Origin of the sequence: Candidatus Tumulicola sp. (assembly GCA_036490475.1) — a bacterium.
GTDB lineage: Bacteria > Vulcanimicrobiota > Vulcanimicrobiia > Vulcanimicrobiales > Vulcanimicrobiaceae > Tumulicola.
The window spans coordinates 574,499-689,841 of record DASXDT010000005.1; the positions used below are offsets into that span (position 1 = coordinate 574,499).

At 61.7% G+C, this 115,343-nt stretch carries 109 protein-coding genes, 1 tRNA gene and 1 other RNA gene (2 of these 111 running past the window's edge); 54 read left to right on the forward strand and 57 right to left on the reverse strand.

All coding sequences use genetic code 11. The features are described from left to right. Nucleotides 1-903, forward strand: the 3' portion of a protein-coding gene (locus tag VGF98_06290; protein HEY1681223.1) for an adenosine kinase. 105 nt of this gene lie to the left of the window's left edge; 903 of the gene's 1,008 nt are visible here — the last part of the coding sequence; its start codon lies beyond the left edge, outside the window; it ends in the stop codon at nt 901-903. Here VGF98_06290 and VGF98_06295 read toward each other — a convergent pair. Continuing rightward, the gene (locus VGF98_06295) at nt 893-2,338 is read right to left on the reverse strand and encodes a deoxyribodipyrimidine photo-lyase (GenBank protein HEY1681224.1); all 1,446 of its coding nucleotides are present in this window, start codon (nt 2,336-2,338) and stop codon (nt 893-895) included. The two genes, VGF98_06290 and VGF98_06295, sit on opposite strands and share 11 nt — an antisense overlap. A 73-nt stretch (nt 2,339-2,411) precedes the next feature. Between VGF98_06295 and VGF98_06300 the strand changes: the two genes are divergently transcribed. Next, nucleotides 2,412-2,777 carry a DUF6496 domain-containing protein gene (locus VGF98_06300; protein ID HEY1681225.1) on the forward strand — a complete coding sequence of 122 codons (366 nt, stop codon included), beginning with the start codon at nt 2,412-2,414 and terminating at the stop codon, nt 2,775-2,777. Between the two features lie 54 nt (nt 2,778-2,831). Here the strand turns inward: VGF98_06300 and VGF98_06305 are convergent, their stop codons facing one another. From VGF98_06305 to VGF98_06320, 4 genes are all read right to left on the reverse strand, one after another. Next, complete coding sequence (locus VGF98_06305) at nt 2,832-3,005, reverse strand: lmo0937 family membrane protein (protein HEY1681226.1); 174 nt, start codon at nt 3,003-3,005, stop codon at nt 2,832-2,834. A gap of 113 nt (nt 3,006-3,118) precedes the next feature. Beyond that, nucleotides 3,119-4,426, reverse strand: coding sequence for an NAD(P)/FAD-dependent oxidoreductase (locus VGF98_06310; protein HEY1681227.1), 1,308 nt, complete (start codon nt 4,424-4,426; stop codon nt 3,119-3,121). Nucleotides 4,427-4,589: 163 nt separating this feature from the next. Beyond that, complete coding sequence (locus VGF98_06315) at nt 4,590-5,036, reverse strand: SRPBCC domain-containing protein (GenBank protein HEY1681228.1); 447 nt, start codon at nt 5,034-5,036, stop codon at nt 4,590-4,592. 40 nt (nt 5,037-5,076) lie between these two features. Then, nucleotides 5,077-5,400 (reverse strand): metalloregulator ArsR/SmtB family transcription factor, encoded by a 324-nt coding sequence (locus VGF98_06320; GenBank protein HEY1681229.1) that lies wholly within the window; start codon nt 5,398-5,400, stop codon nt 5,077-5,079. Nucleotides 5,401-5,723: 323 nt separating this feature from the next. Between VGF98_06320 and VGF98_06325 the strand changes: the two genes are divergently transcribed. From VGF98_06325 to VGF98_06335, 3 genes are all read left to right on the forward strand, one after another. Then, the gene (locus VGF98_06325; GenBank protein HEY1681230.1) at nt 5,724-6,632 is read left to right on the forward strand and encodes an alkaline phosphatase family protein; all 909 of its coding nucleotides are present in this window, start codon (nt 5,724-5,726) and stop codon (nt 6,630-6,632) included. Between the two features lie 116 nt (nt 6,633-6,748). Beyond that, the gene (locus tag VGF98_06330) at nt 6,749-7,651 is read left to right on the forward strand and encodes an alkaline phosphatase family protein (GenBank protein HEY1681231.1); all 903 of its coding nucleotides are present in this window, start codon (nt 6,749-6,751) and stop codon (nt 7,649-7,651) included. A gap of 89 nt (nt 7,652-7,740) precedes the next feature. Next, on the forward strand, nt 7,741-10,794 hold the full coding sequence (locus VGF98_06335) for a beta-galactosidase (protein HEY1681232.1): 3,054 nt from the start codon (nt 7,741-7,743) through the stop codon (nt 10,792-10,794). Between the two features lie 81 nt (nt 10,795-10,875). Here VGF98_06335 and VGF98_06340 read toward each other — a convergent pair whose 3' ends face one another. After that, a complete protein-coding gene (locus VGF98_06340) occupies nt 10,876-12,459 on the reverse strand; it encodes a multicopper oxidase domain-containing protein (protein HEY1681233.1) in 1,584 nt (527 codons plus the stop codon). 114 nt (nt 12,460-12,573) lie between these two features. On the opposite strand from VGF98_06340, the gene VGF98_06345 reads away from it, so the two are divergent. The 7 genes from VGF98_06345 (at nt 12,574) to VGF98_06375 (ending at nt 18,384) form a co-directional block, all read left to right on the forward strand. Then, nucleotides 12,574-14,130 (forward strand): hypothetical protein, encoded by a 1,557-nt coding sequence (locus VGF98_06345; GenBank protein HEY1681234.1) that lies wholly within the window; start codon nt 12,574-12,576, stop codon nt 14,128-14,130. Nucleotide 14,131: 1 nt separating this feature from the next. Beyond that, nucleotides 14,132-14,491 carry a hypothetical protein gene (locus VGF98_06350; GenBank protein ID HEY1681235.1) on the forward strand — a complete coding sequence of 120 codons (360 nt, stop codon included), beginning with the start codon at nt 14,132-14,134 and terminating at the stop codon, nt 14,489-14,491. Nucleotides 14,492-14,559: 68 nt separating this feature from the next. Next, a complete protein-coding gene (locus tag VGF98_06355; GenBank protein HEY1681236.1) occupies nt 14,560-15,078 on the forward strand; it encodes a sigma-70 family RNA polymerase sigma factor in 519 nt (172 codons plus the stop codon). After that, a complete protein-coding gene (locus VGF98_06360) occupies nt 15,062-16,021 on the forward strand; it encodes a hypothetical protein (protein ID HEY1681237.1) in 960 nt (319 codons plus the stop codon). The genes VGF98_06355 and VGF98_06360 overlap by 17 nt, the downstream gene beginning before the upstream one ends. Next, nucleotides 16,008-16,931, forward strand: coding sequence for an ABC transporter ATP-binding protein (locus VGF98_06365; GenBank protein ID HEY1681238.1), 924 nt, complete (start codon nt 16,008-16,010; stop codon nt 16,929-16,931). Before VGF98_06360 ends, VGF98_06365 begins: the two co-directional genes overlap by 14 nt. Before the next feature lie 29 nt (nt 16,932-16,960). Then, nucleotides 16,961-17,770, forward strand: a complete 810-nt coding sequence (locus tag VGF98_06370; GenBank protein HEY1681239.1) for an ABC transporter permease — start codon at nt 16,961-16,963, stop codon at nt 17,768-17,770. Then, nucleotides 17,767-18,384, forward strand: a complete 618-nt coding sequence (locus tag VGF98_06375; protein ID HEY1681240.1) for a hypothetical protein — start codon at nt 17,767-17,769, stop codon at nt 18,382-18,384. Before VGF98_06370 ends, VGF98_06375 begins: the two co-directional genes overlap by 4 nt. On the opposite strand, the gene VGF98_06380 is transcribed toward VGF98_06375, so the two are convergent. Both VGF98_06380 and VGF98_06385 read right to left on the reverse strand, forming a co-directional pair. Then, the gene (locus VGF98_06380) at nt 18,338-19,702 is read right to left on the reverse strand and encodes a HAMP domain-containing sensor histidine kinase (protein HEY1681241.1); all 1,365 of its coding nucleotides are present in this window, start codon (nt 19,700-19,702) and stop codon (nt 18,338-18,340) included. The genes VGF98_06375 and VGF98_06380 overlap by 47 nt on opposite strands. Before the next feature lie 9 nt (nt 19,703-19,711). Further along, a complete protein-coding gene (locus VGF98_06385; GenBank protein ID HEY1681242.1) occupies nt 19,712-20,395 on the reverse strand; it encodes a response regulator transcription factor in 684 nt (227 codons plus the stop codon). 96 nt (nt 20,396-20,491) lie between these two features. Here VGF98_06385 and VGF98_06390 point away from each other — a divergent pair, with 96 nt between their 5' ends. Together VGF98_06390 and VGF98_06395 are read left to right on the forward strand one after the other, a co-directional pair. After that, complete coding sequence (locus tag VGF98_06390) at nt 20,492-21,034, forward strand: cytochrome c (GenBank protein ID HEY1681243.1); 543 nt, start codon at nt 20,492-20,494, stop codon at nt 21,032-21,034. A 37-nt stretch (nt 21,035-21,071) separates the two neighbouring features. Further along, nucleotides 21,072-21,986 carry a YihY/virulence factor BrkB family protein gene (locus VGF98_06395; protein ID HEY1681244.1) on the forward strand — a complete coding sequence of 305 codons (915 nt, stop codon included), beginning with the start codon at nt 21,072-21,074 and terminating at the stop codon, nt 21,984-21,986. 1 nt (nt 21,987) lies between these two features. Here the strand turns inward: VGF98_06395 and VGF98_06400 are convergent, their stop codons facing one another. Both VGF98_06400 and VGF98_06405 read right to left on the reverse strand, forming a co-directional pair. Further along, nucleotides 21,988-23,046 carry an alkene reductase gene (locus VGF98_06400; protein ID HEY1681245.1) on the reverse strand — a complete coding sequence of 353 codons (1,059 nt, stop codon included), beginning with the start codon at nt 23,044-23,046 and terminating at the stop codon, nt 21,988-21,990. Between the two features lie 16 nt (nt 23,047-23,062). Beyond that, nucleotides 23,063-23,893: a class I SAM-dependent methyltransferase gene (locus VGF98_06405; protein HEY1681246.1), complete on the reverse strand. Its 831-nt coding sequence runs from the start codon at nt 23,891-23,893 to the stop codon at nt 23,063-23,065. Between the two features lie 200 nt (nt 23,894-24,093). Between VGF98_06405 and VGF98_06410 the strand changes: the two genes are divergently transcribed. The 3 genes from VGF98_06410 (at nt 24,094) to VGF98_06420 (ending at nt 26,456) form a co-directional block, all read left to right on the forward strand. Beyond that, nucleotides 24,094-24,342, forward strand: a complete 249-nt coding sequence (locus tag VGF98_06410) for a hypothetical protein (protein ID HEY1681247.1) — start codon at nt 24,094-24,096, stop codon at nt 24,340-24,342. Nucleotides 24,343-24,531: 189 nt separating this feature from the next. Beyond that, nucleotides 24,532-25,554: a cupin domain-containing protein gene (locus tag VGF98_06415; protein HEY1681248.1), complete on the forward strand. Its 1,023-nt coding sequence runs from the start codon at nt 24,532-24,534 to the stop codon at nt 25,552-25,554. Then, a complete protein-coding gene (locus VGF98_06420; protein HEY1681249.1) occupies nt 25,551-26,456 on the forward strand; it encodes a sucrase ferredoxin in 906 nt (301 codons plus the stop codon). Before VGF98_06415 ends, VGF98_06420 begins: the two co-directional genes overlap by 4 nt. A gap of 5 nt (nt 26,457-26,461) precedes the next feature. Here the strand turns inward: VGF98_06420 and VGF98_06425 are convergent, their stop codons facing one another. Together VGF98_06425 and VGF98_06430 are read right to left on the reverse strand one after the other, a co-directional pair. Beyond that, nucleotides 26,462-26,839 carry a VOC family protein gene (locus VGF98_06425; protein HEY1681250.1) on the reverse strand — a complete coding sequence of 126 codons (378 nt, stop codon included), beginning with the start codon at nt 26,837-26,839 and terminating at the stop codon, nt 26,462-26,464. A gap of 96 nt (nt 26,840-26,935) precedes the next feature. Beyond that, nucleotides 26,936-27,841 (reverse strand): hypothetical protein, encoded by a 906-nt coding sequence (locus VGF98_06430; protein ID HEY1681251.1) that lies wholly within the window; start codon nt 27,839-27,841, stop codon nt 26,936-26,938. A gap of 202 nt (nt 27,842-28,043) precedes the next feature. Here VGF98_06430 and VGF98_06435 point away from each other — a divergent pair, with 202 nt between their 5' ends. After that, nucleotides 28,044-28,640 (forward strand): hypothetical protein, encoded by a 597-nt coding sequence (locus VGF98_06435; GenBank protein HEY1681252.1) that lies wholly within the window; start codon nt 28,044-28,046, stop codon nt 28,638-28,640. A gap of 110 nt (nt 28,641-28,750) precedes the next feature. Next, complete coding sequence (locus VGF98_06440) at nt 28,751-29,305, forward strand: hypothetical protein (protein ID HEY1681253.1); 555 nt, start codon at nt 28,751-28,753, stop codon at nt 29,303-29,305. Here VGF98_06440 and VGF98_06445 read toward each other — a convergent pair. Next, complete coding sequence (locus VGF98_06445) at nt 29,302-30,075, reverse strand: exodeoxyribonuclease III (GenBank protein HEY1681254.1); 774 nt, start codon at nt 30,073-30,075, stop codon at nt 29,302-29,304. The genes VGF98_06440 and VGF98_06445 overlap by 4 nt on opposite strands. Before the next feature lie 17 nt (nt 30,076-30,092). Between VGF98_06445 and ligD the strand changes: the two genes are divergently transcribed. Next, nucleotides 30,093-31,061 carry a non-homologous end-joining DNA ligase gene (gene ligD / locus VGF98_06450; GenBank protein ID HEY1681255.1) on the forward strand — a complete coding sequence of 323 codons (969 nt, stop codon included), beginning with the start codon at nt 30,093-30,095 and terminating at the stop codon, nt 31,059-31,061. Between the two features lie 89 nt (nt 31,062-31,150). On the opposite strand, the gene VGF98_06455 is transcribed toward ligD, so the two are convergent. Both VGF98_06455 and VGF98_06460 read right to left on the reverse strand, forming a co-directional pair. Beyond that, nucleotides 31,151-32,395 (reverse strand): HipA domain-containing protein, encoded by a 1,245-nt coding sequence (locus VGF98_06455; protein ID HEY1681256.1) that lies wholly within the window; start codon nt 32,393-32,395, stop codon nt 31,151-31,153. A gap of 706 nt (nt 32,396-33,101) precedes the next feature. Further along, the gene (locus tag VGF98_06460) at nt 33,102-34,028 is read right to left on the reverse strand and encodes a hypothetical protein (protein HEY1681257.1); all 927 of its coding nucleotides are present in this window, start codon (nt 34,026-34,028) and stop codon (nt 33,102-33,104) included. 110 nt (nt 34,029-34,138) lie between these two features. Here VGF98_06460 and VGF98_06465 point away from each other — a divergent pair, with 110 nt between their 5' ends. The 6 genes from VGF98_06465 to VGF98_06490 all read left to right on the forward strand — a co-directional run bounded on the left by VGF98_06465 (nt 34,139) and on the right by VGF98_06490 (nt 43,442). Continuing rightward, entirely contained in the window at nt 34,139-34,999 is an 861-nt protein-coding gene (locus VGF98_06465) for a hypothetical protein (protein HEY1681258.1), read from the forward strand. A gap of 70 nt (nt 35,000-35,069) precedes the next feature. Then, nucleotides 35,070-36,740, forward strand: a complete 1,671-nt coding sequence (locus VGF98_06470; protein HEY1681259.1) for an FAD-dependent oxidoreductase — start codon at nt 35,070-35,072, stop codon at nt 36,738-36,740. A 125-nt stretch (nt 36,741-36,865) separates the two neighbouring features. Continuing rightward, nucleotides 36,866-38,302 carry an NAD(P)-binding protein gene (locus VGF98_06475; GenBank protein HEY1681260.1) on the forward strand — a complete coding sequence of 479 codons (1,437 nt, stop codon included), beginning with the start codon at nt 36,866-36,868 and terminating at the stop codon, nt 38,300-38,302. Then, nucleotides 38,299-39,420: a DegT/DnrJ/EryC1/StrS family aminotransferase gene (locus VGF98_06480; GenBank protein ID HEY1681261.1), complete on the forward strand. Its 1,122-nt coding sequence runs from the start codon at nt 38,299-38,301 to the stop codon at nt 39,418-39,420. Before VGF98_06475 ends, VGF98_06480 begins: the two co-directional genes overlap by 4 nt. Then, entirely contained in the window at nt 39,413-40,399 is a 987-nt protein-coding gene (locus VGF98_06485; GenBank protein HEY1681262.1) for a Gfo/Idh/MocA family oxidoreductase, read from the forward strand. The genes VGF98_06480 and VGF98_06485 overlap by 8 nt, the downstream gene beginning before the upstream one ends. 7 nt (nt 40,400-40,406) lie before the next feature. Continuing rightward, nucleotides 40,407-43,442: a hypothetical protein gene (locus tag VGF98_06490; protein HEY1681263.1), complete on the forward strand. Its 3,036-nt coding sequence runs from the start codon at nt 40,407-40,409 to the stop codon at nt 43,440-43,442. Here VGF98_06490 and VGF98_06495 read toward each other — a convergent pair. The 3 genes from VGF98_06495 to VGF98_06505 form a co-directional block, all read right to left on the reverse strand. Beyond that, the gene (locus tag VGF98_06495) at nt 43,439-44,125 is read right to left on the reverse strand and encodes a PIG-L deacetylase family protein (protein HEY1681264.1); all 687 of its coding nucleotides are present in this window, start codon (nt 44,123-44,125) and stop codon (nt 43,439-43,441) included. The two genes, VGF98_06490 and VGF98_06495, sit on opposite strands and share 4 nt — an antisense overlap. Before the next feature lie 311 nt (nt 44,126-44,436). Continuing rightward, nucleotides 44,437-45,396: a hypothetical protein gene (locus tag VGF98_06500; GenBank protein ID HEY1681265.1), complete on the reverse strand. Its 960-nt coding sequence runs from the start codon at nt 45,394-45,396 to the stop codon at nt 44,437-44,439. Between the two features lie 839 nt (nt 45,397-46,235). Beyond that, complete coding sequence (locus VGF98_06505; GenBank protein HEY1681266.1) at nt 46,236-47,225, reverse strand: hypothetical protein; 990 nt, start codon at nt 47,223-47,225, stop codon at nt 46,236-46,238. A gap of 274 nt (nt 47,226-47,499) precedes the next feature. On the opposite strand from VGF98_06505, the gene VGF98_06510 reads away from it, so the two are divergent. Together VGF98_06510 and VGF98_06515 are read left to right on the forward strand one after the other, a co-directional pair. Next, complete coding sequence (locus VGF98_06510) at nt 47,500-48,105, forward strand: hypothetical protein (protein HEY1681267.1); 606 nt, start codon at nt 47,500-47,502, stop codon at nt 48,103-48,105. Next, entirely contained in the window at nt 48,105-48,608 is a 504-nt protein-coding gene (locus VGF98_06515; protein HEY1681268.1) for a hypothetical protein, read from the forward strand. Before VGF98_06510 ends, VGF98_06515 begins: the two co-directional genes overlap by 1 nt. Before the next feature lie 40 nt (nt 48,609-48,648). Here VGF98_06515 and ssrA read toward each other — a convergent pair. The 6 genes from ssrA to VGF98_06545 form a co-directional block, all read right to left on the reverse strand. Next, nucleotides 48,649-49,003, reverse strand: a transfer-messenger RNA (tmRNA) gene (gene ssrA / locus VGF98_06520). Between the two features lie 73 nt (nt 49,004-49,076). Further along, nucleotides 49,077-49,442 (reverse strand): phage holin family protein, encoded by a 366-nt coding sequence (locus VGF98_06525; GenBank protein HEY1681269.1) that lies wholly within the window; start codon nt 49,440-49,442, stop codon nt 49,077-49,079. A 49-nt stretch (nt 49,443-49,491) separates the two neighbouring features. After that, nucleotides 49,492-51,453, reverse strand: coding sequence for an excinuclease ABC subunit UvrC (gene uvrC / locus VGF98_06530; protein ID HEY1681270.1), 1,962 nt, complete (start codon nt 51,451-51,453; stop codon nt 49,492-49,494). Next, a complete protein-coding gene (locus tag VGF98_06535; protein HEY1681271.1) occupies nt 51,450-52,091 on the reverse strand; it encodes a DedA family protein in 642 nt (213 codons plus the stop codon). The genes uvrC and VGF98_06535 overlap by 4 nt, the downstream gene beginning before the upstream one ends. 3 nt (nt 52,092-52,094) lie before the next feature. After that, complete coding sequence (locus VGF98_06540; GenBank protein HEY1681272.1) at nt 52,095-52,499, reverse strand: Clp protease N-terminal domain-containing protein; 405 nt, start codon at nt 52,497-52,499, stop codon at nt 52,095-52,097. 39 nt (nt 52,500-52,538) lie between these two features. Beyond that, nucleotides 52,539-52,612 (reverse strand) — tRNA-Pro (locus VGF98_06545). A gap of 86 nt (nt 52,613-52,698) precedes the next feature. Between VGF98_06545 and VGF98_06550 the strand changes: the two genes are divergently transcribed. Beyond that, nucleotides 52,699-53,376 (forward strand): TrkA family potassium uptake protein, encoded by a 678-nt coding sequence (locus VGF98_06550; protein ID HEY1681273.1) that lies wholly within the window; start codon nt 52,699-52,701, stop codon nt 53,374-53,376. A 13-nt stretch (nt 53,377-53,389) separates the two neighbouring features. Then, nucleotides 53,390-54,079: a TrkA family potassium uptake protein gene (locus tag VGF98_06555; protein HEY1681274.1), complete on the forward strand. Its 690-nt coding sequence runs from the start codon at nt 53,390-53,392 to the stop codon at nt 54,077-54,079. Here VGF98_06555 and hypF read toward each other — a convergent pair. The 14 genes from hypF to VGF98_06625 all read right to left on the reverse strand — a co-directional run bounded on the left by hypF (nt 54,057) and on the right by VGF98_06625 (nt 66,933). Then, entirely contained in the window at nt 54,057-56,345 is a 2,289-nt protein-coding gene (hypF, locus tag VGF98_06560) for a carbamoyltransferase HypF (protein HEY1681275.1), read from the reverse strand. The genes VGF98_06555 and hypF overlap by 23 nt on opposite strands. Then, nucleotides 56,312-56,551 (reverse strand): glutaredoxin domain-containing protein, encoded by a 240-nt coding sequence (locus VGF98_06565; GenBank protein ID HEY1681276.1) that lies wholly within the window; start codon nt 56,549-56,551, stop codon nt 56,312-56,314. Before VGF98_06565 ends, hypF begins: the two co-directional genes overlap by 34 nt. A gap of 1 nt (nt 56,552) precedes the next feature. Beyond that, nucleotides 56,553-57,752, reverse strand: a complete 1,200-nt coding sequence (locus tag VGF98_06570; GenBank protein HEY1681277.1) for an SIS domain-containing protein — start codon at nt 57,750-57,752, stop codon at nt 56,553-56,555. Then, the gene (hypE, locus tag VGF98_06575; protein HEY1681278.1) at nt 57,746-58,843 is read right to left on the reverse strand and encodes a hydrogenase expression/formation protein HypE; all 1,098 of its coding nucleotides are present in this window, start codon (nt 58,841-58,843) and stop codon (nt 57,746-57,748) included. Before hypE ends, VGF98_06570 begins: the two co-directional genes overlap by 7 nt. After that, entirely contained in the window at nt 58,806-59,924 is a 1,119-nt protein-coding gene (gene hypD / locus VGF98_06580; protein HEY1681279.1) for a hydrogenase formation protein HypD, read from the reverse strand. The genes hypE and hypD overlap by 38 nt, the downstream gene beginning before the upstream one ends. Next, nucleotides 59,921-60,205: a HypC/HybG/HupF family hydrogenase formation chaperone gene (locus tag VGF98_06585; GenBank protein ID HEY1681280.1), complete on the reverse strand. Its 285-nt coding sequence runs from the start codon at nt 60,203-60,205 to the stop codon at nt 59,921-59,923. Before VGF98_06585 ends, hypD begins: the two co-directional genes overlap by 4 nt. Nucleotides 60,206-60,329: 124 nt before the next feature. Next, nucleotides 60,330-61,142 (reverse strand): hydrogenase maturation protease, encoded by an 813-nt coding sequence (locus VGF98_06590; GenBank protein HEY1681281.1) that lies wholly within the window; start codon nt 61,140-61,142, stop codon nt 60,330-60,332. After that, nucleotides 61,139-62,098 (reverse strand): hypothetical protein, encoded by a 960-nt coding sequence (locus tag VGF98_06595; GenBank protein ID HEY1681282.1) that lies wholly within the window; start codon nt 62,096-62,098, stop codon nt 61,139-61,141. The genes VGF98_06590 and VGF98_06595 overlap by 4 nt, the downstream gene beginning before the upstream one ends. Nucleotide 62,099: 1 nt before the next feature. Further along, entirely contained in the window at nt 62,100-62,756 is a 657-nt protein-coding gene (locus tag VGF98_06600; GenBank protein ID HEY1681283.1) for a DUF6084 family protein, read from the reverse strand. After that, a complete protein-coding gene (locus VGF98_06605) occupies nt 62,753-62,920 on the reverse strand; it encodes a hypothetical protein (GenBank protein HEY1681284.1) in 168 nt (55 codons plus the stop codon). Before VGF98_06605 ends, VGF98_06600 begins: the two co-directional genes overlap by 4 nt. 50 nt (nt 62,921-62,970) lie before the next feature. Further along, entirely contained in the window at nt 62,971-63,555 is a 585-nt protein-coding gene (locus VGF98_06610; GenBank protein ID HEY1681285.1) for a DUF5947 family protein, read from the reverse strand. 41 nt (nt 63,556-63,596) lie between these two features. Further along, nucleotides 63,597-64,061 carry a NifU family protein gene (locus VGF98_06615; GenBank protein HEY1681286.1) on the reverse strand — a complete coding sequence of 155 codons (465 nt, stop codon included), beginning with the start codon at nt 64,059-64,061 and terminating at the stop codon, nt 63,597-63,599. Between the two features lie 14 nt (nt 64,062-64,075). After that, nucleotides 64,076-65,863, reverse strand: a complete 1,788-nt coding sequence (locus VGF98_06620; GenBank protein HEY1681287.1) for a nickel-dependent hydrogenase large subunit — start codon at nt 65,861-65,863, stop codon at nt 64,076-64,078. Then, complete coding sequence (locus VGF98_06625; GenBank protein ID HEY1681288.1) at nt 65,860-66,933, reverse strand: hypothetical protein; 1,074 nt, start codon at nt 66,931-66,933, stop codon at nt 65,860-65,862. The genes VGF98_06620 and VGF98_06625 overlap by 4 nt, the downstream gene beginning before the upstream one ends. Nucleotides 66,934-66,992: 59 nt before the next feature. Here VGF98_06625 and hypA point away from each other — a divergent pair, with 59 nt between their 5' ends. Genes hypA through VGF98_06640 form a run of 3 tightly spaced genes read left to right on the forward strand, consistent with a single transcriptional unit; the run spans nt 66,993 to nt 69,240 of the window. Beyond that, the gene (gene hypA / locus VGF98_06630; GenBank protein ID HEY1681289.1) at nt 66,993-67,409 is read left to right on the forward strand and encodes a hydrogenase maturation nickel metallochaperone HypA; all 417 of its coding nucleotides are present in this window, start codon (nt 66,993-66,995) and stop codon (nt 67,407-67,409) included. Continuing rightward, nucleotides 67,333-68,130 carry a hydrogenase nickel incorporation protein HypB gene (gene hypB / locus VGF98_06635; GenBank protein HEY1681290.1) on the forward strand — a complete coding sequence of 266 codons (798 nt, stop codon included), beginning with the start codon at nt 67,333-67,335 and terminating at the stop codon, nt 68,128-68,130. The genes hypA and hypB overlap by 77 nt, the downstream gene beginning before the upstream one ends. Before the next feature lie 12 nt (nt 68,131-68,142). Continuing rightward, a complete protein-coding gene (locus VGF98_06640) occupies nt 68,143-69,240 on the forward strand; it encodes a HoxN/HupN/NixA family nickel/cobalt transporter (protein ID HEY1681291.1) in 1,098 nt (365 codons plus the stop codon). Here the strand turns inward: VGF98_06640 and VGF98_06645 are convergent. From VGF98_06645 to miaB, 7 genes are read right to left on the reverse strand one after another with little or no spacing between them, the layout of a single operon-like run. Continuing rightward, nucleotides 69,196-70,449, reverse strand: a complete 1,254-nt coding sequence (locus VGF98_06645) for a radical SAM protein (protein ID HEY1681292.1) — start codon at nt 70,447-70,449, stop codon at nt 69,196-69,198. The two genes, VGF98_06640 and VGF98_06645, sit on opposite strands and share 45 nt — an antisense overlap. After that, nucleotides 70,403-71,215 carry a diaminopimelate epimerase gene (gene dapF, locus VGF98_06650; protein HEY1681293.1) on the reverse strand — a complete coding sequence of 271 codons (813 nt, stop codon included), beginning with the start codon at nt 71,213-71,215 and terminating at the stop codon, nt 70,403-70,405. The genes VGF98_06645 and dapF overlap by 47 nt, the downstream gene beginning before the upstream one ends. A 1-nt stretch (nt 71,216) precedes the next feature. Further along, entirely contained in the window at nt 71,217-72,188 is a 972-nt protein-coding gene (miaA, locus tag VGF98_06655; protein HEY1681294.1) for a tRNA (adenosine(37)-N6)-dimethylallyltransferase MiaA, read from the reverse strand. Further along, the gene (gene mutL, locus VGF98_06660; protein ID HEY1681295.1) at nt 72,119-73,795 is read right to left on the reverse strand and encodes a DNA mismatch repair endonuclease MutL; all 1,677 of its coding nucleotides are present in this window, start codon (nt 73,793-73,795) and stop codon (nt 72,119-72,121) included. The genes miaA and mutL overlap by 70 nt, the downstream gene beginning before the upstream one ends. Before the next feature lies 1 nt (nt 73,796). Then, nucleotides 73,797-76,307, reverse strand: a complete 2,511-nt coding sequence (gene mutS, locus VGF98_06665; GenBank protein HEY1681296.1) for a DNA mismatch repair protein MutS — start codon at nt 76,305-76,307, stop codon at nt 73,797-73,799. A 36-nt stretch (nt 76,308-76,343) separates the two neighbouring features. Further along, nucleotides 76,344-77,363, reverse strand: coding sequence for a glycoside hydrolase family 18 protein (locus VGF98_06670; GenBank protein HEY1681297.1), 1,020 nt, complete (start codon nt 77,361-77,363; stop codon nt 76,344-76,346). Beyond that, a complete protein-coding gene (gene miaB / locus VGF98_06675; GenBank protein ID HEY1681298.1) occupies nt 77,360-78,763 on the reverse strand; it encodes a tRNA (N6-isopentenyl adenosine(37)-C2)-methylthiotransferase MiaB in 1,404 nt (467 codons plus the stop codon). The genes VGF98_06670 and miaB overlap by 4 nt, the downstream gene beginning before the upstream one ends. Nucleotides 78,764-78,841: 78 nt before the next feature. On the opposite strand from miaB, the gene der reads away from it, so the two are divergent. The 7 genes from der to VGF98_06710 are packed head-to-tail and all read left to right on the forward strand — an operon-like array spanning nt 78,842 to nt 86,361. Then, the gene (der, locus tag VGF98_06680; protein ID HEY1681299.1) at nt 78,842-80,227 is read left to right on the forward strand and encodes a ribosome biogenesis GTPase Der; all 1,386 of its coding nucleotides are present in this window, start codon (nt 78,842-78,844) and stop codon (nt 80,225-80,227) included. Further along, nucleotides 80,224-80,823, forward strand: coding sequence for a glycerol-3-phosphate 1-O-acyltransferase PlsY (plsY, locus tag VGF98_06685; protein ID HEY1681300.1), 600 nt, complete (start codon nt 80,224-80,226; stop codon nt 80,821-80,823). The genes der and plsY overlap by 4 nt, the downstream gene beginning before the upstream one ends. Nucleotides 80,824-80,869: 46 nt before the next feature. Then, nucleotides 80,870-81,430: an elongation factor P gene (gene efp / locus VGF98_06690; GenBank protein HEY1681301.1), complete on the forward strand. Its 561-nt coding sequence runs from the start codon at nt 80,870-80,872 to the stop codon at nt 81,428-81,430. A gap of 12 nt (nt 81,431-81,442) precedes the next feature. Then, nucleotides 81,443-83,314 (forward strand): adenylate/guanylate cyclase domain-containing protein, encoded by a 1,872-nt coding sequence (locus VGF98_06695; GenBank protein HEY1681302.1) that lies wholly within the window; start codon nt 81,443-81,445, stop codon nt 83,312-83,314. Next, on the forward strand, nt 83,311-84,081 hold the full coding sequence (locus VGF98_06700; protein HEY1681303.1) for a sulfite exporter TauE/SafE family protein: 771 nt from the start codon (nt 83,311-83,313) through the stop codon (nt 84,079-84,081). Before VGF98_06695 ends, VGF98_06700 begins: the two co-directional genes overlap by 4 nt. A gap of 16 nt (nt 84,082-84,097) precedes the next feature. Continuing rightward, the gene (locus tag VGF98_06705) at nt 84,098-85,321 is read left to right on the forward strand and encodes an MFS transporter (GenBank protein ID HEY1681304.1); all 1,224 of its coding nucleotides are present in this window, start codon (nt 84,098-84,100) and stop codon (nt 85,319-85,321) included. Then, nucleotides 85,318-86,361 carry a hypothetical protein gene (locus VGF98_06710; GenBank protein HEY1681305.1) on the forward strand — a complete coding sequence of 348 codons (1,044 nt, stop codon included), beginning with the start codon at nt 85,318-85,320 and terminating at the stop codon, nt 86,359-86,361. Before VGF98_06705 ends, VGF98_06710 begins: the two co-directional genes overlap by 4 nt. Before the next feature lie 10 nt (nt 86,362-86,371). Here VGF98_06710 and fumC read toward each other — a convergent pair whose 3' ends face one another. Then, on the reverse strand, nt 86,372-87,799 hold the full coding sequence (gene fumC, locus VGF98_06715; protein HEY1681306.1) for a class II fumarate hydratase: 1,428 nt from the start codon (nt 87,797-87,799) through the stop codon (nt 86,372-86,374). A 95-nt stretch (nt 87,800-87,894) separates the two neighbouring features. Between fumC and VGF98_06720 the strand changes: the two genes are divergently transcribed. Then, a complete protein-coding gene (locus VGF98_06720) occupies nt 87,895-88,356 on the forward strand; it encodes a GNAT family N-acetyltransferase (GenBank protein ID HEY1681307.1) in 462 nt (153 codons plus the stop codon). On the opposite strand, the gene VGF98_06725 is transcribed toward VGF98_06720, so the two are convergent. Beyond that, complete coding sequence (locus VGF98_06725; protein HEY1681308.1) at nt 88,353-88,904, reverse strand: SprT-like domain-containing protein; 552 nt, start codon at nt 88,902-88,904, stop codon at nt 88,353-88,355. The genes VGF98_06720 and VGF98_06725 overlap by 4 nt on opposite strands. 48 nt (nt 88,905-88,952) lie before the next feature. Here VGF98_06725 and VGF98_06730 point away from each other — a divergent pair, with 48 nt between their 5' ends. Beyond that, nucleotides 88,953-89,375, forward strand: coding sequence for a tetratricopeptide repeat protein (locus tag VGF98_06730; GenBank protein ID HEY1681309.1), 423 nt, complete (start codon nt 88,953-88,955; stop codon nt 89,373-89,375). A 342-nt stretch (nt 89,376-89,717) separates the two neighbouring features. On the opposite strand, the gene VGF98_06735 is transcribed toward VGF98_06730, so the two are convergent. Beyond that, nucleotides 89,718-91,109, reverse strand: coding sequence for a hypothetical protein (locus VGF98_06735; GenBank protein HEY1681310.1), 1,392 nt, complete (start codon nt 91,107-91,109; stop codon nt 89,718-89,720). Nucleotides 91,110-91,120: 11 nt separating this feature from the next. Then, entirely contained in the window at nt 91,121-92,398 is a 1,278-nt protein-coding gene (locus VGF98_06740; GenBank protein ID HEY1681311.1) for an NAD(P)/FAD-dependent oxidoreductase, read from the reverse strand. Between the two features lie 29 nt (nt 92,399-92,427). Between VGF98_06740 and VGF98_06745 the strand changes: the two genes are divergently transcribed. Beyond that, nucleotides 92,428-93,246 (forward strand): site-2 protease family protein, encoded by an 819-nt coding sequence (locus tag VGF98_06745; GenBank protein ID HEY1681312.1) that lies wholly within the window; start codon nt 92,428-92,430, stop codon nt 93,244-93,246. Then, the gene (locus VGF98_06750; protein HEY1681313.1) at nt 93,240-94,676 is read left to right on the forward strand and encodes a hypothetical protein; all 1,437 of its coding nucleotides are present in this window, start codon (nt 93,240-93,242) and stop codon (nt 94,674-94,676) included. Before VGF98_06745 ends, VGF98_06750 begins: the two co-directional genes overlap by 7 nt. Here VGF98_06750 and VGF98_06755 read toward each other — a convergent pair. The 4 genes from VGF98_06755 to VGF98_06770 all read right to left on the reverse strand — a co-directional run bounded on the left by VGF98_06755 (nt 94,614) and on the right by VGF98_06770 (nt 100,823). Beyond that, a complete protein-coding gene (locus VGF98_06755; GenBank protein ID HEY1681314.1) occupies nt 94,614-96,245 on the reverse strand; it encodes a peptide ABC transporter substrate-binding protein in 1,632 nt (543 codons plus the stop codon). The two genes, VGF98_06750 and VGF98_06755, sit on opposite strands and share 63 nt — an antisense overlap. 36 nt (nt 96,246-96,281) lie before the next feature. Continuing rightward, complete coding sequence (locus VGF98_06760) at nt 96,282-97,952, reverse strand: peptide ABC transporter substrate-binding protein (GenBank protein ID HEY1681315.1); 1,671 nt, start codon at nt 97,950-97,952, stop codon at nt 96,282-96,284. Between the two features lie 70 nt (nt 97,953-98,022). Next, entirely contained in the window at nt 98,023-99,540 is a 1,518-nt protein-coding gene (locus VGF98_06765; GenBank protein ID HEY1681316.1) for a TolC family protein, read from the reverse strand. Nucleotides 99,541-99,566: 26 nt separating this feature from the next. Then, the gene (locus VGF98_06770) at nt 99,567-100,823 is read right to left on the reverse strand and encodes an efflux RND transporter periplasmic adaptor subunit (protein ID HEY1681317.1); all 1,257 of its coding nucleotides are present in this window, start codon (nt 100,821-100,823) and stop codon (nt 99,567-99,569) included. Nucleotides 100,824-100,973: 150 nt separating this feature from the next. Here VGF98_06770 and VGF98_06775 point away from each other — a divergent pair, with 150 nt between their 5' ends. Together VGF98_06775 and VGF98_06780 are read left to right on the forward strand one after the other, a co-directional pair. Beyond that, nucleotides 100,974-101,369: a hotdog domain-containing protein gene (locus tag VGF98_06775; protein HEY1681318.1), complete on the forward strand. Its 396-nt coding sequence runs from the start codon at nt 100,974-100,976 to the stop codon at nt 101,367-101,369. Nucleotides 101,370-101,519: 150 nt separating this feature from the next. Next, the gene (locus VGF98_06780; GenBank protein ID HEY1681319.1) at nt 101,520-102,809 is read left to right on the forward strand and encodes a copper amine oxidase N-terminal domain-containing protein; all 1,290 of its coding nucleotides are present in this window, start codon (nt 101,520-101,522) and stop codon (nt 102,807-102,809) included. Nucleotides 102,810-102,882: 73 nt separating this feature from the next. Here VGF98_06780 and VGF98_06785 read toward each other — a convergent pair whose 3' ends face one another. Then, on the reverse strand, nt 102,883-103,740 hold the full coding sequence (locus tag VGF98_06785; GenBank protein HEY1681320.1) for a hypothetical protein: 858 nt from the start codon (nt 103,738-103,740) through the stop codon (nt 102,883-102,885). A gap of 138 nt (nt 103,741-103,878) precedes the next feature. Here VGF98_06785 and VGF98_06790 point away from each other — a divergent pair, with 138 nt between their 5' ends. The 7 genes from VGF98_06790 to VGF98_06820 all read left to right on the forward strand — a co-directional run bounded on the left by VGF98_06790 (nt 103,879) and on the right by VGF98_06820 (nt 112,862). Beyond that, nucleotides 103,879-105,177 (forward strand): carbon-nitrogen hydrolase family protein, encoded by a 1,299-nt coding sequence (locus VGF98_06790; protein HEY1681321.1) that lies wholly within the window; start codon nt 103,879-103,881, stop codon nt 105,175-105,177. Between the two features lie 20 nt (nt 105,178-105,197). Beyond that, on the forward strand, nt 105,198-105,740 hold the full coding sequence (locus VGF98_06795) for a DUF4337 family protein (protein ID HEY1681322.1): 543 nt from the start codon (nt 105,198-105,200) through the stop codon (nt 105,738-105,740). Next, a complete protein-coding gene (locus tag VGF98_06800; protein ID HEY1681323.1) occupies nt 105,737-106,993 on the forward strand; it encodes a hypothetical protein in 1,257 nt (418 codons plus the stop codon). The genes VGF98_06795 and VGF98_06800 overlap by 4 nt, the downstream gene beginning before the upstream one ends. Continuing rightward, complete coding sequence (locus VGF98_06805) at nt 106,990-109,113, forward strand: phosphodiester glycosidase family protein (GenBank protein ID HEY1681324.1); 2,124 nt, start codon at nt 106,990-106,992, stop codon at nt 109,111-109,113. Before VGF98_06800 ends, VGF98_06805 begins: the two co-directional genes overlap by 4 nt. Nucleotides 109,114-109,122: 9 nt before the next feature. Further along, entirely contained in the window at nt 109,123-110,574 is a 1,452-nt protein-coding gene (locus tag VGF98_06810; protein HEY1681325.1) for a TldD/PmbA family protein, read from the forward strand. Then, nucleotides 110,567-111,913, forward strand: coding sequence for a TldD/PmbA family protein (locus VGF98_06815; GenBank protein ID HEY1681326.1), 1,347 nt, complete (start codon nt 110,567-110,569; stop codon nt 111,911-111,913). The genes VGF98_06810 and VGF98_06815 overlap by 8 nt, the downstream gene beginning before the upstream one ends. A gap of 148 nt (nt 111,914-112,061) precedes the next feature. Next, nucleotides 112,062-112,862, forward strand: a complete 801-nt coding sequence (locus VGF98_06820) for a hypothetical protein (protein ID HEY1681327.1) — start codon at nt 112,062-112,064, stop codon at nt 112,860-112,862. Here the strand turns inward: VGF98_06820 and VGF98_06825 are convergent. Both VGF98_06825 and VGF98_06830 read right to left on the reverse strand, forming a co-directional pair. Then, the gene (locus VGF98_06825) at nt 112,840-113,754 is read right to left on the reverse strand and encodes a hypothetical protein (protein ID HEY1681328.1); all 915 of its coding nucleotides are present in this window, start codon (nt 113,752-113,754) and stop codon (nt 112,840-112,842) included. The two genes, VGF98_06820 and VGF98_06825, sit on opposite strands and share 23 nt — an antisense overlap. After that, nucleotides 113,751-114,290 (reverse strand): TlpA disulfide reductase family protein, encoded by a 540-nt coding sequence (locus VGF98_06830; GenBank protein ID HEY1681329.1) that lies wholly within the window; start codon nt 114,288-114,290, stop codon nt 113,751-113,753. The genes VGF98_06825 and VGF98_06830 overlap by 4 nt, the downstream gene beginning before the upstream one ends. A 62-nt stretch (nt 114,291-114,352) precedes the next feature. Between VGF98_06830 and VGF98_06835 the strand changes: the two genes are divergently transcribed. Then, nucleotides 114,353-115,216, forward strand: a complete 864-nt coding sequence (locus tag VGF98_06835; protein HEY1681330.1) for a bifunctional 5,10-methylenetetrahydrofolate dehydrogenase/5,10-methenyltetrahydrofolate cyclohydrolase — start codon at nt 114,353-114,355, stop codon at nt 115,214-115,216. Here the strand turns inward: VGF98_06835 and VGF98_06840 are convergent. After that, nucleotides 115,213-115,343, reverse strand: partial view of an LON peptidase substrate-binding domain-containing protein gene (locus VGF98_06840; protein HEY1681331.1) — the end only. 595 nt of this gene lie beyond the right edge of the window; 131 of the gene's 726 nt are visible here — the last part of the coding sequence; its start codon lies off the right edge, out of view — the gene reads right to left on this strand; its stop codon occupies nt 115,213-115,215. The two genes, VGF98_06835 and VGF98_06840, sit on opposite strands and share 4 nt — an antisense overlap.

The window sequence follows — 115,343 nt, forward strand, 5'->3', positions numbered from 1 at the left end:
ATGACGCTGGTCGACGAGACGCGTGCCGCCGAGATTTACGCCGCCATGGGTACCACCGTTACGGCATCTGGCGGCTCGGCCGCGAACACCATCGCCGGCATCGCAGCCCTCGGCGGCCGCACCGGTTTCATCGGAAAACTCCGAGACGACGAACTCGGTGCAGCCTTCCGGCACGATATCACGTCCGCCGGCACCGTGTTTCGGACGCCTCCGGCCAAAACGGGGGCTTCGACTGCACGCTGTTTGATCGTGGTCACGCCGGATTCCCAGCGGACGATGAACACGTTTCTGGGCGCGAGCGGCGACCTCGCACCCGACGACGTCGATCGCGAATTGGTCGAGGCGGCGCGCGTCGTCTACTTAGAAGGCTATTTGTACGACGCGCCGTCTGCGCAGCAAGCCTTTCACGAGGCGGCCGGCATCGCGCACGATGCTCGCCGGGCCGTCGCCTTGACGCTGTCGGATCCGTTTTGCGTGCAACGGCATCGCGCGGCATTTCTCGATTTGATCGAACGGCACGTCGACGTGCTCTTCGCCAATCGTATCGAACTGTTGGCGCTATTTCAAACCGAACATTTCGAAGGCGCGCTGGATCGCGTCCGCTCCGCAACCGGCGTGGCCGCGATTACGTCCGGTGCGCACGGATCGACGATCGTCGCCAGCGACGAAACGATCCATATTCCGGCCGCACCGGCGCACGCCGTGGTCGATACGACCGGCGCAGGCGATTCGTACGCTGCTGGATTTCTGTACGGCATGACGCGCAACGCCTCGTTGTTCGATTGCGGGCGGCTGGGGAGCGTTGCCGCTTCCGAAATTATCGGCCATTTCGGCGCCCGCCCGTTAGCCGATCTGCGCGCCTTGGCCGCGACGGCCATGCCGGACTCGACGATTACTTTTTAAGCACCGCAAACGCATCCAACGCGCGCTTGCGCGACGCGGCATGATCGACGATCGGTTCGGGATACTCTTTTCCGATGGTAACGCCTGCGGCGTTCGCGATGATGGGCGGCATCGACCACGGTTCGTGGATATAGCGGTCGGGCACATCCTTCAGAGCCGGTAACATCGCGCGTACGAATTCGCCGTTCGGGTCGAAGCGTTTGCCTTGCAACACCGGATTGAATAGGCGGAAATACGGTACGGCGTCGGTACCGGTCGATGCCGACCACTGCCAACCCCCGTTGTTCGCGGCGAGATCGGCATCGGCCAAATGGCGCTCGAAGTAGCGTTCGCCGCGCCGCCAGTCGATCAAGAGATCTTTGGTAAGAAACGATGCGACGATCATTCGCAAGCGGTTGTGCATCCATCCGAACGTATTGAGCTGGTGCATCGCCGCGTCGACGATCGGATAGCCGGTGCGACCCTCACACCACGCGTCGAACTCGCCGTCGGCTCGACGCCATGGAATGCGTTCCGCCTGCGCGATAAACGGGCCCGTAGCGACGCCCGGCCAATGCTTGAGAATCATTTGGTAAAAGTCGCGCCAAATGAATTCCGAGAGCCAAGTTTGCGCGCCCTGCCGGTCCGGCGCGGATTTTGCAGCGCGAACGGCGGCCGCCACGCAGGTTCGAATACCGATCGTTCCGGCGCGCAACTGTGGCGAAAGTTGCGACGTTCCGGACATCGCCGGGAAGTTTCGTCGATTCTCGTACTCGGTGATGCCGGAACGAACGAATGCGGCCAGCCGCCGGCGCGCGATCGCTTCCGACACTTCCGGGAAGTTGGATGAAGACTTGAATCCGTAGGACTCGGGCGCCGGCGTGTCGCCGGCGACGCCGATCGCACGCCGGCTCAGAAGCCGGTCCTTCGACGGAGTCGATCGAACCGGCGGGCGTGGTTCGGCTGCGAAGCGCTCCATCCAATGCCGGCGATACGCCGTAAATACTTGGTACGGACTGCCGTTGGCGCGCACCACTTCGTCGGCACCGTAATAGACGTGATCGGTAAATGAGTACGCGTCGATACCGGCATCCCGAAACGACCGTTCGGCCCTACGGTCGCGTTCGATCGCGTGCGGCTCGTAATCGACGTTGAAGAACACGGCGCCGGCGCCAATCCGGCGAGCCAGCTTCGCGATAGCCCCGGCCCCGTCTTCATCTTCGAGGATTGCGAGATCGCCGCCGCGTTCGCGCAGGTCCTCGCGAAGCGCGGCAACGGCGGAGAAAAAGCACTGCACGAGCGGAGCGCCCATCCTGCGGCTGCGCAGCAATACCGGGTCGATCACGAACACCGGACATACCACGTCACATTCTCGTTGGGCCTCGAACAACGCGCGGTTATCCGAGATGCGCAGGTCCCGTCGGAGCCATACGATGCCGCGCTCGTAGCGACTCATCGGGCGCTTTGGAATAGCGGGCTTGCTTGGTGGGTACAATGGTGCAAATTCGCATCACCCGCAAGGAGAGACGATGCCACGCACAGCGACAACGCGCAAAAAGACCCCAACCCGCAAGAAAGCCGCCGTCCGGAAAACGACGACCCGCAAGAAAGCGACGACGACCCGCAAGAAGACGACGCGGAAGAAAACCACTCGCAAGAAGGCGACGGGCCGCAAAAAGACCACCCACAAGAAAGCCGGCGCGCGCAAGAAGACGCGGAAGTATTCGCCTCGGTCCGGTAGCAAGGTCGAGCGTGCGATGGACGAGATGAAGCACGGGAAACTGACGTCGGGACGTTCCGGCAAGAAGGTGACGAGCCGGAAGCAAGCCATCGCGATCGGCTTGAGCGAGGCACGCCGCGAAGGCGCAAAGGTTCCGAAGAAAAAAGGCTCATAAAATCAATCGGCGCGGGGCGATAAACGTCCCGCGCCGACCATGGTTGCTAGCGGGTTACAGCCGAGCGCCGCGTCCCGTCAACAAGTTGACGACAACTAAGATGACGGCGATGACCAACAACAGATGAATGAGTCCGCCGCCAATATGGACCAAAAATCCGATCAACCAGAGCACGACGAGTACCGTGATGATCGTCCACAAAAGACCGCCCATGAATATAACCTCCATCGGTTCGTTGTAAGTCAGCAGCTGTTGGTCATACGATACCCTCGCCGGCCCGCAACGAAACGCCAAACGCTCGCTGGCTTATGATGAATTGGATGAGATCGGGATCTGGCCGCTCAGACCCCGAGTGCGATGCGCGCGGCGCGTACGCCCGATGAAATTGCGCCGCTGACCGTACCTGCCGCTTCGATCGAAGCGGCCGCTTCGCCGGCAAAACATAGACTCGGCGAGAGCGGCGATGCCAACAACTCGCGAGCGTTTCCGGCACCGACCTTGAGATAGCTGTACGCGCCGCGCGCGTACGGGTCGGCTGCCCAGTCGTGATAGTGAGCTCCCAGTGGCGACATCGCGGCCTCGCCGAAGGTGTCGCGGGCGTCGTTGACGGCCAGTGCGAGGATCTCGTCGCGTGAAAGCCCAGAGAAGCGTTCGGCTGCGGGTCCGCCCGCCCACGCTGATAGGAGCGGATCTCGCGTCGGCCCGAGCGTCCACATCGACCCGAACGTCATTGCATCGCTGGAAAAAAATGACACCCCCGATGCGCTTTCGGCTTGTTCCCAAAACGGCCGTGCGTAACGGAGCACTACTTTCACCACGTGACCTACGGCAATGGCTTGTAGCGCTTCTGCAAACCAGATCGGTAGCGCCGGCTCGAAGACCAGCGCTCCTTGGACAGGTTCGCGTTGTGCCAGCACGCCGGCCGGAACCGTGACGATGGCGGTTTCTGCGCGCACGATCAACGGCCGGCCGAAACGGCGCCCGATGACGCGTGCGCCCGCTCCCCGCGACGACCATTCGACGCGCTCGACAACACTCTCCAAGAGAATTCGTACGCGATGCGGGTCGAGCGTGCGAGCAAAACGCGTAAAGAACGGCTGATAACCATCGATGGGGCGCGACGAAACGATTTGCAAACTTTCTTCGCCACTCCACTCGCGTGCGATTGCGTGCGCGCTGGCGATCACCGGATCCGCGGCGTCGAAGCCGCCGACGAGCGCGCGAACGGCATCGGCCGTTGCGGCACCTGCATTCATCCTAGACAGAAACGATTCGACGCTCTCGTCGGGTGCGTCGAAGTCGACGCTCGCAATTAAATCTTGCGCGCGCTCGAAGGCAGCATCGCCATCGGTCGACTTGCCGTTCCGGCGAGCGATCCGGCTTCCCGTGACATCGACGACGGCGACGCCGAAGCGAGCCAAAAGCGATCGCAGCTCGGTCGATTTACCGTGGACGAACTCGGCTCCGAGTTCGGCGCCGCCATTCGACGGGCCGGACTGCGTATACGCGCGACCGCCGACACGATCGCGTGCCTCCAGCAGCACGCACGTCTTTCCCGCGCGTGCGAGGGCCTCGGCTGCAGCCAAACCCGCGGCGCCGGCGCCAACGATGGCAACATCGCACCGATATTCGTATTCGTCTGCGTACATCGGCGCTTCGGGTTCGCGAGACGTGCGCCGGAAACCCGGCTAGTTTCGCCTCGCATGCGGGTATGGAGCACCGAGCACGGGCTTTAGCTGCTACCGAGCAGCTGAGACGGGCGCCGGCTCGAAGAGCGGAATGCTCTCGCGGCCGACGTCCAAGCGAAGAGTATTACAGAGCCGGAACGAGCCGGTCGATCGCCGCGTTCCAACCTTCACCGTGTCCATCTCTGGATTCGACGGTCGCAAAGCCGCTTTGCGTGAAGACCAGATCCGTCGCGTTGCCGGCTTCGGCGAGATCGATCGAAATCAGCGTTTCGATCTCATCTTTCGGATCGTCTTCTTCCCACGCCCACGTGAACGCAAGTCGCTCCGGCGCGCGCACTTCGCGATAAACGCCGCGCACCGTCCATACCTCGCCGTTGGGCTGGCGCATATGGATGCGATACGTGCCGCCGTCGCGTACGTCGGCTTCGAGTTTTTCGATCTTGCACTCCGGCGGCCACATCCACGTTAGTATGAGATCGGGCTTCGTCCACATCGCGTAGACGCGCTCGCGCGGCGCGGCGATCGTGCGCCGCAGTACCAGCGTTCGTTCCTGAGTGGAAACGTCGGTCATCTATTCGTTCCTTGTAAAGCGTAGTTACGGTAAAGTGTAGTTACGCGTCTTCTTCGGCGCGTGCGACAAGTCGATCGAGGGCGGCATTCCAGTAGCGTTCTTGGCGGGTCACCCACGTTGAGAGCATAGTTAAGCCTCGAATACTCAGACGGCAATGGTGTTCGCGACCTTCGATGCGGCGGCGAAGTAAGCCGCAGCGTTCGAGCACTTTGACGTGCTTGGAAATCGCCGGCGGCGTCATCGTAAAGCCATCGGATAGCTGGCCGACCGTTCGTTCCCCGCGGGCCAGCCGTTCGACGATACGCCTGCGGGTCGGATCGGCTAGCGCTGTGAGAACATCGTCCAGCTCACGATTGTTAACCATCGGGTTAACTATAGCGTTTCAGGCCAGTGCCGTCAATCCCACGGCCCCGCGACGATTAACTGCTCTGCATCCGGCCGCCCAAGGATCGTTCGCGATGCCGGTAATCGGAGAACACTCTGGATTGACCGGTCCTCGGCAGTCGTCGTTCTCCGGTCGCGAATGCGATCGTTGTGCCCGTGCGGCGGACGATCCCCGGCGAGCTCGTATTCGGTTTTGCAAACTCGTTCTTAAACCGGCGTTAAGATAAAATTGATTGAAGGACGCACGCATACTCGACAGAAGTGCAACGAACATCGCACTTCTATTTTGTAAGGAACAAAGTAATGGCCTTCGCGCACCATACGCGGATCCTCAGCGGGATCGCGCTCTTGGCGCTTGCAGCCTGCGCCAATTCCAACGGAATCGTATCGGCCCCCTCGGCCGCTTCCGAAGCGAAACAACAGATCGCAACGCCGAATAAAAAGCAGACCTACGAAACCAAGTACGTCCAAGTCGTTATTTTTGAAAACGAATCCTACGACGAAGTCATCGGAAACTCGAACGCCCCGTATATCACGGGGTTATCGAAGACGTGGGCAAACATGACGCAGAGTTTTGCGATCACGCACCCGAGCGAACCCAACTATCTCGCCTTATTCAGCGGTTCGACGCAAGGCGTCACAACCGACCAGTGCCCCGTCACATTTACGGGCAAGAGCCTCGGCAGCGAATTACTCGCTGCAAAGATATCGTTCCGCGGATATGCCGAGTCGATGCCGTCCAAGGGCTTCGAAGGTTGCCAGGCCGTCCCCGACACGCTTCCGAGCGGATATCTGTACATGCGCAAGCACGTGCCGTGGACCGACTTCAGCAATATTCCGGCGTCGGATAACCTGATCTATAAGAAGCCGTTCTCCAAGCCGCCTGCACGGTTCGTTTGGATTACTCCGAACATGTGCAACGACATGCACGACTGTCCGGTCGCGACCGGCGATACGTGGGCGTCGAACAACCTGCCAAAGCTTATCGCATGGGATGAAGCTAACGACGGCGTCTTAATTCTGTCGTTCGACGAAAACGACGGGAGCCCGGGGAATCAGATCGCAACCATTTTGATCGGCAACGTCAATCCCGGACAGTACAGTCAGACGGTCAATCACTACAATGTTCTCCGAACGATCGAGGACGTATTCGGCGTCAAGCCGCTGAACGACGCCGCCTCCGCCGACGTCATTAAGGACGTCATAAAGTAGCGTTTACTTTCGAGATCGGACTTAAAGATACGTTAACGTAAAACGCACAGGTGACGACTGCGTGCGCTGGAAATCCGTTTGCGTTTTACATTGCTAGTCGATTAAGGGAGAACGTAATGTTCCTCGCGCAACGGACGCGCATCCTCGGCGTGGCCGCCCTGGTCGCGATTGCCGGGTGTAACAACTCGAATGGAATCGGCGCGACGCCTTCTGGCTCGAGTGCGAATGGCGCGGTCGTACGAACCGCCGCAAAGCCGCTTGCATTCACGACGCAATACGTTCAGGTCGTGATGTTCGAGAACCGGACCTACGACGAAATAATCGGAAGTCCGAAAGCTCCGTACATCACCGGACTCTCGCAACAGTGGGCGAACATGACGCAAAGCTTCGCCATCCGACATCCAAGCGAACCGAACTACGTGGCGCTGTTCAGCGGTTCGACCCAAGATCTCGCGTCGGACTGGTGTCCACGAACATACCGTGGCGTCAGCCTCGGCAGCGAACTCCTCGACGCGGGGATCTCGTTCAAAGGATTAGCGGAATCGATGCCGGTGGATGGCTACCAGGGATGCCAAGGAACACCTTACAAGCACGGCTTCCTGTACCGGCGCAAGCACAATCCATGGATCGATTTCACCAGGATCCCCAGAAAAGATAACATCATCTATCGCAAGCCGTTCACCAGGCCCCCGGCTCAATTCGTCTATATCGTTCCCAATATGTGCAACGACATGCACGATTGCGGCATCGCGATCGGCGACGCATGGGCCGCGAGAAACCTCCCGAAGCTGATCGCATGGGACACCGCGCACAATGGCGTCTTGATCCTGACGTTCGATGAAAACGACGGCAGCCCGGGCAATCAGATTCCTACCATTCTGATCGGGAACGTGAATCCCGGACAGTACAGCCAAACCATCAATCACTACGACGTCCTGCGATCGATCGAGGACGTGTTCGGCGTTAAGCCGATCAATAACGCCAACTCGGCTACCGGTATCCAGGGCGTTATCAAGTAGCACCTTCAGTCGAAACGAAATGCGGGCGAGCGCCTCGGTTTTTCCGAGCGCTCGCCCTTTTTTGTGCGGTCACCGGGTCCGGATGCGACGTGCCGCACCACACGGTCGTCTACGACCAACGCGGCCTGAACATCGACGGGCGGGCGACGCCGATTTCGGCGGCACAATTTCACTATTGGCAATTGCCGGCGCCGGCGCTGTGGCCCGACATGTTCCGGCGCATTCGCGCAGATGGGTACAACGCCGTCGCGACGGATCTGTACTGGGGATATCACTCCTCGAGGCCCGGGGCGTACGATTTTTCGGGAATCCGCGATCTCGACGTCCTGTTTGACGACGCCGCACGCGAGCAGTTGTACGTCGTCGTGCGATCCGGGCCGTACATCGATGGCGATGCCAACGCGAGCGGCCTCCCCGGTTGGATGCTCTCGCACGCCGCGGCGCGCTCGGTCTTGCGCAAGCGCTATGTGCTCGAGTCCCGCGAATGGTTCCAACACATCGACCCGATCGTCGCTCGGCACCAGTTGACGGACGGCCGTGGCACCATCGTTCTCGATCAAATCGACGACCGCGCCGAGTCTCGGGCGCACCTCCAGCGGCAGGCAAGGCATGACGGCGTTACGGTGCCGTTCGGTTCGCTCGTTTTCGTCGATCCGTACGCCGGAATGCCATGGGGATGGACGAGTACTCCCAGCAGCCGCGGTTCGTACGTTGCGCCGGCGGACACGAACGTCGCGACCGGCGACGTACGTCTGCCTGAGATAACCGGTTGGCGTACGCATGCCGACGACGACGAAACCGAAGCCGCTTTCAACGACCGCGCGTGGCCGCAGCTCTTACTAAACCGTGCATTCGACAGCGATGACGGCTCGGTGACCGGCGCGCCGGTCGCTCGCGGCGCGTCGAACCGTTTTTTTGGTGTCGACGACTACGGCTTCCATCACGGGGCCGTGTGGTATCGCGGCCACTTCGTTGCTTCGGGTCGCGAGCGAGCGTTTGCATCGGCGGGCATTGCCGGCCGTAGCGGCGCGTGGGGCGTCTGGTTGAACGGCTCCTACCTCGGCAACACGATCGCTTCGTCCGACGGCATCACGCGCTCGACGTTCCCAATCGTCGCGACGCAACTGCGCCCAGGACGGGACAACCTTCTATCGGTGTTGTTTGAAAACGCCGGACACGAGACCGATCCCAATCGCGATAGCTCGGGCACCCTGCCGCGCGGCATGCTGCAAGCTGCACTTTCTCCCCATGCGACATCGATCGCGTGGCAGATTCTCGGCAACGGCGAATACAACGTCGATCCGGAACGCGGCCCGCTCGATGCAGGGGGCCTCGCCGGCGAGATCGCCGGTTGGCAGAACCCTTCGTTTTCCGACCGATCGTGGCGTACGACAAAGCTGCCCGCATCCACCATTCGTCCGGGTGTGGTGTGGTACAGAACGAGGGCCCGAATCGACGTACCACTACCCTCTGGCACGCTGCTTGCCTTACGCATCCAAGACTTGTCGTACCGAGACTATCGCGCGTCGATTTTTTTCAACGGCTGGCTGGTGGCGCACGTCACCGGAGCGGCTGGGCCAGTGCAGATCGTACCGCTACCGGCCGGCATCGCGTCGAATCCGGGAGAGAATACGATCGCGATTGCCGTTTGGAACCTTTCCGGAAAGAAAGGTCTCGGCCGCATCTCGTTGACGACGCTGCGCGCCTTCGACAAAGCGCACGTTCCGTTGCCGGATCTGCCCGTGGTCGAATCGCGCGACGGCGTTGCGCGATTACAGTTGACGGCGCGAAGCGGCCGTCTCGGCGCGCCGCGCCTGGGCGGGCTCGGAACCGTCGCCCCGACGATCCGTCTACGAGCCGGCGATGCGATCGATATCGAACTGCACAACGAACTGCCACGCTCCAGCCAAACCGCCAACGCGGTCAATCTGCATTTCCACGGCCTCAACGTTACGCCAAACAAACCGGGCGACGACGTTCTGATGTCGTTGGCAAGGCCGGGCGGCCGCCTGCATTACCGATTCGTCGTCCCGGCATCGCAACCGCCCGGCCTCTACTGGTATCACCCGCACTCGCACGGCGAAACGTATTGGCAAGTGACGAGCGGCATGTCGGGTGCCATCGTCGTCGGCGGACTCAGCGAACGCATTCCACAACTGCGCGGCATGCGGCAACGCATCGCGATCGCACGCGACGTCCAGAATCGCCCCGACATCCTGTCGAGCCCGTGGTACGCGCGCAGAACGACGCCGAAGGGCGCTGGGATCGATCCGGACGGTGCGCCCGGGCCGAACGAATCGTGTTTGCCCGAGCCCGCGATGCATCTCACGCTCAACGACGTCGCGACGCCGTACGTAACGATCGCGAACGGAGAGCGCCAACTCTTTCGCATCGTTAATGCCTCGGCCGGACGAGTGCTCGACCTCGCGGTCGATAACGAACGCATCGGCGTCGTTGGGGTCGACGGTTACCCGGTGGCGGCCTATCCCGGAAATTCCGACGTCGTGTGGATGACGCACGCCGTCGTGCCGCCGGCCGGACGTCTCGAGTTTATCGTTACGGGCCAGCGATCACCGGTCATGCTGCAAACGCGCTGTTACGACAGCGGGTCCGGGGGCGATCGCGATCCGGCCGCCGTGCTCGCGGTGTTGACTCCGGCAACCACACCTTTGGCAACGGCGTCAGCGCTCGACGCCAATCGTGTCGAGCCGCAAACCCGTACGACCACCATCTCCGTCCAAGCACCCGCACGAAAACGCATCATCCACTTGACCGAGGACGCGAACGGCTTCTACATCGATGGTCGCGCCTTCTCGATGCATGGCCAACCAGCGATCGTCGCGCACGCCGGCACGTTAGAGGAGTGGACGTTCGTCAACGACACCGATGAGGTCCACGACATGCACGTCCACCAAGTGCACTTCGTCGTCGAATCGATCGACGGAAAGGCGTCGTATCCTCGCTTTTGGCGCGATACCGTGTTGGTTTCGCCGCGCCATCGAACGAGCGGCAGAATCGTTTCGGGTACGGCGCGCGTTCTGGTCGACTTCCGTAATGCGGAGATCCGCGGCACGTTCGTGGTCCACTGCCATATGCTGGATCACGAAGACGGCGGCATGATGGCGCTCGTTCGGGTCATCTGACGGCCTTTACCAGGCCGGATGACATCGGCTGCTTTTTAGCCCATCGTACGGCCCGGATCGCTTCGCCGGAATCTACCGCAGTTAGATCGCTCGAATGTTTGCCATCATACCGGCGTCTTCATGATCCAATATGTGACAGTGGAACACGAATTCACCGCGGATAATCGGGTCGCGAAAGTCCATCAGCAACGTGACGGCGCCTGCGCCGGCTTTGCCGCGTTCGTGCGGCACGACGACGCTGTCGCGCCAAATCGGATGTTGCTGCACGACGCCGTCGATGCGTTCGACCAAGAAATGCGTCTGATGAATATGAAAATCGTGGACTTCGCGGCTCACGTTGAGCACGTGCCATTCCTCGACCGTTCCGACGTGCACCACGAACATCGGTGGCGCATGCATCTTGTATACCTTACCGTTGATCAAAAAATGTTTGGCGTTTTCACTAAGCACGACGGTGCGGCGCGCAGCCGGCGGAGGCAAGGATGCCTCGAACGCGTTCGGCAGCAACGTATGGGCTGCGCTCACGTCGCGCGAGCGCCCGGCAGCGATAACGCCCTCGGGGGCGACGATATTCGCTAAGACGAGGGCCGGGTCGGGATCGCCGTCCGGTCCCGTGTCGAAACATAGGGTCCGAAATTTTGCGCTGCCCGATGCTGGGCCGGTCACGATGAACTCCGCACGAGCGGCCGGCGGAATAATGACCGAGGGGACTCGTTGAATGGGCGGATTGCCCGGATACGTATCGAGGGCGTAGCCGTCGATCGCCAACACTTCTAACGTGCCGCCGTCGACCGCGAGTTTGAGCGTCTTGTGGCCGGTAGCGTTAACGACCCGGAAAAACTGCCGCTCGCCGGGCGCCATCACGATATTTGGTTGCGGTATGCCGTTGATAGAAACGGTCAGGCCGTCCTTCGTTCCGCACGGATGTGTATTCGAGCCGGAATCCGGTATGGCGTCGCCCCCCAGTCCGGGGGCCAACGACATCTCGTCGCCCCCGAGTCCGGTCGCGCGCACGATCATGACGCGGTGTTTCAACGACGCCAGACCACGATAGTGCCGCTCGAGACCCTCGATGACGATCGCGCCCGACATCCCGGCTTGACCGACTTGGAAGCTCGTAAAACCGTGAACGTGCGGATGATACCAGTACAATCCGGGTTGCTGATTTCTTGGAACGTGCACTTCATAGTGCAAGGATTGCCCCGGTTCCGCCAGCATATCGAGCACGTCGTCTCCCGGAGGCTTGGGCGAAACCGTCAAGCCGTGGAAGTGCAGGTTCATGTCGTCGGCGGTTCCGTTTCTTCCCATGCCGTCATCGAGCCCGATGCGTGCAGGCGGCGGAACGCTCGGCAAATTATCGGTGACGTCGACCTCGATCGTTTGTCCCGGCACGATGTCGAAGGTCGGTGCGACGCCGCCCATTCCGTCGTACACGAACTCGGGCTGGCCCGTCGCCGGATTGATTTGCGCCGTCAGCGCTGCGCGCGCGACGCCGTGAATCGCTCGAACGACCGGCGGCTCTGGAAGATCGATGACGCCGCTTGCGCGCGCGCCTTGCATCCGAGCGGCTTGCAACGCCGGCATCGCTCCGGAAGCCGAATTATTGCAGGCGGCTAACGCCGCGCACGCACATGCGGCAAACAGCGCGCGCCGAACATCGTACATCACGGTAGCATCCGTATGCAGGAGATTCGGCTACGGTTCCTCCCCGAGCGGGCAGGCTACGCGCAGCCCCGGCCGAATTGTTCCCGTTTACGCTGCTTCCTCTGAGGAGTTTGGATGCGCCATTTTCGTTTCGCGCTCGCTGCATGCACGCTTGCGTCGCTCGTTGCAGGATGCAGCGCAGCCGGGGGCCCACCGGCCGGGCCGGCAGCCAACGCGGCCAACATGCCGCGCTTTATGCGCCTGACCCACACGCCGGCGTTGCCGCCCCCGCACAAACATGCGATCACGGCGCTCATGCGCGAGAAAGCTCGCAAAGGCGGTTGGCAACCGCTCACTGCGACGTCGCCGTTCGTCAACGGACCGGGCACCGAAATGTTGATGACCGACGGGACCGTGATGGTGAACGATAGCTGTTCGCCCAACTGGTATGCGTTGACGCCCGATTCGAGCGGCAACTATCAGCACGGCAAATGGGTGCAACGCGCCTCGATGCCGTCGAGCTACGGTCCGCTGTACTTTGCTTCGGCGGTTCTTCCCGATGGTAAGCTGATCGTCCAAGGCGGCGAGTATAACTTCTGTTATTCGGCCGAAACGACGCTTGGCGCTATCTACGATCCCGTCGCGAATGCGTGGACGGCGGTCCAACCACCGAGCGGGTGGAGCAGTCTCGGCGACGGCGAGTCCGTCGTGTTGGAAAACGGCACGTATATGGTCGGCAACTGTTGCTTGAGCACGCAAGCGCTGCTCAACGAGTCGAACATGACGTGGACGCTAGTCGGCAACGGCAAGCAAGATTCGAATAGCGAAGAGGGTTGGACGTTGCTGCCCAACGGCAACGCGTTAACCGTTAACGTGTTCGATCCGCCGTACGCGCAACTGTACGTTCCGAAACAGCAAGGTTGGATCGCTGCCGGACAAACGCCGGCCAATCTAATCTCCGAATACGAGATCGGACCCGCAACCTTGATGCACGACAAGCGGGTGTTCGTGGCCGGCGGCAACGGCCAAACGGCCATCTACGATTCAACGAGCGGCAAATGGACTGCCGGTCCAACGTTTCCAATGCAAGATAACCAGCAGTTGGATACCGGCGATGCGCCTTCCACGATGCTCCTCGACGGAACGATCATACTTCCGGCGAGCCCCGGCGTGTACAGCACGCCAAGCACCTTCTTTTCGTTCAACGGCAAGAAGCTCAAACAGATTGCCGGCCCGCCGAACGAAGTCAACGACTCGACCTACAACTTCCGCCTATTGCTCCTTCCGACCGGCCAAGTGTTATCGGTCGATGGATCGAGCGACATCGAGATCTACACGCCAAAGAGCAAAAAATCGGTCGCGCTACCGCCCGTGATCTCATCGGCTCCGTCGAGCATATCGCCCGGGGCGACGTATCAGATCGCCGGAACGCGGTTCAACGGCGAGTCGCAAGTCAACATGTACGGCGATGACGCCCAGCAAGCCACGAACTATCCGCTGGTCCGCATCACCGCCGGAAGCAAGGTATACTACGCGCGCACGCACGGCACGAGCTTCATGGGCGTCGCTTCGAACAAGAAAGTGACGACCAGCTTCGACGTACCGGCGGGAATCGCGGCCGGCCCGGCAACGCTGGTCGTCGTTACCAACGGTGTTGCGTCGCAAGCCGTCAACGTGACCGTAGGAACCTAAGGTGCCGCTCCCGGCGGCAAAACTCGCGTTGTATGAGAAGCTTATCGCCACCAACCCGAACGTCGAACGCAAAGGCGATACGAATCCATACACTTCGTGCAACGGCCATATGTTCACGCATTTGGCGCCGCCGGGAATTCTCGCCATCCGGCTCTCCCCCGAAGACGCCGGCGCCTTCATCAAGAAGTATAAGACGAAGCCGTTCGAGGCATACGGGGTCGTAAAGAAAGATTGGGTCGTCGTTCCCGACGCGCTGCTCGCCAAGACTGCCGAGCTTCGCACCTATTTCGAGCGCAGCCTCGAGTTCGTCCAGACGCTGAAGCCAAAAGCGGCGGCAAAAAAAGCTCGTCCCAAGAAATAACGGGCGTTACAAGAGCGGCGCGGGCGGTGTTCTAGCGGTATGACCCTGCCGCTTACCGTCCGGGACCGATGATCGCCGCAACCGTGGCGCAAACCGATTCGTTCGAAGACGGCTTCCTGCGCCAGTATGCGGACGTCGTGCGTTGCGCATACCGCGTTCTCGGCGACCGCGTCGATGCCGAAGACGTCGCCCAAGATGTTTTCATGCGGTTTATTGGCCGGCGCCTTCCCGAACCGTCCGTACTGCGCCTCGCGACCGTTCGAATGGCGCTCAACGCGCTACGTTCGCGCAAACGGCGTCTCGCCCGCGAGCTGGCCGAGTACCGCACGGCCCTACCGTCCGCATCGGATTCGCGTTCGATCGATCCGTTTGCGATCGTCGACGCGCAATCGCGAACGGTGCTGGTACGCGCCGCGCTCGTCCAGTTGCGCCCTCGCGATGCCGAGTTGCTCTTGCTTCGTTACAGTGGAGCCGATTATCGCGATCTCGCGCAAACGCTGCACATCGACGGCGCGCAGGTCGGCATGCGACTCGCCCGGGCCGAGCGTGCGTTCAGAAAGGAAATCGACCGTGTCGCAATTCGATAATCCCACGTCGCTCGGCGACGGCGACTTCGCCCAAGCGATGTTGCAAACCGATGACCTGCGTGTCGACGCACCGCGTGCATATCGCGCACTCGTCACGCGCTCGCAAATGCGGCGGCAATCCACTCGCCGGTTCGCGTTCTTCGCCGCGCTGGCGGCGTCGCTGCTGATTGCCTGCGTCATCCTACCCGTAGGTTCGTACGCCCGTCAGTTTTTGGCGATCTTCGAACCGCGCGAGTTCGTGCCGCTCTATATTAGCGGATCGGATCGGCATGCATTGGCCGGCGCGCCCAAGCTCCAAGATCTCGGAACCGGGCGCGTGCTCGCAGCCATGTCGCGCGTTCGAAAAGCATCCGTCGGAGCGATCGCGGCAGCCGGCTTCGACCCCAGGGTGCCGCCGGCGGCGTTAACGTCTGCGTGGACCGTCGCGTACTACTTTTTGCCGGCCGGTCACGCGGAGTTCACCTTTCAACGCTCGCGCGTGTCGGCGTACGAACGGCATTCGGGACGCAGTCTTCCGGCGATGCCGGAGAACGTGAACGGTACGCTCGTTCGAGTGACGAGCGGTCCCGGAGCCATCATCGAATACAAACGATCGAACGGCCAGCAGTTCTCGATTATCGAGCTACGAGCGCCCTGGGTCACGTCGAGCGGCGCATCGATGGCGACGATTGAGAACTATCTCACGTCGATGCCGGGCGTTCCGCTCGACGTCTCCCACCAATTGAGCGACCTCGCAAATCCCGCATCGATGCTGCCGGTGCCGATCCAAGCCGACAAAAACACTGCCCGGACTACGACGATCGGCGGCGCGAAAGCGTTGGTCGTCGGCGATCAAACGGGATTGGGTTCGGCACTGGTGTGGCGTTCGAACGATGTCGTCTACGTCGTCGCCGGTTCGATCGCCGTTTCCGAAGCGAAGGCGCTGGCGAATGGCATCGAGTGACGCTGCGATCGATTCGTCGTCATTAACGAAAGCCTACGCGCGTAACGGTCCGCTCGCGGTTGCCGATCTAACCCTGCGAGTCGAAGCAGGATGCGTCTTTGGATTTCTCGGTCCGAACGGCGCAGGCAAGACGACCGTTCTCAAGATGCTCCTGGGACTCACCACGCCGTCATCTGGACGGGCGTCGCTTTTCGGTACGCCTATTGGAATTCCGGCGTCGCGGCGCGGCGTGGGCTACTTACCGGAGCTATTCCGCTATCCCGCGTGGCTGAGCGCTCGCGAAACGTTAGCCTTGCAAGCATCGCTGGCGAACGTCGTCCGCTCCGTTCGAGACGCCGAGATCGAACGGGTTCTCGCCCTCGTGGGCCTGGGCAACGCCGGAAACCGGCGCGTCGGAACGTTTTCAAAGGGCATGCAACAGCGGCTCGGTCTGGGTGTCGCACTATTAGGAAACCCCCGGCTCGTCTTTTTGGACGAGCCGACGTCTGCGCTGGATCCGGTGGGGCGCGCCGACGTTCGCGACATCGTAGGAACGCTGCGCGATGCGGGAACGACCGTTTTCATCAACTCGCATTTGCTCACCGAAGTCGAGCGCATCTGCGACCGCGTCGCGTTCTTTCGCAACGGGAACATCATCGCGGAGGGGTCGATCGCCGATGTCGTCCGGGCACCAAGCGGCGTGAGCATCCGCACCGACGGTGCCGACGATGCGATCGTCGCCCGCGCGCTTCGTCCTTTCGGAAACGCCGAATTCGTCTCGGGCGAAATCCGCCTTGCAGAACTCGATTCCGAACGAGTTCCCGATGTCGTCGCAGCGCTGGTATCTGCCGGCATCCGCGTGCGCGATGTTCGCTCCACAACCTACTCGCTGGAAGAGCGCTTCCTCGAACTGATGTCGTCCGCATGTTAACGCTCGTTCTAGATGCGATGCGAGAGACGGTGCGTCGAAAATTCGTGCCGGCGGCGGCCATTCTTACGGCCGCCGCGACGCTCTTAAGCGTCTGGGGCTTTTGGAGTTTGGCACATCTTCATACCGCCGCCGGGCGACCGATCTCGTTCGTCGAGATGCGTTCGACCACCGCGGTGCTGGTTATTTTCGGCGGATTCTTATTCAGTTTCGTGCTTGCATTTGGAGCGGCCGTTCTCGCGGCGCCCGCACTCTCGACCGATCTCGAATCGGGCCTACTGCTACCCATCCTCGCGCGTCCCATTCCGCGCCAACTCGTCGTCGTGTCGAAAATCGCCGGGCTGGCAATCGTGTTAGGGATCTATGCGGCCGTTGCAAGCGTGTTGGAACTCTGTGCGGTGTACGTGACCACCGGCTACATACCGCCGAATCCACCGGCGGCAATCCTCGCGTTGTGGGGCGTTTCTGCGGTCGTTTTGTCGCTTACGATGGCGCTCAGCGTTCGCTTGCCGGCACTCGCCAGCAGTTTGGTGGCGGTGATGGGATTCGGCGTCGCGTGGATGGTCGGAATCGTTGCCGCATTCGCGAACGCATATCACAATGCGACCCTCGAACGTGTGGGCGTGATCTCGCAGTTGCTGCTTCCGACCGACGCGATGTGGCGGCTGGCAGCCTATCAGTTAGAACCGGTTGCGATGCTCGGACGCAATGGGGGATTCGGACCGCTCGGGCCGTTCTCAGTCGCATCGCCGCCACCGCCGGCGATGGCATGGTGGACGGTCGCGTGGTGCGCCGGCATCATTGGTCTCGCTTGCTGGATGTTCGCGCGGCGCGACGCATGACCGAATCATGGTACGCGAGCATGTTACCGGCCGTCTTTATGACCTTATCGCTGCACGACGCCGTCAGCACGGACGTACCCGAATCGTCCAACGGCATCGGCGCACTAGTGGCGGCCAATCGCTTCTTCTTAGCCGGTGACAACGCTGCCGGGATACAAGCACTCGAGCGCACATGGCAAGATCGCTCCGCGGAACCGCGCGTGCGCCTATGGGCCGCGAACCTGTTGCAGTCTCGCGGCATCGCCGTTTTCGGTCCGGGTTCGGATGCCGTTCTAGGAGTCGTTTTTCAAGTGCCGGTCGATGGCGGAATCGATACGGTCGCAGCTTATGAGGACGGCACGTTTCGCTACTACAACGCCATCCGCGGCGCAGTCATGGTCGAGCCGGGAGCCGAAGCGACCGTCAACGCGGATGCAAAAGAACTCGTCCGGCTCGCGTCCGGCCTTCTGCCACAGGCGCCGGCGCTCGATCGCCCCACTATTTCAGCGTTGACACCCGCAAAGGCGATCGTCGGGAGCGACGACAGCGCGGCCGGCCAGGCGATATCGCAACAAGCGCTTGTAACGGTTACGTATGCGATGGGTTTGAGCGATCGTCAATCGGCAACCGAATAACGCACAGCGCGCCGCCGTCATCGCGATTGCGAAGCTCGATCGATCCGCCGGCACGCTCGACCACTTTGGCCGCAATCGATAAACCGAGACCCGTTCCGCTGGTTCCCTCCGACGTTTCGCCGCGATAAAACCGGTCGAATCCCGAACGTATGTCGTCACCCGAAAACCCGATGCCGCGATCGGCGACCGTGATTTCGCACCAGCCATCGACGCGGCGCACCTCGATCGTAATCGGCGCTCCTCCGGCATATTTCACGGCGTTATCGGTGAGCGCAATCAGCGCTTCGCGGAACTCGCTTTCCGCCGCGCTCACCAACACCGGAGCCGGTCCGACGGCGACGCCGATGCGCCGTTGCGCTTCAGCGGCAAATGCGTTTGGAATCTCGCGCGCAACGTCGCGCACGTCGAAGGTCGTTTCTTTGAGCGGCGCCGCGTGTTCGAGCCGCGCCAACACAATCAGCTCGTCGATCAGCGTCTTCATCCGGCGGCTTTGATCGAGCATCTTCCCGATCGGAACCGCGGTCGTTTCGTCCCTCGTGCGCGTCGCCATCGAGCTGAGATACCCCATAATTACGGTGAGCGGGGTTCGCAGCTGATGTCCGGCATCCGCAACGAACTGTCGCATCTCCGCACTGGCGCGAGCCCGCTCGTCGAGCGCTCGCGTAATTTGTTCGACCGCTCGATTATACGCGTGTGCCAGCTCGCTGACTTCGATCGTGTTGTTGGCCGAAACGCTAGCCGGGGTAAAATCGCCGTCGCCGAAGCGATTGAGCGCGGCCGTCGTGCTTAATAGCGGATCGAGCGAATTGGCGGCCACGACGATTGCAATCCGCCATGCCGCAACGATGACGACGGCTGCCACCAACAGCATTGCGACGGCATAGAACTCGAGCGCCCGCGCATAAAAGGCCGGGGCGACGAAGAGCAGCGTGCGTACGTCGTCGTGCGAGACGTCCATAGGACGAACTTCGTCCATCAACAAACGCATGACGATATTGGTGTTGAACGGGCCCCGCGGCGGACCGCGGCGGTCGCCTCGATGCGGCGCGCCGAATCGATCTTCGGTGTGTGTGACGACCGGCAACGGGGCAAGATGCTCGTCGAGATAGGTATCGAGGCCACGGAGATCGCCGGGATGTTCCGCGGCGTATGGAGCCGCCAGTGCCGGCACTTGCCGGGACGCCGAAAGCAACGCTTCGTGACCCTGATACGCCAGCATTTGCGTGCCGAGAACGGCCGTTAGGGCGGCGAGACACAGAACGACCAGCGCGCCGGTGGTGATGTACCACGTAATCAGACGGCTGCGAAGGGAGGCCAAGCGTCTCCGTTACGAACGCAGCGTGTAGCCGGCTCCGCGCAGCGTGACGATCAGCGGCTCGTCTTCTCCGGCCGCATTCAACTTGATGCGCAGATAGCGGATGAACGTTTCCACGTTATTTTGCGAGACATCGGAATCGAAACCCCAAACGCGATCGATCAAATCGTCTTTGCTGAACACGCGGCGTGGCTCGCGCATAAACGTTTCGAGCAGCGAGAACTCGCGCGTGGTCAACACGATGTCGCGCCCGCCGCGTGCGATGGTGCGCCGGTTGCGATTCATCTCGAGATCGTTAAAGGTGAGGATGTCCGGCTGATCGAGTTGCGGCCGGCGTAGCGCCGAACGGATTCGCGCGATCAACTCCGGCGTTTCAAACGGTTTGGCGAGATACTGGTCGGCGCCGCGTTCCAAGCCGAGCACTTTATCGCCCGTGTCGCCTTTGGCACTCAAAATAAAGATTGGCGCTTGGGTAAGCGCGCGAAATCGCGGAAGAATGCTCACGCCGTCGATTTTCGGCATCATGACGTCGAGCAGAATCAACGCCGGTTCCCACTCGCGCGTCAGCGCTAGGCCGGCGGGGCCGTCTCGGGCAGTGCGCACTTCGAAGCCGGCCAGCTCCAGCTCGGAACTGAGAAGACATCTGATATCTTCCTCATCGTCGACGACGACGATGCGAGCTCCGCGTGCGTCCATATACCTCTCTTAGCGCGCCCAACTGAGGCCAACCTTGGATTCTCGTCAGAACCGCCCAAGCCCCCGGCTCTACGCTCGGCCCATGAGGTTCGAGCCATGAAGTGGCCAATCGCTGCAATTCTCGGCGGCATCTTGGCCGGCGCACTGCTCACCATCGTCGTCGAATTGTTGCTCGCCTATATCGTCGTTCGCTCGGGCGCGCTGCCGGCCAACGCCGATGCTCGGCCTCCGGGCTTGGAGCGCTGGATCGCACGGACGTCGCTGCGCGCAGCCATCCAACGCGAGGCGCCCAAAGGCGACAATCCCGTGCAACCGACCGGCGCCAATCTCGGCGCCGGCATGAAGACATACGTCGTAAACTGCTCTGTCTGCCATGGTGTGGCCGACGGAAACGCTACCAACCTCGCGGCAGGTCTGTACCAACGCCCACCGCAGTTCGCCGCGCACGGCGTTGAGGACGACCCGCCCGGCGTGACGTATTGGAAGGTGTATCACGGTATTCGGCTTACCGGAATGCCGTCGTATTCAGCGACCTTAACGGACAATGAAATCTGGCAAGTGACCGCGTTTCTCTCGAATATGGACCAGCTTCCGGCTGTAGTCGAGGCGCAGTGGAAGAAAGCGCAAACACCCAAATAACTGGGTCGAGGAGCGGTCGCTTGGGTAGAGGCTCTCAATGCTCGGAGTGCTCAAGAGCGTCGCGATCGAATTCGGCCGCGACAAGATTATGCGGTTGGCATCATCCATTGCCTTTGGGGCGATCTTTTCTATTGCGCCGTTGCTCATCGTCGTCATCGGCGTCGCCGGCTGGCTTCTCGGAATCAATAACGGCGGCCATGGCAATCATCTCGCGGAAAACGCGATTCTCGATCAAGTGAATCGCGCCGCCGGTCCGGGCGCGGCGGACACGGTTCGCCAGATGATTGCGGCAGCGTTCAATAAACCGCGTCAAAGCGTCATCGCGCAGATCGTCGGATGGGTGACCTTCGCACTCGGCGCCGCCGCACTATTCGGTGCGCTCCAAGATTCGCTCAATTCCATCTGGCAGATAGAATCCACCAAGGGCGGGTGGAAACAGATGGTCCGTGGTCGCACTGCCTCGTTCCTGATGATTCTGGTCGTCATCTTTCTTCTATTGGGAACGTTTGCGGCGAATGCGTCGATTGCGTTTGCCACAACACACTTTTCGAACCCACTCGGCTCCGCGGCGAACGCCGCGGTGGTCGCGACCAGCAACCTAGTCGTTACGTTCATTTTGTTGACGCTCGCTTTTGCAGCCATCTACAAAGTGCTGCCGGACGTCAGCATCGGGTGGCGCGGCGTGTGGATCGGCGCCCTCGTAACTGCGCTCCTCTTTCTGCTGGGCGAAGCGTTAATCGCGCTGTATTTATCGCGCGCAGCGGTGGCATCTGCGTACGGAGCCGCAGGATCGCTGTTAGCGATGCTCCTTTGGATATACTATTCGTCCATCGTGCTACTGGTGGGTGCCGAGTTCACCAAAGTGGCCGCCCGACGCGTGCGGACGTTCGCCCCGAGCACCGTGCGCAAGCTGACCGAACACCCGGCTGGAATAGATCCTCGTTCTGCGTAGACTAACCGGCGTAGATTGGGTAATCGGTGTAGCCGCGGGCGTCGCCGCCGAAGAAGGTCGCCGGATCCGCTTCGTTTAGCGGGCGATCGCGCTGTAAGCGTTCGACGAGGTCTGGGTTTGCCAGCGCAAATCGTCCGATGCTCGCTACGTCGGCCAGCTCCGCATCGACATCGACGGCGACTTCCGCACGCGGCCGATTGGGACGATTAACCAACAAGCTCGTCGACCAGGCACTTCGAATCCACGCCAGCAGATTTTCGTCCCCGCCGTGCACCACGTGCAGGTAGGCGAGATTCAATACTGCTAGTTTCGGAACGAGCGTCCTATACAGCGTCGTCGTGTCGCCTTCGACGATATCGTTGAATGGATTGCCGGGCGAAATGTGGATGCCGGTACGTTCGGCCCCGATTTCGGAGGCTATGGCATCCGCGACTTCCACCGCAAATCGCACGCGGTTTTCGAACGAACCGCCGTAAGCATCGGTTCGACGGTTGGCGTTTTCAGAAAGAAATTGATGGACCAGATAGCCGTTCGCGCCGTGAATCTCGACGCCGTCGGCTCCCGCTTCGATCGCGCAGGCAGCGGCGTGCCGAAACTCATCGATCGTCGTCGCGATCTCGCCGATTTCCAGCGGGCGCGGTTCGGCAAAATCTTGCATTCCGGTCAGCGTGAACATTTGTCCGAGGGCGCGCACCGCCGACGGCCCGACCACGTCGCCACCCTTTGGAGAGTTCGAAGGATGCGAGATGCGCCCGACGTGCATGATCTGAATGAACACTTTGCCGCCCGCCGCATGCACCGCATCGGTGACGAATCGCCAACCCGCGATCTGTTCTTTGGTGTAGATGCCTGGCGTGAACACATACCCTTGCCCGGCATCCGAAGGCTGCGTGCCCTCGGTGATGATGAGGCCGTTCGACGCGCGCTGTGCGTAATACGTCGCGTTGAGAGCGGTAGGAACTCCCTCTGCCGTTGCGCGGGAGCGGGTCATCGGCGCCATCGCAACGCGATTTCGAAGCGTCAACGCACCAACTTCGACTGATTCCCAAAGCTTGTTCATGTAACGCGCTAACTCGTCAATGCTCGGCTTGGATGCGCTCTGCAACGAGATGCCGCAAACCCAGTTGCCAGTCCGCCGGATCGAAAGAATCGCGTAGCGCCGACCGCACGTAATCTTCGAGTTCGGCCCTACCCGATTGCGAAAGCCTGGCGATGTTATACATCGAGAGCAGCATCTCGCGAACTTCCTGCGCCGTTTCGAAGCGAAGGGCGACATTGCGTAATTCGACCGATTGCCAGTCGTCGCTCTCGAAGAGGGCGCGGGACGTTTCCTCGGTATCGGTGGCCGAGTCGCCCACATCGAGTCTCGCTAACCGTTCGTTCGATTCGATTTCGTGCAGTTTTCCGCCAAAGCCGCGTATGCCCGGACCGGTGCCTCGAGCCGGTCCGAAAATCGCAGCAAACATTGCCCCCGGGCGAAGAACGCGCGCGATCTCCTTCGTGACGGTGCGGGCGTCGTCGAATAACATGAACGCCATGTGACAGACGACGGCATCGATGCTGCCGGTTGGAAATGGCAAATCTTCAACCGGACGCTCTTCGAAACGCACGTCCCCCGGATACACGCGTTCGAGAGCCAGGCGAATCTCTTCTGATGAGGCGTCGACGCCAACGAGCGTAGCTTGGGGAAACCGCTCGGAGATCAACTGGAGCAAATACCCGTCGCCGCAAGCGATATCGACGACTGTTTTGCCGCTCGAGAGCGCCGCGACATCGTCTACCAGCAGACCATAGGTAGAAACATCGCTCCCCGCAACGCGCCCGGACGCATAGTGCCTCGCCGTACCGCCGGCAAAACGCGCGTGCCACGCGTGCAAGAAGCTCGAGCCGCTCAACTCTTCGAACATGAGACGTCGAGATTCCATCAAAGCCCGGCCCCAGCCCTGTCGCTTCCTACCGCCGGACGCAGGCGAACGTACGCGTTCGACGCACCCGATATAAGAGCGAATCTGCAACTCAGTGACTCCGAAGGCCGTTTTACGGTACGCTGTCCTGGGCAAGGCATATAAACACTTTGGTACATCACTCTCTAGAACGGAGTCGAACCATGTTTGAAGACGACAACCTCGACGGTCGCGAGGGACCCGCCGACGGCGGCGCTTCCGGAACGCCGGGAGTTCACGACGGCGGCGCGGATGGCGGCGCAGACGGCGGAGCTGAAGGTCCAGCCGACGGCGGTGCCTCGGGCAAACCCGGCGTTCACGACGGCGGAGCAGATGGTGGCGCTGACGGCGGTGCCGACGGCGACGGCGGAGCCGATGGCGGCGCCGACGGGGGAGCGGACGGCGGAGCGTAACTCCCGATCGATCCGTTATCTCGAATCACAGGACTCGCAGTTGAGGAGTTCGCCGCGCGGCATTGGGGCGTCGCCCCGCTGCTTCGAACGGCGGCGCAACGTTCCGAAGACGACTTCGGAGATTTGCTGTCGCTCGACGCGGTCGATGAGTTAGTCTCGCAGCGAGGGCTGCGAACGCCCTTTGTCCGCATGAGCCGGGACGGCGACTTGTTGTCGCCGTCCCGTTTCACACGCGGCGGTGGTGCCGGCGCGGAGATCGGCGACCAGGTCGCCGACGATAAAGTTCTCACGGAATTCGTTTCGGGCGCGACGCTCGTCTTGCAGGGCGTGCACCGCACGTGGGCTCCGGTCCGAACGTTTGCCGAAGGACTCTCGGCGCAGCTCGGTCATCCCGTGCAAGTCAACGCCTACGTAACGCCGCCCCAAAACACCGGCTTCGCGCCGCACTACGACGTGCACGACGTTTTCGTTCTGCAGTTCGCAGGCCGCAAGCGATGGTTGGTGCACGAACCGGTGTTGCCGGCGCCGCTTCGAGATCAAACTTGGCAGCAACGCAAATCGGCCGTCGATGCACGCGCATCTGAAACACCGCTGATCGATTGCGTGCTCGAACGCGGCGACGTGCTCTATCTGCCGCGCGGCTACATTCACTCGGCGATGTCCCTCGACGATATCTCAGGCCATCTTACGATCGGCGTACACCCGGTTACCCGCCGGATGCTTGCGGACCAGATCCTGAGCGAACTTTCAGACGATGTCGCGTTGCGTCGCTCGTTACCGATCGGAGTCGACCTGTCGGATGAAGACGCGATCGAAGCCGATCTTGCGGCGACGGTCGCAGCGCTGCACGCTGCCATCGACCGCTTCGATCGAACGGCGATCGCACGCGCGCTGGGGCGCTATCTCGCCGCGTCGACGCGTCCCGTTGCAATTCGGCCGTTCGAACAGATCGCCGCATCGGGGAAACTGACCCCGAGCGATCGCGTGCGCTTGCGTCCGGGTTTGCGTCTTACACTGCAGGTCGACAGCGAGCATGTCGCGGTGATATTGCCCGATCGAGAAATCCGATTCCCGGCGAGTCAGGCGCAAGCCGTACGCCTCGCCACTTCTGGGCGCGACATCTCTGCCGAAAAACTTCCCAGCACCGACTCGAACGACGGATTGGCTCTCCTTTCGCAATTGTTGCGCGATGGCGTGGTCGTCCCGGCATGACCGCAAGTTCGGCCTTTCGCTGCTCGGTCGCAGCGGAGCTGCGCGGCGATCCGATGATCGGCACGGCGCCGCCACAAACGCGCGTGCTGCTCGTTCATCAACCCGGCGCGTGGGGGCCGCGTGGTTTGACGGAGAGCCGTTGCGATCCCGAAATTTCGCAGCGTATCGATGCAGCCGCTGCCAATGCCGGAATGCGCCTCCAAGCGATTCGCCGCCCCGGAAAACACGAGCCGGGCGTTCCCGCCGGCGGCTACGAGGTCGGCATCGCCGAAACGAACATCGATACGCCGCGCATCACCTGGTGGCGCGTCGACCATTTGGCGCAAATCGCTCCGGAGCTCGAGGCCGGGTGGCCGCGCCTCACACCGGACGCAATCGATACTGCGCCACTGTACCTGGTGTGCGCCCATGGAAAGCACGATGCATGCTGCGCGCTGCGCGGTAGGCCGGTCGCACAAGCACTGCAACGTCTTCGTCCCGGTCGCGTTTGGGAAACGACGCATCTCGGCGGCGATCGTTTTGCCGCCAACGTATTGGTATTGCCGACGGGAGAGTTGTACGGACGCGTACCCGAGCAGCTCGCGCCCGAACTTACGCGGATCGCAGACGCCGGAGAAGTTCTACCAGCGCTGATGCGAGGACGAATCGGACTCACACCGGTCGCGCAAGCGGCGCTCGTTTTCGCCTATCAACAGCTCGGCATCGCGCAACGGGACGCGCTGAGCGTGACATCCGTGCACCGGATCGACGACGATCACGCCCAAGCCAACGTCGTCACGCCGCTGGGTGACATGACGGTGACCGTAGAAACCGCGGTTCGTGCCGGCGCGCAGCTCACGTGTCGCGGGCCGGAAAATGTTCGCGCGCGCGAGTATCGCGGAGTAACGATCGCCAGAGCCTAGCGGCACTACTCTCTGAAACAGATCTCGAGCTTGTTGCCGTCGACGTCTTCGAAAAATGCAGCGTAATACTGCGGCGATCCGCCATAATCTTCGGGGCCTTCCAACGATCTTGCGCCGGCGAGCCGAGCGATGTCTGCAAGCCGGTCCACGTCGTCACGGCTAACCGCACGAAAGGCGATTCGTGTGCCGTTCGGCCGATGCTGCGAATCGGACATCAACCCGAAAAATGGCTGCGATCGATTTTCGGCTTCGAGATGGTAATTGACGTTTTCGCCATCCTCCTCAAGTCGTGAGAACCCTATCGCAGGTAGCAAAACATCGTATAGCGCGCGCACCTTCGCAAGGTCTTTCACACGTAGATCGATGTGGTCGTACAAGCTCATCGCCACTCCTTCCGTTCGGCGAGCGCCGGACCTACGGGCACCCGGCGCAACCCCCCGCGATCGGAGGACGAAAACGATGGGTTCGAGAGTACGCGTTCACGGTTTGCCATGCGGAGCACTCGAAGGCGTTGGCGTCACGAAGACTTGCGGCGCGATTGACTTGGGAAACGTAAAATTCGAGTACGCCACATTGATGTTGAGGTGCTTGACCGCGATTCCGACCGCGCGCAAATCGATATCGAACCGTTCGTTGGTCACGACGTCGTAGCCACCGACGTTCTTCAGTTCGATTCGTGCACCGCTCGTAGCTCCGACCAATCCGCCGGCGGCGTTTACGTTGGCGTTGAATCGTAGTGCGCAGAGATCGCCGCTGCGCAGATCGACGGTCGCACCGGTCAACGGGTAGCGCAACGGATCGTGGCGAGCTACTAAGCGAAGGGCGTGACCACCGTTCCCGCTGGGGCACGTCGCTACGCCGGCGTCGTAGACGCTGTAATTCGCCACCGAAAGAGTGGAGACGACTGCGATCACGGGAAGCGACGAGGGTGCTTCGTCCGGCGAGGGAAGCGGCGTCGAAGGCGACGTGCTTCGCATGCCGGTGAAGCCATGCCGAATGAGTGCATCGACACCCGGCCACGTTGCGTTTAGAAAAGTCGAATCGCCGAAGACAACCGATCGGCCATCGCGGTGTAGAGCCACACGTCCATCGCTTTGCCGGAGATCGATCGAAAACGGTGCTTCCGATTCGGAGGTACTCTTACCAAGCGTACATGTGAAGCCGGCCTTTTCGGCGGTGCAGTTTAATCCCGTGATCGACGCGTCGTAGGTAGCGAACGCAGGCTCGGGATGACCGCGCATTTGGCCGACGGCACGCGCGTAGAATTCCTCTGCCGAAGGCGGTGCCGGTGTAACCCCTAAGAGTACGAGCGCCGAGCCGGCGCCGGCCATAGCGACAACTTGCACCGCCGCTCGTTTCCACATGAACGCAACTACGGATGACAAGCGTGCGCCTCCTTCGATGGCATTTTAACCGTGGTCTTCGTGACAGAACTTCGTCGCATTGGGTACGATCGGACTGTTAACTGAGAGGAACCGATTGCAGCACCCGAGGCGGACAGGAAGATTTCCGGCAAGAGCTTGTGAGCGCCGACGCTCGGTCGCTGCCGTCACGAAATCTTCGGCGTGCCTTCTGGCGCTCGTTGTAGTGTCGAGCTCGACAGCGATCGCACAATCGGGATCTGCGGGTAGAGAACTTGGCGCTTTCGCAAGCGCGTGGGCTGCGATCGACGGCTACAGCGCGAGGATCGTCATCTTCGACCAAAAAGGGACGCGATCGCAGAACCTCGTGTTTGACTACACGTTTCAAAAGCCAGCGAACGTCACCGTCGATATCATCACCGGTCCGAACGCAGGCATAAACCTCGCGTGGGACGGCGGATCATCCGTCGTCGCGCATCACGGATCGGGACTCGCCGCGATGTTCAAGAAAACCATTTCGCTGCACGATCCCCTCGTCACGACGCTACAAGGATCGTCAATCGACCAACTCAGCTTCGGCGCCATCTTGGCGCACGGGCAACAGGCAGCAGGAACTTTATCCGCAACCCCGGGTGAGACGATCGATGGCGTTGCTACCAATGCCGTCACGCTAACGGTTGCCGACCCGTCGACGAACGCGGGCCTAACACGCGAGGTTGTCGAGCTTTCGACGCTCACGAATTTGCCGATACGCGTCTTAGGTTACGAAGGCTCGGCGCTCGTCCGAAAGGTCGACTTCTCGAACGTCAAGATACACGCATAACTACGCGGCGTGGCGACTGAGAACGGTTCTAGAGCCATAAGGGTGTTTACAGAGCCTTTAGTCGTATAATCACCTCTCCTAAGAGTGTTTACCATTGAGGGGGTTATCGAATGAAAACGATGGGTGATCTGCCGCCTGAATTGGCGGTTTGCGCGCCGGCGTTGCGCGAGCTCTTTTCCGAGCGTGAGTTCGACCCGTTTGTCGACGATGCGGGTGCGTTACAGAGCATCGCGCAAATCGCCCGGTTTCCGAACTTCGCCTCAAATCTCGCAAAGATGCGGCTACGGGTACTGTTGCCTTTGGAGGAGGTGTCACCGCAAACGCAAGCGCGCGTGGAACGAGCCATCGCGCAATACTGTTCGCACAAGCTCGCCGAGCTTCACTTCCAAATGGATGAGTGGCGCCACGAAGCATGGGGTACGTTTTTCTGGGGTCTTGGGTTCTTTGCCGTTAGTTTATTGATAACCGCAGGCATCGAACGCACCGGCCTCTTGCCCGACGCAATCCGCACCCTAGCGGTGGAAACGCTCGTCATCGCCGGCTGGGTCATCATGTGGCAACCGATGGATACGCTGATACTCGGATGGCTGCCGATACGCAAGCAAGAGCGGACGTTTCGCGCGCTTGCCGCGATGCGCACGTCGATCGAGGCGACCCATCGCTAGAGTTCGTAGTCGATCGTAACGGGCGAGTGGTCGGAGAACCGCTCGTCTTTGTAGATCGATGCCGCGCGCACGACCGGTGCAAGGTTCGGCGTAACCAATTGATAGTCAATGCGCCAACCGAGATTACGGTCCCACGCCGCCGGAAAGTTCGACCACCACGAAAACTGCCGCGGTTCGTGATTCACGACGCGGAATGCGTCGACCCAGCCGACGCGCTCGATCACGTCATCGAACCACGAGCGTTCCTGCGGTAAGAATCCGGTCGTGCGGGCACACGACTTGGGATCGAACACGTCGATGTCGCGATGCGCGATGTTGTAGTCGCCGCACACGACGAAGCGACGGCCTTCGTTTTTCATCTGCACGAGCTGCCCAATGAAGCGATCGAGAAACGCTTCCTTGACGACTTGGCGCGCCGGCCCACTGGTGCCCGAGGGGACATACAGCGAAGCGACCGAGAGCCCATCGGCGAAGTCCATCCGAACGAACCGCCCCTCGGCGTCGTATTCGTCAATCCCGAGGCCGCGAACGATCCGCTCCGGCTCGCGTTTGGAGTAGATAGCGACGCCGCTGTAGCCTTTTTTCTGGGCGTCGACGAAAGCGTTGTGGAACCCGGGTATATCGGTCGCCTCCGGAGGGAGTTGATGTTCTTGCGCCTTCGTTTCTTGCACGCACACGATATCCGGCTGCTGGCGATCCATCCAGCCGAAGAACCCCTTACGGGCAGCGGCCCGGATGCCGTTGAGATTAGCGGTAATGATACGAAACACGGTGGAAGTATTTCCCGGTGAAGCGCTTCATCATTCCGCGCGATGCACCGAACGTCGTGGTCACCCCCGTCCCCGGCCACAGAGTCCAGCTTACCAACCTCGACAAGGTGTATTTTCCGGCCGCAGGGTTCACGAAGGGCGACCTGCTGCAGTACTACGCCGACGTCGCGCCGCTCATCGTGCCGTACGTGGCAGATCGCGCGATGGTGCTCAAGCGTTATCCGGGTGGAATCGATCAGGACTTCTTCTACATGAAGCGGACGCCCAAGGGAGCGCCGGAGTGGCTGCGGCGCTGTCCGATCGAGCACGGCTCCGGGAGCGTGATCGATTTTCCGGTCATCGACGACCTCGCCGGTCTGCTGTGGACGATCAATCTCGGCTGCATCGACTTAAACGAATGGTATGCGCGCTGCGACGACACCGATCGCCCCGACTACGTGCACTTCGATCTCGATCCGGTTGAAGGCACGCCGTTTGCGACGGTGCGTGAAGTGGCGTTGGCAGTGCGCGATGGCCTCGAAGGTATCGGGATGAAGCCGGTCGTGAAGACCACCGGCTCGTCCGGGATGCACGTCTACGTGGCGATCGTGCGCGGGCCGCTGCAAAAGCAAGTCTGGGCGTTTGCGAAAGCATTCGCGCAAGCTCTCGAAAAAGCGCATCCGGACATTGCAACCGCCGAGTACAAGATCGCGAATCGACCCGCCGGGCGCGTGCTGGTCGACTACAATCAGAATCGCTGGGGCGCGACGTTGGCGTCGGTGTACTCGGTGCGCGCGAAACCGCTCGCGACGGTTTCGACGCCGGTAACGTGGAGTGAAGTCGAAGCAGGCATCGAGCTCGAGGATTTCCGGCTCGACAACGTGCGCGAACGTTTCGACACCGTCGGCGATCTATGGGCGCCGATTAACGCAAAACGCGATCGGTTCGACCTCGCACCATTTCTCGAAACGCCCGCCAAACCGAGAAAAAACAAACCTCAGGACTGATCCGCGAGCCCGTCAAGCGTAGGCTTCAATCGAGGACTCTTACGATATCAGAATTTACGCGAGTGCGGTTTTGAAGATAAATGCTACAATCAATTTCGAAAAGCAGCTGCCAGGTTGTCCTGCTCCGCACGGGATAGCTCTAGACGTCGAGCGACGTCGCGCCAAGTCGATATGGCCGAGTGCACATTGTCCAGGATTGATTCGGCGTCGCTCACACGAAAATAGTCGGCCACTGAGCGCACCAAATCCAGATTGAGGGCGTTGTCACTTTCGTCGATATCAAGTGCTAGCCCGGTTCCTAAGGGATTGGGATTCATATCAAACGCCGGCGCTAAACGCCATCCATCCGAAGTCAGAAGAAAGCCGTGGTTTCGGAGATGATCGTCGGTATTTGAAATGAGAACATTGAAGGCTATGCGCGTCCAGAGTTCCATCAGATCCACCTTTGCCTCGGCACCTTGCGAGGCAATGACGTCGGCGATCTCTAGATAGCTCGCATCATCGCCATCGACATGCCCAGTGAGCGTCATGGCTGACGCATAGTGGATGCGCGTGCGGACGCCCTCGCGATCGAAGCGTCGGACCAGAAACGTATGGCCATTATTACTGAAGCGGCGAACTTGCGCTTCCGAAACACGAATACCACTGCGATGGGCGAGCTGATGAACCACGTATTCCCACGCTCCCGTATCGTAGCGATCGTTTTGGCTTGGGAACTTCGCTATCCAGAGATTTCCGTCGGGGTCGCTGACGGTTGCCTTCGGACGAGCGCCGCCCAACGATGCGCCGGGAGCGAGTAACAACATCAGTTGCGCGTCAAGCTGCGGGTCTTGGTCGGCGCCTCCTTCGAGCGCTCGGCTTGCCGCTTCGAGCTCGCGAAGCCGCACCAGCGGCGGAGCCGCACTGGGCATATCGTCTGCTAAGAATTCTCCCTTACCGTCGAGTTTGTATCGTAGTGCTCCCGATCTAAATTCATCGTGCACCCCGAGGAGATAATCGGATTCGGCAGGACGCGCGCGCGGGGGCAATTCGCCGGTTCGACGCCGTCGCGCAAAATTTCGATCTATTAAGCGCCGACCCCAACGATCGGGGCTTGAGTCAGAAAAGATGCCAAATTGCACTCGCCTGTCTCGCGGGTATTGTGGTCCTTCGAACAGATCTAGATCCGGATCCAGATGTTGCCTCAAAAGGTGAGCGTCATTCAGAGCCGCCTCCGAGAACTCGAAGGAGAATATTTCTCCACTCTTGCCGCTATGGGCTTCGAGCGTGCCGAGCGCCATCGGATCAATTCCCGGCGACCAGTCGGCGTAGACGGCGATGCTCTGGTTGCTCATACTTTTTTGAGCCTCTGACGCTGTTTAAGGCCTGCGTCTTGAAGCTCGCGCCCGAGCGGATCAGATGCGACCAGGGAGTCTAGATCTTCATCGAGCCCCAGGACTCGGAGGACGGCCGCATACGCCCCTATGGTGGCGCCGGATCGGCCCTTTTCGATGCCTCGAAGGGTCATCAGAGACATTCCCGCTCGTTCGGCGACTAGCGCTGCGGGTAATCTACGTCTTTGCCGCGCCGCGCGCATACGTCCGCCAAGGTTCTCGAGCCGACGCTGAAGGCGCGGCATAAGGGTCGCGGTGGTTCTACCCATGCAAGTATTCTAGCAGTTATCCGGTTTAATGTCTAGAATACTATCCTTTATTTACAGATAGTGTCTAATCTTAGCGAGCAAGGAAGCCAATTGAAATGCCGCTGAGCCCGTTGTATTTTGGTCGACGGAGCGCTCACATCGAAAGTTCTCCAGCGGTTCGTTTCGCCGACGCTAATCCCGGCTTACGCGCCGCAGTTTCCGAGTGCCGTGTTACGATCTATTGGCCGGACTCAGTCAGCTGAACTTGCGGACACCGCATAACATCTTGAATCGACTACTCTCAGACCCATCTTAACACGTCTTTTTTCGCGGATATGAGCAAGATGAGATGATTGGCTTAGGTTTTTGGTGCTCGGCAAGCGGCCGCAAACCGTTCGGCACCAGACCCCTCAAAACGATTACTCTACCGTATCCAAATCTGCGAAGCCTTCGAACGACACGTCGATGCGACACGGCCTGCGATCGGCAATCGAGTAGTAGACGCACGCATTTTTGGCATCTTCGACCACGGCGGAAGCGGCGAACGCTATATTCGTATCGTCTCCCGTGAGACCGAACGGCTCGATCAGTGGTGTTTCGGGCCTCTCTAGGACGACCGTCGCGCTTCGATCGAGCAATGCGTAACCGATTCGCCAGACAGCTTCTTTCGAAGCTCCATTGTAAAAAAGTATATGCGTGCCGTCGGAGCAACGGATTGCAGACGACGGGCTCAGATGCCACGCATCGAAGTCGTTCGGCCGCGGAACGAGGGGCGAGTCGCCATAAACCCATGGCCCTTCGAGCTTCGAAGCATCCGCCACCCCTATGAGCGATGCGCCTCCCTGCGCGTACTCGAAGAACATGCGAAAGCCGTTGGGCGTGGCAACGACGGCGGCTTCCTTCGTATTGCGATGCGCGGCGTCGGGTTGGAATACCGGGCCTTTCTTCGTCAAATCGGTAAGCGACGTGCGCGCGGCTCGAAGCATCGACGCACTACTGCTTAGGGCGTTGTAACCGGAGTAAAAAACCGAATATGCCCCAGCCGCACCCACGATGGTTGGATCTTCGCATCCAGCGCCGTCGAAATCATCGCGGTCGCCGGGAGCGATGACTTTAGGCCCAACGTCGAACGCGACGCCGTCGAAACTCGACGCATAGTAAATGCGCGAGACTTTCTCGGCAGCATTGTCGGACGGATTGACCATGCGCAGGAGCATTTCGTAGCCTCGTCCGGATCGCACGACGTAGGGGCTCAAGACGAAGTAATCTGCTAAGCCGGGCGGACGGCGAAACTCGAGCAGCTGTGGCTCGTCCGCTGCGACCGCATCGGCGTGGCGTCGCGACACGCATTATTTTTTCGGCGTGCCTATTCACCGCCCTTCATCGCGATTGTATCGCCACGGGTTCGCGCATCGTGGTAGTTTTTTGAAGATTGCCGTAGAACACCGCGGTCACGATGCGCATTAAACCTGCGAACTTGCTGACGTTCGCGATACTCTTCGCGTTGCAGACGGCTTGTGTTCGAGCAACCGATGAGATTGCTGGAAGGGACATTGCCTACGCCGGAACGGTTCCGATGACCGGCTTTATGCGGTTGGATAGAACCTCTGATGGAAGGGCGCGTATCGACGCATGGGAGGTCCACGATGGTCAAGTGGTCCGCAGCTATGACATCGATATGACGAAAACCATGCACGCGATCGTCGTGTCGGACGACCTCTCGGACTTCCAACACGTGCATCCGGTGCTTTCGTCCGATGGTCACCTCTCTATGGAATTGCATCTCGCCGAGCCGCATGCGGCTTATCATATTTATTTCGACGGTCTGCCGCACGGGCTCGGACGGAACGTCTTTCAGTTCGACCTTCCGGCGCAAGCCGGTGCAAAAACCACGACTCGGGAAGTCCATGCAGCGGGCTCTTCGGTATCGGTCGGACCCTACGTCGTAAAGATCGATCCGACGTCGGTGCCCATCGGCGAAATCGCTACGATATCGGTTCGCATCCTTAAAAACGGCCGTCCGGCGACGGACTTGCACCCATACCTGGGAGTGATATCGCACGGGGTATTAGTGGGGACGCAAGATCTTGCGTATTTGCACGTTCACGGGATGACGGCCGCAATGCTCGACATGGCCAGCGACGATTGCGGCGACAGCATGATGATGCAGACGCCGCCTTTACCGCCAAATAGCATCGTACCCAGCGAATTCGAGCTCGAACTGCTCGTACCAATCAGTGAGAATTACAATCTCTGGCTGCAATTTATCGGAGGGAAGACGGTCTATACCGCACCGTTCCTCGTCACAACGAAGTGACGGCAACCCCGTCATCGGATAATGCCTCTTTCAAGGAAGTCCCGTTTAGGCGAGAAACGCATCGAGCCTGGTGATTACTCCGGCTATGCTCACCAACGTACCGCTCTTTGCGTCGGCACGCGACGGGGCGTTGGGACCGATCGTTGCGCGCAGCGCCGACATCCACGTCAATGCCGGCGAATGGGTCGTGCTGGAGGGCGAGGCCGCAGCCTTTTTCGTCGTCCTCGAGGGCCTCTGCGAGATAGTAAAAACGACCGCGGGATCCGAACAGATCGTCGAGCGCGCCGAACCTGGCGATTTCTTCGGCGAAACGTCGCTCTTGCTCGGATCCGGTTCACTCGCGGGACTACGTGCCGTCGAAGCATCCCGGCTGATGCGCCTCGAAGCGTTAGACTTCCACGAGTTGCTCGTCCACTGCCCGGACGCGAACCGCCAGATTCTGGCGACGATGGCGCGTCACGTTTCCGGATTGCAACAGGCCGCGATCGTGACGCCCATGCTCAGCGTGACCGTAATCGGCCGGCGCAGCGACCCCGCATGTTACGATCTTCGCGACTTTCTCTCGCGCAATCAAATCGGTTTGCGTTGGATCGAACCTACCAACAGCGTCGCCATCGCAGCCGCAAACGTGCCGCCGGAGCTATTGGAAAACGGCATCTACCCGTCGGTGGTATTTGCGGATCGTTCGTTTATGTCGGCACCGAAATATCCCGAACTGGCGAAACGCCTCGGATTACAGATCGCGCCGCGCGAAACCACCTACGATGTCACGATCGTCGGCGCCGGTCCGGCGGGCTTGGCCGCCGCAGTATACGGCGCTTCGGAGGGGTTGAGCACCGTGTTGGTTGAGTGTCGTGCGCCCGGAGGCCAAGCCGGATCGTCGTCGCGCATCGAAAATTATCTCGGCTTTCCGGCAGGCGTCTCGGGCGACGACCTCGCGTCGCGAGCGTTCCATCAAGCCAAACGATTTGGTGCCGAGGTTATCGTTACACGGCAAGCGACCGATATCGTGCCGCGCGACGCGAACACGGAAACGCACGCAATCGTCCTGGATTGCGGGAGTCGCGTGCAAACGAAGGCGATCGTCATTGCTACCGGGGTGGCGTGGCGTACTCTCGACGTTCCCGGAGCTAAAGCACTACTCGGGCGTGGCGTCTATTACGGAGCCTCTCGCGCCGAAGCGTTGTCTGCCCGCGGTAAGGATGTGGTTCTGATCGGCGGTGGCAATTCGGCCGGCCAGGCCGCGATGCTGTTCTCCGGCTACGCAGCCAGCGTCACGATCCTCGTGCGCGGCCAGAAACTCGCCTCGAGCATGTCACAATATCTCATAGACCAGCTTGCGAAGAAGAGTAACGTTTTTATCGAATACGGCGCCGAATGTATTAGCGTTGCAGGCACGGACGACATCGAATCGATCGACGTCGCATATAAAGACGGCGCGCTAAAAACGTTTACCGCCGATGCGCTCTTCATCTTCATCGGTGCGAAGGCCGAAACGTCGTGGCTTCCGGACGCCTTGATATGCGACGCTCAGGGTTTTATCTGCACCGGACGCGATGTAGTGGACCTGCAGCTTTCCGATTCGATGCGTGCGCGCGATCCATATTTGCTCGAGACGAGCATTCCGGGAATCTTTGCGGCGGGCGACGTCCGTCATGGCTCCATGAAGCGCGTTGCGTCGAGCGTCGGAGAAGGGAGCATGGCGATCGCGCTCGTCCACCAATTCGTTAGCGAGAATTAAAATCACCGAGTTAAAGTAGCCAATCGGTTCTCGACGGGAATTGCCCGTTTGGTTTAGAAAAAGCAAATAGCTACGCCGCCCGCTTTGGGCGCGAGCATTGGCAATTGGGAGCAGAGGCTTTTAGCGTGCCACAACGTTCGGTCGACGTAGCGATCGTTGGCTCGGGGCCGTGTGGGCTCGGAGCAGCTTGGCGTATCGAAGCATTGCGCTCCGAAGGCGCCTCGACGAACTACGTGGTGATCGACGAGAAGACGTCGCCCGGGGGCAGCGCTGCTTCGGTTACGACGCCCGAAGGCTTTACTTTCGATTACGGCAACCACGTGCTCTACCCGCACGAACATTACTCGAATTTCACCCAGCTAATGGACTCGCTCGTTCCGAGTTGGCACGAGTCCGCCCCGGTTCGCGGTGTGTGGATCGACGATCGCATCGTTCCGTATCCCGTTCAACAGAATATTCATCGCCTTCCGTTAAGAACGCTATTGCCGTCGCTGGCGGGCTTATGCGCGGTGTGCTTGCGCGGCATCGTCTCGGGCAAGTCGCCGAACAAACGGCCCGACCGCGATCTCGAAAGCTATTTGCGCCAATCCTTCGGTAACGGCCTTACCGACCTCGTGCTCGGCCCCATTAACCGCAAGATGTGGGCGCACGAACCGCGTTCGATCGACAACTGCTGGACGGGCCAACGCAGCGGCTCGGGTACTCCCAACGTCGCCAACGCCGCCATCGGGCCGGTTCTTCGCAGTTTGATAACGCGGCGCGACAACGCCGGTTGGACAACGGCCTCGCGCATTCGCTATCCGGCGCGCGGCGGCTCCGGCGTTATCTGGAAAAACCTCGCCCAGCGTTTGCCCGCCGAGCGAATCGTCAATGGCCGCCGCGTCGTAGCAATCGACGCGCGGGCGAAAGTCCTCGTCCTCGACAACCGTGAAACGATCGCGTACGAGCACGTTATCTCGAGCATGCCGCTCGACTCGCTTTTGGCTATGTCTACGGGCATAAACGGGTCGCGCGAACTCGGTCCCGCGCTCCGGTTCTCCCAAGCATACTTCGTCGGCTTGGGAATCGAGGGAGCGCCGCCGGAACGGCTCGCGAACGTGCACTCCTTCCACATTCCCCGGCCCGACATTCCATGCTGGAGAATTTGCGTACCGAGTAACTTTTCTCCAGGCAACGTTCCGTCGGCGGGTTATTGGTCGTTACTGTGCGAGATTAGCGATGCGAACACGACGCCGTTCGAACTCGAGTCGGCGGCGGGTGCGATCGAGACGAAGCTCGTCGAGTTAGGGATCCTGCAGCATCGTAATCACGTCGTTTCGCGTTGGCAGGCGGCGATGTGGCACGGCTATCCGGTGCCATTTCTCGGTCGCGATCGTATTCTGCATACGATTCAAACCGAACTTGGCGCGTTCGGCGTGTTCAGCCGCGGCCGCTTCGGCGGCTGGAAGTACGAAGTATCCAATCAAGACCATACGTTCATGCAAGGCGTCGAAGCCGTCGACGCGATCCTTAGCGGCAAGCTGGAAACGACATACGCGCATCCTGAATGGGTAAACGAATGAACTCTCAGTCTCCGATTCCACTCATCGATCTCAAGGCACAGTATGCCCAGATTCGCGCCGAGGTCACCGGCGCGATGGAACGCGTCCTGACGAACACGGCGTTTGTCATGGGTCAAGACGTCGCAGATTTCGAGCGCGAGTTCGCGCAATACACGGGCACGAGGCAGTGCGTCGGCGTGGCCTCGGGAACGAGCGCCCTGAAGCTCGGGATGCAAGCGCTCGGAATCGGTCCCGGTGACGAGGTCATCCTTCCGGCGAACACCTACATCGCGTGCGCGTTCGCCGTTTCGCATGTGGGAGCCAGGGTCGTACTCGTCGATTCGGGGCCAGATCATTTAATCGACGTCGCACAGATCGAAGCGGCGATCACGCCGCGCACCAAAGCTATCTTGGCCGTGCACTTGTATGGGCAGCCCGCCGATATGGACGCGATTCTGCAGATCGCGCGCAGTCACGGATTGTTGGTCATCGAAGATGCGAGCCAGGCGCACGGCGGAACGTATGCGGGGGCGCCGCTCGGTTCGTTCGGGGACGTCGCGGCGTTCAGTTTCTATCCCGGCAAGAATCTCGGCGCGTACGGCGACGGCGGTGCGGTTTGCACTTCCAACGAAGCCGCTGCCGAGCAAGTGCGGCTGCTGCGTGATTTGGGGCAGCGGCGCAAACACGTTCATGAAATCGTTGGTGAAAACTGCCGCCTCGACACACTCCAAGCCGCGGTCCTGCGGGTGAAGCTGCGCCACCTCGACGGTTGGAACGCGCTTCGGCGCACTGCCGCCGCGCGCTACGATGCGCGTCTGCAAGACGCCGGTTTTCCAGCCGCTCGCTCGCGCGCGGAACACGTATTCCAGTATTACGTGGTCTCGGTGCTCGAGCGCGATCGGGTCATCGCGGATTTGAAAGAGCTCGGCATTCATACCGGCATCAATCATCCGACGCCAATTCATCTGCAGCCGGCGTATGCCGATCTGGGCGCGCCCGAGGGTCGCTTTCCGCAAGCCGAATGGGCCTGCAAAACCGTGTTGTCGCTGCCGATGTTTCCCGAGATCGCGGAGGAGCAGATCGAGCGCGTTTCCGACGCGCTCCTACGCTGTGCTCGACCGGCGCGTAGCCATGTCTGAGCCGCTTCGTCTGGGCCTGATCGGATGCGGGCATTGGGGTAAAAACTATGCCGCGGCGATCGCCGGTATGGACGACGTCGTGCTCGCGTGGTGCGCCGACACATCCGAAGCAGCGCGAGAACGCGCGCGGGCTTTCAACCCCAGCGTCAGGCTTACGGCCGATCTGCACGAGCTGCTCGCCGCTCCCGACTGCGACGGTGTCATCATCGCCGCTCCCCCGCAACAGCACGCCGCCGTCGCGCACGCAGCTATTGCCGCACGCAAGCCCGTTTTGGTCGAGAAGCCGCTAGCGACGACGGTTGCCGCCGCCCGAGATTTGGCCGCCGCGGCTCGCGCTGCCGGTATCGTGGCGGTCTCCGGACACGTCTATCTCTTTCACCCGGTCGTCGTAGAGATCGTGGACCGAATCCGCGCCGGAGCAACCGGCCGGCTCCGCTTTATGAGCGCGTCGCGCGCGTTCACGCGCTTGGCGTCGAGCGACGATCGCCCCGATGTCGACGCGCTCTGGGATTTGGCGCCCAACGATCTCGCGATGTTCGTTGCGTTCGCGGGGACGCTGCCGCAGGGCGTCTTTTGCGCGCGTAGCGCATTCTTTCGTCCGGACCTCGCCGACGCGGCCTTCGCTATTCTCGAGTTCCCTGAAGGTTTAACCGCGGAGTTACGCGTGTCGTGGGACTATCCGCGACGCGAGCGGCTGGTGACCGTCGTCGGCGCGAACGAAGCGCTCTGGTTCGACGACGATGCCCAAACGAAGCTGTTATCGTATGCCGGTCCTCCGGTCGACCTTGCGGGTCGACAAGGCGTACCGGTATCGTGCTCCAGCGTTCCGTCGCTTTCCATGCAGATCCGTCACTTCGTCGATGTCATCCGCACGGGCGAGCCGACACGGGCGCCGTTCGAATTCGGCGTCGACATCGTCCGCATTCTCGAAGCGCTGTCGCGCTCCGCAGACGTCGGAGCGGCAGTTAGCCTTTCGTAACGGAATCGTGCCAAGCCGACTATTCTCACGCTGGGACGTTGCGATCGGCCTGTATGCCATAGTCGCGGTTTGCGCGATTGCCGGCGTCTTGCTCGTTCCGGGAACGCTCGGCCATCACTGGGACTGGCTCATACCAGCCGATCCCGCCGAACTGCGCCGCCTCGCCGGCACGGCCGGCCTCGCGTGGCAAGACTTTGATTTCGGTTCGTACGTAACGTTTCATTACTCGACGCAGTTGACCAGCTTCTTGTTCGGCGTTGCCGGCTTTTTGAATCTCAACGGTGGGTTCGTCACAAAATCGCTGGTTTTTTTCGGAATCTTCGGCTCCGGCGCCGGCATGCGGTTCTTGCTGCTCTCGTTAACGCACGACCGTTCCGACGCGCGCGACGGCACCTTCGCGACCTTCGGAGGCTTGATCTACGCGCTCGCGCCGTTTACGTACAATCAAATCATCGCGGGCGATCAGAGTGCCGTGCTCGGCGACGCGCTCAGCCCATTTGCGATCGGGCTGGCGTTGCGGTCGGTGCTCGCTACCCGTCGCGTTTGGCTCGCCTACGCGCTGGGATCGTCGTTGCTGATGGCCGTCATCGTCGCTTCGTCGCAAGTGTATGTCTTCACGACCGCCATCATGTATACGATTTGTCTACTTACGCGAGCGGCGCCCAAATCGTTACTGCGTCTTGCGACGGTGTCCGGCGCATCCGTCGCCCTCGCCGCGTTTTGGGTCGTGCCCGGGCTTCTCGCCGGCGATTCGCTGTACACGGTCGTGCAGACCGGCTCGCTCGAGAGCGCGTTTGCCACGTACCAAAAGTTCTCGAACCCGCTGATGACGTTTACGACCGTCGCCTTTCCCGGCGACTTTTATTTTCACGCACTCGGCCGCGGCGCGCCGGCGTTTTTCACCGCCTATGCTCTGCTGGTCGCGCTGTGTGTCATCGCGTTGATCAAGCGGCCATCGCCGCTGCTCGCGATTCTCGGCGGCGTGTTTGCGCTCGCCGCGCTCCTCCCGCTGGGCGGCAATCCGATCGTTGGACCCGCCATCATCGCCGTCTTCAAAGCCCTTTTGCCGTTCAGCCTGTTTCTACGCACGCCACAACATCTAATGTTTCTTGTCGCGCTAGTGTTTCCGATCATGGTGTTTCTGTCAGCGCGCGTCGTTTTCCAACGGATCTCCGCGAGTTTGCTGATCGCCGGTTTAGCCATCTTTCTCGCGTACGGCCAGGGCTTTTTTCTTCGGAGCGATTTCCTCGGACTTATCGGACCGTTCCATGAGACGGCGGGGGAGCGCGCAACAATTGCGGCGGCTAGCGTTCCGAGCGATCGATGGTACCGAACGCTGTACGTGCCCAACGCGGGGAGTTATTACTATCATCCCGGCGTTTTCGACTATCGTTTCGAGAGCGGGGATGAACCGCAAATTCCTTTTCTCGGCGTTCCGACGATCGGAGCGGCTGCGAAATGGACGCCTTACGAGCGCACGCAACACCTGTTAATGGCGCTCGACGAAATGATTCCCGATAGCGCCGATGCGCAGACGCAAAAGATGCTGCTGCAAATTTCGAGCATTCACCGAATCGTCGTTCACGCTATCGGGGCGCCGGGTTCGGGCGTCAGAAACGGAATTAGCAATGCGCGGCCGTCGCTCGAGCGCGCGTTGGCGCAAACAGGTATCGCTGTCCGCGAGCAGTCGCTCGACGATCGTTCGATCTGGAACGTAAAGGATGGAGTCCAGCGTACGTATGCACCGGACTGCCTTTTCGGCGTTCCGCCGGCAGCCGACCCGTACGACGTGTTGGCGCTGGCACCCGCGGCAGCCACATGCGCACGTCCGGCAACCATTGTCGCGCCGCCCGGGGAGCGTTCTGAGGAGATTCTGCCGGCGGTCAACTTTCAGTCGGATCCGCGAACTGGAATTGCTCTGGGGCGCCCAAGCGCCAACGTCGCGATCGCGTTGGATGGGTTCGATGGCTTCGTCGCCGCGATTCCGCGCGGCGTACAGGACGTCGAAATGCTCGCGCTTCCACCGGTTCCTAAGGGAACTACCGGCATCGCTTTTCGAATGTCGACGAGCACCTCGCGCCGCGTCTGGGTGCAGCTGTACGCACCCGACAGTAACAACTATTACATGACGAACGTCGACTTCAGCGGCCGCGTACAAGACGTCGCGTTAAACTTCGATCGATTCGGTCGCGTCGGCCAGCCCCGTGTGGCTCGCATTCGATACCTGCGGTTCGCGTCCCAGAATACCCAGTTGCGCGAGAGCGAAACGACGTTCAGCACATTTCGCTGGATCGATTATCCCCAGCAATCGATTTCTCTTCCCTATCTGGCGATTACGCGCAATCTTTGGGATCAGTTCTACTTCGGCGGCGACCGCGAACACGTGGTCTTCGAAGCCCTGCCGGATCGAGCGCCGGTCTACGCCAGAGCACGGATCGTGCGCGCGGGCATGTACGACATCGTCGCTCACGTTCAACAGAGCGTCCGGCCGTTATTGCTGCAAGTCGCGGTGGACGGGCGTCGCAGTCCGTGTTCACCGGACATTTTACCGGGCAACGTTACCGAACGGCTCGTGCATCTGGCGCGCGTGTCGCTGCGCACCGGAACCCACACCTTCGCGCTGCGCTTCTGCCGCGTTCCGCCGCCGCTGCGCACGCAGGACGTTGGCGTTCGTTCGCTTCTTGTCGTGGCCGCGCGGTTCGCGCCGCCGGCACGGCGGATGGCAGGCTCGGCGCGCATCGTCGCACAGGGGGCCAACACGCTGCGCGTAGCCACAACCGGAACGTTGCTCGTCTTTTCTGACTCGTACGACGATCGCTGGAGCGCGAGCCAACATGGTATCCCGTTGTCGCACGTCCTCGTGAACGGTTATGCCAACGGCTGGCTGGTTCCGCATCCGCACGCGGGCGATGTTCATATCGCGTTCGGGCCGCAAAAGGCGCTCACGCTCGGGATTGCCTTGACGGTGTTTCTTGCACTCTTGGCGCTCGCGATCATCGCGTTCTTGGTGATCGACGAGCGGCGCGCGGCCCGAACGGGTTAACCCCGCTCGACGGCCGCCGGTGACGTGTTTGGCATGCCGAGCATCTCGTGCGGAATTCCGAACTGCCGCACCACCTGCAGCGTTTCGGCAAACTCGGCACCGCAGTGTATCCCATCGGCCCGGTTCAGCACAGCGACGTCATCTGCGCGCAGCTCGTGGTACGGCGCGCCCTCATAATTGTAACATCTGATCGCCAATTTTTTTTGTTCTATGTGTGCGGAGATGTCTACGAAAACGTTTGGGACGAACGAGTGGGCCGGCTGTGCCCGATATTCGCTGGGTCCGAACGCAAAGAACTGCGCGTTCGAATGCCGCATCGCGGCGATAACGCATCGCCCGATCTGCGCGTGATCGCAGTGCGAGTCGTGTGTTCCGTGACTCAGCACCACGTCGGGTTGATGCTCGCGCAAAAGCCGGTCGATCGAGCCCACACAGCGCGGCTCGGGAATGTCGATCACGTGGTCGTATTTGCCTTCATCGATCCACAAGAGATCGTGCCCCAGAATCCGCGCGGCTTCGTGCGCGGCCTGTTTCCGGCGCGGAGCCGCAGACGGAACTTCGGCCGAGGTTGTAAAGACCGCGACGGTGACGCGGACCCCGTGACCTACCAAAAGCGCAATGATTCCGCCGACCATAAGCTCGGCATCGTCCGGATGCGCGCCAATGACCAAAGCGCTCTGCATAAAATGCGCTGTATACTCCCCTCTACGGCCACGACTACGCATTCATCCCAGCTGTCCCCTGTAAATCCGGCGTTATTGCTATTCGTAGCGCCGTCACTAACGATTTGTAAGGAGTAAAAAGGTACGCAAGGGATCCTGGCTGGACGATGTACGCGAAGGCTTCGATGGGCCAACCTGAGCGGCGACGTTTCGCATTGAGGCAGCGATCGCATTCGATGCCGCCGTGGTAAGCAAAGCGCGCTCTTCGTAGCGGTTATTGCACTGGTTCGTGATCAAAAGGCGCGCGAAAAGACGCTTTCTTTCGCCACAGCCTAGGTGCTAATGACGGCTCCGAATGGAGCGAAGAGGGGATTAAAGGTGCGCAGAGGATTGCCGCCGGCCGGGTACGCGTAGATGTTGATGCTACCTTGACTTCCGCACGTGTTAGGGACGATGACGCGGTTACCGTAGATGTAGAACTGCTCGATGAAGCACGCTCCGTTGAGCGCGACGGTACCGACGACGCGGGACCCGTCGATTCGGTAGATCGTGGGGCGACGTTCCTGGCCGATTGCGAGGTCCGTACCGTCGTACTGCACGTTCCCGGGATAGAACAGTTTCGTGTCTAACGGTACGAGTCTGAGTTTCTTATCGCCTGGCGACAACTGCGCGATCCTCACCGGCATTGACGAACCGCCCGGCGTACCGTCGACAAACAGCGTGCCCTTTGAGTCATATCCCACGAACAGGTACAGCCAAATGCCCTTTATGTTGTAGAACAACGGCTTTCCCGTCGAATGCTTGTACACGAGCAGGGTGCCGGGGTCTTCGGATAAATTGGTAACGGCAACGGCTAAGTTGCCGGTCACCGGATCGACCGCGCAGGCCTCAGCAGACGAATCGGACTGTATGGTTCGCGTCGGCTTAACTTGACCGTGCATAAACTCCAGCAGATCGGCCGCGTTGCCGTTCGTTTGCGAAACGACCCATACATCTTGAGTGCGCGAATCCACACATAGACCCATCGGGTAGCGCCCGGCGGCGAGCCTTGCGACGAATTGAAGTTTGGGATAGGTGTACATCGTTACGTTGTGCGCGCTGCGTCCGGACACGTATAGCAACGCACCGCTCGTGGCATTGGGCGCGACGGTCGAAGCGCTGCGGGAACCTATTGCCGCTGGTTGCCGATCGAGAGTCGAACTTATCGTGTTGCCGGCTCCCGAACAGGCGGCGATCGCCGAGCCCGCACTGAGGATGAACGCGCCGTGGACGATGGATGAGAGTGCTCGCATTGGCCAACCCTCCGTTCGTTCGTTTAGCCTATCACCCGGGTCGCTGCAGCGCAAGTACGGTGCTGAAAGGGCAGTCCGGATCACGGGCGCGCGGCGGCGGCGACAGAGTGATTCCGACAAAATCGAAATGGCGAAGCGGTCGATTGCCGCGCAACTCCTTGGTGGATTAAAACCATCGTACCGTAAAAACGATCATCGAGCATGTCGAAAACGGATCGAGGATTAATGAGGCGCGTCGCTATACAAAACGCTCCGCTTGATCACACCGCAGGCAACGACCGCATGGCTTGCATTCTGGACCACGATCGCGTATTCACCGCTCGTAAGTGAAAAATGGGTATGTCTACATGCGCCGATCCAGCAGCGATTTTCAACGTCTTCCCAAAGGCTCTATCTAGCTCCGAGCCGCTGGACGGAGGACTCGTGCAGCTACCCGTAGCGAGGACGACGTGATAGATGCTCATCGGTGCAGAAGCGGTAAGCTGGGGCCAGATGTTGCTGCCTTCGATACGACAGTTGCCTTGGTCGTCGCAGGCTTTTCCGACGGAAGCTATCGCAAGGCCTAAGACTCGCGAGTTGCCTAAAGTTTTTCAGAGTTACCGACGTCTGCTAAGCCAGCTTCCCTGGCACGCAGTCATCGTAAGGACCGGCGGATCCAATATGGGCTGTCGCGAGAACTGCAACGAAACGTACGGTAAGAAGCGCGAGCGGTCCGTTGCTCGCAAACCTTTCAAAAGCAAATACAGTGGCACCCCGCAGAGCTAGAAGGTGTCAAACGTGTGTTGTTGTCGTTGCGAGCAGCCGAAACGGCTCGCTATGAGATCACATCGGAGTCGCGACTACTGAGGTACTGCGATGATATCGAGCTTCTTGAAACCCTTGTACGTCGCTAAAAGCGTCGGCGGGACACTCGATAGCCACCCTTTCGCCGGTCTCGCAAAGGCGTAGACGCATTCGTTGTGGGCATCGGCCACGTAGGCGATCGATGCGTCGCCGTTCAATGCGACGCCGCCGATCGATCCGTCCTTATCGGGCACGCGAATCAACGATCCGCCCGAGGGCGACGAAATCGAAACGAGCCCGCGTGCGCCGTCGACGGGCGTCAGGACATCCTCGTCGTTATCCGCGGCGCCGCCGATGAGGGCGATCGTGCCGATGCCAAAGCAGCTACCTTCGGTGTATTTGCCGCCGGCGGTGCGCGTGAAGGGACGGACGCTCGCGAAACCGCAGCCACCCGAAACGATGACGTTCTTTCCGTTGGGCGTCGAGAGAACCGACGCGGCGTTCGTCGAATTCTCAATCACGACCGTTGGGCCGTGCTTGCCCATCTTGCCGCGAGGAAAGAAGTACACCGCCTGTTGGCCGTAGTCGCTGACGTAGACGTTATCGTGCGCGTCGACGGAAACGTCAGTCAGCTCCGGCACACCCGATCCGCCCTGCAAGCTCGGTGCGTCGAGTTGGCGCACGAGCGTGCCGGTATCGGTAAAGATCTGCACGCACGCGGCGCACGGATTCGAGCTCGATCCAGTTACCGTCGTATAGATGCTACCGTGCGCATCGGCGGCAAGACCTTGCGCCACTCCATTGCCCGGAGAGAACTGCTTTGTTACTTGCGCTTTTCCGTTCGCAATCGAAAAGACCGTAATCGTTCCGTTCGAGTAATCGAGATTGAAAAGTTCGGTGAGGCCGCCCGATGCTGCACGCCGTACGTCGCTGCCGGGCGCCGTCGAGCCGGTAAATGGAAGCGTATGCTGCGCCGACGTTACGCTCGAGCAACCAGCCAGCGCGAGCGCTGCGGCGCCGAGAGCGGCTAAAAGTACAGTCTTCATCTGCCTCTATTTGCTGCGTGGTGCCTCGAGTCATTCGCACAACAGGTCTGCCCGCGACGAACGATTTGCGGGCTCTTTGCAAGCGCCGCATCGTGCTCAACGAACGTTCAAGTCTTTGCCTTACATCCAAGAGCCATCTCAGCTCGTTACCTGGCTGAGGTTCGCGTCTCAGTCTCAAACGGCGAAACGCGCAACAAGCAAGATCCCTCGAGGAGTGACATCATGAAATCCAACACGCTGCCTGGCGCCGAAAATCCAGAGCGAGCGCAACGCGATGCTTCGTAGCCACTGCCTTTCGATCGGTCGCTTTGCCGGAATCGTTCTTGCGGTCGCTCTTTCGGCAAACGTGGCAGGGACGGCGCTCGCGAGTCTTGCGCCAAATCGCACGCAAACGACACAATACCTCGGCCAGCCGGACCTGCCGCTGACAGCGGCCGTCGTTGCGGCCGGAGGAGGAGCGAAACACTTCAGCGCGCTTGCGTTGCTATCGGTATTGACCGGTCCAAAAGATGCCGTCGAAGTCGGTCGTCTGACGCGACGCTTTGGCAAGGTGCGCGTCGCAGCGTTCGCGGCGACGTTCGACCGCGCGGTCGACGATGCGCTGGCAACCGCCAGGAAGGCCGGCGTCTCGTTGCCTAAGCCGTCGGCATACCTGGCAGATGGCGGACATTTGTCGGCGGCGTTGCTCGTTGCCGGCACGATGGGCAATGGGCGTTTCGACGTCGGTTATATGCTGGAGCACCTCGTCTCGCGCAAAATTCACGTTGCGATCATGCACCAGCTCAATGGCGATCCTAACGTCGGCCATCAGAGCAATGCGGATTTTCACATTATGCTTACCGCGCTGATGATGGATCTCAAATCGCAATACGGTCTGTAATGCACGTGATTCGCCTGCGCTCCCCGTACGCGGTCCTTTTCGCCGTCGCAACCTTGCTCTCGGCGTGCTCCAAGCAGGATGCGGGTGAACATCGTACTCAGGCACCTCAGTTCGTCGTCGTCGACGATCGCATTGTCGGCAGTAGAGCGGACCAATTCTTGTATTCGGGCCGTTGGGAACGCGTTCGGGGCCGCCACGATGGCCGGCATGCCGGTACCAGCACGCGCAGCTTTACCCCGGGCGACACGGTATCGCTATTCTATTTCGGTCGCCGTTGCGAGCTCTTCGGCGTGGCGGGGCCTCAGGGTGGCCCCGCCACCCTGGTCGACGAAACGCATCACACCATCAACTTCCACGCTCGTTCGGTACAAATGAAATCGGTGTATCTCAGTCCGTGGCTGCCCGACGGTCCGCACACGATGGTCGTTACGGTTGGCGTGCAGACGAAGGGGTCGGCGCGAAATGGTTACGTGAATATCGACTACGCGCGCATCGACAAATAACTATCAAAAATCCACCTGTTAGGGTGGATTTTCGGAAACTTGGTGGAGCTGTCGGGGTACTGCCCCCCGAGTCCAAGAAGCCTAAACGGCGCATTCTCCAGGCTCAGCTTTGATTTTAGCTTACTCGAGCGGCCGCCTCAAAGCGCGGTGTACCGTTCGCAGCAGATCGTTTGTCTCGCCCGCGCGTCCGATCATTCGCGCGAACCAGCCCGAGTTTATGGCCGGAGAGCAGAGCGGCTCGGGCCGACCCTCTGCGTCCGGTGGCTAACCTAAGTTAGGCAGCCAGTGCGTATTGATTATCGGCAGATATTGCCGTTGCGATCGTTTTAGGAGGGCTCGCAACTCCGCCTGCTAACGCCGATCACGGATCTTCCTGTCGAACCTATTTCAGCCCCATGATCGTGCTCCGGGCCGAAACCCGGAGCAATCACTATAACACGCGCGTCAATGCGCCGGTTTCGGTCTTGGCTAGCGCGCTTCTTCGCGCTTGGAGCCTTGATGCATCAGGGTCGAAACGATCATCATGAGGATCGCTCCGTACAGATTGGCCAGCCACGGGCTGATCTCGCCGGTCGTGTGGAAGTTGGGCGTCACCCAAACCGTAATCGCGAACAAAATATAGTTGACCACGATCGAGAACAGGCCCAGCGTCACGATGGTCAGCGGCAGCGAGAGAAGCCGCAGAATCGGTCCGAGGACCGCGTTAACGATGCCGAAGATCAATGCCGCGATCAGCGCGGTTCCGACGGTCACGCCGTGATTAAAACCCGGGACGTACTTGGCGATCAGATACAACGCGATCGCGTTGACGATAAAGCGAAGAAGCAATTCCATCCGGCTCTCCTTTTGACGGTTGCGAACGGGCGCAGCCTTGCTTGGCTTCCTACGCGGGAGACTGCAGTCCCTGTTTTACCTTGGCCGCCAGCGCCGGCGTCATGCCTTTGACCGCGGCGATTTCGTCGATGCTGGCGCGCCGGATGCCGGCAGCCGAGCCGAACGCCGTCAGCAAGCGCTTTTTGCGCGTGGGGCCGACACCGTCGAGCCCATCGAGCGCTGACTGCATCATCGACTTGGCACGCCGTTGGCGATGATACGTTACGGCGAAGCGGTGCGCTTCGTCGCGGATCCGTTGGACCAAATGCAGCGCGGCCGAGTTGGGCGGCAGCACGATCGGGTCCGAGCTCCCGGGCAAGTACAGCCACTCGTGCTCTTTGGCCAATCCCGCGACGGAAAGTCCGGTCATATCGAGTTCTTCGAGCACCTCTACCACCGCGCTGAGCTGCCCTTTGCCGCCGTCGATCAGCAGCAGATCGGGTTTCTTGTTGAACTTCTCTTTACGCGCCAGCTCGCGCTCCATCGGCTGCTCTTCTTTATCCGTCACCCGGCGCAAATAGCGTAAGCGACGCCGTAGCGTCTCTTGCATCATCGCAAAGTCGTTGGGGCCACGATCGTACTGAATCTTGAACTTGCGATATTCGCTCTTCTTCGCTCGGCCCTCGACGAACACAACCATCGAAGCGACCGGATTGGTCCCCGCAATATTCGAGATGTCGTAACACTCGATGCGGTGCGGCATTTCCGGCAGCTCCAGCGCATCTGCCAAATCGGTGAGCGAACGCGCTTGCGCCGTCTCTTGCACTTCTTGGTGGGCGAGGAACGCCTTGAGGTTCTGCTCGGCGTTTTCATGCACAAGCCGCATGTATTCGGCTCGAACGCCGCGTTGCGGCACGAGAATTCGAACGCGTTGGCCCTTAATCGACGAAAGCCAGCCTTCGATCGTCGGGCGCTCCTCGGGTAGCTGCTCGACCAGCACTTCCTTTGGAACCGCATTCGAGTTGCCCGGACGAGCGCGCCGTTTCAGCGCAACCGGCACCTCGTTTTCGCGCGCGACGCGTCCGGTCGAAAACGTCGCCCCTTCGGGCGCTCCGGCGGTCCGCGCCGTATAAAATTGCGCGAGAAACCCATCCATCAGCGTCGCGTCGGACTGGTCGTGCACGCCGTCGAGAATGAAGTGCTCTTGGCCGATCAACTTGCCGCCGCGAACGAAGAAGACTTGCATGCAGGCTTGGTCGCGGGAACGAGCGATCGCGATCAGATCCATGTCGAGCCGCGACTTCCAAACGACCTTCTGGTTTTCGGTGACCCGCCGCAGTTGTACGATACGATCGCGAATGCGTGCCGCCGATTCGTAACTATATTGTTCGGCAGCGTGGCTCATCTCGGTGTTGAGCCGCGAAAACAACGTGTCTTGTTTGCCTTCGAGAAACAGCACTGCTTCGTCGATCATCGCATCGTACTCCGGCTCGGATTGCAAGCCAACGCATGGCGCCAGACACCGTTTGATGTGATATTGCAGGCACGGACGTTTACGCTTGCCGTCGATCGGCTCGCGACAGGTGCGCAGCGGAAATACCAACCGCACGACGTCGATCAGTTCGCGCAAGCCATGAGCGTTGGTATACGGGCCGAAATAGCGGGCGCCGTCGTCCTTGACCATCCGCGTGAACACGATCCGCGGGTACGCCTCGTTGGTCACCTTGAGATACGGATAACGCTTGTCGTCGCGCAACCGGACGTTGAACGGCGGCTGGTGCCGCTTGATCAGATTGGCTTCGAGGATCAGCGCTTCGATTTCGTTGGTGACGACGATCGTCCGCACATCGACCACGCGTTCCACCATGGCCGCCGTGCGTATATGATGGACCGAGCCGGCTTGAAAATACGAACGAACGCGGCTGCGCAACGACACGGCTTTACCGATGTACAGAATCTCGCCGCCGGAGCCAACCATCAGGTAGACTCCGGGTGCGTCGGGTATTTGCGTCAGCGTTTCTTCGCGCGTCACCGCGAGTTCGAATCGCCCTCCCGGGTCGAAGGGTTGCGTTTCCGCATGAGCGACCAAACGATTATTCCGGCCACGACGACAATCACGGCGATAATTCCGCCAAGCGTACCCCAGCGATGCAGGAGCGGTAAAATTCGATCCAAGTGATCGCCCAGCTGGTAGCCCAGGCCGACGAGCAGGCTGCACAGCACGAGCGAACTCAGCAGCGTCCATAATATGAACGCGCCGTAATGCATCTCGGCAATGCCGGCCGGAAAACCGGCCACGCCGCGGACCACGGGTAGAAAGCGGCAGATGAAAATCGAAAACGTGCCGTAGCGGGCGAAAAACCCGTGCACCACTTCGAGCTGACGGTGATGGAAACCGACGTACTTTCCATACCGTTCCAAGACCGGCACCCCGCCGTAACGACCGATCGCATACGCGAGAGTCTGCCCTGCGCATTCGCCCGAGACCACGACGGCGATCGTCAGCCAGATACTTGCCAAATGTTTCGTCGCCGTCAAGGCACCGGATATCGGAAGCACCAGTTCGGCACCGACCGGTAATCCAATATTACCCATCACCATCGTTAGGAACAGGCCGCCATACCCATACTTGTCGATCAGGTCGATGACGAAGTGCTGCAGATGTTCCATGGACTAGTCGGCCCGCGTCGGAGCGTTGTGGGCGGCGGCTTGCCGCAACACCTCGGCGGCCAAGCTCCCGCCTTCTTCGCGAAGCGCTTCGAACAAATCGAACGGCGCGATCTCACGGTCGGGGGCCCGCGTTTCGGCCAATGCGACGATCTTGCGCAACCGTGGCGTAAGCAGAATGCCTTCCCAGGCGCGCTCTTCTCCGGTCACAAAGCTGCGGCGAATTTCTGCATGTACTGCTCCAGCGTCGATGCCGCCGGCCGCGAGTTCCGCCGCGATCGCGTCGTCTCGCTCGTCCAGCAACGCGAGCAACAAATGCTCGACGCCAACGTAATAGTGGCTGTGGTTGCGGCACTCTTGCTCAGCCGCACGGAGAACCCGTCGCGACGCCGAGTCGAAATTCGAAAACACGCCTCTCCCGGCTTCATAGTTGAAAAAGTCGGGGAACTATCGGGGCGACTGGATTCGAACCAGCGACCTCTACGTCCCGAACGTAGCGCTCTACCAAGCTGAGCCACGCCCCGATGAAGCTTCTCGTTTTATTAGACCATACGCGCCGTGTCCTGCCGCCAGGGAATGGCGCCGAGGCTGGGAAAGGCCTGAGCCGCCCATGCAATACCTAATCGTCGGGTGCGGCCGCGTCGGGTCGGCACTCGCGAAATACCTCGACCTCGATGGCCACGAGGTCAACGTCGTCGACGAAGACCCATCCGCTTTCAAACGCCTTGGCCCCAAGTTTAAGGGCCACGTGATGGTCGGTACCGGTATCGACTACGACGTGCTCAAACGTGCCGGCGCGACCACCGCCGATGGGTTCGTGGCCGTCACCAACGGCGACAACCGCAACATCATGGCGGCGCTCATCGCCCAACGCATGTTCAAGATCAAGCGTATCGTCGCGCGCATCTACGATCCGGCTCGCGGCCAAATGTATCGCGAACTCGGCGTGCAGACGGTCTGCCCGACGACCGTCGGCGCCAAACTGATCCGCGACGTGCTGATGGAAGCGCCCTGGAATACGTTGCAATCCTTCGACTTCGGAAAGTTGACGTCGATTTCGGCGGTCATTACGCACGCCGACGCAGGCAAGATCGTTCGCGATATCGAGGACCGCGGTCGGGTGCGCATCGCAGCCGTTCGTCGTGAAGGCGGGGGCGTCTATATCGCAACCGGCGACATGGTGCTCGAGGAGGGCGACGAGATCAACGCGGTCATCGCACCCGAAGCCATCAGCGCCTTCGCACAGCGTTTCTCGAGCGCCGCGCCCGGCGCGAGGATGTCCGCATGAGGATGTCCGCATAATGTTCGTCCTGATCGTCGGCGGCGGAAAAGTGGGCTCGAATCTCACCCGCGCGTTACTCAATCAAGGCCACGAAGTCGTCGTGATCGAGAAAGATGCCCGCAAGGCAAAGTCGCTGGAGCGCCTCGTCGATCGTCAGGTGACCGTCGTCGGCGACGGCTGCGATCCCGCGGTGCTCGAAACGGCCGGCGTCGCTCGAGCCGACGTCGTGGTAGCCGATACCGGCGACGACGAAGACAACTTGGTCGTCGTGTTGCTGTCGAAGCGCAAATCGAAAGCGCAGTGTATCGCTCGGGTCAACAACCCCGCCAACAAACTGATCTTCGATTCGATCGACGCTGAAGACCCGGTGATCGTGATCTCTTCGACCGAGCTGATTCTCGACGTGCTGAACCAGCACGTCAATGCCTCCAACTGCCGCTCGTTTATGGAAACGATGCACCTGTTCGGCAAAGGCGAGATGCAGTTGTTACGCGTCGCGGTACGCGACACGTCCCCGGTACAAGGCAAGCCGTTGGGCGATTTGAACCTGCCGCGCAACTCGGTGGTGGTCGCGATCGACCGTCCCGACATGGACTTGCAAATTCCAACCGGCGATACGGTGCTTCATGCCGGCGACTCGATGATCGTGATCGTGAAGAACGGTGCGGCCGAGCGCATTCGCGCGCTTATCGGCGGTCCGGCAGCCTAACCGCGGCGATTGCCGCTTGTCCGAGCGCGATGCCCCCGTCGTTGGGCGGCACCATCGTATTGAGCCATAAACGCTCGCCGAAGGCTTCGGACAACTGTTCGATCAGCAGCCCGTTTTGAAATACCCCACCCGACGCAACGACCGGACGCTTCGTATCGATGGCAGCCGCAGCTTCGACGCACGCCTGCGCGACCGCGCTATGGAACGCGCGCGCGATGTCGCACGGCTCGCGACCGTTGCGGCGATCCCGAACGATGCTCCCGAGCAACGGGCGATAGTCGAGGGTGCCATCGCGCAACGGAAACGGATACGCATCGGCATTTCCGTCGCGCGCTAACTGCTCCACCCACATGGCCGCCTGACCCTCGAACGTCATCTCGCGCGTGAATCCGAGCAAGGCCGCCACCGCGTCGAAGAGTCGGCCCATCGACGTGGTCGCAAACGTTCGTACGCCGCTGCGCGCCAGCGCGACCGCGGCACCGTAGCGGGGTGGAAACGAAAACGGCGGCGCGATCAGATCTGGAAGGTCCTCGACCTCGAGCAAAAATCCGGCGGCCGCGGCGACCGGATGCCGTGCGGCGGCGTCGCCACCCGGCAACAGCGCCGGCCGTAGCGAAAGCGCCCGCACGAATCCGTCGCAGACGCTGCCCGTAAAAACTTCGCCGCCCCAAATCGTGCCGTCGTCGCCATATCCCGTACCGTCGAACCCCAATCCGACGACGGACCGGTCCAGCTCGCCGCGCTCGGCCAGCACGCTGGCGACGTGCGCGCGATGGTGCTGCACGGCGATATGTCGAGCGGCCTCGAGTCCCAGCGCATATTGCGTGGATACGTACTGCGGGTGTAGGTCGTGTGCCACGACGAGTTGCCGCCGATCGACTTCGTACATCGCGCACAGATCGTCGATCGCCGTTCGAAACGAACGCGCGACGTCGTAGTGATCCAAGTCGCCGAGATGTTGGCCGGCAAATGCTTGTCCCTCGACGACCAGTACCAACGCATTCTTGAGATCGCCGCCAACGGCAAGAATCGGCGCGCGTGATGGGAGCGATGCCACGGCGCGCGGTGCGTAGCCGCGACCATGCCGCAAGACGCTCGGACCGTTTGGCCCGACGCGAACGACCGAATCGTCCAGACGCCGCGCGATCGGCCGTTCACCGATCAAAAACGCGTCGACGATCCCGTCGAGCCGTTGTCGCGCATCCTCGTCGTCGTAGGCGATTGGCTCGCTCGAGCGATTTCCGCTGGTCATCACCAGCCACGGCGGCGCGCCCGCGTCGAACAGCGCGTGATGCAGCGGCGTGTGTGCGAGCATCACGCCGAGATCGCGGTTGTCGGGGGCGACGTCCAGCAATGCGCGTTTGGCCGGCGCGAGGACGATCGGCCGCGCGATCGACGTTAACAACGTATCGATCTCGGGCGTCGTATGAATCAAGGCGCGCGCGCCGTCGAGGTCGCGCACCATCACCGCGAACGGCCGTTCCTTACGAAACTTGCGTTCGCGAACCGCGCGCACCGCATCCGGGTTTGCGGCGTCGCACGCCACGTGATAACCGCCGAGACCCTTTATTGCCAGCACCTTGCCTTCGCGTAACAGTTCGGACCCGCGCCGCACGGCATCCGGGCCGCGCGCCGTTTCAGTCCCATACTCCAGAACGAACTCCGGACCGCACCGCGGACACGCAACCGGCTGGGCGTGGAATCGCCGTTCGAGCGGATCGCGATATTCGCGCGCGCAGGGCTCGCACATCGGCCAATCGCGCATCGTCGTGTTTGGCCGGTCGTAGGGCAGTTGCGTGACGATCGTGTAGCGCGGTCCACAATTCGTGCAATTGACATACGCGTATCCGAAACGCCGATCGGCCGGGTCGCGCAACTCCGCCAAACAATCGGTGCAGACTGCGAGGTCGGGCGAAACCCGCACGCTGACGTCGCCGGTGCGCTGCGTCGCCTCGATGGTAAACTCGGTAAAGGTGCCGGCCGGCGCTTGGCCGATGTCGATCTCGGCGAGTGCAGAGGCAGCGGGCGCCTCGTCGACCAGCGCCGCGACGAACGCGTCGATGTCGAGATCGCTGCCTTGCGCCCGAATCTCGACCCCGCGCTCGCCATTGCGCACCCATCCCACGATCGAATGTCGCGCCGCCAAACGGTAGACGAACGGCCTGAAGCCGACGCCTTGGACGACTCCCGAGATGTGGATGCGCAGCGTGCGTTGCTTCACCGGAACGCTGGTCACGCCGGCGGAGGCGCGCTCCCGACGTAACACGAGCGTCCATGCCAGCCGACTTCCAGCACCGTTCCGTCTTCGACCAGCGTCGGAACGGCGGCCGACGGCGTCATGGCTAATAGCCGGGTTCGGGCGTCTGCGTCCGCGTCGACGTCGTACTCCACAAAAACACGGCCACTCCACTCGAGCTGCTCGCGCAAATCCGGGGTGTACGGGCAGCTCGCGCTTCCGAATAACTCGAGCACGTCAGAGGAATTCCTCGCCGAGGGCCAGCCCCTCACGCACGATGTGATAGATCGTGCCTTGGACTTCTTGAATGCGCGGGATGTAGTCCGAATGCACCACGATGGCGCGATCGGCCAACTCGCGCCGCACGATTTCGCCGCCATCATATCCGAGCAATGCGACGGTGAGCATGCCGCGCTTCCGCGCCTCTTCGAGCCCGGCGATCACGTTGCGCGATCCACCGCTCGTCGAGAAGGCGAACGCGACGTCGCCGCGCCGTCCGTGCGCAATAATTTGTCGCACGAACACAACATCGACGCCAACGTCGTTCGAAACTGCGGATAAAATCGCGGGTTCGAGCGAGAGCGACAGTGCCGGTATCGAAGCCGCGCCGTCTTCGGGCATCACGCAATCCAGCGCGAAGTCGGTCGCATCGGTCGCCGAACCGCCGTTGCCGAAGGCGAGAACTTGCGCCCCGCGGGCCACGCGCTCGGCCACGGCAACGATCGTATCGGCGATCGTCGCGCTCATCTCGCGCGCCGTGGCCTGGCGCAGGGCACGCGCGTCCCGCGCTTTGGCCTCGATCGATTCCGCTACGCTGCGGTCGAGCGACTCGTCGGGGCGCTCGCGCGCCTCGCCGAGAAACGGATACAGAAACGAAGCGGCGCCGACATCGGTGCCACCGATTTCACGATGCTCGAAATACACGTGGACGCTTTCGTATAGCGTGTGGCCGAGAATCTCGAACAATTCCTGATGCAGATGCGCGTCGTCGCTGGGCGCGGCGACCGCATAATCGGCGCGATCGCCCGGAAACGCCACGGTCAGCGCGCCTCGTTCGCGCGCGCGATCGAGCACGGCCTGCACTAGGTCGTCACCCTGCGGCGGCCCTAGACCGACCACGATATCGTCCGGACGGACGACCGCATCGACCCAACGCTCCGGCGCGACGCTTAAATCCATGGCCGGAAGCGCGCGCTTACCGACGATCACCGGATGCACGAATTCGACCGAAAGATGCTGCGCGTCGGTCGCGTATGGGCCTCGTCCCACGGCCAGCAATCGTCCACCGCGGTCGAAACGCTCGAACACTCGGCGAGCGGCGCGCGCCAACGGCAGCGCCTCGCGCGCGAAAAATGCGTCGGCAATCGCATCGCGTGCGGCAAACCGGTCGGCAACCCACGTCGTGAGGCGCGCGCGGCGATCGAGACCGGTCAACATATTCGCGGCAGCGGATCTCCAACGAGCATGTCGACAACGCGCGTTCCGCCGTAGGCTGTGGTCGCGATCACCATGCCGGCCGGGGCGTCGCGAACCTCGCCGATGCACGCAGCCTGCTCTCCGCCCGGAAGCGCGCGCAAGGCCGCCAGTGCGGCGTCGGCAACGTTGTCGGCGACGAGAGCGAGCATCTGCCCTTCGTTCGCGATGTGCAACGGATCGAGGCCGAGCAGTTCGCACGCGCCACGCACCTCGTCTCGCAACGGAACGCGTTCTTCGGAAATTGCGATCGCATGGTGCGAGCCGCGAACCAACTCGTTGAGCGCGGTCGCGACGCCGCCGCGCGTCGGATCGCGCATCCAGCGCAGTCCGCTGCCGCACGCTTCTAATAACGCGTCCACGAACGGCCAGAGCGGCCGCGTATCGGAATGCAGATCCGTTTCGAAATCTAAATCTCCGCGCGCCAGCAAGATCGTGATGCCATGATCGCCGATCGGTCCGGTGAGCAGCACGCGGTCGCCGCTCACGATTCGATCCGGTCCGAGCGACGCTCGCTGGTCGACGATCCCGATGCCGAAGGTGGTGACGTACAGCCCGTCGGCCATGCCGTGCTCGACGACTTTGGTATCGCCGCCGACGATCGGAACGCCGGCACGTGCGGCGGCATTCGCCATGGTTTCGATTTCGGCGCGCAACACGTCGCTCGGGAGACCGGCCTCGACGATCAGCGTGGCCATCAACGCGTGGGCGCGCGCACCCGACACGGCAAGATCGTTGACCGTCCCGTTCACCGCCAGTTCGCCGATCGAACCGCCCGGAAAGCGCAGCGGCTTGACGACATAGCCGTCGGCCGTCGTCGCGACGCGCGTTCCGCCCAGCGAAAACACGGCCGCGTCCGAAAGCTGCGCTAACACCGGGTTGGCGAACGCCGGCGCGATCAAACTTTCGACTAAACGGCGCGAGGCTTTCCCGCCGGCCCCGTGCGCCATTTCGATCTGCGCATCGGTGAAGCGCAGGCGCGACGCCGGCGCGGCAGCTCGATCCAACGTATCCACGTTACGCGGTTGCGGCGGCTGGCTCGTCGATGCGTGCATAGCGGTAATACGCAGCGCACGCACCTTCGCTCGACACCATCAACGCGCCAATAGGGTGCTCGGGATTACATTCTTTACCGAACAACTTGCACTGCGGCGGCTTCAACACACCCTTGAGGATCTCGCCGCATTGCGCGGCCTTGGGATCGGTAACGCGCACGCCCGGAACGTCGAAGATGCGCTCCGCGTCCCATGCGGCGAACGCGTCGGAGAGTTTGAGCGCTGACTGGGAGATGAATCCCAAACCGCGCCACTCGAAGTACGGTCGCAACTCGAACGTTTGCGCCATGGCGCGCAAGGCCGGAATGTTTCCGTCCCACGGTACGATGCGCCGGTATTGGTTTTCGACCTCGGCGCGTCCCTCGCGCAACTGCACGAGAATCCGCGCGATCGACTCGAGCATATCCAGCGGTTCGAAACCCGAGATCACGATCGGCTTCCCGTAGTCGCGCGAAACGAATTCGTACGGCCGGCAGCCGGTGACGGTCGAGACGTGTCCCGGCCCGATGAATGCGTCTAACCGCATGTCGGGCGAATCCAAAATTGCGCGCATCGCCGGCACGATCGTGACGTGGTTGCAAAAGACCGAGAAATTCGTAATACCAAGTTCTTTGGCGCGCAGCAGCGTCAGCGCGGTCGACGGCGCCGTCGTTTCGAAACCGATGGCAAAAAAGCAAACGTGACGATCGGGTTCGTTCTGTGCGATGCGCAAGGCGTCGAGCGGCGAGTAGACCATGCGAACGTCGGATCCCCGGGCCTTGAACTCGAGCGGCGTGCCCCTCGTTCCCGGAACGCGCATCATATCGCCGAACGCGGTCAAGATGGTACCGGGATGTTCGACGATCGAAAGACCGTCGTCGACGCGCCCCATGGGTAGCACGCACACCGGACAGCCGGGACCGTGGATGAGCTCGATGTTGTCGGGCAACAAATCTTTGAGGCCGTGACGATAGATCGCGTGGGTGTGGCCGCCGCACACCTCCATAATGCGGTAATGGCGATCCGGATCGATCTGTCGCTCGATCTCGCGAACGACGTTTCGAATTAACTGCGGATCGCGATACTCGTCGACGTACTTCACGTAGGCGCCTCGGGCGAATCGGAAAACGCGTAGCCGCGCACTTCTTCCATCGCCGGCATTTCCTCGCCGAGCATCCGCAGCAGCTCGAGTTGTTCGCGCGCTTGATCCTCTTCAATTCGGCTCATCGCGAAGCCGACGTGAATGAGCACCCAATCGCCGGGGCGTATCCCGGGATCGGCGATCAAGCCGACGTTAATCGTCCGCCGAACACCGGCGACGTCGACCTTCGCGAACAGCGGATCGTCCGCGTTACACTCGACGATTTGACCGGGTATTGCCAAGCACACGTGACGTCGAACCCGCTACATCGCCTCGGATTTGAGGTAACGCACAAGTTCGGGGCCTTGCTGCGCCAACACGACCAATGCGCCCAGGACGATCAGCGTCGCCAATCCGCCCGTCCAATTAATTTTCACGTTCGCGCTCCTTCGATTCGGTAGTGAGTTCGTCGATGAGCCGTCGCACGGCATCTGCGGCCGGCACGATTGCGAATCGGACCGGTTCGCTGAGTTCTTCGGTTATTTCCCCCGAATCCGGGTCGGGCACCGTTTCGGGCTCGCAGGTTACGACCAGCGTCTTGCGCGGCAACGTTCCCAACCGGCGAGCCAGCGCCAGCACGCTCACCGGATCCATGCCGTGCCCTTCGATAGCGCGTGCCGGAAGGTCGTCAATCTCGGGATCGATCACGCTGACCGTTCCCGGTGATTCGCCGCGAGCGGCAAGATCTATGAGGATCGCGGCGTCGTACCCGTCGACCAGCGCATACGCTAGATCGAATCCACGGATGCCAAACTCGATCGCATCGACGCCGGCGGGAAGCGCAGATTTCTGCAGATTTCGAACGACATGCAGTCCGAACGCATCGTCGCCCAAAAAAACGTTGCCGATACCGGCGATCAACACTCGGGCAGGTAGCGCCGCACCGGCGACCGCTTCGACTTCGTTGGGACGAAAGAAAAAACGATGCGCAAGGCTCCGGCCTTTGCCGAGCGTTCGCGCCGGATCGGCGTCGAGGATGACCGCCAGCGAGACGTTTCCCTCGAGATCCTCGATGACGGCGTCGACGCTCGCTAACCGGCCGTCTAACCCGCGCGAGATCGGATCCTGCGCAGCCTCTGGCCGCAGCCGCACGACGGTCCCGGCGCGCACGATCGTATCGCCGACGGTGACGCTTTGCACGCCCGGGCGCGACAGCTCGTCCCATGCTTCGAGGTTCACGGTGCCGCCGGTCCATTCGAGCGCACGGCGCCGTGCAAACGCGCCAGCTCGTGTGGGTCGAGTTGCAACGAACGATCGAGCAGTTCGCCGGCGCGCGGATCGGTCGCACGAATTTCGTCGCGCTCTGCCTCGGTGAGCGCGCGGATGTTGTGCACGAGTAGTTCGTCGATTTCTCCCGCGTCGAACCAATCACCCGGACTCTCCGGAGCGATTCGCGGCCGGTCTTCGAGGATGATCGGTGCCGCGAAAACGGTCGTCGTGTCGGGCTCCGGAAGCGCCAACACCGGCCACAGTCCCTCGGTGCGGCACGCTTCGGCCGCGACGCGCAACGCCTCCGGCGGGTCGACGGTCGAAACGAACCCACCCGGGGTCGCATGCGCCACGACGTGACACGCGAGCAACGTCGAGCCTAAGGCATCTTCTCGTCCGGCACCGTTCCATTCCGTCTCGTTGGCGATGTCGACGCGCAAACGGTAGCCGTTCTGGACCGGTTCGAGGACACACGTCAGGCGTGCGCGCAGCTGGCGGGCAGATCGGTGCAACACGACGCCGCTGCCGGCGTCCTCATCGCGAACGAACGACTCGCAGACGATCGGGCGCTCGACATTCGCTCCAGGCTCGATATCCGCCGTCGCTTCTTCTTCGATGGCCTCGTCCCACGTGACGTACCGGCGATCGTCGATTACTGCTTCATCGACGGACGCGCCGTCGACCAGCACTTGCCGATGGACCAGCCGCAAGAAACGCACCGTAATGCAAACGGCCATTGGCCCATCGACGAGCAGGGCATCGAACGCAGCTCGACTGCGATCGGCGGCGACGCCAGCGTACGCTTCCGGATAAATTCCACCGAGCGTGAAGCGATGCCGGTTTTTTTGCGCGCTTCGCCGGTACGGCCACAGCAGATAGCCTTCGTATAGCACCGTGCGTGCCAACGTTCGCAGCGTGTCGTTCACGTTACGGCTCGCGTCCCGATAGCAACGCCTCGATCGTCGAGTCCCACGTCGTCAGCCCGTGCTGAGCACGATACGTCTGTAAACGCCGCAACAGGCGGTCGTCGATTCGCAGCCAGGCGGTACCGTTGAACACGGCGTCGACGGCCGCGCGCCAGGTCGACACGTCGATGCGGAAAGCGATTTCCGTATCCCACGGCAGCTTGCCGGCCAGCATGCGTTCGCCGCCCCGATAGAACACGGTTCCAGTCGGCAGAATTTCGACCGGAATGAAGCCGCCCTCGAGCGCGGTTGCGTATTTGACGGCGACCATGTCGAATTCGTAACCGCACGGCAAAATCACGGTCGTATCTACGCTGTCTTCGAATGCCGGTACGTTGATCGTTCCGCGAGTCCAGACGATCGGTCCGATCGAGCGATCCCAATCGCCGTCCGAGCCGAATAGCTCGCGCAAACGGCCTCGCTCTGCGTCGCTGTAACGGCGGCGTTCGGCGGCGATTCGAACGTCGACGTTCAACGCCAATCCCAACACCGAAACGCCCGCCTCGGCCGCGATCGACAGCGTTGCGCGCAGCGACGGCGTTGCAGCATCGGTGGCTGCCTGGACGCTGCGCACGCCGAACTGCAGACGCGGCATCGCGCCGAGCGCGGCGTCGATCACGGCGGAGAGAGGTTCGGCATCTGCGGAAGAATCGGATCTCGCGCTTCGGCGTTGATACCGGTCGAGCGCTCCGCCGTCGACGTTCCATTGGGAAGATGGCCGGGCTGCTTCTCGTAGTTTCCGACGCTGTTCCCTTGCTTGATGCCCTCGACGTGTGACGTCATATCGGGGCTTACGTGTATAAAGGCTCGCAACAGCGATTTCAAATCCATCGTCAACTCCTCGTGCGCGCGTCGGCGCGCGGTGAAAGCTCGTCGAAAAAACGCGCGACCTCGCGCCGTACCGTATCGCCGCCCCCGATACCATGCCAGTGCTTACGAAATAGCGCGACCAATCGGAAACAAACGTCGATGCCCGTCAACCAGTAGCGAGGCGGCTTCGCGAGCCGATCGACCAATACGGCTTCTACTTGCGGTTGCAAGGAGTGCAGTGCCGGGTTGGCGTCTTCGATTTCCGTCCACGAGTCGAGCGGCAGCGTCGACTCGATGCGACCCGCCGGACTCGGATAATATGCCCGAATCGTGCCGTCGCCGCCGCGCACGAAGAACGCGAGCTCGACCGGTATGCGCAACGAACGCCAGGCAGATTCGTCGATGTCGATCGCTACAGGACGCCGGCGCTCCGGCACGAGCCGGTACTTGTCGCCTCCTGCTGCGTCATGATCGAACAGCAGCGCACACGGGCGGCACGCGCACAGTATCTCGCCGGCCGACAGCTCGAGCACGTGACGATGCTGTTCCGGCACGTTGGCGCCGCATAATTCGCACCGCTCCGGCGCGTCCGTCGCCTGACGACGCACGCCAGAGCCATCGATCAGCGCGCGCAACCGCGACGGAGCGGTCACAGTACGACCAGGGAATGCGCCGGTTGCTCTTCGGCCTCGACACGTGCGATCTCGGGTGCTGCCGCGCATATGGCCTCTTCGATCGCCGACTTGAGCGTGACCGAGGATGCAGCACAGCCGTTGCACGTGCCCGACATACGGACGCGCACTACGTCGCCGTCGATCGCGGCTAACTCGACGTTGCCGCCGTGGGAGGCGATGTACGGGCGTACGCCGTCAAGTGCCGCGCCGACGCGGTCCGTCAGCGTGTCCGGATGGAGATCGTGCAATACTAACAGCGGTCCGACGGCTTGGTCGTCGGCCAACTGGCGGACGAGTTGCGGCGACGATCGCACCGTCGCTATCACCCTCCGGAGTGCACCCCCGTAGAGCTGAAGTAGTCCGGAAATCGCCGCCAGCGCGCGCTCGTCCTCGACGCCCGCCAGCAGCGCTTCGAGTTCGTCGACATCGTGCGCCGGCACGTACGGAGCCTCGCTTAGCCTTGCGGTCCGAAGATCGGCGAATGCACCCGTTCGACCGTCTTGCCGTTGCCCACGTACATATGCACGCCGCACGGTAAACACGGATCGAAGCTACGCACCGCTCGCATGATGTCGACGCCGCGAAAATCGTCCGGGCCGTTCTCTTCGAACAGCGGCGTGCCTTGCACCGCATCTTCGTAGGGTCCCAACCGTCCGTCCGAATCGCGCGGATTGCCGTTCCAACAGGTCGGCGGCCACGGTTGATAGTTCGCGATCTTTCCCTCGCGAATCACCAAATGATGCGACAGCACGCCTCGCACGGCTTCGTGAAATCCGCACCCGATGGCTTCCTCGGGAACTTCGAAATCGTTGAACGTCTTGGTCTGGCCGCGTCGAACGAGATCCAGCGCCTGCTCGATGAAATGCACCGCTTGCGCTGCCGCGTAGGCGACAAAGTACACGCGCGCCCGGTCGCGCTCGAGCGCGTTCGACCACTTCGGAATCTTCCACTCGAACGTCGTCTCGGGAAAGGCGCGCGATTTCGGCAGGTTGATCTGCACGCTGTGGCCGGTCGATTTCACATATCCGGTGTCGACGATACCGGCCAGCGCGGTCGACCAGAGTCGCGCGAGCGCGCCGCCGCCGGTGTCGATCGCGACGGTTTCGGCGGTGTCAGGATTCACCCACCGGGGGCTCATCACCCAACTATACTTTCCGCCGTTCAAATCGCGCTTTTGCGGTTTCGGAAGCGTCGTGACGTTCCACGGATGCCGCCGGTCGACCGGATTTCCCAGCGGGTCGCGCTCGACGAACATCTCCTCGTTCGTCCAATCTTGATAGTACGAACTACCCAGCATGATTCGAATGCCGAGGTTGATCTGCACGAGATCGGTCGTCACGAGTTTGCCGTCGATCACGACGCCCGGGGTGACCTTCATCTTGCGGCCCCAGTCGGTCATGTGCTCGTAACGGTAGTCGCATTCGAACGGATCCTGGAACGATCCCCAGCAGCCCATCGCGATGCGCCGTTGCCCGACTTTTTCGTATCCCGGTAACGCATCGTAGAAGAAATCGAAGACGTCGTCGTTCATCGGAACGGCTTTTTTGATAAAGTCCAACACGCTCAACAAGCGCGAAAGGTAATCGGTGAAAATTTGCGGCGTCGCGACGGTTCCGGTACCGCCCGGATACAGCGTCGACGGATGAACGTGCCGCCCTTCCATAAGGCAGAACATTTCGCGGGTGGTGCGGCTGACTTCCAGCGCCTTTAGGTACAGTTCGCCCGTGAACGGGTTGAAGGCGCGCATGATATCGGCGATCGTTTTGTAGCCGTGAATATGGCTGTTCGGCGCCTTCGTTTTTTCGGCTTTGGCCAGAACGCTGGGATTCGTCTCTTTCACGATCTGCTCGCAGAAATCGACGAAGACCAGGTTGTCTTGGAAAATCGTATGGTCGAAGATGTATTCGGCCGCCTCACCCAAATTGAAAATTAATTCGGCCATCGGCGTCATACGAATGCCGTAGGCCATGTTTTGTGCGTACACCGAACATGTCGTGTGATTGTCGCCGCAGATGCCGCAGATGCGGCTGGTAATAAACCCCGCATCGCGCGGATCTTTACCCTTCATGAACACGCTGTAGCCGCGGAACATCGACGACGTGCTCTTGCATTCGACGACTTCTCGATTTTCGAAATCGATCTTGGTGTAGATTCCTAAGTTACCGACGATGCGGGTGATCGGATCCCACGAGCGCTCGACGAGCTTGCGCGGCTCGGTGCTGACGTCTTCGGCGATGCTCATTCGCTGGCTGCCTTTCTGTCGTTCCCCCATCGGGGATCGCTGCCCGTGGTTAAGACCGGTCCGTTATGCCGCCACGACGGTTCTTCGCTGGCGGTGCGGTTGGTAATCGAACGAAGCATCCGGATGAGCTTGCCGTACGGCGCGATCAGCGTCGACGAGATCGTCGCGCCGGCCGGTTCGTCCATGAACGGCATGAACTTGTCCGGGAATCCCGGCATCGTGCAGCCGATGCAAATGCCGCCCACGTTGGGACAGCCGCCAATCCCGACCTGCCAGCCACGCTTGGTAACGTTACAGTTGACCACCGGCCCCCAGCAACCAATTTTTACTTGGCATTTGGGCGAGTTGTAGTCCATCGCGAAATCGCCTTGCTCGTAGTATCCGGCGCGGCTACAGCCTTCGTGCACCGTCTTTCCGAACAACCATTGCGGACGCTGCATGCTATCGAGCGGAATGATCGGCGCGTTGCCGGCGGCCTGGGCCAACACCCACGCCAGCGTTTCCATGAAATTTTCGGGCTGCACCGGACATCCAGGCACGTTAACGATCGGAAGTCCGCCGGCCGAGCGAAAATCTGCGCCGAGATAGTCGCCCAATCCCATGCAACCGGTCGGGTTTCCAGCCATAGCATGGATGCCGCCGTACGTCGCGCACGTACCGGCCGCAACGACCGCCCACGCCCTCGGCGCTAACCGATTGATCCACCAGTTGAGCGTGAGCGGCTCGCCGGTTGCCGGGTCGTTTCCCATCGACGTCCAGTAGCCGTCACCGCTGATATGTTCGTTCGGTATCGAACCTTCCACGACAAAAATAAACGGCGCGTCGAGTTCGTCGTTGGCGGCTTGGAAAAACGGTTTGAGAAATTCATCGCCACCGAACGTCGGCGATAATACTTTGTTGTGCAAATGCACTTTGGGGAGGCCGGGAATCAATCCCAGTAGCACGTCCTCGATCGACGGTTGCGACGAGTTGGTAATCGACACCGAGTCTCCGTCGCAGCTCAACCCCTCGGACGTCCACAGGATGTGAATCTCGTCGAATTTGGGGGTAGGGGAGTATGTCGTCGCCATATGCGCGTACCTCTTGAACGGGATGTTACCCACGACAACGGAATCTACCCGCTCGCAACGTGCACGAAATTTCGATCGCAATGGCCATCGTCGAAGAGCTCGAGGAAGCAGCCGTCGAGTCCGGATATACACGCGTTTATGCGGTGCGTTTACAGATCGGCGAACTGTCGTGCGTGGTAAACGAAGCACTCGAATTCGCGTGGGAACTCGCTGCTGCAGATACGATCGCTTCGGGCGCGCGATTGGAGATCGAGCGGGTCGACGTTGCGCTAGAATGTCCCGCGTGCGGACGGACCGGAAAGCCGCTCGCACCGAATCACTTCGTTTGTTCGAACTGCAGTTCGGCGTCCGCGACGATCGTTCGCGGACGGGAATTGCTCGTCGTCGCCATGGAGGTGGATGATGCCGATGCGGGTGGTGGAGATCGCGCGCTCCATCCTCAAAAAGAACTCGACGCTGGCGGACGGTCTGCGTAAGCGATTTTCCGAACAGCGAACGTACGTCTTCAATCTACTGTCGAGTCCGGGCGCCGGCAAAACGACGCTGCTCGAAGCCTCGCTGCGGCGGCTCGACGAGCGCTATCGTGTCGCCGCCCTGGTGGGCGATCAGGCGACCGAAAACGATGCGGTGCGCCTGCGGCGCAGCGGAGTGCCGGTCAAGCAGATTACCACCGGAGGCGAGTGCCGCCTGGACGCGATCATGATCGAAGACGCGCTGACCGGTTGGGAGCCGCCGTCGCTCGACGTCCTAGCGATCGAAAACGTCGGCAATCTGATCTGTCCCGCCGAATACGACTTGGGCGAAGACTTACGCGTGGCACTCTTTTCCGTTACCGAAGGCGAGGACAAGCCGCTCAAGTATCCGCTGGCCTTTAATACGGCCCACGTCGTGCTGATCACCAAGATCGACCTAGCTGCAGCTGCCGAGTTCGACGAACGCGCCGCGCGCCAAGCAATCGAGCGCGTGCATCCCGGCGTAGCGGTGCTCGGCGTCTCGTCGCGTAGCGGAGCAGGCATGGACGAGTGGATGGCGTTCCTTACTTCTCGGATCGACGCGAAGCGGTTTCCGAACTCCACCGGCGCGACGCCACATGCACACGCGCACGCGCACGACCACCAGCACGCCGATGGTCCCGAGCACGCGCACGTGCACGACCACGCGCACACGCACGACCATCCACACGATCACGAGCACTAACCGAGTGCGACGATGAGCCAAGCGTTTGGTCTCGCGAGCCTACGCCACGTCGTCGCTAACGCATCGCCGCAAATTCGTCGCGACATCGCGCGCATGTACTCGGTACTCGTCGTTTTCAACGTGGGCATTTGGGCTGCGGCATTAGCGCTTTTCTGGCGGCATCCGGCACTGCTCGGGACCGCGCTCCTCGCCTATACGTTCGGTTTGCGCCACGCGGTCGACGCCGACCATATCTGCGCCATCGACAACGTGACGCGCAAGCTGGTACAAGACGGGCGCCGCCCGGTTGCGACCGGCTTCTTCTTCTCGCTCGGCCACTCGACCGTGGTTCTGGCGTTAACGGTCGCGATCGCGGTCGCCGCCACGTTCGTGAAGCATGGCTTGCCGCAACTAGCGAGCGCCGGCGGCCTTGCGGGCACGGTCGTATCGGCGACCTTCTTGTTGGCGATCGCCGTGCTGAACGCATTCGTGCTCGCCGACGTGCTGCGCGCGTTCGCCGACGTGCGGGCCGGGCGCGTCTATCACCAAGTTCGTGTCGACGAGTCCTTGCAACGCCGCGGCTTTTTCGGGCGCATTTTTTCTCCCTTACTGCGGGTCGTCGACCGCAGTTGGAAAATGTATCCGATCGGCGTGCTGTTCGGTCTGGGCTTCGACACCGCGACCGAGGTCGGACTTCTCGGCATCGCCGCCGTCGAGAGCGGAAACGGGATGCCGGTGATGGCGATACTCGTCTTTCCGCTGTTATTCGCGGCGGGCATGTCGCTGCTCGACACGACCGACGGCATTCTGATGCTCGGCGCGTACGGCTGGGCCTTCGTGAAACCCGTGCGCAAGCTCTATTACAACGCGGTAATCACGTTTGCATCGATCGTCGTGGCCGTCGGTGTCGGCGCTGCGGAAATACTCGGCATGGTCGTAGATCGGATGCGCCTCACCGGTCCCATTTGGAACCTAGTCGGGTCGCTCAACGACCATCTTGGAATCCTCGGTTTCGCCGTTATCGGCTCGTTCGTCGTTATCTGGGCGGTATCGGCGTTGGTGTACAAATACCAACGCTGGGACGAGCTAATGGACGTGCGTGAAGTTGCCGAGGGCGGCGCAGGCCCGTAGTCGCTGCAGTGCGACGCGCATGCCGAGTGGCTTTCGGGGACGGCCCACCGCGTCGAAATACCATTGCGGATCGATATTGAGCGTACGAGTTTGCACGAGAGCGACGCCCGAATCGCGCAGAAACGCTTCGGCTGCAAGGACCTCGCGCTCGTCGTCGGTCATGCCTGGATGCGTCAGCAGATTCAAACTCGTACGCAAACCCGCGCCGACCGCGACGCGTACCGATTCCAACACTTCTGCGAGCCCATAGCCGATCGGCCGGTAATACGCCGCGTACACGTCCGGACGAAACGAGTTGAGGCTGATTCGCGCCGCATCGAGTCCGGCGTCGATGCAGCGGCGCAACCCATCCGGCATACTGCCGTTGGTGTTGATGTTGATCGTGCCATTCGATCGCGCCGCGCGAATCAACTCGATCGCGCGGGCGATCGTGGTCGAGCGTAGCAGCGGCTCGCCTTCGCAGCCCTGGCCGAACGAAATGATGCCGTCCTCGACGCGATCCAAATGCGCGATCGCAACGCGCGCCAGCTCGTCGGCGGTCGTCTCGAATGCGATACGAGTTTGCGGCGACGGAACGCCCGATTCCGGCTCTTGCTCGGAAATGCAACCGATACAGCGCGCGTTGCACTTGGGCGACACCGGCAGCGCGGCCTCGCCCCAGCGCAAAAACACGTTCTGCGCCGTAAAGCAGCCATATTCGCGCGAACACAACGCAACTTGCCGTAACACCCGATTCTCCGGATCTTCGGCGATGCGCGCGTCGAGAATCGCTTCGAGTTCACCCGGTTTAAAATTTCGCGGACGCCACTGTTCGCTTTCGTCGGTTTTCATCGCGGCGACGTACAGTTCGCCGTCGACCGCGCATGCAAACGTGTAGCCGAACAGTGGGAGATCCGGCGCCTTGCGGTCGGTCACGTAAGCCGGCACCAGCAGTCGCGTGTATCCCGACGGCAAGATGGCTGCCAGCGCGCGTCCGTCGCTGCTCGGGCCGATGTCGGTGAGCGGACGACGCTTAGGCAGCACCATCTCGACGGTACCGTCGGGCGCCGGAATCAGTTCGGCGAGCTCTGGTTCGCGGACGATTCCGCCGTCGGCCAACGTGCCGCGCTCTTCATCGAAATAGATGCGGCCGGCGGCGTCGCAATACGCCAGCGTGGCGCGTTTAGGCGCGATCGAACGCATCGCGCGCAACGGTTGTATCGAACACACGCACGGCCGGACCGACCAGGATTGCACTTCCGTCGTCAGCCCATTCGACCGTCAATCGCCCGCCCGGGACGTGCACCTCGATTGGATCGCGGTGCTTCCATGTAAGCGCGGCGACGGCGGCGGATGCAACGGCTCCAGTCCCACACGCACGCGTGTGGCCGACGCCGCGCTCCCAATGCAGCACGTCCAAATGACGGTCGTGCAGAACGGCGGTGTGCACGTTGGTCCCGTTGGGAAAACGCCGATCGTTCTGCAACGCTCGCGCGTACGATCCCAACTCCGGCTCGTCGGTGCTAGTGCGAACCAACACGACGTGCGGATTGCCGAGGTCGACGAACCATGCGTCGGGATTGCCTTCGAGGCGTTCGGGTATCGCTCGTCCCATGGCGACTCGCACCAGAAATTCCGGCTCGGTCGACTCGACGTTCGTACGAACGATGCCGGCGGCAGTCTCGAACGCGATCGCGCTGCCTTCGCCGGCTTCGTACAGCCAACGCGCCGCGCAACGAACACCGTTACCGCACATCTCTGCCGAGCTGCCGTCGGCGTTGAGCACGCGCATCGCAATAACCGCTCCGCTTTGGATCGGCTTTTCGAGCGCCAACACACCGTCGGCGCCCACGCCGGTGCGCCGGTCGCAAACGCGTCGCGCGAATGCCTCGGGGTGAGCGAGCGTTTGCGCGCGGACATCGATCACCACGAAATCGTTTTCGGTGCCGTGCATTTTGGTCAAAGCGATCGCGCCATCGCGTACCGTACGGGACATCTCAGTCGGGCTTCTCACGCCAGCCGAGCTTCTCCCGTACTATGCCGGCGACGTGCCCGGGCGAAACCCACTCGATACCGGGTTCCCGCCGAAACCACGCGATTTGGCGTCGCGCGTAGCGTTTGGTCGCTCGCATCAACGTCGTCCGCAACTCTTCCTCGGTACTCCAGCCGCGCAGATATGCCAGCGCCTGCGGATAGCCGACCGCGCTCCCGGCGACCGCGTTTGGCCCGATTCGCTCGGCTTCCTCGATCAAGCCGCTTGCAAGCATGTGTGCGGTTCGAGTCGCGATGCGTTGGTCGATCTCGGCAACCGGCACTTCCAGCGCGACCTTGAAGAACTCGGGACGGCGCATTGCATCCGTGCCGTTGGGGATCGGCGGATCGGCCAATCGAATTTCCAGCGCACGCAGCACGCGATAGGTGTCGTTCGGATCGATCGCCGCCGCCCGGCGCGAATCTAACCGCACGAGCCATTGATGCAAGAAGCCCGGTTCGTGCACCGATGCTTCGCGTCGTAGCCGCGCCCGCAGTTGCTCGTCGTAGGCGCGCGCGAGACCCACGCTACCGGTCAACGCGCGAATATAAAAGCCCGTTCCACCGGCAACGATCGCGCGCTTTCCACGCGCCTGAATATCGGCGATCGCGGCCAATGCGTCGCGTTCGAAACGTCCGGCCGAATAACGCTCGTATGGGTCGACCATTGCGACGCAATGATGCCGCACCGCGGACAGCGCCTCGGACGACGGTGCCGCCGTCCCGATCGGCATATCGTTATAGATCTGTCGCGAATCCGCGCCGACGATCTCCGCGTCGAAACGCAACGCCAAGTCGAACGCCAACGGCGTCTTGCCGGCAGCGGTCGCTCCGGCGATCACCAGCACGGTCGAATCGCTCATTTGATTCAGCGCTTGAACAAGCGCGCGACTGCGTCCGGCGGCAGCCGCACCATCGTCGGCCGTCCGTGCGGACAATGCATCGGATTCGTGCACCGCTGTAACCGCTCGACCAGCATCGCCATCTCGGCGGTTTCGAGCCGTTCGCCCGCGACCGTCACCGAGTGACATGCCAAGGAGGCCCAGATGCGCTCGCGCACGTTGCGTTGTCGCGGCTCGCCGATATCGTCCAGAAAGCCCATGACGTCGAAGGCTCGCGCCCCGTATCCGGCCGGAGTCGAAACGACGCGAAATGCCCGGTCGCCAAAAGGTTCGATCGTCAAACCGCCCTCGTGCAGCGCTTCGAGCGTCTGCTCCAGCATAGCGGCACGTGCAGCGTCGAGTTCGACAACGTGCGGAACCAGCAGCGGTTCGCTCGGCGCGCCGGCCGATGCGCGCTCGACAATTTGTTCGTAGGCGATGCGTTCGTGCGCGGCATGTTGGTCGACCAACACGAGATCGTCGCCGTCGAACGCCACGACGTACGTGCGATGCAGCTGTCCGGCGATTCGCAGGCCGCTCGCCACGACATCGCCCCCAGCGAGCGGTTCGAAGAGCGATACGACGCTCGAAAACGATGCATCCTCGGGGGGCGCCGGCGAAATGCCCGACGCCGCCAAGTCGCCGGTACGCTCGTGAAAGCGGCGCGTGGCATCGGCCGTCAACGTGGCGGTCATCGCGCGGCGCACGCCGTCGAAGACTTGCGCCGCATAGCGCAAACGCACGTCGCTCTTCGTCGGGTGCACGTTCGGATCGATATGCGATGCGGGAAGCTCCAAAAAGAGCGCACCGTACGGATGGCGCCCGCTCATCGCATAGGTGGCATATCCGGCACTCCAGGCACCCGCCAGGAGCGCGCCGCGCAACAGCCGGCCGTTGACGAACAGCAGTTGCATGCGCCGGTCGGGACGATCCGATCCGGGAGCGCTAATAAATCCGGAGATCGTGCCGCCGATCGACGCGGCGGCGGCCGGGTCGAGTGGAAGCAACGCCTCCACCGCGCGCCGGCCGAACACCATCGCCAATCGCTCGCGCGGGTCGTCCGTGCCGGGCATCACCCACACGTCGCTGCCATCGTGACGCAACGTGAACGTCGTTTGCGGATACGCTAGCGCGAAGCTCGACAGCCAGGTAGAAATACGTGCGAACTCGTTGGCCGGCGAGCGTAAATATTCGCGACGCACCGGCACGTTAGCGAACAACGCGGATGCCCGCACGCGCGTTCCCGGTGCGGATGCCACCGGCTCGACCTCGCCGGCGCGTTCGCCGTGTGCCTCGATCCGATATCCGACTTGCGATTCGGCTACGCGAGAAGTAACTTGCACGTTGGCAACGGAGGCGATCGACGCCAAACCCTCGCCGCGAAAACCCAGCGTCGCAATCGATTCCAAGTCGGATGCACCGCGCAGCTTACTGGTCGCATAACGGCGCACGGCTAACGGCAGTTCCTGGGGCGCGATCCCGCCTCCATCGTCGATCACTTCGATGAGGTCGCTGCCGCCGCGTTCGATCGAAACGACGACCCGGCGCGCACCCGCATCGAGCGCATTCTCGACTAGCTCTTTGACGACCGACGCGGGACGCTCGATAACTTCGCCGGCGGCAATTTGCCCGATCGTTTCTTGATCGAGCTCGACGATCGCCACGTTACTGCGGATACAGGAGCGCGAGTTGCGTCTCGACCGCCGCGGGCCGTGCGGGGGTTTTGCGCATCGGCACCTGCGCTTCGACATCGGCCTGTCCGGCGAGCGTTTCGCCGATCTCTCGCGCGCGCTCGACCACTGAGGCCGGCAATCCCGCCATGCGTGCAACCTCGATGCCGAACGAACGCGACGAGCTGCCGGGCGCCACGCGGTGCGAGAACACCGGCGCGCCGCCGCGCGACATATTTTCGACCGCGGTGATGTGGTAGTTGGCAACCAAGTTCCAATGATCGGCCAGCGCGCATAACTCGTGGAAGTGCGTCGCGAACAGCACCATCGGGGCGCGTTCGTCGAGTGCCAGCAAGAACTCGCAGATGGCTTGCGCGATCGACAAACCGTCGAGCGTGCCGGTGCCGCGACCGACCTCGTCGATCAGTAGCAGCGAGCGATCGGTGCTGCGTCGCAGAATATTGGCAGCCTCGGCCATTTCCATATAGAAGGTCGACTGCCCGGAGGCTAAGTCGTCGCCGGCACCGATGCGCGTGAAGATGCGGTCGACGACGCCGAGCCGCATCGATGCGGCGGGCACAAACGAACCGATCTGCGCCATGATCGTCAGCAGGCCGGTTTGCCGGAGATAGGTCGATTTGCCGCCCATGTTCGGCCCGGTCAGTAAGATAAATCGATGATCGCCGGCTCGCAGCGTGCAGTCGTTGGCGACGAACTGCGCGTGCAACACCGCCTCCATAACCGGATGCCGTCCGGCTTCGATTGCCAACTCGCTCGAGTCGTCGAAGCGCGGTCGCACGTAGCCGCGCTCGGCCGCGCACAACGCCAAAGCCGCGACCGCGTCGATTTCCGCGATGGCATCGGCTGCGTCGAGCAAGTCGTCGATACGCGCCGTTACACGGGCGCACAATTCGTCGAATAAACGCTGCTCGAGCCGCTCCTGCCGCGACTGTGCGGTTGCGATCGCCGTTTCCAACGCCTTGAGTTCCGGCGTTACGTAACGTTCGGCATTCGTGAGCGTTTGTTTACGAACGTATCGTTCCGGAACCAAGGCATTGTGTGCGTTTCCGACCTCCAATGCGTAACCATAGGCACTGGCATATCGAATTTTCAGCGATTTGATGCCGGTGAGATTGCGCTCGCGTTCTTCGAGTTGCGCCAGCTGCGAGCGGGCGTCACCGCGTAACGCAACGCACTCGGCCAACTCCCGATCGCTTTCGGGGCGAATCGCGCCGCCATCGGTCATGTGCGCCGGCAATTCGTCTGCCAGCGTGTTCCGCAGGTCGTCGAGCAGGGCGCCGAATTCGCCGATGTGTAGCGCGGCCGGCTCCAATGCTGCGGTGACGGCTTGGCGAATCGGTCCCAAGCATTCCAATGTGCGGCGCAACGAGCCGAGATCGCGCGGTCCGGCGCGTCCCAGTCGCACTTTTTGTGCGATGCGTTCGAGATCGAAACAACCTTTGAGCAGCTCGCGCAACGCTTCGCGCCTGGCGTGCTCGCCGATCAGCGATTCGACCGCATCCTGCCGCGACTCGATGGCGGCGCGGTCGACCAACGGTGCGAGTATCCAGCGCCCGAGCATGCGCGATCCCATCGCAGTAGCGCAGCGATTGAGCGTTGCAAATAAGGTTGCTCGTGCGTTCTGCCCGGTCGGGCGCATCAGTTCGAGATGCTTGCGCGTCGAAGCGTCGAGCTCGAGAAACGTGCGCGTGCGATACAGCGCCGTCGCGCGCAACCCGGTCGTCGACAAATCCTGCCGTCGATCGTTGCCCGCCACGCCTGTACGGCGCACGAACGCGGCCAACACGTCGAGCGCGCGGCGTATGCCGGTCGACTCGTTGCGCGAAAAGCCCTCGATCGGCACGTCGTCGATCGCCATAGCGGCACCGAGTGCCGGCGCGGTAACGCGCGAGCCCGATCCGTCGAGATCGGCCGTCAAGATCGCTCGTAGATCGGCTGGAACGTCGGCCACGATTTCGGCCGGCGCGACCCGGTTGAGCTCGGCGAGAAGTTCTTCGTACGCATCCACGCCGGAGAGCGCGGTTGCCGAGCACGAGCCGGTCGAGACGTCGGCAAATGCCAATGCATAGGTGCTCTCGAAGGCCGAAACGGCGGCCAAATAGTTGTTGCTGCTGCCGTCGAGCAACTGTTCTTCGAACAGCGTACCCGGCGTTACTAAACGCACGACGTCGCGGCGCACCAATCGATTCGGTTGCGGAACCTCGAGTTGCTCGGCCAATGCAACGACGAATCGCTGCGCAACGAGTTTCGCAAGATATTGCGCCAGCGCATGGTGCGGAACGCCGGCCATCGCAACGCGCCGGCCCCCGCCCGCCTCTTTGCTGGTAAGCGCGATTTGCAATGCGCGCGCCACCGTCTCGGCGTCCTCGCCATAGGCTTCGTAAAAGTCGCCGACGCGCGATAGCAAAACGGCCTCCGGATGCTTGGCTTTCATCCCGAAGTATTGCTCGAGCATTGGAGAGAATTTCGCGCCGGCGTCGCTCACGACGGCTTTCTATCCACGGACTTCGTCAGGACGCTCCTACGTACCGAGGGCGCTGCCGATAGCGGTGACATAGGTTCCCAGGGGATAACCGGTACCGTTCATCGGCGCTTGCGGGTTATCCAAATCGAGATCCCAAATCATGATCCCGCGGTAACCGTTCGTGACGATCCAGCTCGCGTAGTTGCTGCAGTCGGCCGGTTTGAGGAACGAACCGTCGTCGCCCTCGCCGATCATCAATCCCATCACGACCTTACTGGCCGGAAACTTCTTGCCGCCGCCGACCGGTACGTTCGAAAACTCCTTGACGATGTCGAGATAACAGTCGTCCGAAGAGCCCGGCGTGTATTGGCACTTCGGATTGGTCGACGGCTTCCACCCGTACTGATCGTAATCCATAATGTTGACGTAATCGATGTCGTTACCGGCCTTCTTAAGGATCGAGCGATCTTCGCCGAAACCTTGGGAAAGGTCGACCTTCGGATCGGCGCCGGCCGAATCGGCATCGAAGCTGATCACCGCGTCGGGAAACGCTTTGCGCGTTGCCTTGATGACGCCGACCAGTTGCTGGCGGCCATTGGACTTCGTTTGAATCACTTCATCGTCAAAATCGAAACCGTCGTAAATCCCCGGATTCTTTTTCAAGTACGCTTTTAGATTCGTTACGAATTGTTTGGTATCGGTGATGTTGAAGGTCGACGTCGCGCCGCCGAACGACAATAACACTTTGCCGCCCTGCTGGTGGATCGTCTTCGCGCCGGGCGCGAGCGGGTAGGTATTTTGCGGATCGGAAATTTGGTTTGAGTTGGCGATACTGAACGCGACGTCGACGTTGGTAACCGTCGCCGGTACGCTGCCCAACATATTGAACGCGTCCTGGCCGTTCCAGTCGGACCACGACTCCCAAAACCCAACGAACTCGGTCGGCCGCGACGGCGATTGGCGCGTACTTTGCGAAGATACGGTACCCGGCGGCAACGGCGCCGCGCCACCATGGCACGACGCGAGCACGACGGCTAGTGCGAGGATCGAAGCTGGGACGAAGCGTGTGACGTTCACAGTAAGCTCACCATCGGACGCTCGACCGGCGAAGCGGCGTCGTCAAAGCGTCGCGCGCGGCCCACGATCGTTCCCATGCAACCCCAAACGTGCGCCGATTCGATACGAACGTCGAGCCACGGCTGCGAAGCGTACGACGCCTCATCGTAGCCGGGCGGTTTGGGTGCCACGACGGTCACGTTGTCGGTTGCCTTCGTGGCCAACTTGCCGGCGTCTTTCTTCGAGTCGCCGGCGATCAGCACGCGAACCGTCGTGCCCAGCTTGCGGTCGTGGTAGGCGCGGGTCGCGGCGTTTTGCGCATCGACCAGTCGCCCGAACCGCTCGGTAACCGCGTCGTGCGGCACCTGTTCCCAATTCGCTGCGGGCGTGCCGCGGCGGATCGAATACATAAACGTGAAAGCGTTAGCGAACACGCCGCTGCGCACGTACTCCAGCGTGTGCATGAAATCGCTTTCCGTTTCACCCGGAAACCCAACGATGATATCGGTGGTGATAGCCCAGTTCGGAAGATACTGCCGGATCGCGGCGACTTTCTCTGCGAACAGCGCCGCCGTGTACTTGCGATTCATTCGGCGTAGCACCGGATCGCTGAACGATTGCAGCGGAAGGTGCATGCGCGGATTGCATTGTGGCACGGCGGCCAAATCGCGAATAATCTTGGCGGTAAAATCTTTAGGATGCGGCGAGATGAACGCCAGACGTTCCAGGCCTTCGATAGCTGCGGCGGCGCGACAAAGATCTCCGAAGTCGGTGCCGCTAACCGGATCGTTCCAGGCGTTGACCGTCTGGCCGACCAGCATCACCTCACGCGCGCCTTCTGCGACTCGCGCTTCAACATCGCGCAGCACGTCGGCCATCGGGCGGTGATCGAAGCGGCCGCGGACGTGCGGCACGATGCAGAACGTGCAATAATACGAACAGCCGCGTTGCACGTTCACGAACGCGCGAAGATGCGAGAACGGGCCGGCCACGGCATCCGGGGTTCCACCGAGCGCGACCGCGAGCTCGTTAGCGGCCGACGGGCCGCCGGACTCGCGATCGAAATCCGGCTCCCAGTCGACTAGCCGGTCGCCCAACTCTCGCAGTTGGCGCGTGCCGAATACCGCATCGACGTGTGGTGCCAGGGACTGCATGCGATCGCGATCCTGCTCGGCCAAACAGCCCATGACGACCAAACGTACCGACGGATCGGCGTCTTTGAGCACTTTGAAATGATTCATCCGGCCGTAGGCGCGCCGCTCGGCGTTGTCGCGGACCGTGCACGTGTTGAGCACCAGCACGTCGGCGTCTTCGGGCGACGTCACGATGGCATAGCCGGCCGACGTCGCGCGATCCGCCACATACTGCGAATCGGCTTCATTCATCTGACAGCCGAACGTCTCGATATAAATGCTCGCCATGGGTCACCCGCGTGGTTCGCTTTGTCCGCAAGGTGTTCCGGCCCATGGTTTTGCTCGGTCGCTGCGAAGCTAAAGGCCGTGGAAGTTGCTAGCGACTCGGGCCAAGAGAGCGCCGCCCTTCGTCCGGCCATCGTCGCGATCGTCGGGCGTCCCAACGTCGGCAAGAGCGCCTTGTTCAACCGGCTCGTCGGCCAGCGCTTGGCGATCGTCGAAGATACCGCGGGCGTAACGCGCGACCGCCTGTACGCAATTTGCGACTGGCGCGGCCGCACGTTCGGCCTGGTCGATACGGCGGGAATCGATCCGGAAGCCGACTCCGTACACGGCGATGCGCTCGGAGCGGCCGCCCGGCGGCAAGCCGAAGCCGCCGCCTCGGAAGCGGACGTCGTAGTGTTCGTCGTCGATGCGATGGCCGGACGGCATCCGCTCGACGATGAAGTGGCATCGATTCTGCGGCGCGGGCACCGCAAAGTGGTGCTGGCCGCCAATAAATCGGAGTCGCCGGCTGCGGCTGCCTCGGCGATAGCCGAGTTTTCGCGTTTGGGGTTCGGCGAGCCGGTGACCGTGTCAGCGCTGCATGGCGAAGGCTCCGGCGATTTGCTCGACATGGTGGTGGAGGCATTGCCGGAGCGTCCGGATGCGACCGGCGGCGGCGAGTTGGCGCTAGCAATCATCGGACGGCCGAACGTCGGCAAAAGCTCCCTCCTCAACGCATTGTTGGGCGAAGAGCGCGCGATCGTGAGCGACGTTCCGGGAACGACGCGGGACGCAATCGATACCTTGATGACCGGGCGCGACCGCACGATTCGTTTGATCGACACGGCGGGCGTCCGCAAGCAGCCGCAAGCGCACGGATCGATCGAATATTATTCCGCCCTGCGCTCCCTCAAGGCACTTTCGCGTTGCGACATCGCGCTGCTGGTGTTCGACGCGATGGTCGGCGTGACGGCGCAAGACCGGCGGCTCGCCGGTTTCGCGATCGAAGAACGCAAAGGCCTCATATTGATCGGCAATAAGTGGGATCTCGTCCGCGAACAGGGCGAGTTCAGCCAGGGCGAGCTGGCCAACGTGATCCACGATCTGCTGCCGTTTGCGAAATTTGCACCGGTCGCGTTTCTTTCGGCCAAAACGCATCGCAGGCTCGGAAGCCTGCTGCCGGTCGTCGATCGCGTCGCAGAAAACTTACAACGCCGTATTCCCACCGCGCGCTTGAACGCGGTAGTGCGGGCGGCCGTTCTCGCGCATCCGCCGCCGGCTTCGGGTGGCCGCGTTTTGAAGATTTTTTATGCGACCCAGCCCGGCGTCAGCCCGCCGCTCTTCGTCTTCATCTGCACCGATCCCGAAAAGGTTCCGACGCACTACAAGCGGTTTCTCGAGAACGTGCTGCGGCAAGAGTTCGACTTCGAAGGCGTTCCGTTGACGTTCCAATTTCGGCCGCGCAGCGCGGGCGACGACGTCGAGTGACCCTCGCTCTCGGCGCGGCTGCGGTCCTCGCTACGTTTTTGGTTGGTTCGATTCCATTCGGCTATTTGATCGGGAAGGTCGCGTTTCGCACCGACATCCGGCGCGAAGGCTCCGGCAACATCGGCGCGATGAACGCACTGCGCACGCTCGGAAAGCGCGGCGCCGCGTCGGTGCTCGTGCTCGACGCACTCAAAGGCTTCGTTCCGGCGTTTATTGCCGTACGGGCGGGCATGCCGGATCTCGCGGCGTGCGTTGCTGCGGCTGCCGTCCTCGGACATTGCTTCTCACCCTGGCTTGGATGGCGCGGCGGAAAAGGCGTCGCAACCTCATTCGGGGCGGTGTTCGCATTCAGCTGGCTGGCAGGTCTTCTGACGGCTGCGGCCTGGGCAGCAGGGGCCGGAACCACTCGCTACTCCTCGGTCGGATCCATGCTCGGCAGCGTCCTGACCCCTGTTTTTGTCTGGTTCACCACCCGCTCGCCGGCCGAAACGATCTACGCCGGCCTGGCCGCCCTTCTCGTCTTGTATTTACATCGCGGAAACATCGCGCGCTTGCGGGCGGGCACCGAACGCGCGATCGGCGCCGACCCCGCCTAGCCGCTCGCCAGGGCTTGTCCAATCCCTAACCGTAAAAGCCGAAGTCATGATTTCGTCCAACGAACTTCGTAACGGCGTCACCATCATCGTCGACGGCCACCTGTGGACCGTCATCGAATTTCTCCATGTGAAGCCGGGCAAAGGATCGGCCTTCGTTCGCACGCGTCTGCGCAACGTTCGTTCGGGTGGAACCCTGGAGCGCACGTTCCGCGCGGGCGAAAAACTCGAGCGGGCGACCGTCGACAACCGCCAGATGCAGATGCTGTATAACGATGGCGACGGGTACCATTTCATGGACCAGGAGACGTTCGAGAACGTCACGCTGCAGCGCGACGTGATCGGCGATCCGGCCGACTTCCTCAAAGACGGCATGGTGGTCGACGTTCAGACCCACGACGGCGTTCCGATCGGCGTCGACCTGCCGGCGCACGTCGAGCTCCTGATCGTCGAAACGGATCCTGGGTTCAAAGGCGATACGGCCACCAACGCCACCAAACCGGCCAAACTCGAGACCGGAGCGACCGTTCAGGTGCCGCTGTTCGTCGAATCCGGCAACGTGATCCGCATCGATACGCGCGACCGGCGCTACATCGGCCGCGCCACCTAAACGGCACTCGTCGTGCGACGGCGTTTGCGAACGCTCGGCGTCGCACTGCTCGCAAGCATAGTAGCGGCCGGGATTGCGATCGCGCTCGAAAACTTTCCCGAATCCGTTTTTCCGCTCGGTAATCGAATCGCCGATTTGTCGCTGCACGTCGCCGCGTCGTCGTCCGTCACGCAGTGGGGCTGGATGCACCCGGCATACGAAACGGATGCCAATCCGAATCTCGGCATCGTAACCATCGACGACGCCACGTTTCACTCGATGGGTTTTCCGTTGCCGCGTTCGGTGTACGGAACGTTGCTCGATCGACTACGGGCTGCCGGCGCAAAGGCGGTCGCGTTCGACATTCAGTTTCTCGAACCGAGTGGCGATCCGCGGCAAGACGCGGCGTTCGCCGCAGCCTTACGGCAGATGCCTTCGGCATTAGCGTTTCCCCTCAGCACGACAGCCGGCGGGCGCATCGCCGAACAGCGTCCGATTCCGTCCTTGGCGAACGCGGCGGCCGCCATCGGTTACGTAACGGTCGACGCACCGGGCGGCTACGTCATCGGCGAACCGCCCGCGATCGAAACGCAAGGCGACGGAACGCACGGAAACGAGCGTCTGCTATCGCTGCCGGTCGCGGCCGTCGACACGTTCGCGGGTCATCCGATCCAACCGTCGACCATACCCGTCGATCGAAGCGGCCGCATGCTGGTGCTTCCGCCCGCAACCGCGCACCATCAGGATCCCGGCGGCAGCGACGTCCAGACGCAGTCCTTTGCGGGACGCGGAATGCTCTCGTTTGCGGACGCGTTGAAAAGTACGCCGCAAGCGTTGCGTCCGTTCGCGAACGGCGCGTTAGTCTACGTCGGTGCGACCGCTGCCGGACTCTTCGACGTTTCGACCACCGCAGGTCGCGGACGCGTTCCGGGCCTCTACATCGTCGCGCGCCTCGCGGACCAACTGATGCGTGGGTTCTACCTGCGCCCCGCACCAGCAATACTCGACGCCTCCGTCACGCTCTTGCTTGCACTATTAGCAGCACTACTGGTGGTGTACGTGCGCGTCGGAGCGGCGGCGCTGGCGGTTTTTGCGGCAACCCTCGCGTACGCGTGCTTCGACGTGTGGCTGTTCGTCGAACATCTCTATTGGCTGGATTTGGCGCACGTCGTGCTGGCGATCGTCGTCGCGACGCTGGCCACCGGGGTCTACCGCGTCGCGACCGAGAGCGGCCAGCGCCGGATGGTGACGCAACTGTTCGGCATGCACGTGAGTCCGGCGGTCGTCGGCGAGATTCTCCGACACGACGATCCGGCCGATGCGATCGCGCTACGCGGAAAACGCGTCCGCGCCACGATTTTTTACAGCGACATCCGCGGATTTACGTCGTTGAGCGAGACGATGGAGCCCGAAGCGGTCTACGCACAGCTCAACGAATATTTCGACGCCATGTGTGCGATCATATTCGAACGCGGCGGCTACGTCGACAAGTTTATCGGCGACTGCGTAATGGCGGTGTTTTCGGCTCCATTTCAAACGCCGGACGACGCGCGCAACGCCGTGACGGCCGCGATCGAACAGCAGCGCGAAATCGAGCGCCTCAACGAGCGTTGGTCTGCTGCGGGCAGACCAACGTTAGCCGTTGGAATGGGGATCAACACCGGCGAGGTCGTGATGGGCAACCTCGGCGCGAGTTCGCGCATGAACTATACCGTCGTCGGCGACGCAGTCAACTTGGCCGCGCGGTTATATAATATCGCGGCCGGCGGCGAAATCATCATCAGCCAATCGACATACGAAGCCTGCGGAGCGCCGGCCCATGTCGAAGCGCTCGAGCCCGTTTCGGTTCGGGGAAAGAGCCAACCGGTCACGATCTACCGCGTTCTCGATACCGGCCTGCAATGAATCAATGGGTGCTCTTTGTCGTGGCCGCTTGCGCGGGCGCGCTTGGTGCGATGGTCGGCTTGGGCGGCGGCTTCATCCTCGTTCCAATTTTACGCTTGGCGTTTGGATTCGCGCCGGCCGAGGCGGCCGGAACGTCGTTGTTGCTGATCGTGGCCAGCAGCGCGAGTTCGACCATCACCTACTTGATGCAAAAACGAGTACACGTCCGAATTGGGCTTTTGATCGCGGCCGGCGGGCTGCCCGGCAGCATCGCGGGCGGCTTTGCGTCGCAGCACATCTCCGCTCCGGTGTTCGACATCGTGCTGGCCGTCTTACTCATCGCGGTCGCGATCGATTTGAGTTGGAACGCAAGCAAACGCATGCGGGGCCGGCCCGAACACGAACACGTGCGCGCGCTCAAGGGCATGTCGTATCGCGCCGCGCTGCTGATGGGTGTTGTGGTCGGCCTGTTTTCGAGTCTCTTCGGCGTAGGCGGCGGCGTCGTGATGGTTCCGGCGCTGTTGTATTTTTCCGAACTGCCGATCCACGCAATTAGCGCGACGTCACAATTTGGAATCTTGCTCACCTCGCCGGTCGGCTTAGGGTTTCATGCCTTCGCGCACGACATCGACCTGCGCGATGTCGTTCCGTTGTTGGCCGGCGGTCTCGTCGGCGGACCGGTCGGGGCTCGCCTGTCGCGCAAACTCAAGTCGCCGCAGTTGGTGTTCGTAGTCTCGTGCGCGCTGGTCATTGTCGCGGGATCGTTGATATGGCGGCACCTGCGGTAACGAAAGCGGCGACACGTTGAAACGCGCGCGAGCGGCCGGCATCTTCGCTTCGGCGGCATTTCGCCAATACTTTATCGGGCAGTCGCTCAGCTTGCTGGGCGACGGACTGCGCTTGTTGGCCGTGCCGCTGCTGGCCTACCACCTCACGCATTCGGCCCTGTCGACCGGCGCCGCCATCATCTGCGAGGTCGTGCCGTTTTCGATCTTTTCGCTGGTCGGCGGTTCGCTGGCCGATCGTATCGACCGGCGCAAGCTGATGATCGGGTGCGACGCCATTCGCTTTGCGGTCATGGCGTTTTTCGCGATCGCGTATTGGTATCACGTGTTGTCGCTCGGCATGATCTACGCCGGCTTGGTAGTCATCTCGATCTGTGCGGCCGCCTTCATGGGTGGCCAATCGTCGAGCATTCCATATTTATTGGGCCGCGAACGCTCTACCCAAGCGGTCGCCACCTTAATGACCGTAGAAAACATCTCATACTTAGTAACGCCGGCTATCGGCGGCGCAATCTTTGCGTGGGTCGGTCCGCTCCCCGCGCTGACGCTCAACGCCGCGACCTATCTCGCCTCGCAAATTTCCCTGTCGCGCATTTCGTCGCTGGGTCCTGACGAACCGCAAGGCATACCGACCCTCTCGCATCTCGCGCACGATATCAAGCTCGGGTTTTCGTATCTGTGGAGCGACACGGGGATGCGCGCGCAAGCGATCTGCGGCTTCTTCTTCAACATTTTCGGGTTCGGCTGCTACGCCATCTTGATTCCGTTCCTAAAGCAGACATTTGGAGCGGGCGACCAAATCGTCGGTGCCTTTTGGGCGATGTCGGCTGCGGGAGCGACGGCTGGCGCATGGTTTGCATCGAAATATGCCGGACGTTGGCCGTTCGGACGCGCGTTGACGATCGCATACCTGCTCGACGCTGCATGTTTCTTTCCGGTCGTGCTGGTGCGCAACGTCTGGGTCGTCGCAGCCTGTTGGACGATTTCGAATGCGTTCGCCAACTTCGAGATCGCACAAATTATCGGCTTTCGCATGCGGGTAACGCCGGAGGACCTCATCGGACGCGTGATGGGTGCCGTGCGGCTGTTCGTACTATCCGGATTGGCGCCAGGCATCATCGTGTTCGGTTGGATCGCCGATCATCGGAGCCCACTCGACGCTATGTGGGTGGCGTGCCTTGGATATGTCGCGATCGCGCTGGCTGCGGTCGCGATGCCGGCCGTACGGAACGAGCGCCGATGAAACGTATCGCGAGCGCGCTCGCGATGACGCTCGCGATCGGTGCGTCGCCGGCTTGGTCGCGCCCGGTCGTTACCGGTTTTCCATTGCCGCGGCATTCGACGATCGCAACGTTTGGCTCCAAAACGTTGATGGCGGTCGCCCCCGACGGTTCGATCGCCGCGACGTTGACGATCGACGGCTATTTGCGGCGACCGATTCTTTGGCACGGGGGCAAACGGCGCGTCTTCGCGATCGACGCGACGATCGACGGATTCGATACATCCGGAGCGCTGTTGATCGATGGTTCTCGTCCCATGCGCTTGGACGGCCGTCGTTTGCATACGATCGACCTGAGCGCGTGCGAGAATTTTCCGCAGTCGTCGATCGGTCCGTCTGCAGCCGGTACGCTGGCGGATGGAACGCTCATCGCGACGATGCGGTCGCCGGCCATCGTTAATCTCGACGATACCAGCGGTCAGACCGCACCCGTCGTTTTGCATTTGCGCGACCGCCGGTGCTTGAATCTCGGCAACGGCATCGCCACAGCGACGGCCGGCATGTATGCCGCCGGTTACACCGCCTACATCGCCAACGTTCCGGCGCCGTCGAATGTGGCGTCCGGCCGCGAGCGTTTCGTTGCGATGCGCTGGAACGATCGCGCGCGTCAGTCACTCGGCACGGGAGCCGCGTTCGCCATCAACGCCAACGGCGAAGCGGCCGGCGCCGACGTTCCACCCGAACACGGCGGCACGTTCGGAGCGGTGCCGCATGCGCGCTACTGGAGCGCAGCGGCGGCGGCAACGGATATCGCGCCACAACGCTCGGCGAGTGCTGCATACGCGATCGACGCTCACGGGCGCGTAACGGGGGTGTTGATGGATGCACGAGGCCGTCATCGCGCGTTTCTATGGCAGAGCGGACGGTTGCGCTTGCTCGACGATGCCGTCGCGGCACCGGGCTGGCGCTTCGAATGCGGATATGCATTCGCTCCGAACGGAGCGGTGGTTGGAATCGGAACATTCGACGGTCGTCCGGAGGCCTTCGAAGTCGAAGGCCTCTAGACAGGTGGGGTTACTTCGGCTTGGTCATCTCACGCGGAACGACGATCGCGTCGTACTGCTTCTCGTCGACGTGACCGAGCGATAGCGCCGCTTCCTTGAGCGTCGTGCCATGGTGATGGGCGTGCTTGGCGATCGCGGCCGCGTTATCGTATCCGATGTGCGGCGACAGCGCGGTGACGACCATCAGCGATTGATCGAGATACTTCTTGATCTGCTCTTCGTTGGCTTCCAGCCCGTCGACCGCATGTTCGCGGAACATCGTGCACGCATCGCGCAGCAGCGTGGTCGAGTGTAGGAAGTTGTAGATCATGACCGGATTGAACACGTTGAGCTCGAAGTTGCCCTGCGAAGCTCCGAACGAGATGGCGGTGTCGTTGCCGTAGACCTGGACGCACACCATCGTCATCGCTTCGGACTGCGTCGGATTGACTTTACCCGGCATGATCGAGCTACCCGGCTCGTTCTCCGGCAGAACCAACTCGCCGATACCGGCGCGCGGGCCGGATGCCAGCCAGCGAATGTCGTTGGCGATTTTCATCAGCGCGGCGGCCAGCGTCTTGAGCGCGCCGGACGCGAATACGAAATCGTCGTGCGACGCGAGCGCCGCAAACTTATTCGGATGCGAGCGAAACGGCAGGCCGGTCAGGTCGGCTAACGTTGTAGCCGTGCGCTCGCCGAACTCTGGGTGCGCGTTGAGGCCGGTGCCGACGGCGGTGCCGCCGATGGCGAGATCGTAGAGCTGCTCGAGCGCGAGTTTGCAAGCGTGCATCGCGCGATCGAGTTGGTTGACGTAGCCCGAGAACTCTTGCTCGAGCGTCAACGGCGTCGCATCTTGTAAGTGCGTTCTTCCGACCTTGACGATATGCGACCAACTCTTGGCTTTTTTATCGAGTGCATCGCGTAACTGCTCCACGGCCGGCAGCATTCCGGTCATCGCCTCGGCGGCGGCCACGTGCATGGCGGTCGGGAACGTGTCGTTGGAGGACTGCGACATGTTCACGTGGTCGTTCGGATGGATCGGTTTCTTCGATCCCATTTCGCCGCCGGCCAACTCGATGGCGCGGTTCGAAATGACTTCGTTCACGTTCATGTTCGTTTGCGTGCCCGAACCGGTTTGCCACACGCGCAGCGGGAAATGCCGGTCGAGTTTGCCGTCGACGACTTCGTCGGCTGCGCGCACGATCAGATCGGCCTTTTCGGCGTCGAGCTTACCGAGATCGCGGTTGACCATCGCGGCGGCCTTCTTGAGGCGTGCCATAGCGACGATCACCGGCTTGGGCATGACGTCGCGCGGCCAAACGCCGTCGCCGATGTCGAAATGAATTAACGAGCGCGCCGATTGCGCGCCGTAGTAGACGTCGGAGGGAACGTCGATCTTGCCCATCGAGTCGGTCTCGACGCGCGTGGTCCCCTTGGCGGAAGCGTTGGTGATAGTCATTGCCGCTTATCTTCGCTCGCCGCGGCCTTTTCGCGCCTGGACCTAGGTCGCACAGGCTCAAGGGAGCGACGTTCGGCCCGGCGCAGAAGCGACAAATGACGATGCAACCGGCCGTTCGGCGTGCGACCTTTGCCGACAGCGAATCGCTGGCGCCCGTTTTCGACGCGTACCGGACGTTCTTCACCGGCGCCTCCGATCCGGACGGTTCCCGCGCGTTTTTGAGCGACCGCCTCCAACGCGAAGAGTCGGTCGTGTTCGGAGCGTTCGACGGCGAGCGCACCGCCGGTTTCTTGCAGTTGTATCCGCTCTTTTCGTCGTGGTACGCGAAGCGCCAGTGGTTCCTCAGCGACCTGTTCGTCGATCCGGAGTACCAACGCCGCGGAATCGCGCGCAGGTTGCTCGATGCGAGTACGCAGTTCGCGCGCGAAACGCAGTCGCGCTCGGTTCTCGTGGAACTGCCGTTTTCCGAACCGCACTTGATAAAGCTGTACGAAGCGGCCGGCTACGGCCGCGATACGGTGTTCGCGCTCTACCGTTTGACGCTCGCCGGGGCTTAGCCGCGCCGCGCGGCCGTCAAACCCGAAACGGTGTCGCCGACGACGCGCGTTTCGACGATCTCGTACATCGTCAACGGAAACTTTGGATCGAAGCGATGTTTGTTACAGCGCGGGCAGCTCGACGGCTTTCCCGGGCGCTTCTTACGCAAGATTTCGAACGAGCAGTGTTCGCACCGCAAAATGTAGCGCTTGGACGATTCGTTGAGCGGCCGCACGTTGCCGAGATCGTGATAGATCGACGTCATCCCGCAGTCGCGCAGTTTCTTGCGAAAGCGCGGCGTGTGCCCGGTCTCGCGATAGCGGTCGTAGCACCATGCGTGCACCATCTCGTGCGTCAGCGTTTCTTCCAGCGCTTCGGGATATTTGCGAAAGTGCTTGGGCGATAGCTCGATCAACATCGGACGCACCCCGTAGGTTATGCGACCGGCCGAGTTGGAGAAACGTTCGTTATAACGGATCCGGCAGTCGGGAACTTCGCCGTGAAAAAACTGGTAGTTCAGACGGGCGAAGAGCAGTTGCAGATCGGATTCGGCGGGCAAGAGTGGCATAATGTCGATTCGGAAGGCGTCTTCGGCGTGCGTTCGAACGAGTCTTTCGTGTCGCGCACGACGTCCGGATTGCCGTTGAAAATCTACCTGCCGATCGTCGTCGTGCTTGGGGCGGCGTTTCTCGCGCTTATGGCCTATTTAGTCGCGGACGGGTTCGGCGTTACCGGCTCGGTATTCGGCTCGACCGCGAAAACCGGCGCGCCGGCGACGTCGCAGGGTACCCAAAACGCCGTCGAAGGCGGACCGCCCCCGGCCGTCATGGCGCAACTATCGTCGCTACGAGCGCGCATCGCGTCGCACCCGAACGACGACGTTGCGCTGACGCAGCTCGGCGATATGTACCTGGCTGCAAATAAGTTTTCGGACGCGATTCCGTTCTATCGGCGAGCGCTCAAGGCCAACCCGCACAATGTCGCGGCGCAAACGGGCTTGGAACAAGCGCAAGATGCTTTGAACGGATCCTCGAGGTAATCGCGCAGAGGCGGGTAGAACCAGGCTTACAACCTTGCAAGAACGACGAAAACCGCTACGATGCTTACGACTGGAGCGGCGCAGCAACCAATAACGGCGCCCGATGCTAATGGCATCAGATTTTCGATTTGTGAAGTCAGGGCGACTGGGACGGCAAGCCCTACGAGAAGCGAGCACAGTATGAGACCGATCATTACCCACAACATGACTGTGGGATTATACGACGTTCCCAATAGGTGCAGACCCAGAAAAAATCCAGCAGTAAGCAGACAAGTCGCGACGGCGAGGCCAATGGTCGCGCCGAACCAAAATCGCGGAGAAGACAGGGGCATCGTTAACGAACTACGCGGGTTGCGCCGCCCCCAATGCGACGGCGATTTCCACCACGTCGTCTTCGTTCAACGACAGGCCGCGCATCGTTCGCTCGTGCTCTTCGATAGCGCGCTCGCTGCGGTTGGACGCCGCGCGTTCTTCGCGCAAGCGTTTGACTTCGTCGGTCACTCGGTGAGCCAGTTCCGGCGACGGCTCGACGCCGGCCGCCTTGAGACGCGCTCCGTGCTTGCGCAAGGTCTCCTCGACCAGAGCGACGCCCGAATGCTTGCCAAAAATAAAGCTGGTGTGCGCGCCGACGACCTCAGCCGGCACGGCTTCGTACATGCGGTGGTCGATCAAAATGGCGTGAGTGTGAATGCCCGACTCGTGCGCGAACACTTGCGTTCCAACGATCGGCTCGTGAGGTTGCATCGGAATGCCGCTCATGCGTTCCATGAAACGCGACAGCTCGCGCAGTTTGGAGTATTGAAAGCCCGGAATCTCGATGCCGTACAGCACGCGCAACGCGACGACGTATTCGTGCAGCTTCACGTTGCCGGCGCGCTCGCCATAACCGTTTGCCGTCAGCGAAACGACCTTGAACCCGCACGAGGTCGCCTCGATAGCGTTGGCGGTTCCTAAACCGTAGTCGTTGTGCAAATGCGCGACGAGCGGTAATCCGTCCGGCAATCCGGCGACGATCCGCGAGCAATACCAGCGCGTCGCCTGCGGTGTTAGCGTACCGACCGTATCCGGCCAGGCCGGGCGAGTTCCGCCCGCTTCCAGGCCGGCTTTGAAATAGCGGATGAAATAGTCGACGTCGCCGCGGCTGCCATCTTCGGCGCCGAACTCTATGCGCTCGACACCGCGACTGCGAGCGTGCGCGATGGCATCGCACTGCAAACGAATGTTGGCTTCGCGATAGAAATCGAGCGGCCGGTCGAGCCATTCGCTCTCGTCGTGTCCCTCGAAGCGCAGTAGCGTCTTACCAATTTTGTACTTGAGATGCAGATCGCTTCCGCTGGTAAAAATGAAGAACGTTACTTCGCGCGGGTCGACGTTGACCGCGCGCAGCGTCTCGACCGTGACGTCGATGTCGTGACGGTTGCTGCGGCACATGACGACGATCTCGACGTCGCCGAGTTCGCCCTTGCGTTTGGCATCCATGACCAGCTGTAGGGTGCGGCGATCGCCTTCAGACGCCGCCGGAAATCCGACGCTCATGATGTGAACGCCCATCGCGGCGATGGTTTTCGCGATTTCGAGTTTCTGCGACGGAGTATAGCAGACGCCCGGCATTTGCTCGCCGTCGCGCAGCGTTTCGTCGTACAGACGGATCGATGCCGGATCGGGGAACGGCACCTCGCGCGTAAACTCTAAGGGATCGCGGATCAGCCGCTCGATCGGTTCGCGAAGTTCCATCTTTGGTGGTTCTACGACGGCTTGCCGGGCTCTTCGCGCTCGACGCGCAGCTCGGCGATATCGCGCGGGAAGATCAGGTCGAGCGTCCAGTCGAACGCCACGCGAACCTGCCGGTCGAGGCCGGGCAACCGTAGCAAGTAATACGACCGCCATAGGAACCACGCTAAAAAGCCGGTGATCACCCGGTCGCCGGGAAGCTGCGCGACCGCCTTGCGGCCGCCAAGCGCTGCCATCATGCCGAGCGAATGGTATTTGAACGGCAACGTCGGCTGGTTACGTATGACGCGCACGATGTTTGAGGCCAGATGCGGCCCTTCTCGAATCGCGTGCTGCGCCGTCATCGGATACGGTTTGCCCGTCTCATCGGGAATCGACGCGCAGTCGCCCAGCGCCCACACGGACGGATCCGAAACCGAACGCATATCCGCACCGGTGACGATCGCGCCTCGTTTCGTTTTCTCGAGCGGAAGGCCGGCCGCCATCGGCGACGGCGCGACACCGGCGCTCCATACGATCGTCGCACTGTCGATGCGTCTTCCGCTCTGCAACGTCAAGCCGTTTTCGTCGGCCGAGGCAACGCCGTCGCCGGTCATCACTTCAATGCCGCGGCGTTTCAAAACACGCTCGGCGTAGACGCCCATCTTTGCCGGCAATCCGGCGAGCAGTGTCGCACCTGCTTCGACCAAAACCATGCGAACGTCGTCGAGCCGGATGTTGCGATAGAAACGAACGACGCTGCGAAAGAGCTCGTACATTTCGCCGGCCGCTTCCACACCGGTAAAGCCGCCGCCAACGACCACGAGCGTCAACAGTTCTCGCCGTCGCCGGACGTCGTCGGTCGTATCGGCGAGTTCGAGCAGCCACACCAGCCGATTGCGCAGCGCGTCGGCATCGTGCAGCGTTTTCAGCGCCCACACGTTTTTTTCAACGCCCGGCAATCCGAAGGTCGACGTCGACGAGCCCATCGCCAGCACGACGTAGTCGTACGGCAACGTGCGGCGCCGTCCGGTGAGCACGTGACGGTATTCCAGCGACCGACTCGCGACATCGATGCGTTCGACGTCGCTCAAAATGAAGTTGCTGCGTCGTAGCTGCGTGCGAATCGGGGTAACGACGTGCCGCACTTCGAGCTCGCCGGACGTGACTTCGGGCAGCATGGGTGTGAAAAGCGTATAATTATCGCGGCTCAGCACGACGATGTCGGCTTCGCCGGGGCGCAGGTGGCGTTCGAGTTGCGCAGCGACGGCGATTCCACCGAATCCGCCGCCGACGATGGCGATAACAGGCACGAGGCACCTTGGCGGTTGAAGGGAGCGCCGTGGATTACCTTCCGCACGACGGCGACGAGAACACGCCGCCTCCCGCTCCCCAGCCGCAACGCTCGCGTGGATGGATCGGAACCGCCGGCGCGGCCGCGCTCGCGTTTCTGCTCAAGTTCAAACTATTGCTGTTCGTGGGTATCAAAGTGCTGGCGCCGCTGTGGACGTTCGCGCTGTCGCTCTGGCTCTACGTCGTTATCTTCGGATGGCGGCTCGCGGTCGTCGTGATGCTCGTGCTGCTCGCGCACGAGCTCGGACACTACTTCGCGTTTCGCGCCTACGGATTGCCGGTTCGTCTTCCGTCCTTCGTTCCGTTGCTCGGTGCATTTACGGCCGGCACGGCCGCCGCAAACCTAGAAGACGACGCCTACATCTCGCTCGCCGGCCCGGTAACCGGTTTGGGGTTATCGGTAGCGTGCGTGCTGCTGGCGCAAGCGTACGATGCCCGCTTCTGGTATGCGTGCGCCGACGTCGCGGCGTTTTTAAATCTCTTCAATATGATTCCCACGCCGCCGTTCGACGGCGGACGGATCGTCGGCGCGGTGTGGCCGCCGTTATGGATCGGCGGATTCGCACTGTTTATCGCCGGCGCATTCCTTTGGCACTTTCCGGTGTTTTTAGTGATCATCATCGGCGTACTCGGCCTGCCGTCGATCGTTTCGACGTTGCGCGGCCACCCCGACCCGCGCGCCGCCACGATGACCCTCGCCGCCCGCGTACGCGTCGGAGTTTGGTATCTCGGAACGACGTTGGGGTTATTCGCGCTGGTCGGCTACGCGCACGCTGCGGCGACCGGCGCAACCGCGCCCGGGTGGTAGGACGCCGGGGCCTTCTTCTCGCCGTCGCGCTGCTGTGTTACATTGCGGCGGTAGCAGCGGTGCGTCCGCATTCGACGCCCGGACCCTTCGTTCGTGATTTCGAAGCGTATTGGAGTGCGGGACGCGTAGCCGACGCCGGAAACCATGCGTATAGCCGCGACGTGTGGCGAGCCGAACGTACGGTACCGGGCGTCGACCGCTCGCGAGACGAGGTGCTGCCGTTCGTCGGGCCGCCGTACGGCTTGTGGATCTGGCGTATCTTCGGACGATTCGAGTATCCGGCGGCCGCGCACGTTTGGTGGGCGATGCTTGCGATCGCCATTGCCGGGCTAGCCGTCTCCGCATTGATCGGATCCGGGTTGACGCCGCGCGCACCGCCGGCGATCGCCGCGATACTCTTTGCGTTTTCGTTCGGTCCAATAACCAGCGGGCTCGCGCTCGGACAAGTCACCGCGATCGCGATGTTGGGAGCGTGCTGCGCTGCGCTGTGGGCGGATGGCGGTATCGCACGAACGACCGTCGCCACGCTGTTCGCCGCGTTACAACCCAATATTGCGGTTGGAACGCTCGCACTGGTACGGCGGCCGGTGACGGCGATCGCGATCGCCGGCGCGACGATCGTTGCCTATCTGCTCGGTGCCGCGTCGGCCGGTTGGTCGTGGCCGTTTCCGTACTTCTATCTCTTAGCAGCGCATGCAGGTGCAGAACGGTTTGCGACGATTCAATTCGCGCCGTCGGCGATTCTCTACGGCGCCGGAATAGCACCGCCGGTCGCGATTGCCGGCGGAGTTGTCGTAACCGCGGTCGCGTTGGTGTTCGCCGTCGTCGCATTCTTGAGAATCCGCGATACGTATGCACGCTTCGCATGCTTGGCGGCAGTAATTCCATTCGTTGTAGGTTTCGCGCACGAACACGATCTGATCGTGGCGTTTCCGGCGGCACTGCTGACGGCGGCGCGATCCCGCGGAACGACGCGTGCCGTCGCCGCGTTCGCGACGTTGTTGGTGGCCGTGGATTGGCTGGGGATGGCGCAACGGCCGACCGGCGTGCTGCAGAGCGCGCTGTTAGCCATTGCGACCGGTTGTCTCTTCGCTGCGTTCGGGCCGAAGAACATCTCCGAACTCGTTGCTGCGCCGGTCTTCTGCGCGCTGTTTACGGCGGCTGCGTGGCTCGCGATCCAGCATCCAATTGCAGTATGGCCAGATGCGCTGGGCACGTTTCACGCGACCGGCTCGAGCGCAGCCGCGGTCTGGCACGCCGAACTCGAACGTAACGGATTATTTTCCGTCAATCCGGCGGCCGCGTTGCTGCGCGCGTTTTCGCTGGCTGGATGCGCGTTGTTGGCGGCCGCCGTCTACCGAGAGGCTCTAGTTGTCGACGTCCATCATGTTGTCGAACGGCGTCCACGCGTTGGGCTTGAATCCGGTTAAGCCTTTGCTATACGTAAATCCCACCTGTGGATTCGACAGGACGATGGTGGGAGCGTTTTCGACGATCAGTTTGATTTCTTTATCCAGCAGCGCCTTCTGCTGGTTTTCATCGTACGTTGCCTTAGCTGCTTCCAGCATCGTATCGAGTTGCTTGTTGCAGAAATGCGTGACGTTCTGTCCGTTGGGCGGGATCTGATTGCATTCCCAGTTGTTCGAAATATCGACGCCCGGGGTCGATTGCCACGAGAAGAACGTCATGTCCCACTTGCCGCCGTAGACGATCCCATGATCCTGAAATGGCGCGAAAAACGTCGCCGGCGCGAACTGCTTCGTTTGAATGTCGATGCCGACTTCTTTCAGCCACTGGCGAACGTTTTCGACGATACTGTCCGCCGACGGCGAGCCGGTAAAGTACGGGAAGAAGAGCGATAACTTCTGCCCGTTCTTCACGCGAATCCCGCCCGGCCCCACTTTCCAGCCGGCTTGATCGAGTAGCGCTCGAGCTTTATCCGGATCGAACGGGACCAACGCGATGTCCTTGGGTGCCAGGGGATTCACCGACGGCACGACGCTTTCGGATGCGACGCCATAACCGTGCGCGATCTTCTTGATCAATTCCGGACGATTGATCGCGAACCGAATCGCCTGGCGAACGCGCACGTCGCTTACCAGCGGACGGGTCACGTTGAAATCGATATGGTTATACAGCGGGCTCGTTTCCAGGTCGGTTTGCAACGCAGAGATCGCCTTCATTTGATCGATGTACGAAGACGGCACGTTGGGCCATAGGTTGACTTCGCCGGTTTGCATCTGCGTCGCCAGGGTCGGGATCGACGCGACGAGTCGATACGTGATGTGTTTGAGCTTCGGCTCGCCACGGAAATAGTACGGATTTGCTTCGAGCTCGACGTTATCGCCACGATGCCATGCAACCACCCGGAACGGCCCGATACCGACCGGCTTCGAGTTGTACGGAACCTGGTTGATGGTGGCGTATTGTGCCAGCAAGTGCTTGGGCAAAATGTCCGGATTGGCACCGGCGCTGCCAAAGAACGTCGGTAGAAATGGGGAGTACGGCCTGCTGAGATGATAGACGACGGTAAACTTATCCGGCTCGTCGATCTTTTGAATTAGATTCCAGCCGTCGCGACCGACCTCGTTGTTGTTGGGATTCAACACCACTTTGGTCGTAAAAACCACGTCGTCGCCGTCGAAGGGAGCGCCGTCCGACCACTTCACATTCTTGCGGATGTGCCACGTGATTGTCTTGCCGTCTTTGCTGATCCCGCCATTTGCCAGCGAGGGAACTTGCGTGGCCAGCTCGGGATACGGATTGTTGTCGACGTCGTATTTCACGAGATACGCTTGCGAAAGCTCGGAGATATATCCGAGCGTCAGTTCGGTAAAGAGATGCGGATTGAGGCTCGTGATATCGCCCGATCCGTCGGCCAGGGTCAGCGAATGCGTCTTTACAGCGCCGCTCTCTCCGGCCTTCGAACAAGAACATAGCAACGCCGCGGCGACGAGGACTGCCAGCGGGCGCAAGTCACTAGGTTTGAGGTGGGTCAAGGTCGAGGCTCCTTGTTTACTCCAAGCAACAACGGGTTAGATCGAATATGCCCAGGGATTCCAGAATGCCGAAATCACCGGCGAAGGGTCGAATCCTTTGAAGTCGGTGTTATAGACGTACGGAACGCGCGAAAAGCTGATGATGATGGTCGGAACGTCGATCAGTAACTGCTGCTGAACGATCGTGTAATCGCGCTTGCGTCGCGTCTGATCGACCGTCTTGAGCGCATCGGCCATCGCGTCGCTGGCCTTGCGGTTCGCCCAGAACATCGCGTTTTGCCCGCGCGGCGCGAAGTTATCTTCCGAATAGATTGCATTGTCGTCGGGATCGGCCGCACCAGCCCACGAAAATAGGGCTACGTCGTAGTGTCCGCCTTCTAACGTGCCGCTGGGGGAGTTATCGAAAAACTGGCTGCTCGGATAATTCTTCACGTCCGCTTGAACGCCGACGTCGTGCCATTGGTGCTGCACGACGGTTTGCAGTGCCTTGCCGTAGTTCGACTCGTTCTGGGTGCTCAACTCGAACTCCAGCCGTTGGCCGTTTTTGACGCGGATGCCGTCCGGACCGACTTTCCAACCGGCTGCATCGAGAATCTGCCGGGCTTTATCCGGATCGAACAAGTGGTGCTCGATGTTGTTCGTGTACGCCCACGAAAGTTTGGGGCTCTGGTCGGTTTCGGCAGCAATAGCAGAGCCGTGCAGGATCTTATCGATGATTTCGTTGCGATTGGTCGCGTACGCCAGCGCTAGGCGAACGCTGTGGTCGTTGATGACCGGATGTTTCAGATTGAAGTCGATGTGCGCGAAGAGAAACGAATCGACGCGAATCGCCGTCAATCCATTATTGGGGTCGGCAGCCAAGGCTTCGTATTGCGGCCACTTCATCGCGGAACCGGTCCCCAGCATATCCAGTTCGTGCGTTTGCAGTTCCGTTTCTTCGGTATTCTCGTCCGAGAGAATCTTGTACACGACGGTCGTCAGTTTCGGCTTGCCGAGATAGAAGTCGGGGTTCGCGACCATTCGCACTTCTTGCCCGCGAATCCACGACGTTACTTTAAAGGGGCCGCTGCCGATCGGCAGTGAGTTGTAGGGCGCGGTGTTGAACGAGCCTTTGTCGTCGTTGTACTTCGCCAGGATATGCTCCGGCAGGATCGGCGCGTTGCCGTTGACGCTCCACAACTGCTGCAAGAACGGCGCATATAAACGCTTCATATGAATGACGGCGACGTACGGATCGGTGCAATCGATCTTGGCGATATCTTTAAAACCATCGGTCGTCACGACGTTATTCTTCGGGTTCATCACGACTTGCCGGGTAAACTCGAGATCCCGGCACGTCAGCTGCTGTCCGTCCTGCCACTTAATATTATGACGTAATTTATACTTCAGCGTTAGACCGTCGCGGCTCACGTCGCCGTTGGCAACCGTGGGGATTTCGCTCAGGGCATCCGGTATAGGCCGGGATTTCGAGTCGTAGCGAACGGTCCACGAATAGATGAACATCGCCAACGTGAGCGTCGGCGAACCCGCGTCGAGTACCGGGTTGAGACCCTTCGGATCGGTTCCCTCCGAGAAGCGGAACACGCCCGGTTGCGTCCATGGGTGACGGCCGGTATCGCCGGCAGCGCCGCTGCTTACCTTGCTGCAGCCTGCCGCGGATGCCACGAACGCCAATAACAGCGCCGCCCAAGCAGCTTTACGAATCATCCAGCCCTCCTTCGTTGGAGGGCTACGTTATGCCGATTGCCTGGGCGCCCCTGTGCCGCGCGATGCGACGCTAGAGTTGCAGGTCGGTCGTGCCGGTCGCGTACAGATAGTTCTGTTGCGCGTTTTGAACGCCGTAAATCGCTTGAATGTTATCGGCTTGCGCGGTCGCGAGGTTGGCTTCGGCGGTGACCACGTTGATGATCGTCGTGGCGCCGACTTTGTATTGCGCTTGCGTGGCGTCCAGCGAAACGCGCGCGGCATTGAGCTCCGAATTCGTCTGGACCAGCAGTGCGCGAGCCGAGATCAGGTTCGCCAATGCCGAGCGCACGTCGGATTCGACCTGCAGGCGCGTTTGATTGTAGTTCGCGTTGGCCGTATCGAGCGTGGCCGCGGCTAACGCTACGTTGTAGTTCGTTACGCCTTGGTCGTAGATCGGCACCGTCAGCGTCAAACCGATCGCCTTGTCGTTGGAAAACGCGTTCGTGTTGTAGGCATTCGTGTATGGCGAAGATAGCGTACGGGTGGCGCCGTAGCTGGCGGCACCGCTAAGAATCGGGAATCGCGCCAACTTTGCATAGCGCAAGTTCTCCTGATCAGAGGTTACCGTGTAGTTCGAGGACAGAAAATCGGGGCGCAATAAAAACGCGCGCTTGAGCGACAGCGCATACGTCGGATTCGATTGGTTCGCTTGCTGCGAAATCTGTTTCGGGACCGCTTCGGCGTCGGCATCTAAGCCGAGCGTCGTGTTAAAGGTGGATTGCGCGGCGATCGCCGAGCCCTGTGCGGTTACCAAGTTACCGCGCGATTGAGCCGTTTGAAACTGTGCGGCGGCTAAGTCTGACCGCGCGGCGGCGCCATTCTTGATCTGCGCTACCACCGCTGCTTCGTTGACTTCGAACTCTTTGACCAACTGAGCGTCGGCCACTACCGTCGCGTTGTCTTGCAGAACTGCGTAGTACGCGGTGGCGACGTTAAACGCGAGCGTTTGCAGATCGCGCAACAGCGTTGCCCGTCCGGCATAGTCTGCGTACTTAGCCGAGTGGATGTTGGCGATCGTGCGGCCACCATCGTAGATCAACTGTTGTAGGTTGATCGTGGCCGATTCCGACGTCGTTCGCCCGCTCGCGCTGGAACCGAGTCCACCGCTTCCGGTCGGCTGCACGGTCGGAATGGGGCTCGGGCCGATGCCACCCGGCACGTTGACCCCGAACCCCTGGGTGCTGTACTCGTTGCCGAGTTGGGCCGTTCCGCTGAGGCCCGGTAACAAGGCCTGTTTCGACGACGTATAGCGCGCATGAATGGCGGCCCATTGTGCGTTGGCCTGCGCGAAAACGGGCGAAAGAGCGACCGCAATCTTGACTGCCTGCTGCACGGTAACGACGGTCGGAATTCCGGCTTTCTGCGTGAGATGCGCGACGTCGGGTGCCGGCGTTCCATACGCCGGATAGGGCAACGGCGTTCCACCGTTCGTCGGCAACGGTACCGGCGAGGGCAAAGTGACGCCGCCGTCGCCCGCCGGGGTTTGCGCCAGACCCAAGACCGGAACTCCGGCAGCGATTAAGATCGCAGCCGAAACTGCGCGGGTCACGTTGGCCTTCTTCATTATCCTCATGCTTAGTGGGTTTTAGGCGCGCCGGCCGCGGGCGCCGCTTGCCCGTTGTTCACGGCCACGACGCTACCGTCTTTGAGTGCGTCCGGACGCGTCGTGATGACCTGCGTTCCAGCCGTGATCCGTGGGCTCATGACCTGCGCCAGCGTGTCGGTTTCGACGCCTACCCGCACCGGCACGGCGACGGCTTTGTTACCCTCGATCATGTACACGGTGCTGCCGCTCTGATCTTGTGCGACGGCGCTGCGCGGAACGACGATTGCATCGTTGGCCTGCTGTCTTACGAGCGTCGCGTCGATCAGCATGCCGCCGCGCAACACATCGCCGGGATTGCTCATCTGAAGGCGAGCTAAATACGACAGCGTTCCGGACGTAGGCACCGCATTGACGGTCTGGATGCGCTCCGTGAAGGTCTTGTCCGGAAGCGACGAAGTTTTGAACCGCATGACCGTTCCAGGGCGCACGTACGCCAGATCTTCGTCCGGAACGTTTACGTTGATCCAGACGATGTCGGTGCGCGAGATTTGCAAAACGGGTTGCGACGGGCTTGCGTACGCGCCCGGATCGAGCAGGCGGTTGGAAATCACGCCCTCGAACGGCGCGTACACGGTCGTCTGCGAAAGCTGCGTGCTCAAGACGTTGGCTTGGGCCGAGGCGGCGACGGCCGACGCTTGCTGCGCTTTGACGTTCTCTGCGCTTACAACGTTATTACGCAATCCGACGACCGAGTTGTTATATGTCGATTGCGCTTGCACGTAGCTGGCCTCAGACTGCTGTAATGCGGTCTGCGAAACGTACCCTTGCTTATAGAGTTGTTTATTTTGCTCGTAGACCAGTTTTGCGTTCTCGAGCGAGGCTTTGGCGGTGACGACCGCAGCGTTATTGGTCTGCGTCTGCACCGGCAGGCCGACCGCGGCACCTTTTGCGGACGCATCCTGCTGCGATGCTTGTGCCTGCGCTTGCGACAGCTGCGCTTGTAGCGTCGAAGGATCGATTTGTGCCAGCAACGCGCCCTTATGAACGACGTCGCCGATATTGACTGTTACCTTGACGACCGTTCCGCTCTGTTGAAAGGCGAGCGTCGACTGTTCGAACGGAGCGATCTGTCCGTCGAGGGTGATGTACGTCGCAATATTTTGACGCGTCGCCGCAGCGGCGTCGACGCTAAGCGGCGGCGCTTGCATCGCGCCTCCGCCTTTTCCGCAGCCGCTCAGCACCAGCGTGGCGGCGAGCACGGCAATTCCCAGCCGTTGATAGTGCATGTCTCTCCTAGTTAGGTTTGGGTCCACAAGCCGGTTTCTCGTACATATACGGCGGCCGCAGACATTTGATTCATAGCTTGCGGCGTGAACCCTTGGCAAGCGGGCCGTGCAGCATGACCTTACGCACTTCGAGGCGTACTCTCCGACCGCATGACCGCGAAACTCGACGTCGGCCGCGCGTACAGTCTGCAGAATCGCGTCGACGAATGGATGACGGCCGAGAAGACCGGCAATCCCGGTGTCGACGTGCTCGCCACGTCGGTGCTCGTGCAACTCGTCGAAAGCGCTGCGGTTGCCTGCATCGAGCCGGTGCTCGATCCGGGCCAGATCACGTTGGGGACCCATATCGACCTCGAACACCACAAACCGGTGCCGGTTGGTTTCATCATCCGCACCGAGGTCGAGGTCGTTATGGTGGATGGGCCGCGCGTCAGCTTTGCCGTTTCGGTCTTCGACGAGCAAGAAGCCGTCGCCGAGGGCACCCACGAGCGCTATATCATGGATCGCTCGAAGTTCCGCGCCAAGCTCGAGGAAAAGCTGGCATAGTCCCGCGGCCGGGCGCCCAAGAATCGCGGGCTCGCGCTGAAGGGGTAGCAATCGGTCGTCCCCGAAAGAGAGGCTGAATTGTGCCGTTTCCCGGCCTCTCGGGATTCGCCGCAACGTCACGTCTCACAACTAGCTAGTTAGGAGGACACCTTGAAGCGACTGAGCACCGGAGTCCTAGCCGTGCTGATGGCAGCCGGTCTCGGACTCAATGCGGTCGCAGCCCAGTCTCCAGCATCGCATGGCAACATTGGAACCAACGCGATCGCTCAAGACCAGGGCTCGGCCCCGGGAGCTCCGCCGGCGAATTTTGGATCCCCGCCGTCGGGACAAATCCCGATTCTGTTCAACGACCATCACGTCTATACCAAGCCCGACGTCCTCAAGCAGGGTCGTGTGTTGGCCGCGCTCGTGCGCGGTGGAACGCTCCTGATCCCGCTTCGTTCGATGTTCGAGCAAATGGGTGCTACGGTGTCGTACGACGCCGCCAGCAAGACGACGACGGTAAGCAAGTCCGGCGCCGAGGTGAAGGTCACCGTCGGTAAGCCGGAGGTAGTGATCAATGGCGAATCGCGTCCCTTGGACGTTCCGCCGATCATCTATCAGGGCAACGTTCTCGTTCCCGTTCGCGTCATCTCGGAAGGGATGGGTGCCTACGTCCAATGGCTTCCGGACCGCCACATTGTGGTCGTTCGTTACGTCGTTGCGACGCCGCCGCCGCCCCCGCCGACCGAAGCTCCGCCGCCCCCGCCGACGCCCACGCCTACACCCTTGGTGAAGCCGTATAAGGACATCTACGCGGCCGGCGACTACATCATCTCGCCGAAGGTCTACAACGAATTCAGCCCGGGAACCACCGCCTGCAACTCGTGCGCCGGCTTCTCGTTCCGCCTGCATGGCGCGGTTGAGTTCGACCTCGGCAACCTCCCCTGGATGGTCGAAGGCGACTATCGTCAATACAACTACCAGCATCCCAGTGGAAACGTCACCGCGATCGGTGGTCAATTCCAGACCTTCGTTCCGTCCTTCAACGTGCGCGACTACGATCTGGACGCGCGCTTTGGCCTTCGTATCCTCAAGCCCCGCATCTACATCGGCGTCGGTTACCTCTGGCGCTCGAATAATGCAGGCTATCCGGCGATTAACAACGTCGGTGGAGGCCTCGAAAAACTGCCCGACCTGGATCACCCGTTCTCGTGGTACGGCAGCGCTTACTACTACCCGAACGTGAAGGGCACGTGCGGTACGGGCGAATGCCCGGCCGGACCCTACACGCTATCGTATAACGTTCTGAAGTACGATATCGGCGTAGACTACTCGTTCCAAGGCATCCCGCTCTTCCTCGAAGGCGGCTACCTTGGAGACCGCGGCTACAACCTAGACGCGGCCCCGAGCGGCTTCTCCGAGGCCGGACCTTATGTCGGTATCGGCATAAAGTTCTAACTTCGAAGTTCCGAAACAGGAGAGCCCCGGCGATTGCCGGGGCTCTTTTTTTGTGGCGAACGGGCGGTGGAGACTACGCCGGCGGATGCGGCATCGGCGACGTGGCCGCTCGCGGCATTGGCGATGTGGCCGCGCTGGGCGCGGGTTCGGGCGACGGTGCCGGCGTCGAGTGGCGCCCCCTCGGCTCCGGTGTTTCGGTGGCCGACGGTTCCGGAGACGGCGAAGGCTTCACGCACGGCGGCGTTATGATTTGCACGATCGGCTGGCCGGGAGCGGGCGATGGCGTCGCCGTCGCATTTGGTGTCGCTTCGGGCATGACGCCTTTGGGCAACGGCGTCGGACAGAGCTGCGGTAGGACGAACCAATGTTCGACGAACCCGGTCGTAGCGGCCGTCTTTGCAGACTTCCCGAAGTACGTCGTCGGGTATTTTTGTATCAGCAATTGGTCGTAACGCCACGCCGTCTGCTGCGCCGATTGCGTATAGATTTTTCGAAATACGATGAGGCCGAGAAAATACGCACGGGCGAGCTGCGGGTCTCCCGGATACTTGGCGGCCCACTTTGCCAACGCTTCGTCGGCAAACTGCAACTTATTAATCAGTTTTTCATCCGTGCTGTACGCGCCCGCGCTGATCGCGGCGTCTCGGAACGTGTTGTCGATTCCGAGATAGCTGATCTTCATCCGGCCGAAATACTCGTCTCCCGGTGCCGAGCCATTGAACTGCTGGCACTGCAAATGCTGCCACTTGCTTTTGGTCGATCCGCAGGGATCCGCGCTTTGCGACGGCGCTGGTTTTGCAGATGCTGCGGCCTTCGCAGACGGCGACGGTTTCGCGGAGGGCGCCGGTGTGGGCGCTGCTACGGCGTTGCCGAAGGGTAAGGCGCTCGCTATCGCCAGCGCCGCCATGGGCGCCAGCACAATGCGTTTCACGTGCGAATGTTCTCCTTGGGAGCGGCCCGCCCGCTCCGACGTACGCGCATTGGGATTTTAACGTTTTCCGCTGATATGACGCGCGCCTTCCGCCACCGCGAAGGAACGTTCGCGCGGCATGCGCGAACCTGCGCGACGATGAGCCGCTCGATCCGCGTCGCGGCCGTACAACTTCGCGCGCACGCTCGTGCGGACTTCGCATCCTCGGTCGACGCGACCGTTGCGAGCGCGTCGGCGGCGGCCGAGCACGCCGACCTCGCCGTGCTGCCCGAGGGAACGTTTCCGGCATACGTGCTGGAGCGCGACGACGTGGACGACGTCGCGATTGCGCGTTCGCTCGCGCGCTTACAGGACGTGGCCGCGAAGAATCGCTGCGCGATCGTGGCCGGAGCGGCGATTCGTAGCGGTGGCAAGCTGCGCAACGCCGCGGTTGTCATCGACACCGACGGTTCCATCGCAGGACGAGCGGAGAAACTGTTCCTTTGGCACTTCGACCGGCATTGGTTCGAGGCCGGCGAACGCATCGCGCCGGTGCGGACGTCGATCGGCTCGATCGGCGCGATGATTTGCGCCGACGGGCGCATTCCGTGGATCGCTCGCGCGTTAGTCGACCGCGGGGCCGACATCATCGCCATGCCGACCGCATGGGTCACGAGTGGACGCGATCCCGCGCTACTCGAAAACGTGCAGGCCGATCTGCTCGCGCGGATTCGCGCGCGCGAAAACCGCGTGCCGTTCGCCGGCGCGAATAAGTGCGGCGTCGAACTCGGCGCGGTCGCCTATTGCGGAAAGAGTCAGATCGTCGATGCCGACGGAAACGTCGTTGCGATCGCGAGCCAACACGATCCTGAAATCGTCCGCGCGACCGTTACGATCGGCGCGTCGCCGGTTGCACCCCGCGATGCAGACGACATTCCAGTTCGCACCCTCGCGAACGTCGCTCCCTTCCGGGTCGCGATCGCGCTCGACACGCGAGCACTCGACATCGGTCGATTGCGCGGCTTTCTCGACGTCGACTGCGTGGTTACTGCGGACGGTGGAATAGCGGAGTTGGATGGCGCGATTCCGGCCGTTGCGATATCCGACGAACGCGCCTACGATCCGGTGGCGTTGCCGGCATATCGCCAGGCAGGCTATCGCGCCGCCGTATGGATCGCCACCGCTTCTTCGGAATGGACGGCGGCTTTCGCACGCGCGAGAGCACTCGAATTACGAATATACGTCGTGGTTTTCGATCGTTCGGCGGATCGTGCGTATGCCGTCGATCCGGATGGAGCGATCGTCGCCGGCACGTTCGGCGAATACCGGCTTGCGAGTTTTACGTTGGATCCGCGTAGGACGATGGAAACGACGGTCGCACCCGGAACCGACATCGCGGAAGGTCTCGCACGCGTCGGTACCATCGCCGGCAGGAAGGACATCGAGCCGGCAGTATGAGCGAAAGCACCCATCGCAGGTTGAGCGATTCGACCGAAATGCGCGAGAACTCAAACCGCGGCAATCGCTTGATGTCGGCGACGATCGCCGTCATCGCGGTGCTCGCCGCGCTCGGCACGCTGTTCGCGCATCATCGCTCGATCGAGGCGCTCACCTCGAAAAACCAGGCTATTCTTTTGCAAGCGCGCGCCTCGGATGCATACGCGAAATACGAAGCGAGAGTGGTCCGGTCCCAAATCGCACAAACGCTGGTCGCCGCAAACGTGATCGGCACGGCGGCCGGCAAACGGCAGTTGCAAATCATCGCCGATTCCGAACGCACGAGTTCTGCCGACGTCCTCGTCAAAGCGCAGACGCTCGAAAAGCAATCCGAAGACAAGGACGTGGAATCCGAGCACGTCCTTCGATCGTACGAAACACTCCAGACCGCTACGACCTTCTTCGACATTTCGATCGTACTCGTTTCGATCTCGACGCTCGTAGCGACGCGCGGTTTCTTCAACGCGGCCTGCGCGATGAGCGTCATCGGCATCGTTTTGATGATCGTCGGCTTCCGGCCGTGAAGTCGCGCGCGCTGCCGGCGGCGGCGGTCGCGGTACTGGTGGTTTGCACCGCAATGGTTTGGCGCCCGGCACCCGTTTCGCGCGCGGTCGGATCGATCGCGACGGCTCGGTGGCCTTATCTGCCCGGCAGCAGGGTTCCAATTGCAGTCGATGGATTCGCCGCTCCGTATCTCGTTCGTTTACTCGGAGACGGCAGCTTAGACGACGCCGGAACCTACGCAGTTCCCGACGACGCGAGGGCCGATGCGGCGACGTTGATCGCCGGTAACGCGGCCGGCATCGCGGCAACCACAATCTCCCTCGCCTCGCCGCCTCCACCGGAACGGGTCGAACTCGCGGTAGCCAGCTACGATGCGGGCATCGTCCTTCACCGTGCCGACAACTTCGCCGTCGACGGCGTCCTCGCAATCGGAGGTTCGCCCGGCGACACCGCAGCCAACGCAAACCGATTGTTCGCAGTCGACACGCAGGGCGACCGGTTGACGGTCGTCGCGCGCAGCCCGTGGACCGTTACGCGAAACGCCGGCGTGCCGCTCGGCGATCAGATTGCGCTGGATACAAGCGGCGACGCATTCGTCACCAATCGCGAATTGGGTGGACGCGGCGGATTGACGCGCGTCACCCCCGGCGGGTCGGTGTCGAGCGTGGTGACCGGACAAACTGCCGAAGGCGTGGCCGTCGACTCGATTCACAACCTCGTCTACGTAGCGAATGCCAACGACGGAACGGTTGCGGTGGTCGGAGCCCAATCGATGCGCGTGGTTCGCCGCTTCCAAGCCGCCGATCGTGCGTTTTCGCTCGCCCTCAACGACGATGCAACGCGCCTGTACGTCGTCGCGAATCAGAGCGCGGATCCGCCGTTCTCGACTCCCGGCTACGTCGCATCGTTCGACCTGCGGCACTGGCCGCCGCGACGGGTGGCGCGCAGCGCGAACCTCGCGTTTCCGCTGGGCGTCGCGTACGATGCAGCTCGCAAACGCGCGTTCGTTACCGACGAGAGCGCCGACGTCGTGTACGTGCTAAATGCGACGACCTTACGATCGCAGCGCGCGCCGCTGTCAACCTGTCATACTCCGTGGAAACCGTACCTGGACGCGATTAGCCGGCGGTTGTACGTTCCGTGCGCGCGTTCGTCGCAAGTCGACGCGTTCGATACCACGACGTTACGGCGCGTTCCCGGAGCGCCGTTCGACACCGGCGGCTATCCGCTGGCCGTCACGGTGATGCGTCCGGCGTCACACGGCGGCGCGTGAACCAACGCTGGGCGCGGGCGATGACGCTCGCCGCATCGCTGGCCGTCGTTCCGTGCGCGGGACGCGCGGCCGACGTTCCCGCGCTGCTCGCTCCGCCTGGCCCGTTTCCTGCGATCGCAGCGCAGGCTCCGACGATCGAAACGGTCGCGCCCGGCGTCATATACGCAGAATATCTGCTGCAAACGGCGGCCGGCCCGCTCGCGATTCACGTCGTGTCGATCGACTCGCGTCGCAGCGACGTTCGAGTGGCCGAAGTGCAAGCGCGCGACGCCTTAGAGTCGCACGGCGAAACCGTCGGATCGATGTCGAAACGCACGGGTGCCGTCGCTGGCATTAACGGCGATTATTTCGACATCGGAAATACGTACCGGCCGACCAACGTGGTCGTGCGCGACGGGGCGTTGCTGTCGATGCCGCGCAAACGCTACGCGCTGGCGATCGAACGCAACGGAAGTCCGCAAATCGTCGAGTTCACGTTCACCGGAACGGTGACGGTGGGCTCTAGCCAGCTTCCGCTCGCGTCGGTTAACGAGTTGCCCGTTCCGGGGGGTGGTGCGGGATTGCTCACGCCCGAATTCGGCGCGGTTCCGCCCGAAGATAATCTCACGCTCGTCGCCCTGTCGCCGCTATCCGGCGGGGCCTCTCCGTCGCAGTTTCGCGTTCTGTCGGTGGCCGACAATCTCAATCGCCAACCCGCCGGCTACTACTTAGCGGTCGGTGCCAACGCGTATGGATCGTTCGATCTACCGTCCGCCGGCGACACCGCGACGGTCGACGGAGATCTGTCGCCGTTCGGCATCAAGTCCCTGATAACGGCAATCGGAGGCGGCCCGTTGATTCTGCATCAAGGACAGTGGTACGACGATCCGGACGGTCCGCGCGGCGGCGAATACGACAAGCGCATTCCGAGTTCGGGCGCGGCCGTCACGCCCGACGGACGGCTGCTGTTGATCGAAGTCGACGGCCGGCATCCAGCGTCGAGCGTTGGCCTCACGCGTCGCGAATTTGCGGCGCTGATGCGCGGACTCGGCGCATCCGAAGGGTTGGCGTTCGATGGAGGCGGCTCGTCGACCGAAGTAGTGCGGCGGCTCGGCGACGTGCAAGCCGAAGTCGTTAATACACCATCGGACGGCATCGAACGACCGGTCGGAAACGGATTGTTCGTGTACAGCACCGATCCGGTCGGGCCGGCGGTACGAATCGTCGCGCGGCCGGGCATCGTGCGCGCGTTGCCGGGAGCACAGGTGGCGTTGCGTATCGCATCCGTCGACGCTGCCAATCACGTGGCTGGTTCGCCCAACACGGCGACTGCGACGGTCGATCCGCCGGCGCTCGGACGAATAGACCGAGGACGCTTCGTCGCGGCACGTGCCGGCCACGGACGGATCGTGCTTCGCGATGGCGCGCTTCACGGCGAAGTGCCGGTAGAGGTGTGGGGCGCTGCGAGCGCCGTCACGATTCTGCCACGCATCGCCAACGTCGATCGCGGCGAATCGATCGATCTGTCGGCGGTCGCGGTCGACGCCCGCGGCTACGCCCTGGCGGCTCCGGCGGCGCTGCATTGGTCGGCAACGTCGGGCCGCGTCGATTCGCTCGGCCGTTTCGTCGCCGGCACCGGCAACGCTGACGTATCGGTCGAAATCGGCGGCGTCAAGACGATGGCACGGGTCACCGTCGGTTCTCACGGGGTCGACCTCGGCTTCGCGCAGCGCGCGCGGTTTATGACGATTCCGCACGGCGGACCCGGCAGTCTCACGCGTGGGCCGTGCGCGACGTGCGTCGCGCTCGATTACACGTTCGGCCCAGGCGAACGTGCCGCATACGCCACGGCCGGTGCGGCGTTGCCGCCCGGATCGATCGGCTTATCGTTCGACGTTCTCGACGACGGCAGCGGCGGCCGCGTACGAGTCGCCGTGCGCAACTCGATCAACGAAACGAGTCTGCTCGACGCCACGCCGCTCGGATCGCCCGGCTGGCGCAGGGTCGTCGTCCGATTCGGCACCGACAGCGTCGCCCCGACGCAGCTCGTCGCCATCTACGTGCTGCCGCCGAAAGGCCTGCAGCTCGCTTCCGGTCGAATCGTCCTGCGCAACGTCCGCGCTATCGTCGCTGGACAGTAAGGATATCTCGTGGAATTTGAAACGGCCGCGGGCCGCGCGCTGGATACTGCGGTCGCGCGCGGTGCGGAATATGCCGACACGCGCTTCGAGGTCGATCGCGCCGAACGTATCGAGGTGCGCAACGGCGTCGTCGCGACGCTGTCCGACGCGACCAGCACCGGAATGGGCGTGCGCGCGCTACTCGATGGCTCGTGGGGGTTTGCGGCAACGTCGGATTTGACCGACGCGGGTATCGACGCGGCGGCCGCACGCGCGGTCGACGTCGCTCGAGCCGGCGCCGCCATCGCGCGACGTCGCGTCGGAGCGGCACCCACTCGCGCGTACCAAGATACGTTCGAAGCCCGCATCGAGCGCGACCCACAAGACGTTCCGCTGGGCGAACGCGTGGCGCTGCTGCTCGAAGCCGAACGGCTGCTGCACGGTCCGGCGGGCGTCGCGGTCGGACGCGCGTGGCTCGATCTGTGGCGCACCGACAAGTATTTCTTCAGCACGATCGGTTCGCGGATCGCACAGCGGTTGCGGCAAACCGGTTCCGGCATCGAGGCGATGGCCGTCGGCGACGGCGACGTGCAGGTGCGCACCTATCCGGGCGACGTCGGCCTGTATCAGTCTGGCGGTTGGGAAATCGTCGAGGCCGCACGATTGATCGACGAGGCACCTCGCATCGCCCAGGAAGCCTCCGAACTGCTGCGCGCTCCGCAATGTCCGTCCGGTGTGTTCGACATCATCCTCGGCAGTTCGCAGATGTCGCTGCAGATTCACGAATCGTGCGGGCATCCGGCCGAGCTCGACCGCGTGATGGGTTGGGAAGCAAACTTTTCCGGAACGAGCTTTCTCGAGATCGACCAGCTCGACAAATTACAATATGGCTCGGAGCGGGTGACGATCGAAATCGACAATACGCTCGACCGCGGCATGGCGACGTGCGGCTACGACGACGAGGGCACCCGTTCGATTCGTTCCGACATCGTGCGCGATGGCGTCTTGGCCGGATACGAAATGAGCAACGATACGGCGCGCGCGATCGGCCGCGAAAGCAACGCCTGCGTGCGTGCCTCGGGTTGGTCGAGCGTTCCGATGATTCGCATGTGCAATCTGAGTTTGCGTCCGGGTAACGTTCCGTTCGACAATTTATTCGACGACGTGAAAGACGGCATCTACATGGAGAGTAACCGCTCGTGGTCGATCGACGATCGCCGGCTCAACTTCCAATTTGGATGCGAGATGGGGTGGGAGATCAAGAACGGGAAGCGCGGCAGGTTGCTGAAAAATCCCACGTACGGCGGCGTGACCCCGAATTTTTGGAACTCGTGCGACGCGATCGGCGACGCACGCTCGTGGTTCGCGTGGGGAACGCCGAACTGCGGAAAGGGCGAGCCGATGCAAACCGGCCGCACCACGCAAGCGGCAGCGGCGGCACGTTTCCGCGGGGTCGATGTAGGAGTGGGTTACCGTGGATAGTCCGACGATGCAGGCCGCGCAGCGCGAAGCGCTCGCCAAACGAATCCTAGCGCTTTCGAGTGCCGACCGTACCGAAGTCCTAGTTTCGGCCGGCGATGCCGCGCTGACGCGTTTCACGCACGAGGTGTCCAATCAAAATCTTGCCGTGGAAAACGTCGACGTGTCGGTTCGTGCCGTCGTCGACAATCGCACCGGCGTCGCACAAACCAATCGCTTAGACGACGCGTCCTTGCGATCTGCGGTAGCGCGCGCGGTCGAGATGGCCAAGTTGTCGCCGCCGGATCCGCTTACGCCCGATCTGCCCGGGCCGTCGGCGTACGCACCGGTCGACGGCGCATACGACGCAGCGACGGCCGTCGCGGGAGCCAACGTCCGTGCCGGAATGTGCTCGCCGGTGTTCGCCGCCGCCGAATCCGCCGAATGCTGGTCCGCCGGCTACGCGTCGACGTCGACGAGCGGTTTGACCGTCGCCAACACGTCGGGCGGCGTCGCGTCGTTCGACGGCACCGACGCCGCACTGAACGTAAAGATGACGGCATCCGATTCCACCGGCTTCGCCGAAGGGTATTCTTCGGCAGCCGGTTCGATCGACGCCGCTGCGGTGGCCCGCACCGCTGCCGAAAAAGCGCGCGGCACGGCGAATCCGTCGTCGGTCGATCCAGGCGAATGGACGGTCGTTCTCGAGCCTGCCGCCTTCGGCGAAATTTTGATCTATCTCGCCGATCACTTTTCGGCGCAGTCGTTCGACGATGGCTCGTCGTTTTGCAGCGACGGACTCGACCGTTCGTATTTCTCCGAGCAATTTACGTTGAGCGACGATTACGCACATCCGCTCGCTCCCGGCATGCCGTTCGATTTTGAAGGACAGCCTACGCAGCGTTTGTCGTTGGTCGAAAACGGCGTCGTGAAATCGATCCTCACCGACTCGTACTACGCCAAGAAACTCGATCGCGTCAACACGGGTCACGCGCTGCCGGCTCCTAACGCCTACGGGCCGCAGGCGCGCAACCTGGTCGTTGCGGGCGGATCGAAGTCGACCCGAGAGCTGATCGCGCAAACCAAACGCGGTTTGCTGATTTCGCGTTTCTGGTACATTCGCACCGTCGACCGAAAGCGCGCGATCGTTACCGGAATGACCCGCGACGGCACGTTCGCGATTGAAGACGGATGCGTCGCGCGCGGCGTACGCAACATGCGGTTTAACGTCGGTATCGTCGATCTGCTCGGCCGATGCGAATTTTCTTCCGAGCAACGGCGCACCGGCAGCTACCACTATTCGATGGTGGTTCCCACAGCCAAATTCGAACGATTCGCCTTCACGTCGGTTACCGATTTTTAAAAAGACCCCATTAGCCCGGGAGGGCCAATCCCCGGGCTAGTGGAAATGTCGCTGCCCGGTCGTTTTGCCGGGCAAGGTAAGGAGCCTATACTCTAGGTTTTTCGTACTTCCCTCGTTTGCTCTCTTTTCGAAGGAGGGGTGTCCTTTCATGAGAGAAACGCCCGTTATCGCCCTCTTCTCGATGCTCGTCGCCGGCGCGTTTATGACGCCGGTGGCCGCGCTATCGAACACAGACCCGGCCACGCCGGCCGTGCAACAGCCGGCGGCTTCGCAAGAAGCTCCCGTGGACAACTATTTCGGTCGCTTCGGCCAGTCCGTGCTCGAAATCCGCAACCGAATCGTCACGGTGCAAGGCGAGCCGGACACCGCGCTTCAGACCGCCGATGGTGTGAACTCGCTCGAACGCATCGACGACGCCGTCGTCGTTTGGAAAGCGCAATACCCACACGATCCTTGGTTAGCCGCGGTGTTGGCGCATTTGTTCGAATGCTACGTTCGAGCCGGAAAGGCCCACGGAGCGCACGCGACGGCGTTGCTCGAAGCACTGGTCACGAACTTCCCCGACTCCAAGGAAGCGGCCGAGGCATTGCGCACCTACGGACGCGCAGACCTCGCCTCCGATGCGCCCGCTACCGACCCCGTACAGCCCATAACGGTCGTGGCCGGACGCGTGGTCGATGCCACAACTTCGTTGCCGGTCGCGGGCGCCTTGGTGCTCGTTTCAGACGGCAACAGTAGCGATCCGGTCACCGCGCCGTTCACAACGACGGCAGCAGACGGCACGTTCCGCATAACCGGCGTGACGAGTCAAGGCAAGTTCGTGGTCGTCGATCCTCCGCACGGAAGCCAGTACGCTGCGTACCGCACCGCATTGGACGCTTCGGCCGCCAACCTCACCGTGAAACTCGCCGCACCATCCATCGCCACTACCGCCGTCGCAAAACCGTAAATGCGAAGTACCCCACGCCGGCGATCGCGAGCAGCGTCCCGATCCAGGTAGGTAGCAACGGCGGAGCCGACACGATCTGAATCGCCGGATATTGGAAGGCCGTCGCAGCCAGCAGTAAATTGCCCGCGCGCACGGCGGCCCCCCCGGTAGAAAGAGCGATGCCATGCGGAAGCGGTTGGCCGCGCTCGTCGTCCACTGCGAACAAGACTGCTGGTCCCGAACCGGCCGGCAAGCTGCGAACTGCAGCCGCCGCTTGCGGTGAAAACAGTACCGCTTTCACATTGCGCCGCGCCGCCGGAATCGAAAATCCGTCGAACGGAAGGTCGAGACCCGAAATATTCTGCGTCTGCGCCATCAGCAACACGGGCGACAGAAACAGCTTGCCTTCGGGCTGCGTGATCGTCAGTCGATTGCCCGAGAGATCGCGTGCGTCGACCGACACGACGTTGCGCGGTATGGCACGATACACGTACCCGCCGGCTTGGCGCGGACGATCGAGCGCCAGCGTACCGCGGGCTCGTTGCAAGACGACCGCTCCTTCTTGCGATTGCGCTCCGGTCAGCGGAAATGCGAGCCAATCGCCGGTGCCGGGCACCTTCACGCGCTGCCCCGGAGCTCCAACGATCGTTTGCGCGTCGGGTGCCAATAATCCGGACGCAACCGTCGCGACGCATGCCATACCGCTTCCCAGCACGATCGCCGCGAGCGCGACGCGCGCCCGCGCCGGCAGGTTCGAGCGCAGTCGCACGCGCGCGCGCCATGCGGCGACGATCCATACGGCAACGATTGCAACGTTGAACCAGCCGGCGTGATACGGATAGTCGTGTCCGGCAAACGCGATTTCGATCAGTGCGACCGCGCACACCGCGAGCGCGGCGACGGAAAAACTCAACGCGATCGTAACCGCGACGAAACCGCCGCTTGTAGATCCGGCAGCGTCACCGGTCCGTCGAAACCGCGCAGCACCGTGCCGTCGCGATCGATCACGATCGTGGTCGGAAGACCCAGCGCTGCATACACGCGTCCGTAGCGCTGGTCTTCATCGATCCAAATCGGAAACGAAATTCCCAAGGATCGCGCGAAGGCCGCGGCGCGTTGGGCGGACTCACCTTCGTTGACGCCGATAACCGCCACGCCGCGCGCGACGTTTTGCGCATAAAATTGCTGCAGCTCCGGCATCTCCGCCCGGCATGGCGGGCACCATGAGGCCCACAAATTCATCACCACGATCCGGCCCTTGTAGCGTTCGAGGGACACGGGTCGTCCGAAATCGTCGGAGAGTGCGACCACCGTTTCGGGTTGACCGCTCAGCGCGGTCGGACCGGCCGGCCCTTGGCCGCCGCCGCTTGGCCGAACGAACGGGGCGACGATCAGCACCGCGATAGCGGCAACCGGCACGAGCAGCCACCACAGCCAGCGTTGATTCATGCCGGGTAGACCTCGAGTCTGCGCAGCGGGGATGCTCCCTTCGACGACCGAAACCGCGGGGCGTGCCGGCCCGAATTCTCGACGGGAAAATGCTTGCCGCCGAATTGCGCGCCGAACTTGTGATGCGCACGACTGCGCTCCTCGACTCCGGAATTCATCCTCGCCTCGCCATCGTCTTCGTCGGAGAGGACGACTCGAGCCGCGCGTACGTTCGCACGTTAGCCAAGACCGGCGCCAACGCCGGAATCGACGTCGAGATTCGAAAATTGCCCGAGTCGGCAACGGTCGATGAAGTCCGAGCAGCGCTGCGCTCGTTGGGCGACGACCCGGCCGTTCACGGCGTCATGTTGCAACAACCGCTGCCGTCGAGACTTCCGATTCGCGCTATCGCCGACGCAATTCCGGCCGAAAAGGACGCCGACGGCGCGCACCCGATGAATCAGGGCCATCTCGCATTTGGAAGCGGCACGGAGTTCGTTCCGGCAACGCCGGCCGCCGTTATGTTATTGCTCGAACGCAGTCCGCATTGGCCGTTGCGCGGCAAGAACGCGGTGATGGTCGGACGTTCGATCGTGGTCGGAGCTCCGGTGGCACTGCTGATGTTGGCACAAGACGCGACGGTCACCGTTTTGCATAAAGAATCGCGCGAGCTCCAGCCGTATCTGCGCATGGCCGACGTCGTGGTCGTGGCCGCCGGCGTTCCCGGTCTCATCAAGGGATCGGATTTGCTCGCGGGCGCGACGGTCATCGACGTCGGCACGACCATGGTAGACGGCGCGTTAAGAGGCGATGTCGATTTCGATTCCGCCGTCGAAGTCGCCGGCGCCATTACCCCGGTACCGGGCGGCGTCGGGCCGGTTACGAACGTCGCGTTGCTTCGAAACGTCGTGAAGAGCGCCGAACGAATGAACGGCACGGACCTCTAACTGCGCGAAAAATACTTTCCGAAGTAGCGCTCTTGATCGCGACGGAAGGCGTCGCCGGCGGGCTCGGGTGGCCGTTTGTCGCGGGTCGAGCGCAGTTCGGGTAACGCGGTTTGCAGCAAATGACGTT

Excerpts from the sequence above, each read along its gene's own strand:
- VGF98_06295 (HEY1681224.1), bottom strand. The coding sequence starts at position 2,338 with ATGAGTCGCTACGAGCGCGGCATCGTATGGCTCCGACGGGACCTGCGC.
- VGF98_06300 (HEY1681225.1), top strand. The coding sequence starts at position 2,412 with ATGCCACGCACAGCGACAACGCGCAAAAAGACCCCAACCCGCAAGAAA.
- VGF98_06305 (HEY1681226.1), bottom strand. The coding sequence starts at position 3,005 with ATGGAGGTTATATTCATGGGCGGTCTTTTGTGGACGATCATCACGGTA.
- VGF98_06310 (HEY1681227.1), bottom strand. The coding sequence starts at position 4,426 with ATGTACGCAGACGAATACGAATATCGGTGCGATGTTGCCATCGTTGGC.
- VGF98_06315 (HEY1681228.1), bottom strand. The coding sequence starts at position 5,036 with ATGACCGACGTTTCCACTCAGGAACGAACGCTGGTACTGCGGCGCACG.
- VGF98_06320 (HEY1681229.1), bottom strand. The coding sequence starts at position 5,400 with ATGGTTAACAATCGTGAGCTGGACGATGTTCTCACAGCGCTAGCCGAT.
- VGF98_06325 (HEY1681230.1), top strand. The coding sequence starts at position 5,724 with ATGGCCTTCGCGCACCATACGCGGATCCTCAGCGGGATCGCGCTCTTG.
- VGF98_06330 (HEY1681231.1), top strand. The coding sequence starts at position 6,749 with ATGTTCCTCGCGCAACGGACGCGCATCCTCGGCGTGGCCGCCCTGGTC.
- VGF98_06340 (HEY1681233.1), bottom strand. The coding sequence starts at position 12,459 with ATGTACGATGTTCGGCGCGCGCTGTTTGCCGCATGTGCGTGCGCGGCG.
- VGF98_06345 (HEY1681234.1), top strand. The coding sequence starts at position 12,574 with ATGCGCCATTTTCGTTTCGCGCTCGCTGCATGCACGCTTGCGTCGCTC.
- VGF98_06355 (HEY1681236.1), top strand. The coding sequence starts at position 14,560 with ATGATCGCCGCAACCGTGGCGCAAACCGATTCGTTCGAAGACGGCTTC.
- VGF98_06365 (HEY1681238.1), top strand. The coding sequence starts at position 16,008 with ATGGCATCGAGTGACGCTGCGATCGATTCGTCGTCATTAACGAAAGCC.
- VGF98_06375 (HEY1681240.1), top strand. The coding sequence starts at position 17,767 with ATGACCGAATCATGGTACGCGAGCATGTTACCGGCCGTCTTTATGACC.
- VGF98_06385 (HEY1681242.1), bottom strand. The coding sequence starts at position 20,395 with ATGGACGCACGCGGAGCTCGCATCGTCGTCGTCGACGATGAGGAAGAT.
- VGF98_06390 (HEY1681243.1), top strand. The coding sequence starts at position 20,492 with ATGAAGTGGCCAATCGCTGCAATTCTCGGCGGCATCTTGGCCGGCGCA.
- VGF98_06395 (HEY1681244.1), top strand. The coding sequence starts at position 21,072 with ATGCTCGGAGTGCTCAAGAGCGTCGCGATCGAATTCGGCCGCGACAAG.
- VGF98_06400 (HEY1681245.1), bottom strand. The coding sequence starts at position 23,046 with ATGAACAAGCTTTGGGAATCAGTCGAAGTTGGTGCGTTGACGCTTCGA.
- VGF98_06405 (HEY1681246.1), bottom strand. The coding sequence starts at position 23,893 with ATGTTCGAAGAGTTGAGCGGCTCGAGCTTCTTGCACGCGTGGCACGCG.
- VGF98_06410 (HEY1681247.1), top strand. The coding sequence starts at position 24,094 with ATGTTTGAAGACGACAACCTCGACGGTCGCGAGGGACCCGCCGACGGC.
- VGF98_06415 (HEY1681248.1), top strand. The coding sequence starts at position 24,532 with ATGAGCCGGGACGGCGACTTGTTGTCGCCGTCCCGTTTCACACGCGGC.
- VGF98_06420 (HEY1681249.1), top strand. The coding sequence starts at position 25,551 with ATGACCGCAAGTTCGGCCTTTCGCTGCTCGGTCGCAGCGGAGCTGCGC.
- VGF98_06425 (HEY1681250.1), bottom strand. The coding sequence starts at position 26,839 with ATGAGCTTGTACGACCACATCGATCTACGTGTGAAAGACCTTGCGAAG.
- VGF98_06440 (HEY1681253.1), top strand. The coding sequence starts at position 28,751 with ATGAAAACGATGGGTGATCTGCCGCCTGAATTGGCGGTTTGCGCGCCG.
- VGF98_06455 (HEY1681256.1), bottom strand. The coding sequence starts at position 32,395 with ATGAGCAACCAGAGCATCGCCGTCTACGCCGACTGGTCGCCGGGAATT.
- VGF98_06465 (HEY1681258.1), top strand. The coding sequence starts at position 34,139 with ATGCGCATTAAACCTGCGAACTTGCTGACGTTCGCGATACTCTTCGCG.
- VGF98_06480 (HEY1681261.1), top strand. The coding sequence starts at position 38,299 with ATGAACTCTCAGTCTCCGATTCCACTCATCGATCTCAAGGCACAGTAT.
- VGF98_06485 (HEY1681262.1), top strand. The coding sequence starts at position 39,413 with ATGTCTGAGCCGCTTCGTCTGGGCCTGATCGGATGCGGGCATTGGGGT.
- VGF98_06495 (HEY1681264.1), bottom strand. The coding sequence starts at position 44,125 with ATGCAGAGCGCTTTGGTCATTGGCGCGCATCCGGACGATGCCGAGCTT.
- VGF98_06500 (HEY1681265.1), bottom strand. The coding sequence starts at position 45,396 with ATGCGAGCACTCTCATCCATCGTCCACGGCGCGTTCATCCTCAGTGCG.
- VGF98_06505 (HEY1681266.1), bottom strand. The coding sequence starts at position 47,225 with ATGAAGACTGTACTTTTAGCCGCTCTCGGCGCCGCAGCGCTCGCGCTG.
- VGF98_06510 (HEY1681267.1), top strand. The coding sequence starts at position 47,500 with ATGCTTCGTAGCCACTGCCTTTCGATCGGTCGCTTTGCCGGAATCGTT.
- VGF98_06515 (HEY1681268.1), top strand. The coding sequence starts at position 48,105 with ATGCACGTGATTCGCCTGCGCTCCCCGTACGCGGTCCTTTTCGCCGTC.
- VGF98_06525 (HEY1681269.1), bottom strand. The coding sequence starts at position 49,442 with ATGGAATTGCTTCTTCGCTTTATCGTCAACGCGATCGCGTTGTATCTG.
- VGF98_06535 (HEY1681271.1), bottom strand. The coding sequence starts at position 52,091 with ATGGAACATCTGCAGCACTTCGTCATCGACCTGATCGACAAGTATGGG.
- VGF98_06550 (HEY1681273.1), top strand. The coding sequence starts at position 52,699 with ATGCAATACCTAATCGTCGGGTGCGGCCGCGTCGGGTCGGCACTCGCG.
- VGF98_06555 (HEY1681274.1), top strand. The coding sequence starts at position 53,390 with ATGTTCGTCCTGATCGTCGGCGGCGGAAAAGTGGGCTCGAATCTCACC.
- VGF98_06570 (HEY1681277.1), bottom strand. The coding sequence starts at position 57,752 with ATGTTGACCGGTCTCGATCGCCGCGCGCGCCTCACGACGTGGGTTGCC.
- hypE (HEY1681278.1), bottom strand. The coding sequence starts at position 58,843 with ATGCACGCATCGACGAGCCAGCCGCCGCAACCGCGTAACGTGGATACG.
- VGF98_06605 (HEY1681284.1), bottom strand. The coding sequence starts at position 62,920 with ATGACGTCACACGTCGAGGGCATCAAGCAAGGGAACAGCGTCGGAAAC.
- VGF98_06620 (HEY1681287.1), bottom strand. The coding sequence starts at position 65,863 with ATGAGCATCGCCGAAGACGTCAGCACCGAGCCGCGCAAGCTCGTCGAG.
- VGF98_06625 (HEY1681288.1), bottom strand. The coding sequence starts at position 66,933 with ATGGCGACGACATACTCCCCTACCCCCAAATTCGACGAGATTCACATC.
- hypB (HEY1681290.1), top strand. The coding sequence starts at position 67,333 with ATGATGCCGATGCGGGTGGTGGAGATCGCGCGCTCCATCCTCAAAAAG.
- VGF98_06640 (HEY1681291.1), top strand. The coding sequence starts at position 68,143 with ATGAGCCAAGCGTTTGGTCTCGCGAGCCTACGCCACGTCGTCGCTAAC.
- dapF (HEY1681293.1), bottom strand. The coding sequence starts at position 71,215 with ATGTCCCGTACGGTACGCGATGGCGCGATCGCTTTGACCAAAATGCAC.
- miaB (HEY1681298.1), bottom strand. The coding sequence starts at position 78,763 with ATGGCGAGCATTTATATCGAGACGTTCGGCTGTCAGATGAATGAAGCC.
- efp (HEY1681301.1), top strand. The coding sequence starts at position 80,870 with ATGATTTCGTCCAACGAACTTCGTAACGGCGTCACCATCATCGTCGAC.
- VGF98_06700 (HEY1681303.1), top strand. The coding sequence starts at position 83,311 with ATGAATCAATGGGTGCTCTTTGTCGTGGCCGCTTGCGCGGGCGCGCTT.
- VGF98_06710 (HEY1681305.1), top strand. The coding sequence starts at position 85,318 with ATGAAACGTATCGCGAGCGCGCTCGCGATGACGCTCGCGATCGGTGCG.
- fumC (HEY1681306.1), bottom strand. The coding sequence starts at position 87,799 with ATGACTATCACCAACGCTTCCGCCAAGGGGACCACGCGCGTCGAGACC.
- VGF98_06720 (HEY1681307.1), top strand. The coding sequence starts at position 87,895 with ATGACGATGCAACCGGCCGTTCGGCGTGCGACCTTTGCCGACAGCGAA.
- VGF98_06725 (HEY1681308.1), bottom strand. The coding sequence starts at position 88,904 with ATGCCACTCTTGCCCGCCGAATCCGATCTGCAACTGCTCTTCGCCCGT.
- VGF98_06735 (HEY1681310.1), bottom strand. The coding sequence starts at position 91,109 with ATGGAACTTCGCGAACCGATCGAGCGGCTGATCCGCGATCCCTTAGAG.
- VGF98_06760 (HEY1681315.1), bottom strand. The coding sequence starts at position 97,952 with ATGATTCGTAAAGCTGCTTGGGCGGCGCTGTTATTGGCGTTCGTGGCA.
- VGF98_06770 (HEY1681317.1), bottom strand. The coding sequence starts at position 100,823 with ATGCACTATCAACGGCTGGGAATTGCCGTGCTCGCCGCCACGCTGGTG.
- VGF98_06775 (HEY1681318.1), top strand. The coding sequence starts at position 100,974 with ATGACCGCGAAACTCGACGTCGGCCGCGCGTACAGTCTGCAGAATCGC.
- VGF98_06790 (HEY1681321.1), top strand. The coding sequence starts at position 103,879 with ATGAGCCGCTCGATCCGCGTCGCGGCCGTACAACTTCGCGCGCACGCT.
- VGF98_06820 (HEY1681327.1), top strand. The coding sequence starts at position 112,062 with ATGAGAGAAACGCCCGTTATCGCCCTCTTCTCGATGCTCGTCGCCGGC.
- VGF98_06830 (HEY1681329.1), bottom strand. The coding sequence starts at position 114,290 with ATGAATCAACGCTGGCTGTGGTGGCTGCTCGTGCCGGTTGCCGCTATC.